The following is a 108046-nucleotide window of genomic DNA, read 5'->3' as shown; positions in this document are numbered from 1 at the left end:
CTCGGTGTGCCCTCACTCCGGCTTGAATCCGTGGGCCGCCGCGATGGGCCATCCTTGGCCCAGCGCGGCTAACCCGGCGTCCTGCCGGGTTACCCACGGATTCAAGCCTGCGTTCGGCCATCGTGGTCGACGGGGCGCCTCAGATCAAAAGCAAGATCAAAAGCAGAGCACGGCGGCCTGAAAGCCGACCTGAGTGGTTAGATCAAAAGCGAAAGCGGATCCGCATACACCGAAGATCTGCTTTTCTGTGGGAGCTGGCTTGCCTGCGATGCAGACACCTTGGTACATCAGGCACACCGAGTTGATGCTATCGCAGGCAAGCCAGCTCCCACAGTTGACCGAGTATGGCTCTGCTGTTGCTGTTGCTGTTGCTGTTGCTGTTGCTGTTGCTGTTGCTGTTGCTGTTGCTGTTGCTGTTGCTGTTGCTCCGGCCCTTACATCCTTTTCGATGACGAAGTCAGCGGTCTTTTGATCTGCGCTTTTGATCTTGATCTGAAATCGCCCCGTCAAACACGATGGCCGGAATCTGACAGTGATTTGGGGGGTAAACCGGCAGGGATGCCGGTTTAGCCGCGCTGGGCCAAGGATGGCCCATCGCGGCGGCCCCCCAAATCACTGGCGGATTGCGGGCATGCCGAGCCACAGCGAGGCACCGAGTGTTGGGGCGAAGACCTTTTGCTTACTTTTGGGTCTTTCCAAAAGTGAGCCGCCGTAAGGGCGGAACCCTAAGTGGCCGTTACCGCAGCAACGGATATGTACACAGCAGCGACGCCAGTCACCGAACCCGCCAACGGACCCACCGCAAGCTCAAGCATACACACTGGGATTAACCAGATTGTCCGGCCGCTCCCCAGCCAGCGCCGACAGCAAATTTTCCACCGCGCAAGCGGCCATAGCCTCCCGCGTCTCGTGGGTCGCCGAACCGATATGCGGTGTAGCCACTACATTGTTCAAACGCAACAACGGCGAGTCATGACTCAAGGGCTCGCGCTCAAACACATCCAACCCCGCCGCCCGAATCGTGCGTTGTTGCAGCGCCTCAACCAGCGCCGCCTCATCCACCACCTTGCCACGCGAGATATTGATAAAAATCGTCTCCGGCCCCATCAACGCAAACTCACGCGCGCCAATCAGCTTTTCGGTTTCAGCCGTGAGTGGCAAGGTCAGGCACACAAAGTCAGCCTGCTGCAACAACTCCGGCAAGCTACGAAACTGCGCCCCAAAGCGCTCCTCTACCCGCGGTTTTGGCGAATGACTGTGGTAAATCACCGGCATACCAAAACCGAAATGCCCACGCTGAGCCAGGGCTTCGCCGATGCGCCCCATGCCGATAATGCCCAGGGTCTTGCCATGCACATCGGTGCCAAAATGCGCCGGGCCGATGTTCTTGCTCCACTGCCCGGCACGCACCATATCGGCCAGCTCGACCACCCGGCGAGCGGTGGCCAGGATCAGCGCGAAGCCGGTATCCGCCGTGGTTTCGGTAAGCACATCCGGCGTATTGCTGAGCAGGATGCCGCGTTGGGTCAGGTAGTCGATGTCGTAGTTGTCGACGCCCACCGACACACTGGCCACCGCTTCGAGCTTGGGCGCCAGGTCGAGCAGCCTGGCATCCAGGCGCAGGCTGGCACCCAACAAACCATGGGCACCAGGCAAGGCGTCACGCAGCCTGGCGAGGCCGGGTTCGTCGAGGGCGTCAATCAGGGTCACGTCGACGTGTTCGTGCAGGCGGGCCATCAATGGCGCGGAGAGTTTTTTGTACAGGACCACAGACTTTTTCATGAGGTTTTTACCTTCAACTCCAGGGTTGGCACCGGCACGCGATCACTGGCGCCGGGCTTGAGGAAAATCGTCAGCACCACGGCAAACATCAGCGCGCCGCTCATCAGCAAGTACGAGGCGCCGGGTGAGCCGGTGCTGCTATTGAGGTAACCGACCAGGTACGAACCGCCGAACGAACCGAGCGCGCCCATGCTGTTGATCAGCGCCATGGCGCCGCCAGCGACGTTGGCCGGGAGGATTTCCGGGACGATGGCAAAGAACGGACCATAGGGCGCATACATGCAGGCCCCGGCGATGACCAGCAGGGTGTAGGACCACCAGAAGTGCTCAGCGCCCAGCGCGTAGGACGCGTAAAACGCAATAGACGCGATCAGCAGCGGCGGCCACACAAAACGTTTACGCTTTTGCAGCTTGTCCGAGCCCCACGACACCGCCAGCATGCCGATCACCGCTGCCAGGTACGGCAGCGCCGAGAGCCAACCGGCTTCGACCATGTCCATCTGCAAGCCGGCCTTGAGGATCGACGGCAGCCACAACACGAAGCCATACACACCGATGCTCCAGCAAAAAAACTGCAGCGCCAGGATGATCACCTTGGGCGAACGAAAGGCTTCGGCGTAGTTCTTCACCGCCTTGATCCCGACCTGTTCGGCGGCCAGGGCGCTTTGCAGGTCTTGTTTATGCTGCTCGCTCAGCCACTTGGCGTCGGCGGGTTTTTCATCCGCCAGCTTCCACCAGATAAACGCCCAGATCACCGCCGGCAGGCCTTCGATGATAAACATCCAGCGCCAGCTGAAGTGCTGCACCAGATAGCCCGAGACCACCGACATCCACATCATGGTGACCGGGTTGCCGAGGATCAGGAAGGTGTTGGCCCGTGAGCGTTCGGCTCGGGTAAACCAGTGGCACAGGTATACCAGCATCGCCGGCATCACCGCCGCTTCGACCACGCCGAGCATGAAGCGAATGGCGATCAGCATATAGGCGTTGGACACCACGCCGGTCAGTGTGGCCAGGCTGCCCCACAGAATCAGGCTGACGAAAATCAGCTTTTTAACGCTGCGTTTTTGCGCGTAGATCGCACCTGGCACCTGGAAGAAAAAGTAGCCAAGAAAAAACAGCGCGCCCAGCAACGACGACATGCCGGGGGTGATCATCAGGTCTTCGGCCATGCCGGAGGCCGCGGCGAAGCCGTAGTTGGCCCGATCCAGATACGCCAGGCTGTAGGTGATGAACACGATAGGCATGATGTACCACCAGCGACGGGTGGCGAGTTTCACAGTTTCCATGGGGTTGCTCCTGAGCTTGTTGTAGTTGTGGCAACAGGGAGTGGGTCATGCAACAGATCGGCTGGGTAATTCAGAGCGGGTGGGCAAACCTTCCATATCACCCCGGCTTTGCACGGCGCGGCTGCCGATCCAGTTGCCGCGCTGTACTGCCTCGGGGAAGCTCAGGTTTTCGAGCAGGGCGCTGATCATGCCGACGGCAAAACCATCACCGGCACCCACGGTATCCACGACGGTTTCCACCGGCACGGCGGCAATAAAGCCTTGGTCCATGTGGGTGCGGTAGTAGGCGCCGTCCGCGCCCAGCTTGATTGCCACGGCTTCGGCGCCCTGGTCGAGGTAGAACGCGGCGATGTCGGCCGGGTCGTCAAAGCCGGTGAGCAGGCGGCCTTCGCCCAGGCCCGGCAACACCCAATCGGCCAGGGCGGCGAGGGCGTTGATTTCGCCGACCATCTGCGCTTGGCTGGCCCATAACGATGGGCGCAGGTTCGGGTCGAACGACACGCTGCGCCCGGCCTTGCGCATCTGCGTCATCAGTTCCACGGACAGCTCGCGGGTGGCCGCGGACAAGGCGGGCGGGATGCCGGTGGCATGCAGGTGGCGCGCTTGCAGCAAGGCGGGGCTGATCGCGGCAATCGACAAGTGGCTGGCCGCCGAGCCTTTACGGAAGTACTCCACCTGCGGGTCGGCGCCGGCTTCTTCGCGGGACTTGAATTGAAAGCCGGTCGGGTGCAGCGGGTCGACCGCCACATGCCGACAATCCAGGCCTTCGTTCTTCAGCGTGTCGACCACAAAGCGCCCCAGGGAATCGTCGCCGACACGGCTTAGCCACGTCACATTGAAACCCAGGCGCGACAGGCCGATCGCGACGTTGCTGTCGGCCCCGGCAATGCGCTTGTGAAACTGCGCCACCTGGGCCAGGTCGCCGGTCTGTTCGGCGACAAACATCGCCATGGTTTCACCAAACGAAAGGATATCGATCTCAGACATGGGCATTCTCCGCGCGGGGCTGGCCAAGGAGGGCGAGGGCGGCGACCTGCTGTGCGGTGACTGCAACCAGGTCATCGCCTTGCAACGGGAATTCCACGGCCCGGGTAATACCTTGAGTCATATGTTTGAGCAGTTGTTCCCACAGATGCAGGTCGGTGGCGCCGGGCGGCAAGGCCACCAGCTTGCCGTCCTGGCGACGCGCCACGGCCTTGCAGTGCAGGTAATCCACATGGCGGCCCAACAGCCGCGCGGCAGTGAGCGCGGATTGGTCCTGCCACTGCCAGTTGCCGATGTCGAAGGTCATTTTCACCGGCAAGCCCAGGCGTTCCACCTCAGTGAAGAAGCGTTGCATTGGCTCGATGCGCCCACCGTGCAGGGTCTGGTCGTTCTCCACCAGGAGTTTGACCGGGTGGCGGTTGAGCAGGGCGTGCAGGCTTTGCAGGTCGTTGGTGTCGGTGAAATAACCGAGGGAAACCTTCAGCCAGCGCGAGCCAAACGCTTGGGCGCGGTCCAGGGTTGCACTGAGTTCAGCGTTGGGCTGGGCGCGCCCGGCGATCCAAAGTTCTAGGGGCGATGAGTACACCGATTCCAGGCCGTTTTCGGCAGCGGCCTGGGCGAGGTCGGTGGGTTGTTCGGTGGTCAGCAGTTCTTCGCGCCACTCGATGCGCTGGGCGCCGGCGGCACTGAGCAGTTCGACAAAACTCAATTGGCCAAGCGTGCGTACCAGGTCGGCACCGTAGCTGGATAGGCTGATGGAAACGGGGTATTTATGCATTGTTATGTACCTCTGAAACCGGTTTCATTTTTATACGAAAAACCAATGTGGGAGCTGGCTTGCCTGCGATGGCGGTGTGTCAGGCGACTACGGCTTCGCCTGACAGACCGCCATCGCAGGCAAGCCAGCTCCCACAAGGGATTGGGTGGAGCCACGGACGATCAGTTCGGGCAAAAAATCCAGGGTACGCGGTGGTGCGTCATCGCCGCGCAAGCGTTTAAGCAGGCAGTCAAAGGCGCTGGCGCCAATCGCGTCGGTGGGTTGGGCGAGGGCGGTGATGCCGTTGCCCACCAGCGGGTACCAGTCGAGGTCATCCAGGGCGATCAGGCCAACATCATCAAACAGCGTGCAGCCCAGCGTTTTGAGTGCGTGGGTGCAGGCCAGCGCAGCCACACCATTGGCGCAGAACAACGCCTTGGGACCTGGCTTGGCAAGAAAGCTGTGCAGGCGGTTTTCCAGCGTGCCATCAAGTTCCAGCACGGCGCCGGTCAACCCTGGGCGTGCCGCAATCTCGGCATTGAAACTCGCCTGACGCTCCAGACGTGAACTGGTGCCATCGGCCTTTTCGCTCACCAGCAACAGGTCGCGATAACCCTGCTGTGCCAGGTGCTGCACGGCAACACGCACCGCCGCAGGGTTATCCAGGCCGACCATATCGCTGTGCAACGGCTCGACCTTGCGGTCCACCAGCACCAGGGGCATTTCGCGCTGCAACTCCAGCAGTTGGTCAAGGTGGTGGCCAAGGGTGTTCACGATCAACCCTTCGATGTTGTACGAACGCAGCGCCGCCAGGTGCTGGCGCTCTTGCTCGTCATCGCGGTCGGTGTTGCACACCACCAGGCTGTAGCCATGCTGGCGGCAGGCGGTTTCGACGCCGTGCATCACGGCAATGGAATAGGGGTTGCGGATATCGGCCACCAGCATGCCGATCAGGCGTGTGCGGCCGCGTTTCAAACCGCGTGCCATCTGGTTGGGGCGGTAGCCGAGTTCGCTGATCGCTTGCTCGATACGCAAGGCAATGGCGTCGGAGAGCAGGGCGCGGTCCTCGCCGATAAAGCGCGACACGCTGGCTTTGGACACGCCGGCGCGTTCTGCGACGTCGAGCATGGTCACGCGGCTGCGCTGGGCGGCGGAAAAAGGAGTCACGGTGGCAGGCCTTTCTTATTGGAGGTGGTGACGTTCTGAAACCGGTTTCAGGAGACCTCATTCACGAAACAACGTCAAGTGTCATTCAGCGCGGGGCAAGCGCTCATTCGCGCGTGCAACCGACGAATGGCGGTAAGACCTGTTAGTTCTGACAGTATCGGGAAGTTACTAACGGGTATTCAATCAACGTCACAGCCTTCAATAAAAACCAGTGACCGGCGCAATGTTGCTGTTACGGAGAATGATATGAGCCCCCCCACAACTAATAGCAATGTTCAAACCAATAGCGCCACAGGTTTGCCCGACGGCACAGTTGTGACCGCCGTGCCTCAAGCCCCCTTGCCAATCGTTGAGGGACGATTGGCAAGTGGTGTGATTCCAAAACGCTTATTGGATGATGATCTTCTCGTATGGATACCCGGCCCATGGATTGAACTGACCAAGCCGGGGGCCGTTGATTATATTGTTCATGTTTTGCATCAGGAGGGATTAGCGCTGCCTGTTTACGTTGAACCGATACCGGTCGTGGGAGAGTTGTTTCCCGGCGACTTTCCACTGCCGACGTATATTCCTAGCAGTTTGCTGCTGAATGACGGTGTCTTCAATCTTTCTTATCGCATACACACTGACCAGCCCGACGCACCGGTGGCCAATTTCTCGCCCCCAGTCAGGATTATTATCGACCGCAGTGCGCCGGGTAAAGGCGAGGTGCTTAAGGCGCCGGTGTTTTCAAGTGCAGTTATTACTAATCCTGATCTGGATAATAATTTGACACTGGATGTCGTGGTGCCGGGCGATTATAAGGTTCGCGCCACGCTTGACGAAATATTTCTGTGGTTTATGAGCAGCAATTCAAATCCGACTGGCTTACCGATTCACGTTGAAAAAATAGTTGCTACTACAGGTGCAATTATTTTGAAGGTGCTGGTATCGGAATTTCGCAAGTTTTCAGGTGCGCAAGAATTGTTTGCGGTGTACCGGGTCAAGGATGAGGGGGGTAACATCAGTCAACTTTCCACGCCCGGAAGTGTCTTGCTGAGTCTAACGCCACTGCCCGGCAATTTGCCCGTGCCTACGGTGCCTGCGTTTGATTTTGATCAACTCATCAAACGTGACGATGCGCGTAATATCGTCTCGTTTGGCATCAGCAGCTACACCAATTTTATACCTGGGGATCTCTGTATCCCTGAATTGGCGGGTGTTAAACTTCCGCCGATACCTGTCACTTCATTTCCGTTTACCGGAACCTTGACCTGGCAGCAGCTGATTGCCAACGGCTCCGACCTGCAGCGAAAGGACAAGGTGCCGTTTCGCTATTACATTAGACGTGCTTCCGACACGGTGGGCCCTGGGACGCTGTCTCCGCTGAAATTGCTCAATATGGATTTCACGGTATTCGGCCGCGATCACAATCAGGCGCCAGCGTTACTTAACCCAATGTTGGACTTGGCCAATCTCTATGGCGCGGTGTCCAATACAGCCAATAAACTGGACAGTCGCGACAGTATCGACGCTGTCAGAGTGGAAGCGCGCCTGTCCGGTAACCCGCAAGTCGGTGACATGCTGTTGCTGTACTGGCCGGGGCAGGCAGCGCCGGTGGCAACCTATACCGTCAAGTTGGGTGACACCGCTGGCGCCCTTATCGTTTTTGATAATCGCATTAGCTGGTCGATCATACAGGGCGGTGGTAATACGACTGCCCCCGTGTATTACGTGAGCACTAACGGCGTTAACGAGCAACGATCGGGTAATCAAAGTGTTGTCGTAACCATCACGCCGCCTATAAGTTTTCCAAAGCCCACGTTCCCTCAAAATATAAATCATCCTAATAAAATTATTAGTTGCACACCTGGCTTTGGCCCCGACGGCAAACCAATCCCGCTTCCCTGGGAGGTATTTCAGATGCAGGTGACGCCCGGAGTCGGTATAGCCCCAGGGGATGTATGTACGCTGTCGTTCCAGGGGTACGCTAATTACCCGGATCGCAACCCGATAGCGTCGACAGCCCTTATCCTGAGTCATACGTGGGGCGTCAATCAAGTGTCCCATACTTTTGAAATTACAGATTATCAAAACATAATCAAACCGCTGAGGGACTATGCCGGCGCCTCTGCAAAATATAGTGTTTTTCGAAACCACGGATTAATAGGCGTATCGAAAGTCGGGTATGTACAAGTTGACCTTAAATATCCGACTGGGAAGTATTGTGGGCCGGCCTAGCGTTGGATAAATCCATTCATGAAGATCGAAGTGTAGGTGGCAGTGAGGTAAGTGGCGTGAGGGCTTCAGTATCCAGAGGTCCCTGGTCGTTTGGTTTTATTCGGTAAAAATATAATTGCGGATGGAGAATAGGACATGATCGGTAAAAAAATTACGGTAAAGGCAGATCCCAGCCCTGGAGCAGTTGCTCCCGAAATCCAAGGAGTAGACCCTGTAACAGGGTATATTTCAGCGGCTGACGGGAACAAGCCTGTGGTGTTGATCATCACTTCCGGCCCAGGTTCAGACGCGGGTGACTGGGCTCTAGTCTATCGAAGAGACGTCATTAATGACTTGCCTGACTCATGGACGTTAGTGGCTCAAGTGCAATTTGTAATCAACGCCCCAGGTGACAAATTTTCGGCGAGTATTCCTGTCGTTACGAGCTCGGGAGTGCAGCAGTCGGGTGATTTTCAAGTACGTTTTGACTTGCACCAGAATGAGGGGGCGGATCCAACTATTCCAGGCTCCGTAGACAGGCCTGGTTCTCTCGGCCAGTCCTCACCCATTTCGACGTATAAAATAGACTTGGATCCACCCTATTTAAGGGTTCAGCCACCTGCGCCGCAATACACGGGGGCCTTTCCGCCGGGCCAGGTTATTAGTCTGGCACAACTGACGCAGTTCAATTTGCCATTCTCTATTCCTGACAACGTAACGACGGGCCTCGGGGCTTGGAAGCCAGGAGATGAGCTGACCTTCTTCTATAACCACGGCACCCCCGTGACAGCCACAGAAGTAGCCCGGCAGACTCCACCCCGGCCCATGGCCCAAACCGGCAACATGCTGACAGTGCTCGCCAATGAGATTACGCAAGGGGGGCCGTGCTTCTTTACTTACCAAATCAGGGACTCGCAGGGCAATGCAAGTTTGGTCTCTGCGCCTTCGATTACCTTCACTATCGCGCTGGATCCGGCACCCGAAAATTTACAGCCGATTATCATTCACCAGGCGCCAGACCTCGTTGATGACTTGGTCACTATTGAAGACTTGAAATCAGGCCCAACGGGCGAAATACCGACCTATACGAACGTTGACACTACCAAGGACGAGTTTCGGGTTCGATACAACAATGGAGCTTGGAGCCCATGGTCTCGCGTTCTCTCGGTTCCAATCACGTTGGATCAGGCCTTTCTGAGCCCCCTGGCTGTAGCGGACTATGCCAATGCAAAAGGTCCGAAATCGGTCGGTATCGCCTATGAAATACGCAAAAATGGTGACACTGTCCCCGGCCCGACCACGCCGTTCAGAGTGGACTTTAGTGTGACGGGGCCGAGCAATCCGGGAATACCAGGCAGTATCAATACCCGACTGATTCCTGCATCGTTCCTTGGGACCGACGCGGCGGCACCGAACATAATGGAGTTTGCACAGGCTGGCAAGCCGGTCACCGTTACGGTCGAGTTATGGCGAACCTCTGACCCTGCTGAACTGCCGGCGCCAGGCATGTTTCTTATCCTTGTCAACCCTGACGGTACGTTCATCGCGCCCGCTAAGGAAATAAGCAATGAGATACCTGGAGACTTTGTCACCTGGGACATCGACTGGAGTGTCTTTCAAAAACTGGGCAATGGCAGACATAACATCAGCTATGTCGTATCACCAACGGCAACGCCAACGTCTGCCACTAACCTCAATCGCGCGTTACCTAGAGAGGTTGAAGTGCGGGATGCGGTAACTACACTCCTGCCGGCGGCTAAATATGTCAATGCGACGGGGGGGGCGTTTGGTCAATGGGCCTGCCAAGCGCTAGTAGCACCGGCGCCGACAAACTGGGAAGGCAGGGTAGCTGTGGATCCGGACCCGAGAATGGTGGTTGGTCAGCTACTGACCTTGGTACTGCAGGTGTTCAGACCTCGCACGGGCACACCTCGGCTTTTTGACCAAACGCAAAGTTTCAACGTACTCGTTACCCCTACCATTAGAGATAACGGCCATATCTTCCGGATTCCCTACGCGGGTTTCCTTGAACATGCCCAAGTAGGGCGTGCGGAGGCGACTTACACCGTGCCGCTGAACAACGGCACGCTGGGGCGTGGTACCGCGGGCGTTAACGTACGTACGACGTTGAGTTTCACACGGTGCGATAACGTGGGACCAATCATCGTCCCTTAGAGGCGTCATTGATACGCTGCAGGGTTCCCCTCTCACTCTGAGAGGGGGTTTCCCTGACAGTGCCCTACCGATTGGATGACCCAAAGTGCTGCCTACTTACCAATAGGTTGCAGATTAATCCTACATAAGAGTGAGTGTTTAATACTTACTCTACGTGCCGCACAGGTAAGGCGTCACTTTCAGGAAGTGAGCCGAACCGCTTTTGTAGGCCTTACCAAAAGAGTGATTGACCATGTCGGCACTGAACACGTTCGAACTCAAACCCTTGAGTGCAATGATGAAAGTCCCCACCATTACATTCTGTTTGTTTGCCGCGATGCAGGGGCAAGCTCAGGCGGTTGTGATAGGTAGCGGTGAGCAAAGAACCATTGACGCAACTGAGCAAACAACGGATTGGCAATTGTCGGGCCAATCAGCGTTGACGATGAACCGTGCAACAGCCACCACGATCAACCTTTCAAATTCCACGTTGAACATGAACAGCGGCAGTATGGCGAATAGTGTACATGCTGTGCAGGGCTCCACAGTAAACATGGACGCTGCACGTGTTACTTCGAGCGATTCCCTATACGGCGCCGTGCGGCTGGACAGCAGTAAGGCGGTTATTAATAACAGTACCCTCACCAATACCAGCGGCGTAGGGTTGCAGGCGTTTGGTTTTGTAGGCACTTCGAGCGGCTCGTCCGCTGAGGTCAGCAACTCTACGATCAGTGGCGCTATCGGCGGTGCGGAAGCATTCACTGGCAGTCAGTTACACTTTAAACAAAACTCGCTGGTGCAGGGCACGGGAGTAGGGGCCTTTGGGCTCTCCCTCGCAGGTGCCACAGCGACTGCCACGCAAAGTACTATCATCGGCAATGGCCATGGCGTGTCGTTCACCCGTAATCGGGGGGACCTGACGGATGGCAAACTGGTTTTGGACCAGTCCGTGGTTGAGGGTCGCAGCGGTTCGGCCATCTCGGTCAGGGGCACGCCAAATCGAGTGCCAGTGGTGTCTATCGATGTACTCAACGGTTCTACGTTGAAAGGCGGTAATGGCAATCTACTGTCGGTGTCTGGCGGTGCCACGGCAACGATGAATGTGGATAACAGCCGAAACCTGGCCGGTAATGTAATCGCCGATGCCACCAGCACCGTGCATTTGAACCTGCAAAACAACGCCGAGCTGACGGGCCAGTTGCAGAACGTCTCCACCCTGAGCGTAGGCAATGCTTCCAACTGGAACATGACCGGTGACAGCCAGGTGGGCGCACTGAACATGGCCGGTGGTACGGTGACCATGGGCGCGGCGAATGAGTTTTACCAACTGAACCTTCAGACGCTTTCGGGTAACGGCACCTTTGTCATGGGCACCGATTTCGACCAAGGCAAAACCGACTTTATCAATGTCACCGGCGAAGCCACGGGCAACCACAGCCTGGCACTCGCAGCCAGCGGCAGCGAACTGGTCAAAACCCAGGTTGTGCACACCGGCGGCGGTGACGCGGCGTTCTCCCTGGAGGGCGGCCCGGTCGACATGGGTGCCTATGCCTATAACCTGAAACAGGAAGGCAATGACTGGTTTCTGGACACGCAAACCCGTGTGATCAGCCGCAGTGCCCGCGTGGTGACGGCATTGTTCAACACCCCGGTGACCATCATGACCGCCGAAGAGGGCTCATTGCGCCAACGTATGGGTGAGTTGCGTTACTCGAAAAGCACCGGTCTTTGGGTCCGTGGTATCGGCAGTCAATATGATGTGTCCCAGAGTTCGGGCACCGGCTACTCGCAGAACCTGCGAGGTTTTTCCATCGGTGCTGATACGCCGCTGGGCGACAGCCAATGGAAGGTGGGTGTATTTGGCGGCCACAGTAACTCTGACGTAAACCCGGCTCGCGGCGCTGCCGGTACCGTCAAGAGCTACTTCCTGGGTACCTATGCCACCTGGATGGACGAAGAAAGCGGTTTCTATTTTGATGCCGTGGCCAAAGCCAACCGGTTCCAGAACCAGGCCAAGGCAACACTCAGTGACAACACGTCGACCAAGGGTGGCTACAACAACGTAGGCGGTGGTGTATCGGCTGAACTCGGCCGTCATATCAAGTTCGGTGAGAGTTCCTTTATTGAACCTTACGGCCGACTGTCGACCATTGTGGTCCAGGGTGGCACGTACAGCCTGAAAAACGGTTTGCAAGTGGACGGTGAGCGCACCCGCTCAAGGACCGCCGAGGCCGGTGCGACCGTTGGTCATGAGTTCCAACTCGATGATGGCACGCTGATCAAGCCTTACCTGCGTGCGGCAATGGTCCACGAGTTTGCCAACAACAATAAGGTCACGGTCAACAACCAGACCTTCAACAATGATTTGTCGGGCTCGCGCACCAAGTACGGTGCCGGTGTGGCGGTGTCGTTTACCCAGGACCTGCAGGCGCATGTCGACCTGGAGACCAGCACCAGTGACAAAATCAAGCAAAAAGCCGCTGTCAATGTTGGCCTGCGTTATGCGTTCTAAATAAACCGGCGCCCTATAAAGCCCTGATCGAAAGATCAGGGCTTTTTTTTGAACGCAAAAGCGCTTTTCAATAGCCTTTCCCGTTTAGATCAGGATTGCCGCCATACCATCAGGGTTCAACTGAACAGTCCGGCAGCAATATTGATCGAGAAGCCCAGAATCGCCGTATTGAACAGAAACCCAATCAACGACTGGCCCAAAACGACTTTGCGCATTGCGCGTGTAGCAACCCCCACATCCGCGGTTTGCACCGCCACGCCGATGGTGAACGAGAAGTACAGGAAGTCCCAGTAATTGGGGTTACGCAGCCCTTCGGCAAAGCGCAGCGCCGGCTCGTCGCCTTCCCAGGTGTAGAACAGGCGGGCGTAATGCACACTGAAAATCACCCCGGTTAGTAACCATGAACCAATCACCGTCATGCCGGTAAAACCGTAGTGCAGCAGGCGCGCCGTGCTGTCCAGGTCTTTGCTGCCTACCAGGTTGACTGTGATGGTAGCCAGGCTCGCAATCGCGGCAATGCACACCATGAACAGCACCAGCCCGGCGTTTTCATCCTCGATCTCGGCGATGCGCTTTACATCATCGGCACGTGAGCGGCTGGTAAGCCACAGCATCAGCGCCAGGTAGGTCCAGACCCCGGCGTTCCAGCCAATCAGGATTTTGCTGATCAGCGTATCGGCCGGCGCCAGAATGCCCACGGCAAGGCCAAGAACGGCGGCGGATGAGAGGCGAGGGTGGGTGCGGGCGAGGAAGGCCATAGGTGCTCACAACAGGGGAGGTTGTGAGCACCATAGCGCATTCAGTTGTTCTTGAGATAAGTGAACCCTGTGGGAGCTGGCTCCCACAGGGATCCGCGGTGCCGATCAGTCAGGCTTGCCGCGCCTGCGCACCAGTTTCATCACCACCACAAAGAACACCGGCACAAACACCACCGCCAGCGTCGCGGTGATCATCCCGCCGATCACGCCTGTACCAATCGCCTGCTGGCTGGCCGAGCTGGCGCCGGTGGCAATCGCCAAGGGCACCACGCCAAGGATAAACGCCAGCGAGGTCATGATGATCGGCCGTAACCTGAGCCGCGCGGCTTTCAGGGTGGCGTCGATCAGATCCTCACCTTGGTCAACCAGGTCCTTGGCAAACTCGATGATCAGAATCGCGTTCTTCGCCGACAAACCGATGATGGTGATCAAGCCGACCTTGAAGAACACGTCATTGGGCATGCCACGCAAGCTCACCGCCAATACGGCGCCAAGCACACCCAGCGGCACCACCAGCAACACCGAGGTGGGTATCGACCAGCTTTCATACAGCGCCGCCAGGCACAGGAACACGATCAGCAGCGACAGGCCCAACAGCAACGGCGCCTGGGAGCCGGACAAGCGTTCCTGCAACGACAGCCCGGTCCACTCCTGGCCCAGGCCGGCCGGCAGTTGGCTGACCAGGCGCTGGATTTCTTCCATGGCCTCACCGGTGCTGTGCCCCGGTGCCGCTTCGCCGCTGATGGAGATGGCCGGGTAGCCGTTGTAGCGCGTCAGCTGCGCCGGGCCCTGGGTCCAGCTGGCTTCAACAAAGGATGACAAGGGCACCATCTTGCCGGCGTTATTGCGCACGTTGATCTTCATCAAGTCCGCCACCTGGCTGCGTTGGTCGCCTTCGGCCTGCACCACCACCCGCTGCATGCGGCCCTGGTTGGGGAAGTCGTTGACATAGGCCGAGCCGATGGCCGAGGACAGCACATTGCCCACATCGGCAAACGACACGCCCAGGGCGTTGGCTTGCTTGCGATCCACTTGCAATTGCACTTGCGGTGCTTCAGCCAAGGCGCTTTCGCGCACGTTGGCCAGGATCGGGCTTTTTTCGGCGGCGGCCAGCAACTCGGTACGTGCTTGCATCAACGCGGCATGGCCGACGCCGCCACGGTCCTGCAAACGGAACTCGAAGCCGCTGGAAGTCCCCAGGCCGTCCACCGGCGGCGGCAGGATCGCGTAGGCAATCGCATCCTTGAGCTCGCTGAACGCTTCGTTGGCACGCTCGGCAATTGCCGAGGCCGAATCGTCGCTGCTGCGCTGCGACCAATCCTTGAGCGTGGTAAAGGCCAGCGCCGCGTTCTGCCCGGACCCGGAGAAACTGAAGCCCATGATCATGGTGGTATCGCCCACCCCAGGTTCGCCGGCGTTGTGCGCTTCGATCTGCTCGGCCACCTGCACCGTGCGGTTCTTGCTCGCGCCCGGTGGCAGCTGGATATCGGTGATGGTGTAACCCTGGTCTTCCACCGGCAGGAATGAGGAGGGCAGGCGACTGAACATCCACCCCAGGCCCACCAGCAGCACCAGATAGATCAACAGGTAGCGGCCGCTGCGCTTGAGGGCATAGGCCACCCAGCCTTCATAGCGGTCGGTGAGGCGCTCAAAACGCGTGTTGAACCAGCCGAAGAAACCGCCCTTGGCGTGGTGCTCGCCCTTGGCAATCGGTTTGAGCAAGGTGGCGCACAGCGCCGGCGTCAATGTCAGGGCCAGGAACGCCGAGAACAGGATCGAGGTGGCCATCGACAGTGAGAACTGTTGGTAGATCACACCCACCGAACCCGGCATGAACGCCATCGGCAAGAACACCGCCACCAGTACCAACGTGATACCGACGATGGCGCCAGTGATCTGGCCCATGGCTTTTTTCGTTGCGTCCTTGGGCGACAGGCCTTCGGTGGCCATGATGCGCTCGACGTTTTCGACCACCACAATCGCATCGTCCACCAGGATGCCGATCGCCAGCACCATACCGAACATGGTCAGCACGTTGATCGAGAAACCCAGCAACAACATGGTGGCGAAAGTGCCCATCAGTGCAATCGGCACCACCAGCGTGGGGATCAAGGTGTAGCGCACGTTCTGCAGGAACAGGAACATCACCGCAAACACCAGTGCCATCGCCTCCAGCAAGGTGTAGACCACTTTGGTGATCGAGACTTTGACGAACGGCGACGTGTCGTAAGGGATCTTGTACTCCACGTTGGCCGGGAAATAGCGCGACAGCTCGTCCATCTTTGCCCGCACCAGGGTTGCGGTGTTCAGCGCGTTGGCGCCGGGCGACAGTTGCACACTGACGGCGGTGGACGGTTTGCCGTTCAGGCGCGTGGAGAACTGGTATTCCTGGCTGCCGACTTCCACCCGCGCCACATCGCCGATGCGCACGGTGGAACCGTCGGGGTTAGCCTTGAGCACGATGTCGGCAAATTCCGCCGGGGTCGACAGTTGGCCCTTGACCAGGATTGCGGCGGTGATTTCCTGGGTCTTGGTGCCCGGCAAATCGCCAATGCTGCCCGCCGAGACCTGAGCGTTTTGCGCGCTGATCGCGGCGTTCACGTCGGCTGGCGTCAGGTTGAAACCGATCAGCTTCTGCGGGTCGATCCAGATGCGCATGGCGCGTTCGGCACCATACAGCTGGGCCTTGCCCACGCCGTCCAGGCGCTTGAGTTCGTTCATCACGTTGCGCGCCAGGTAATCGCTGAGCGCTACGTCGTCGAGCTTGCCGTCGTTGGAGGTCAGGGTCACCAGCAGCAGGAAGCCGGCGGAGACTTTCTCCACTTGCAAACCTTGCTGGGTCACGGCTTGCGGCAAGCGCGGTTCTACCGCTTTAAGACGGTTTTGCACGTCCACCTGGGCCATTTCCGGGTTGGTGCCCGGCTGGAAGGTCGCGGTGATAGTGGCCGAACCCAGGCTGCTCTGGGATTCGAAGTACAGCAAGTGATCGGCGCCGTTAAGCTCCTGCTCGATCAGGCTGACCACGCTTTCATCCAGGGTCTGGGCCGAGGCGCCGGGGTACACCGCGTAGATCTCCACCTTCGGCGGCGCAACGTTGGGGTACTGGGCCACCGGCAACTGCGGGATGGCGAGCGCGCCGGCCAGCAGGATAAACAGGGCCACCACCCAGGCGAAAATCGGGCGGTCAATAAAGAACTGCGGCATGGCGGGTTATTCCTTGACTGGCTGGCCGGAGGCGGGGCTGTCATCCACCTCGACTTTTTCACCGGGGCGCGCGTGTTGCAGGCCTTCGACGACGATGCGGTCACCGGGCTTGAGGCCGCTGCTGACGATCCAGCGGTCTTCAATCACCGCGCCCAGTTCTACCGGCTGCTGGCTGACGGTCTGTTCGGCATCCAACAGCAGCACCATCGGGATGCCGGCGCTGTCACGGGTGATGGCGCGTTGCGGCACGCTGATACCTTGCTTGTCCACGGCCTGTTCGAGGCGCACGCGCACAAAGCTGCCCGGCAACAGGTCGAGGTCCGGGTTGGGGAACTCGCTGCGCAGGATGATCTGCCCGGTGCCCGGGTCGACGCTGATTTCCGCAAACAGCAACTTGCCTGGCAACGGGTACAGGCTGCCGTCGTCCTGGATCAGCGTGGCCTTGGCCTGGTCCTGGCCGACCTGCTTCAAGCTGCCGGCGCGGAAGGCGCGGCGCAGGTCATTGAGTTCGCGGGTCGACTGGGTGAGGTCGGCGTGGATCGGGTCCAGTTGCTGGATAATTGCCAGCGGCGTGGCCTCGTTCTGGCCGACCAGCGCACCTTCGGTCACCAACGCACGGCCGATGCGCCCGGAAATCGGTGCGGTGACGGTGGCGTAGCCCAGGTTCAACCGCGCGCGTTCGACTGCGGCCTTGTTGGCGGCGACTTCGGCGTTGGTCTGGCGCACGGCGGCGCGGGCGTTGTCGTAGTCCTGGCCGCTGATGGCGTTGCCTTCGACCAACTGGCTGTAGCGCTGCTCCTGCAGGCGCGCCTGGAATGCGTTGGCTTCGGCCTTGCTCAGGTTGGCCTGGGCGCTGTCCAGGTCGGCCTTGAACGGCGCGGGGTCGATGCGAAACAGCACGTCACCCTGTTTTACGTCGTGGCCTTCCTTGAACACCCGCTGCATGACCACGCCGGCGACCCGTGCGCGCACTTCGGCAATGCGCGGCGCGGCGATACGCCCGCTCAATTCGCTGGTGATCGAGAGAGGCTTGGCCTGCAGGGTTTCGATGCGCACTTTGGCCAGTGGCGCCTCTGGCGCTTCATCGGCCGACTGGCCACAGCCACTCAGGGCCAGCGTCAGGGCCAGCAGGCAAAATGGCGCAAACAGATTCTTCGACATGCTCATATCCCAATATTGACTGGCGCATCCTAAAGACACCTGCGCCGTGGTGCTGTGAAGCTGTGTAGGCCGTGTGTGAAGAAGTGTAAGGTGCGGCCCATAGTCGCTTGAGGGCGTATATCCTTGCACAATCCTGCAAACAGCAAAGATCAAATGTGAAAACCGGGCCTGTGTGGGAGCCGGGCTTATGTGGGAGCCGGGCTTGCCCGCGATGCAGGCACCTCGGTCTTTCATAGAGAACGAGGCGATGCTATCGCAGGCAAGCCAGCTCCCACACAAGCCAGCTCCCACACAGGCCCGCTCCCACAAGGGTCTGCGTACCGCCGACAAACAGTATTATTTGGAAACACCATGCCCAACATCCTCCTGGTGGAAGACGACGCCGCACTCTCCGAGCTGATTGCCAGCTACCTGGAACGCAATGGCTACCACGTCAATGTGCTCAGCCGTGGCGACCATGTGCGTGAACGGGCGCGCCTTAACCCGCCGGACCTGGTGATCCTCGACCTGATGCTGCCCGGTCTCGACGGCTTGCAGGTGTGCCGCCTGCTGCGTGCCGACTCGGCGGGCCTGCCGATTCTGATGCTCACCGCCCGCGATGACAGCCACGATCAGGTGCTGGGCCTGGAGATGGGCGCCGACGATTATGTCACCAAGCCTTGCGAGCCACGTGTGCTGCTCGCCCGTGTGCGCACCTTGCTGCGCCGCAGCAGTTTGTCCGAGCCACAGGTGGCCAACGACCAGATCGTCATGGGCAACCTGTGCATCGACCTGTCGGAGCGCACCGTGACCTGGCGCGAGCAGGCGGTGGAGCTGTCCAGCGGTGAGTACAACCTGCTGGTGGTGCTGGCCCGGCACGCCGGTGAAGTGCTCAGCCGCGACCAGATCCTGCAACGTTTGCGCGGTATCGAGTTCAACGGCACCGACCGTTCGGTGGACGTGGCCATCTCCAAGCTGCGCCGCAAGTTCGACGACCACGCAGGCGAAGCGCGCAAGATCAAGACCGTATGGGGCAAGGGCTACCTGTTCAGCCGTTCCGAGTGGGAATGCTGATCCATGTTTCGTGTACTGCTGCGCCTCTACCTGGTCACCATCATTACCTTCAGTGCCGCGATATTCCTGATTCCCAAGTTGGTGATCCAGCTGTTTGAACACCGCTACATGGACTACAACATCGAGCAGACCCGTGGCCTGCAAAAGCTTATCGTCAAGCAGTATCTGCGTGCGCCGGTGGAGCATTGGTCGCACGTGACCGAGCAACTGAACCGGGATTTCGCACCGCTGCAAGTCAAGTTGCTGCTGCGCCAGGACGCCAGCTATACCCCCGAGGAGGAGCAACTGCTGGAGCACGGCAAGCCGGTGATCCGCCTGGGCGAGTGGGGCTGGATGGAAGACATCAGTTCGCCGATCAACCAGCAGTTTGCGGTGAAACTGAGCATCCCCCCGGACCCGCTGGACATGAACCTGCTGTACTGGTCGATGAACGTGCTGATTGGCGCGGCCTTGCTCGCCTGCCTGCTGTTCTGGCTGCGCCCGCACTGGCGTGACCTGGAGCGCCTGAAAAGCACCGCCGCGCAACTGGGTCGGGGCAACCTCAGCGAGCGAACGCAGATTCCCGCCAGCTCCAACATCGGCAGCCTGGCGTCGGTTTTCGACACCATGGCCGACGACATCGAAGGCCTGCTCAACCAGCAGCGCGACTTGCTCAACGCGGTGTCCCATGAACTGCGCACGCCGCTGACGCGCCTGGACTTCGGCCTGGCCCTGGCGCTGTCCGAAGACTTGCCCCAGGCCAGCCGCGAGCGCCTGCAAAGCCTGGTGGCGCATATACGCGAGCTGGACGAGCTGGTGCTGGAATTGCTTTCCTACAGCCGCCTGCAAAACCCGGCGCAGTTGCCGGAGCGGGTGGACGTGGTGCTCGACGAGTTTATCGACAGCGTGCTGGGCAGCGTCGATGACGAACTGGAAAACCCCGAGATCGTCATCGACGTGGCGCTTGACTGCGCGGTGGAGCGTTTCAGCCTCGACCCGCGCCTCACGGCCCGGGCATTGCAGAACCTGTTGCGCAATGCCACGCGCTATTGCGACAAGCGCATTCAGGTTGGGGTCAAGGTGTGTGCCGATGGCTGTGAAATATGGGTGGACGATGACGGCATCGGCATTCCCGTGGAACAGCGCGAGCGTATCTTCGAACCCTTCTATCGCCTGGACCGCAGCCGCGACCGCGCCACTGGCGGCTTTGGCCTTGGCCTGGCGATCAGCCGGCGCGCCATGGAAGCCCAGGGCGGCACATTGACGGCCCTGGCGTCGCCCCTGGGCGGGGCACGGTTCAGGGTGTGGTTGCCCAGCGCAGGTTGATCAGAGCACTTTGACCGCGCGGCCGATGGCCTGGATCGGCCCGGTCGGCTTGCCGGTCGGTGAACCGCGAGGGTCTTCCAGGGTCAGCTCGAACAGCTGGTTGGGCGTGAGCGGCGGCAGCTTGTCCAGCGGCACCGAGAGCGTTTGCCCAGGCTTGACCAGCCCCAATGACACCGGAGCCTGCCAGCCATCGCCCTTGGTCCAGAATTGCAGGGCTTTGTCGCTCGGAACCTCCATCATCCCCAACGGAATCAGTTGGATCTGCTGGTCATGGCTGGCCTGGATCACCCAGCCGGGTGCCTGGTTCTGTGGCGCAACCAACACCACCACAAACGTCGGGTCGGCTACGGGCGGGCGGGTCAACAGCAGGGCCGCCAACACCAGTGTGGTCACCAAGCCTGCGCCGGCCAACCCACGCCAGAACGCCAGCAGGTTCCACCACGGCACGCCGGCTGGCTGATTTGCCGTGCTGCGTTCGATGCGCCGCCACAGTTGCGCGGACGGCGGCACGGGTTCGGCCAAGGCGGTCAGCGGCAGCAGGCGCTGCTCCCAGGCATCCACCGCCGCACGCAGCTCGATGTCATGCTTCAGGCGTTGCTCGACCTCGGCGCGTTGCTCGGCGGGCAGGGTGCCCAGCACGTATTCGCTGGCGAGTTCATCCAGTGGGTTGCTCATGCCATGCACTCGCGCAGCGCGACGAGGCTCCGTTTGATCCAGGCTTTGACAGTGCCCAGGGGCGTGTCCAGTTTCCGGGCGATTTCGCTGTGGGAATAACCGTCGACATAGGCGTGAAGGATGCACGTGCGACGGGTCGGGTCGAGTTGTTCCAGGCAGCGGTACACCTGACCTTCTCGGGCGTTGAATTCGAAGCTGTCATTGGGGGCGGCGAGCTGCTCGTGTTCGTCGCCCAATGCCACCTCCCGGGAGTGATTGCGCACGGCATTGAGCGCCAGGTGCCGGGTGATGCTGAACACCCAGCCCCGCGCCGAACCACGGCTTGGGTCGAAACTGCCGGCGCCGCGCCAGACCTTGATAAACGCGTCATGCACGACATCTTCGGCCAGGGCTTTGTCACGCACAATGCGCAACGCCACGCCGAGCAAGCGGCTGCTGTCCTCGGCATAGAGTTGGCGCAAGGCGCGTTGGTCGCCACGGGCACACGCCGCCAGGCAGGTTTCGTAATCAAACAAACACGGCATCCTTAAAGGGCTGAGTCCTGTGGCGAGCGCACTCGCCACAGGCAGCGTAGCCGAGTTTACTCAGTTGGCTGCCCAGAAAATGTAGTCGGCCTGGTACTTCACCACGGCCTGCTGGCCTTTGTTCGCCGCCGTGCATTCGCTGCTCGGCGCCACGCCGCCTTTAAGGGCGACACGCTGGATGTAACTGACGCCACTCATGGCACCTTTACCTTCGGCCGGGTTGGCCTTGACCAGTTGATAGGGCAGGTTGCCTGCACTCGAAGGCGCTACCGCCAGTTGGGTGCCGGTGATTTTCGAGCCATCCTGGGCCTGCCAGGTGGCGGGCGGGCCGAAGTAGTTGCCCACCGGCTTGCCGCTGCGATCATTCAACACGGCTTTGGGGCCGACAAAGAACCATTCGGTCTGGCCGACGGCGTTGGCTTTGTCGCGGCATTCGTAGGTGATTTCGCCGACCCCGGTGGTTTCCATCGCAATCTTGTGCCCGTCCGGCACCTTGATGCTGTCCGGCAAGCCGGTCTGGGCGAAAGCCGCAGGCGCGACGGTGAGTGCAGCCGCGAGGCAGAACAGTGTTTTAGCGTTCATGGGTAGTGCTCCATTTGAGTAAAACAGCGGGGTGACTGCAAGGACTACACGCGAGGCGCACGATTGGATGCACGGGTTAGAAAATAAACCTCAGAGGGCGCACACTGTGCGCCCGCCCCCGAGGAGAAACTCGCAATGACTGGTGTTCACACGTCTGCTCAACAAGGTTTCTCGACCCAGGCCGCCACCTACGCCCAAGGTCGACCGGACTACCCACGCCAACTCACCGGCTGGCTGACCGATACACTGGGTATCAACGCACAGTCGACCGTGATCGACCTGGGGGCCGGCACCGGCAAGTTCACCCGTTTGCTCAGCACCCTGGCGCCCAGCCTGATTGCCGTCGAGCCGGTCGAGGCCATGGGCGCGCAACTGAGCAAACTGTTGCCGGATGTACGCCTGCTCAGCGGCACCGCTGACGCTATCCCTTTGCCGGAGGCCAGCGCCGATGCGCTGGTGTGCGCGCAAGCCTTCCACTGGTTCGCAACCGAGGCCGCACTGGCAGAGATCCACCGCGTGCTCAAGCCTGACGGGCGCCTTGGGCTGGTGTGGAATGTGCGCGATGAGTCGGTGGACTGGGTTGCGGCCATCACCGAAATCATTACGCCCTATGAAGGCGACACGCCGCGTTTTCATACAGGGCATTGGCGCGAAGCCTTCACCGGTGGGTATTTTTCCGCGCCGCAAATGAGCTGTTTTGCCTATCAGCATGTGGGCAGCCCCCAGGAAGTGATCATGGATCGCTTTCTGTCTGTGAGCTTTATCGCGGCGCTACCGGCCGCGCAAAAGGCCACGGTGACCGAGCAATTACGCGGGCTGATCAACACTCACCCGGCGCTGCGCGGGCGTGACACTGTGGCGTTTCCGTATCAGACCCAGGCCTATGTCTGCCATCGTCTGACAGAAAAAGCATAAAGTCAGATCATATTGATATAAGTCGTTATAAGAAAAATCGCTATCCTGCGGCCAGAATTTTATAAGGCCGCGGGTAGTTGTAATGGATGTGGGCAATTTTGGTTTTGTAGTCGCTGGCCTGATCGTTGGTTTTATCGTCGGCATGACCGGTGTTGGCGGCGGGTCCCTGATGACGCCGATCCTGTTGTGGTTCGGCATCAACCCGGCCACCGCCGTGGGCACTGACTTGTTATACGCCGCCATCACCAAGTCCGGTGGGGTGCTGGTACACAGCAAAAACCGCAATATCGACTGGACCATCACTGGCTGGCTGACCTTGGGCAGCGTGCCGGCGGTGCTTTTGACGCTGTGGTTCCTGGCCAGCCTGCACACTGATCCCAGCGCGATGAATGCGGTGATCAAGCAGGCGCTGGGCTTTGTGCTGCTGCTGACGGCGCTGGCAATCCTGTTCAAGAAAAGCCTGTTGGCGTTCGCCCAGCGGCATGCGGGCGATGATTACCACATGAGCCCGCGCAACCTCAACGCACTCACAGTCGTCACCGGCGCGATCCTGGGCACCATGGTTGCGTTGACCTCTATCGGCGCGGGTGCCCTCGGGACTGTGGCGTTGTTTATCTTGTATCCGTTCCTGGCCACGCGGCGTCTGGTCGGCACCGAGATCGCCCACGCCGTGCCGCTGACCCTGGTGGCGGGCCTGGGGCATGCCAGCATGGGCAATATGGACTGGCACTTGCTGGGCTTTTTGCTGATGGGGTCGTTGCCGGGGATTTACCTGGGCAGCCACATGACCGGCAAAGTCCCGGACGGCGTGTTGCGACCGTGTCTGGCGATTATGTTGATGACCATCGGGTATAAGCTCGCGTTCTGAGTGGTACACAGGATCGTTCCCACGCTCTGCGTGGGAATGCCACCCCGGACGCTCTGCGTCCCGCTCTTGAAGCCGTGACGCGGAGCGTCACAGGATGCATGCCCACGCAGAGCGTGGGAACGATCAATTACGCTTTGCCAGGCCCATTCCCGATCTGCCACACAAACGGCGGCTCGGTTCCATTGATCACCCAATCCCCCACGATCCGCGCCTTGTAGATCACCGGGTTATGCGACGACACGGTCCGCGCATTGCGCCAATGGCGATCCAGCGCTTTACCCTGGCGCACATCCGACGCCCCCAGTGCATTGAACAGCTCACTGGTAGCCCGCTGAATCAACTCCGACACCACCACCTGCGCTGTCGCCGATTCAATCTCGGCAGCCACGTTTGCCTCACGCTCAGCCACCTCATCCCCGGCAAATCTTGCCAAGTAAGCCCGTTGCGCCGGCACCGCAGCTTTCAACGCACTGGCCTCGGCGGCATACACCAGCGCGGCCACTTCGCCCACCACTTGCTGCACCTGCGGGTCCTGGCTGACATGTGCGGCATTGCCATGGCTGTAGATGCGTTTGCGGCTGCGCACCTGCTGCGCCACGTCGTTGAGCGCCGCACGGCCAATACCGGCCAGGCTTGCCAGCAGCACCAACTGGTAAAACGCGGTCTGGTATTTGAAGCGGGTGGCGAAGTCGATCACGTTGTCAGCCTCAACCACCGCATCGGTAAACCGTGTGGTGCCGCTGCCCGTGGTGCGTTGGCCGAACCCGTCCCAGTCATCACGTTGCACCACGCCGGGCTGGTGCGTACGGGTGGCGGCGATCACGTCGGCGCCGGTGTCGCTGCGCTGGGCGTACACGTCGATCCAGTCGGAGAAAATGCTCCCGGTGCTGTAGAACTTTTCGCCGTTGAGCTTCCAGTGATCGCCATCCGGGCTGACCTGAGTGACCACATCGCCGATGGCCACAGTGCCGATTTCGGTCCAGGCGCAACCGACGATATCGCCGTCGACAAACCGCTTGAACCACAGGTCGCGACCCGCGCTGGGTGGCGCGTTCAGGCGGTCTTCGGCAAAGGCGAAGTGCCCGCGCAGCGCCTGGGGCACATTGGAGTCGGCCGCCGCCAGTTCGATCAGCAGCTCAAACAATTGCGGCAGGGACGCGCCGCCACCGCCGTATTCCACCGGCACCCGCACCGCGCCGAACCCTGCGTGTTTGAGCCACTCAATCGGCTCATAGGGCAGGGCGCGCGCTTGTTCACGTGCCACGGCACCTTCGGCGATGCGCTGGAAGATCGGCCGAAAGCGCGCGGCAAGTGTGGGGTAATCGACGCCGATGGACAGCGGGTTGATGACATGTTGCTCGGTCATGGGATACGGCTCCTGGGCAGTGATCAATGGTGAGCTGATTGCACAGTCCGTGCCGGGCGGCGCAGCCCGTATTTACTGGGGATGGATCCAAACTGCTGTTGCCCCAGCAACAGTAAATCGACAAAACAAGGCCATCCGCGACATTCGCCGGCTTGGCAAAAACCACAGCGATATACGCCGCAACGCCCGTGGGGTGGCGCTTTGATGATGTCTGGCACGCTTGCTGCTCAAGCCTGGTTACATCCTTCTTTCGTGCGAGGTACTGCCAGATGAGTCAGCAAGCCGTGAAATTTGCCTATTGGGTGCCCAACGTCAGCGGTGGGCTGGTGGTCAGCAAGATCGAACAGCGCACGCACTGGGGCATCGACTACAACCGCAAGCTCGCGCAGTTGGCCGAGGCGGCCGGCTTCGAATATGGCCTGACGCAAATTCGCTTCACCGCCGGCTACGGTGCCGACAATCAGCATGAGTCTGTAGCGTTCAGCCATGCGTTGCTGGCGGCGACCACTAGGCTCAAGGTGATCGCCGCGATCCTGCCTGGCCCTTGGCAGCCGGCGCTGGCGGCCAAGCAGCTGGCGACCATCGACCAGCTCACCAATGGGCGCATCGCGGTGAATATCGTCAGCGGTTGGTTCAAGGGCGAATTCCAGGCCATTGGCGAACCCTGGCTGGAACATGACGAACGTTATCGCCGTTCCGAGGAGTTTATCCGTGCCCTCAAAGGCATCTGGAGCCAGGACGATTTCACTTTCAAGGGTGACTTCTACCGCTTCAACAATTACAGCCTCAAACCCAAGCCACTCGGCCAGCCGGAGGTGTTCCAGGGCGGCAGCTCACGGGCGGCGCGGGACATGGCGGCACGCGTGTCGGACTGGTACTTCACCAACGGCAACACGCCCGAAGGTATCAAGGCCCAGGTTGACGATCTCCGCATCAAGGCCGCGGCCAATCACCACTCGGTGAAAGTCGGTGTAAACGCGTTTGTGATCGCCCGCGACACCGAAGAAGAAGCCCGCGCCGTGCTCGCCGAAATCATCGACAAGGCCGACCCCGAAGCGGTGAATGCGTTTGGCGATGCGGCCAAACAGGCGGGCAAGGCCTCACCGGAAGGCGAGGGCAACTGGGCCAAGTCCAGCTTTGAGGACCTGGTGCAATACAACGACGGCTTCAAGACCAACCTGATTGGCACGCCGCAGCAGATCGCCGAGCGCATAGTCGCGCTCAAGGCTGTGGGCGTGGACCTGATACTGGCTGGCTTCCTGCATTTTCAGGAAGAGGTCGAATACTTCGGCCAGCGCGTCCTGCCGCTGGTGCGCGAGCTGGAAGCCAAGGCCGGCGTCAAGCAGGTGGCTTAAACAACACGACGGCCGCGCGCAATTTGTTATTGCCAAAACGGCACATGCGCTCGAACTCCCCATGGCTGACCGGCAGATGCTGGCAGTCCAGGGATTGGCGATGCTGGCTGTGGTCCACGTCGGGGTCGTGCAGGTAGACGAACTCTTCATCGCAGTCGGTGACCATCACCCAATGTGGCGACTTGGAACGGGTGAGGCGGTAGCTGCTGATCAGTACCAGCGGCTGCCCGCCGGCCTGCAATACCTGCGGTAAATCCAGGGCGCCGCCGAATACCTGTTCGACGTCGCTGCCGACCAATTCCTCTTCAAACGCCTCATGCACTAAGCGCATCACGTCCTTTTTGTGCTGGTCGCGCACGCCATCCAGAAACAACGGCCCGCGCACATTCACCTGCATACGCACCCGAAAACCCCGGCGCCAGGCCGCCAACGCCAAGCCTTGCGGGCTGCAGCCGCCATGGCCTGCGGTCATGAACACGGTGGTGGCTTCGCGCCAGATCTGCAGCTCTTCGCGCCGCCCGGCCACGCGACCTGGCAGCAACGCGCCCATGGCCATCAGCAGGCATGCGGCGCCACAGGTGAAGTCGGTGGTCTGTTGGTAATACGGCACGCTCTGGGGGCGTGCGACCTGGTGCTGGAGGATGCGTTTTTCCAGTCGAATAGCGGCGGTGTGATCTTCGTAATAGTCATTTATCAGCGCAAAGCGGCGATAGCCGTTGCGCTCGTACAGCGCCAGGGCGCCGGGGTTGTCGGTGCGTACTTCCAGGCGCAGATAGGCGCAATCATGTTCCAGGGCGCAGGCCTCGATGCGCGTCAGCAATTGCTTGCCCAAGCCCATGCCGCGCGCATGCTCGGCGATGGCGATGGAGTACAGGCGCGCCAATGAAGTGCCGCGATGGAACAGCACCAGTGCATAACCTTGCAACTGCGCATCATTTTCCGCCACCAGCAACTGGCCATGGGCACGGCTGATCATCCACTGGAAACTGCGCAACGAGAGCCGGTCGGTGGTGAAACAGTGCTGTTCCAGTGCGACCAGTTCAGGCACATCAGCAGGGGTTGCAACGCGAAAGGAAAGAGCCATATAACCGCCGTAAAAGTTGCGTAACGAAACGGGACTTCTCTAAAAGATCGTGCTTAATAGAAAAGGTCGAGTTCTCTAAAGCGGATCAAATATTATGTCAGCGGTACAAGGTCATTGGCGTGAAGTATCCGAGCAAAACGTCGCGGCGACAATAACTTCCAGCGGTTATTTATCGGTCGCGAGCAAAGGTTCCAGCCAAGTGGTGATCATTGTCGAACGCAAGGAAGATTGGGCCTCTTACTTCCCCAGCGAAGACATCGTGACCGCCCAGGAATACCTTGAACAAACCCGTGAAAGCGAGACGGGCAAGCGTGTGCAGGTGATCAATCTGTGCCGCAGTTACAAGTACCTGGGCCACGGCTACTACTGCTCGTTGTTGGCCGAAGCGCGCGGGCACAAGGTGATTCCGTCGGTACGCACCATCAGTGAACTGACTAAAAAGTCGCTGTATGGCTTGTCACTGGATGACCTGGATAAAACCCTCGATAAAGCCTTGAGTCATCACCTTTACAGCAATACCGAAGGCTTTACCCTGACACTTTATTTTGGTCGAACCAATATAGAGCCGCTGCAAGAATTGGCCCGCCAGTTATTTGAAACCTTCCCGTGCCCGATCTTGTTAATTGAGTTTCGCAAACACAATGGCTGGCACATCGACGGGGTCAAGTCCGGGGTCTTGCACAAGTTGCGCGATGACCAGGAAGACCAGTTCGCCCACGCCCTCGACAACTTCAGCCGCAAGATCTGGCGCCAGCCGCGCTCACGCCGCTTGGCGCGGTATGACCTGGCGATTCTTCATGACCCGCAGGAGCAACTGCCGCCGTCCAATGCTCGCGCCCTGGAAAACTTCGTGCGGGTCGGCAAAGGGCTGGGCATCGATGTGGAACTGATCGAGCGTAAGGATTACTCACGGCTGGCCGAGTACGACGCCTTGCTGATCCGCGAGACCACCAGTGTCGACAACCACACCTATCGCTTCGCCAAAAAAGCCGAAAGCGAAGGCCTGGTGGTCATGGACGACCCGGCATCGATCCTGCGCTGTACCAACAAGGTCTACCTCACTGACCTGCTCAACAGCCATCAACTGGGCATGCCCGCCACCGAGATTCTCTACAAGGAGCGACCGCAAGATTTCGAAAGGGTCGGCGAGCGCCTGGGTTTCCCGCTGGTGTTGAAGATCCCCGACGGCTGCTTCTCGCGCGGCGTAATCAAGGTGGAAAGCCAGGAAGCCCTGCTCAAGGCCACCGCCGAGTTGTTCGAACACTCTGTGCTGCTGCTGGCCCAGGAGTTTTTCTACACCGAGTACGACTGGCGCATCGGTGTGCTCAACCGCAAGCCGATCTTTGCCTGCCAATACTTCATGTCCAAGGGCCACTGGCAGATTTATAACCACAAGGCTATCGGCCAGGACATCAACGGCGAATGCCGCACCCTGGCGGTTCATGAAGCGCCCAAGGCAGTGGTGGAACTGGCGGTCAAAACCGCCAACCTGATCGGCGACGGCCTCTACGGTGTCGACCTCAAGCAGTCCGGCGACAAAGTGGTGGTGATCGAGGTCAACGACAACCCCAATATGGACGCCGGTATCGAAGATGCCTATTTGCAAGACGACCTGTATGCGCTGGTGCTCGAGGAGTTTGTACGGAGATTGGAGTTGAAACGCCAGGGCCAGGGCTGGTGACGCGCGATGATTCAGCGCTTTGAACTGACCGACGGAAAACTGTGCAAGGCGGACAAGGACGACGCTGCAATCATGCTGTTCAACAACCCGGACGCGGCCGAGCGCGAGTGGTTGCGCGACCATCACAAACTCGACGAGCACGCCCTGGCTTCGGCGCTTGACCCGGATGAAGTCTCACGCATCGAGTTTCACCCCGATAACCTGTTCCTGATCTGGAAACGCCCGGAGAACTACTCGGGCGGCGGCAGCCTGATGTTCGAAGTGGCCTCCTGCGGGCTATTGTTTTCGCCCGGCCGCCTGTTGGTGATCGCCACGGATGACACCCCACTCTCCGGGCTCGGCGCGCGCCGGCCGTTGCATACGCCGCTGGATGTGCTGCTCGACTTGCTGCTTAACAACATTCACCACTACCTGGGCCACCTCAAGGTGATCAAGCTGGTGGCGCGGGAGTTGCAGCAACAGTTCAATGCGTCGATGAGCAACCAGCACCTGATGCAGATGTTTAACCTCAGTGAAAGCCTGATCTATTACATCAACGCGCTGCACAGCAATGGCGCGGTGTTGTCGCGGTTGCGCAACCACGCGGAAAAGGAGCATTTCAGCGCCGAGGTGCTGGGGTTGATCGATGACCTGATCATTGAGAACCACCAGTGCTACAAGCAGGCCGAGATCTACTCCAACGTGTTTTCCGGGCTGATCGATGCACGCGGCAACCTGATGAACAACAGCATGAACAACCTGCTGCGCAAGCTGACGTTGATCAACGTGGTGTTTCTGCCGCTCAACCTGATCGCCAGCGTGGGCGGCATGTCGGAGTTCAGCATGATGACGGCGGGCACGCCGTGGTGGGTGTCGTACCCGCTGTTGATGGTGGCGATGGGCGTTGGGGCGGGGTTGATGGTGTTCGGGCTCAAGCGCATCGCAGGCGGCGCCAGCCGCGCGTGAACACATTGCAGTTTGTGGGAACTGACAGGTAAGGTGGCCAAACTCCTTCGTGGCGAGCGGGCTTGCCACAACAGCGCTCCTGTGCAAGCGGTGTGTCGGTGACACACAGTCGATGCTATCGCAGGCAAGCCAGCTCCCACAGGTTTACGGTTGCAGCGTCAGCACTTCAAAGCCGTCCGCCGTCACCGCCACGGTATGTTCCCACTGCGCCGACAGGCTGTTGTCCTTGGTCACCACCGTCCAGCCATCCTTGAGGTCGCGCACCTTGGCGCTGCCCTGGTTGAGCATCGGCTCGATGGTAAACACCATGCCTTCGCGCAGTTCCAGCCCGGTGCCGGGGCGGCCGAAGTGCAGCACTTGGGGTTCCTCGTGCATCTGCCGGCCGATGCCGTGGCCGCAATACTCACGCACCACGCTGTAGCCGTTGGCCTGCGCATGGCTCTGGATTGCATGGCCGATATCGCCCAGGCGTGCGCCGGGGCGGACCTGGCGAATGCCGGCCCACATGGCTTCAAAGGTCTGTTCCACCAGGCGCCGGGCCTTGGGCGCCACGCTGCCAATCATGTACATCTTGCTGGAGTCAGCGATAAAACCGCCTTTTTCCAGGGTGATGTCGATGTTGATGATGTCGCCGTCTTTCAACACATCCTTGGCACTGGGCATGCCATGACACACCACTTCGTTGATCGAGGTGTTGATGCAAAAGGGGTAGTCGTATTGCCCAAGACTCGCCGGCCGGGCTTTGAGCTCGTTGCGGATGAAGGCTTCGACGGCGCTGTCCAGCTCCAGGGTCGAGCGCCCGGCGGCGACAAAGCCGTCGAGCATGCTGAATACCTGGGCCAGCAGGCGCCCGGATTCGCGCATCACGGCCAGTTGTGCGGGTGTCTTGATCATCAGCCGCGCCCTCGGATCAGGTCGGGTTTGTCCAGTAACAGCTTGTTGATCAGCTCGTTGTAGGGCAGGTGCGGGTTGAGTTCGGCCAACAGGCCGATCTTGATCCAGAACTCGGCCTGGGCATTGATGGAGCGGTCCATGGCGGCGCTGGCCAGGCGAAGCTGTTCGTGCAGTTGGTCGGTAATCTTGACGATGCCCATGGGTTTCACTGTGTTAGATGGATATACAAAGCGTATACGTTTCGTATATCTCTCGTAAACCCCAACCCGCTAAATGGCCACAGGCCATTGACTTGCCCAGTCACCGCCGGTTAATTTCGGTGCATGACCTTTCCAGCCTTGCGCCGCCAGTCGAGCATTATTATTACCGCCATTCCTCATTTGGCGGGATAGCACACGGCTGCACCCAAACCCGCCCTAGAGGCGGGTTTTGTTTTTCCGACTCCTGGGCAGCACACCAACACCAGGAGACGCCCATGAGTACCCACCGCGCCGCGCAAACCGCCAATACCGGGCTGCTTGAGCACTACGTGAAAAAGATCCTCGCCGCCCCGGTTTACGACGTGGCAGTGCGCACGCCCTTGCAATCGGCGCCTGCGTTGTCGGCGCTATTGGGCAACCAAGTGCTGCTCAAGCGGGAAGATTTGCAGCCGACGTTTTCCTTCAAGATCCGTGGCGCCTACAACAAGCTGGTGCAACTCGGCGATGAGCAGAAAGCCCGTGGGGTGGTGACCGCCTCGGCGGGTAATCATGCGCAGGGCGTGGCATTGGCGGCGCGGGAACTGGGCATCAAGGCCCGCATCGTCATGCCGTGCAGCACGCCGGAATTGAAGGTGCTGGGCGTGCGCTCCCGTGGCGCCGAGGCGGTGTTGCATGGCGAAAGCTTTCCGTTTGCCCTGGCCCACGCATTGCAGTTGGCCGAGACGTCGGGTTGCACCTTTGTTTCGCCGTTCGATGACCCCGATGTGATCGCCGGCCAAGGCACAGTGGCCATGGAAATACTGCGCCAGCAGCAAGGCCCGCTGCACGCGATCTTCGTGCCGGTGGGCGGCGGCGGCCTGATCGCCGGGATTGCCGCCTATGTCAAATACCTGCGGCCCGAGGTGCGCATTGTCGGCGTCGAACCCGAGGGTTCCAGTTGCCTGCTGGCGGCCTTGCGCGCCGGTGAGCGGGTGGTGCTGCCCAGTGTCGACGGGTTTGCCGATGGCACCGCGGTGGCGCAGATCGGCGCCTATGGCTTTGAGATCTGCCGCGATTGGGTCGATGAAGTGATCACCGTCAGCAATGACGAACTGTGCAGCGCCATCAAGTTGATCTACGACGATACGCGCTCCATCACTGAGCCTTCAGGCGCACTGGCGGTGGCGGGCGTTCGCAAGTACGTCACCCAAAACGGCGTGCGCGGGCAGACCTTGGTGGCAGTTAACTCAGGGGCCAATATCAACTTTGATAGTTTGCGACATGTTGCAGAGAGAGTAGCGGCGCAAGGTGCAATTTAGTACATAAACGTTTAATCGGCGCGGTTCGACGATAATCCACGCGGGGTAAACAGATTTATATACGTCAGCGCGGCGCTTATGAGGAAAGGTTACAACGAGAATGGATTTTGCCGAGTAGGCTGATGAATGAAAGCGTCTGCCAGGGTCGGTAAGACGCCGCAGGCACGCGCCTGCACCGTACCTGAATATCTGTACCTAAAAATCTGTTGGCAGTCTCAAAAAAGGAGAGGTTGGCCATGCTTTCGGAACTAGAGCTACGCAGCATTATTGAAGGAAGTTTCCTGCCCAAGCGGTGTGAATGTACCAAAGCCGAAGACGCCTCGTTGACGATCAAGGTGTATGACGACCGCGACCGTGACCGGGTGGATTTGGAAGTCAAAGGTATAAACGCCGAAAAACTCGACAGCAGTCGAGCCATTTGCAACCTGATCAGCGGGTTGCGCGAAGACCTCAAGCACACTCAAGCGCCTGCTCAGCAAAGAGTGGCGGGGCGCGGCTACTAGTCAGCCAAGTGTTTGAGAGTGATTCACCGACGACCTGTGGGCCTGGTAAACACCAGGCCCAATGCGGTGTGTTTCAATTCTGAAAATCGCAGGCTTCGGACATTTTTCGGTAGCCCACATCTTCGATCTTCCCGGCTTTGTCCACGAACTTGATATCGGCGTTGATTACCTTGCACATGTCGGTGTCTTCCTCGTGCATGGCGATCACTTTGTCGACGTTCAAGGGCATGCCGTATTGATACTGCACAGGCTTGGCGGCGGTGTCGGCCTGGGCCATCCCCGACACCGCGGCAAGGGCCAAGGTGGCGGTGAATAACAAGGTACGCAGTTTCATGGTGGTGCTCCGCAAGTGAGTTCGAATTCACTCTCGGCTTGCGGGATTAACCATCGATTAATTTTGCCTTGGCTGACAAAACCTTCATGAAACCCAGGCTTCAGCCCAACTGCTGGCGATATGGCAGGTCCGGCCCGGTCTTGCTGCAGGTCAGCGCGGCGGCGCGGATCGCGAAGCCCAGCATGCTGTCGATTTGCGCGCGTGTCAGCTGTTGCAGGCCGTCAATGGAATCCAGCTGCTGCTCGGTCAACCAGGCAATCAACGCGGCCTGGAAGGTGTCGCCGGCGCCCACCGTATCGGCCATCACCACCTTGACCGCAGGTTGCGACCAACTGCCGTGCTGGCGGCTGAACACGCTGGCGCCATCGCCGCCACGGGTGAGGAACACCAATTGGCAACGGTGCTGCAACCAGCCTTGCAGCACGCTCTCGGGCGACTGGTCGGGGTAGAGCAGGTGCAGGTCTTCATCGCTGACTTTAATCAGGTCGGCATGCTTGACCAACTCGGCCACGCGCTCACGCCACAGCTGGATATCCGGTTGCGGGTTGAGCCGCACATTGGGGTCCAGGCTGATCAGGCGCTTGCCACTTTCGCGCTTGACCAGGCTCAGCAGGGTGTCGCCGATCGGCTGCACCACCAGCGAAAACGAGCCGATATGCACGCCACGAACCTCATCGCCCAAGGTCGGCAGATGCTCAAGCGTCAATTGCCGATCGGCGCAGCCTTCGCCGCGAAAGCTGTATTGCGGTGAGCCGTTGGCGCCCACGGCAACCATCGCCAGGGTGGTTGGCGCGGCAAACTCAAGCAGAAACCGCTGGCTGACGCCTTCGTCCTTGAGCACTTGCAGCAAGCGCTGGCCAAGGAAGTCGTTGGACACGCCACCCAACAGCGCGGACTCAATGCCCAGGCGGCGCAAACCGACGGCCACGTTGAACGGCGAACCACCGGCAATGGCCTTGTAATTGACCCTGGAAGCCTGCCCGCTGGCATCCTCCTCGCTGAAAAAATCGAACAGCGCTTCGCCACACACCAGATACATAGTCGTTCGCTCTTAAAGGGTTGCCACGAGCTGCTGATAGCGCTCGTAAGCCTGTTGATAGGCACTGACATTGGCCGCCACCGGCAGCGTGCGGCTGCTTGGGTCGACACTCACACATTTGTCGCACAGGCTGGCCAGGGTGTCGCCGGACTGGCTCCACGCCGCCTGGATCGCCGCGCCCAGGGCAGCGGCTTCGCTTTGTTCGGTACACACCACTTCGGTGTTCATGATATCGGCGACCATCTGCCGCCACACCGGGCTTTTCGAGCCGCCGCCGATCAGGTGGATGCTATGGCTTTGCAGGCCGGTCTGGCGCAGCAGGTCGAGGCCGTAGCGCAGGCCGAAGGTGGTGCCCTCGACCACCGCGCGACACAGGTTGGCGCGGGTCAGGTTGGTCATGGTCAGCCCGTGGAGGCTGCCGGTGGCGTGGGGCAGGGCGGGCACGCGTTCGCCATTGAGGAACGGCAGCATGCTCACGCCATCGGCGCCAATCGGCGCTTGCGCAACCAGGCTGTTGAAGGTCGCAAGGTCAAGCTCGAACAGCTCGCGAATCACCCCGGTGGCGTTGGTCAGGTTCATGGTGCAGATCAACGGCAGCCAGCCACCGCTGGACGAACAGAAGGTCGCGACCGAGGCTTGCGGGCTGACATTCGGCTGGTCGGCAAATGCGTAGACGGTGCCGGACGAACCCAGGCTCATGGTGATCACGCCGGGAGCGATATTGCCGGTGCCGATGGCGCCCATCATGTTGTCGCCGCCGCCGCTGGACACCTTGGCATTGGGGTTGATCCCCAGGCGTTCGGCGATGGCCGGCAGGATGCTGCCGACAGCTTGATCGGCCGCAATCAACGCGGGCAGGGCTTTTTCCAGGCGCCCGCTCGGGTCGATGTGTTTCAGTAGCTCTACGTCCCACTCGCGGCTGCGCACGTTGAAGTAGCCGGTGCCCGACGCATCGCCGTATTCCGCCACGGCGCGGCCGGTGAGCCAGTAGTTGAGGTAGTCGTGGGGCAGCAGGATATGCGCGATGCGTGCGAACACGTCCGGGTGTTGTTCGCGGGTCCACAGCAGTTTCGACACGGTATAGCCCGGCGCAATCGCCACGCCGAGGCGTTCCAGCGAGCCGCTTTCGCCGCCCAGGTACGCCAGCAGGCGGTCGTTCTCCGGGGCGGTTTCGGTGTCGCACCAGAGTTTGGCCGGGCGTAGCACCTCACCGTGCTCGTCCAGTAGCACCAGCCCGTGCTGCTGGCCGGAGACGCCGATGCCGAGAATGTCCTGGCCGTCCACGCCAGCCTGTTGCAGGGCGCGGTGAGTGGCTTCGGTAAAGGCATCCAGCCATTCCTGGGTGTGCTGTTCGCGACGGCCATTGGCACCGCTGATCAGCGTATGCGCGGCGGCGCCCAGGCCCAGGACCTTGCCGCTGGACGCGTCGAGGACGATGGCTTTGGTGCCCTGGGTGCCGCAATCGATGCCGAGGTACAGGTTTTGCTGGGTCATGAAGGAGTGCTCAGCAGTATTATTCTTGGATTGATAGCCCGATTAAATGTGGACGCTGGTCTGTGTGGGAGCTGGCTTGCCTGCGATGCCAGCACCTCGGTCTATCAGTCAAACCCAGGTGATGCTATCGCAGGCAAGCCAGCTCCCACACAAGCCAGCTCCCACATTTTTAATCGGGTGTTTTCAGCAGTTGCTGCAGTGTTGCGGTGACGCCGTTGTCGCGCAAGCTGACAAAGCACCGCTCAAACGCTGCCACAAACTCAGCCGAGTTGGGAATAGCCTTGCCAAAAATCTCTTCCACACCCAGCAGGCGTTGGCTGATCAGCGCATCGTCACTCACCAGCCCTTGGCAGAACTCGGCGCGTGGGTCGGGGATCTTGTAAGTCACGCCGTTTTCATCAACGCCTTTGAGGTACAACGCCCAGGCGGCGACAACCAACGCCGCGCGCTCAGTCTCACGCCCATCGGCAATCAAGCGATTGATGGTCGGTACGGTGAACTTGGGAAACTTCGACGAGCCATCGGAACATACACGCTCCAACTGGTCGGCAATCGCCTGGTTGGAAAAACGATCCACCAGCGTCTGCTTGTACTGGGTCAAATCGATGCCCGGCACCGGCGCCAGGTTTGGCGTGACGTCCAGGTCCATGTAGGCACGCATATAGGCCACAAACACCGGGTCATTCATGGTGTCGTGCACAAACCGATAACCCTTGAGAAAACCCAGGTAGGTAAGGGCCAGGTGGCTGCCATTGAGCAGGCCGATCTTCATCTCTTCGTAAGGCGTGACGTCATCGGTGAACTGCACACCGACGGTTTCCCACGCCGGGCGGCCGTTAACGAATTTGTCTTCCAGCACCCATTGCACGAACGGCTCGCACACCACTGGCCAGGCGTCGTCGATGCCGTGCTCATCGTGCAGTTGCAGGCGGTGGGCGGTGCTGGTCATCGGCGTGATGCGGTCGACCATGGCATTCGGGAAGCTCACGTTGGCCTTGATCCAGTCATGCAGCTCGGCGTTGTGCAGGGCGGCAAATGCCAGCAGGGCCTTGCGTGTGACGGCGCCGTTGTGCGGCAGGTTATCGCAGGACATCACGGTAAACGCCGGGGTCCCGGCGGTGCGGCGTTGGGTCAGTGCGGCGCAGATAAACCCGAACACGGTTTTCGGTGCATTAGGGTGCGCCAGGTCGTGCTGGATCTGCGGCAGGTGCGCCATGAACTCGCCGTTACTGTCATCGATGCAGTAGCCGCCTTCGGTGATGGTCAGCGAGACAATCCGAATCTCAGGGCTGGCCAGCTTGTCGATCAGCGCCTGGGCGCCGTCTTCGGCCAGCAGCATGTCGCTGATGGCGCCGATCACGCGCACTTCGGTGTCGTCGGTGTCGCCCAGTTCATACAGGGTGAACAGGTAATCCTGGCCGGCCAGGTCGTCGCGGGCCTTGCGGTCCTCGCTGCGCAGGCCGACGCCGCAGATGCTCCAGTCCAGGCCAACGCCGGTATTCATCAGCGCATCGGTGTAATACGCCTGATGCGCACGGTGGAAACCGCCGACGCCGATATGCGCGATGCCCTGGGAGGTGCTCGCAATGGCGTAGGCCGGAATTTTTACTTGCGGCGCCAATTGGGTGAGGTTCTGTTTATTCAGTTTCATCACAAGTCTCGCGAAATCAGGCGGCAGCGCGCAGTGGACGAGCCACGGCCACGCCATCGGTGTCGAACAGATGGCAGTGCGCCGGGTCCAGGTGCAGGTGCAGGGTTTCGCCGTATTGGCTGGCCATGTCGCCACGAATCCGCATGGTCAGCGGCTCGCCGTTGGCGGTGATGACGTGGCAGAAGGTGTCGCTGCCCAGGCGCTCGCCGACGTCGGCGGTGACGGTCAGGGTGGTTTGCCCAGGCGCGGCAATTTCCAGGTGCTCCGGGCGAATCCCCAGGGTCACCGCGCTGCCCACGCTCAAGCTGGCACCGCTCAATGGCAGGCTGATCAGGGGGCCGGCGTCCAACTGCACGTCGCAGCCCTGGCTTTCAATACGGGTGACTTTGCCCTTGAGGAAGCCCATTTTCGGCGTGCCCAGAAAGCCCGCCACAAACAGGTTGGCCGGCTGGTGGTACAGCTCCAGCGGCGAGCCGACCTGCTCGATACGGCCGCTGTTGAGTACCACCACCTTGTCGGCCAGGGTCATGGCCTCGACCTGGTCGTGGGTCACGTAAATCATGGTGGCTTGCAGCTCTTTATGCAGGCGCGCCAGTTCCAGGCGCATCTGCACGCGCAGGGCGGCGTCGAGGTTGGACAGCGGTTCGTCGAACAGGAAAATCTTTGGGTTACGCACGATCGCACGGCCGATTGCCACGCGCTGACGCTGGCCGCCGGAAAGCTGCTTGGGCTTGCGCTCCAGCAACGGGCCGAGTTCGAGGATGCGCGCCGCTTCGCTGACTTTGCTCTCCACCAGCTTCTTGTCGACGCCGGCCAGGTCCAGGGCAAACGACATGTTCTTGCGCACGCTCATGTGCGGGTACAGCGCGTAGGTCTGGAACACCATGGCCAAGTCACGCTTGGCGGGGGTGACTTCGGTGATATCGCGGCCATCGAGTTCGATGGTGCCTTCGGTGACTTCCTCAAGGCCCGCGATCAAACGCAGCAGGGTGGATTTACCGCAGCCCGACGGGCCGACGAACACCACAAATTCCTTGTCGTTCACTTCCAGGTCAATGCCCTTGATGATCGAGAAACCTTCGAAGCCTTTTTGCAAATTCTTGATTTTCAGGTTGGCCATGATGGGCCTCCGCTTGGAATTATTATTTAACTGCGCCGAAGGACAAGCCACGCACCAGCTGTTTTTGGCTGATCCAGCCAAAGATCAGGATCGGCGCACAGGCGAGGGTCGAAACGGCGGACAATTTGGCCCAGAACAAACCTTCGGGGCTGGAGTAAGAGGCGATCAGCGCTGTCAACGGCGCGGCATTCGAGGAGGTCAGGTTCAGCGACCAGAACGCCTCGTTCCAGCACAGGATCAGCGACAGCAGCACGGTAGAGGCCAGGCCGCCCTTGGCGATCGGCAGCAGCACGCGGACCATTTCCTGCCACAGGGTGGCGCCGTCCAGGCGCGCGGCTTCGAGGATGTCCTTGGGGATGTCCTTGAAGTAGGTGTACACCATCCACACCACAATCGGCAGGTTGATCAGGGTGTAGATGATGATCAGCGCAATGCGCGTATCCAGCAGGCCAAGGCTCTTGGCCAGCAGGTAGATCGGCATCAAAACGCCCACTGGCGGCAGCATTTTGGTGGACAGCATCCACAGCAAGGTGCCCTTGGTGCGTTTGGTTTCATAGAACGCCATGGAGTAGGCGGCCGGCACCGAGATCAGCAGGCACAGGGCGGTGGCGCTGAACGAGATCACCACCGAGTTCCAGGCGTAGGCGAAGTAGTTGCTGCGCTCGTTGATGTGCAGGTAGTTCTCCAGCGTCGGCGTGAAGATGAACTGCGGCGGCGTGGCGAACGCGTCGATTTCGGTCTTGAAGCTGGTCAGCACCATCCAGAAGATCGGGAAGAAAATCAGGATTGCGATGGCCCAGGCCAACGTGCCGAGCAGCAGGCTTTGCAGGCGGCGGGATTGTTGAAGCGTCATGGCGCGGCCCTCAAGGCTTGTCAGTCAGGTTTTTGCCGATCATCCGCACCAGGATGATCGCCGCGATATTGGCGATGACCACGGCAATCAAGCCGCCGGCCGAGGCCATGCCCACGTCGAACTGCACCAGCGCCTGGTTGTAGATCAGGTAGGCGAGGTTGGTCGAGGCGTAGCCGGGGCCACCGTTGGTGGTGGTGAAGATTTCGGCGAAGACCGAGAGCAAAAAGATCGTTTCGATCATCACCACCACGGCAATCGGGCGGGCCAGGTGGGGCAGGGTCAGGTGCCAGAAGATCGCGATGGCGCCGGCACCGTCCAGGCGCGCGGCTTCCTTTTGTTCCTGGTCGAGGGACTGCATGGCGGTCATCAGCAGCAGGATGGCGAAGGGCAGCCACTGCCACGACACAATGATGATGATCGACAGCAATGGGTAGTGCGCCAGCCAGTCCACGGGTTCGGCGCCGAACAGCTTCCACACGGCGGCGAGAATCCCCGACACCGGGTGGAAAATCAGGTTCTTCCAGATCAGCGCACCGACGGTGGGCATGATGAAGAACGGCGAAATCAGCATCACCCGCACGATGCCGCGGCCCAGGAACTCACTGGCCTCCAGCAACGCGCTGATCAACACGCCGAACACCACGCTGATCAGCAACACGCTGCCCACCAGTAACAGGGTGTTGGTGGCGCCAGGCAGGAAGCCCGAGTCGGTGATGAAGTAGGTGAAGTTTTCCAACCCCACGAATTGGTTTTCGCCAGGGTAGAGCAGGTTGTAGCGGATCAGCGAAAAGTACAGGGTCATGCCCAGTGGCACGATCATCCACAGCAGCAGCATGGCCACCGAGGGGCTGACAAGGAACCAGCCGGGGTTGGCCAGGCGGTTTTTGGGTGTTGTATTCATTAGGATCAAGACCAGTCGGGGGCATGCAAAACTAGAATCGGAGCGCGCTCAATGTGGGAGCTGGCTTGCCTGCGATGGCATCACATCGGTCTGGCTGACAGACCGAGTCGCCCGCATCGCAGGCAAGCCAGCTCCCACACAAAGCATTTATCGCGGTGATGCTGAGTTATTTGGGATAACCCGCCCGCTTCATCTCACGCTCGGTGGTGGTCTGCGCGGCGGTCAAGGCTTGGTCCACCGTTTGCTGACCGGTCAGCGCGCCCGAGAAGAACTTGCCGACCTGGGTACCAATCGCCTGGAATTCAGGAATGGTCACCAACTGGATACCGATATACGGCACCGGCTTGAGCGTCGGTTTAGTCGGGTCAGCGACTTTCAGCGATTCGAGGGTCACCTTGGCAAACGGTGCGGCTTTGAGGTATTCGTCGCTGTAGGTCGATTTGCGCGTGCCAGGCGGTACGTTGGCGATGCCGTCGGTCTTGGCTACCAGTTCGCCGTATTCCTTGGACGTTGCCCAGGTGGTGAACACCTTGGCGGCATCCTTGGCTTTGGAACTGGTCGGGATGGCCAGGCTCCAGGAGTACAGCCACGAGGTGCCCTTGTCGGTCTTCTCGTGCGGCGCGAAGGTGAAGCCGACACTGTCAGCGACTTTGCTCTGAGACTTGTCGGTGACGAACGAACCGGCCACGCTGGCGTCCACCCAGATCGCACACTTGCCACTGTTGAACAGCGCGAGGTTTTCGTTGAAACCGTTGCTGGAAGCACCCGGCGGGCCGGATTTCTTCATGTTGTCGACGTAGAAGTTCAACGCGTCCTTCCATTCCGGACCGTTGAATTCCGGTTGCCATTTTTCATCGAACCAGCGCGCGCCGTAGCCGTTGGCCAGGGTGGTGATCAGCGCCATGTTCTCACCCCAACCGGCTTTGCCACGCAGGCACAGGCCGTATTGCTCTTTGCTCTTGTCGGTGAGTTTGGCGGCGAATTCACCGATCTGAGTCCAGGTCGGGTGCTCGGGCATGCTCAGCCCGGCGCCCTTGAACAGGTCGGTGCGATAGTAGGTGATCGAGCTTTCGGCGTAGAACGGCAGGGCATACAACGAGCCTTTGACCGACAAGCCGTCACGCACCGAAGGGAACACGTCGTCGAGGTCGTAGGACGCCGGCAGGTCTTTCATCGGCTCCAGCCAACCCTTGGCGCCCCACAGTGCAGCTTCGTACATGCCGATAGTCAACACGTCAAACTGGCCGCCCTGGGTGGCGATGTCGGTGGTCAGGCGTTGGCGCAGTACGTTTTCTTCAAGCACCACCCAGTTCAGCTTGATGTCCGGGTGCTCGGTCTCGAAGGTTTTCGAGAGCTTCTGCATGCGGATCATGTCGCTGTTGTTGACGGTGGCAATGGTCAGGGTTTGCGCGCCAAAGCTGACGGCGCTGAGGGTCATGCAGGTGGTCATGCAGGTGGAGACAAGCAGTGCTTTTGCTGTGAACTTCATCGCGCACTCCATTTCCGTGCCCAGAGGGCTACAGAATGACAGTTATTGTTGTTGTGTCTTCCCACAAGGTGTCAGGAAGAGTGTGCGTTGATTACAGCCTTGAAATGGGCGTGTGACAAATCCTTGGGCACACTTGAGCTGATACTTTTTTGCACTCGGCAATCGATTGCATGAAACCTTTCAGCAACGCCCGGCCTGGTCAGCCGCTGAACCACCAGGGGCTTGAACCGGGTGATTCAACGGCTTGGCATAAGTGGGGACTGGCGCGTTGAGGTCTACTAGGCCGGTGTGGCAGGTGTAAATGTCTTCCACTCATGATCGTGCGGGCGACGTGGGTTCGGGAATTTCTCCAGAATCCAGTACCTGTCTTTCATGACTTCAAATTGAGTGACGGTGCCCACTGGCGCTTTGACGGGCACGTTCAAGCGTTTTGAGAGTTCTTCCGAAAAGCCGGTGCTGCCTGATTTGCAACTGATCATCCTGATATGGGTAGCCCCGGTCTTTTTCAGCATGGGGGCAATCAATTTTGCAAATGCTTCAGGCGAGTGGGACGCTGCGCCTTTCAGATCGCTTTTGAATGTAGCGCCGCCTTTATCACCATGCCCGATGATGTTTAGTCTGATTTCCGTGCTGCCCACTGTCCGGTCCAGAAAGTACTCATACTGACCGTCTTCCGAGGTCGTAAAAGCAATGCTGTTTTTCAGTTTGTCAGCCTCGGGCAACGCCTTGAAGGCTTTATATTCACCCATGTTATGCAGTTCTTTTGAGGTGTCTTGAACCTCTGCAGTGCCCGCAATTGTTCGGGTCTTTGACGGTCCGAAGCGCTTGGGACGGTAGTCGACTGACACCTCTTCATAGATTGGATTTTGAATCGTTCCCCAGTTTACTTTTACTTTTTTACCACTCTTCTTTTCCACATGGTTAAAAATATCAATGTCTCTTAATTGGTTGTTCAGCGCTATCTCTGCCAGTTCTTTCCTGGCGGCTTCAGAAAATTCTGGACGCTGGGTTCTGAGTTTTTCAAGGGCTGTTTTGTATATATCTTCCGGGTCCACGCCTACACCAGATATATACCCTACGTCGACTGTGCCTTCATATCCCTTTACCGGGACGCCAGTGAGCGAGTGCAGTTGTGCCGCCAGAGAGTTGTCACCCCCTTTGGCGGAGTAGCACACCAGCAAGCGAACTTCCGGGTAATCTCGAATATTAATGCCCCGCCCAAAGAGTTCATTATCGAGTTTTTCAGCCGTATAGACTTGTTCACCTTCAGCGACAATCACCGCTGATTGCTCTCCCTCAGGCTTAGCGGCATGACCAATGATATTCAGCCGCTTCACTTCCTGGCCTTTACGATTGTAAGTGTCTACGTTGGTCTGGATTTCCCCGTCCACAGGTATGATCCTTTCCAGCGGCCCCCCCATCCGAAAGCGCTGTAGGGGCGGGGTGAGCGGTACTGCTTCATCTACCATCACGCTGGCGCCGGTTGCCGGGCTTGTCGACGTAACGGAAGAGGGCTCCGACAATGAGCGTGCCTTGAAGTGGATAAACAACGTTGCCAGGTTGACCAGCAGATCGGTCAGGGCTGCTTGTTTCTTTTGTGCGTCATCGTCGAGCAGGATGCCCAAGTCGCTGATAATGCCTTGAGCCTGCATCATCAAGCCGAGTATGGCGCCGGGGCCGCGCAGCACAGGCAGCACTGAATTGAGCAGCAGGAAACCACCCTCCTTGAGGGATGCCCACCGGCTTTGAGCGTCTGTTGTTGATTGGTGCTCAGCCAGGGTGATCAAGTTCCGGGCATTGGCCTCGTACAGATGCTCCAGCAATTTTCCCTCCTGTAACGTTTGCTGCAGTCGGGTATCGATGGCCAGAGGGTGGGCCTTGTTAAGGGGAACGGACCCCAGGTTCAAACCGAATATCACCAGGTTGGGATGCTTGAAACCGTCGCCGCTGTAGAGTTTTCGAGTGTTTTCATCCGGGAGCCAGGCGAGGATGTCATTTTGCAGCTTACCTTTGTTCTGTATGGCTTCCAGCAGTGCCTGGCGGGTTGGAAATTGCAGCAGCGGAGCATCGCTGATCAGCGGCCTATACAGAATATGCGGGCCGGTCGTAGTGTCTTTGGGTTCGATCAGATAGGCACCTTCCACCCCATCGGGCTTTCCATTGGCTTGATTATCAAACGCCAGCGGTCGGATGACGATTTCCTTGCCATCAACGACCCTGGGGCCAAGGCCAGGCTTGAACACTTCCTGGATGTACCTGAAACCTGTTGCGTTGAAACCGGACGCTCCCTTGATGCTCAGTTCCAGGGCTTTGAACTGTAGTTCGAGCGGCACTTGCTGAGCGAAAAGTGACTGGCGCTGCGCTTTTTCGCTGGGGTCGTCGAGCAATTGTTTTTTGAGCAAATCCGTATAGGTTTTGCCAATATCGAGCTCGTCAACGAGCTGCTTGAGCACACCTTCTTTTTCCAGTGTGGGCACTCTGACTTTTATTTCTGCACCGTTCTCATCTTTGAGCCCTGTCTTGAAAAAGACTTCTATCCGGCCATTAGGCAGCCCCGATAAGTTATTGAGGAGCATGTCCGTCAGGCTCATGGTTTGCCGGTCAATGAAGCCGGAGTTCAGCGTTCCATAAGGCACTTTGAAGACCACCTCAAGGTTGGCGGCCGCGTGCGCCGTCAGCTTTTGGTTTTCGGGCAGGCTGTCAAATCGATGCTGCGCAAAACTGCGAATGTCCTCAATGCCGCTGTTGTAGCTGCGGCCTTGGTTAGTTTGGTGAGTGCTTGCCAATCCCAGGCTGAGTTCATGCATGACAAAACGTTCGGCTTCGCCGGCTTTGCTCATCCAGTCGGGCAGAGGGATGGTCTCCTTCGTCGAGTCGTCTGTGCCTGAGGGCGTTGAAGGCGCAGACAAACTGTCGCCCAGGTGCTGATCGATGATGATGTCGGCCTGGGCGCTGAACATATTGCCGGTCAGCCTGTCATTCAGAGCACCCAAGCCGTTGAGTTCATCCCAGCTCTTAAACGGGGTGATTTTCCCGCTGGGCTCCACTAATAGAAGAATGTCGCGATTTATGTTCGCCAAGTAGCGATGAATCACCATCTTTGGCGCTGTACCGACCAGGCTATAGACGGTGGCCCCTGATGAGTTGGGGTCAGTTGGGGCGGGGCGTGTGGCTTCTTCGGGATGTCTTGCGACCATGTCTATGGTCTTGCGCTGCTCATCATCCAGGCCGGGTTGTTTCAGACTGGCCAGTTGCAAGTTGCTTCGCAGAATTCGACTAACCAATGCCCTGTGGCTGCCGGTAAAGGCAGCACCCGCATCAGTGCCTCCAGCGAAGGCCGGCTTATCCCAATATTCACCCATGGCCGTTTCGTAGTAGTGGTTCAGTCGAGCCGGCAATGCATTTATGATACTGCTCAACGCTGACAAATCCAGATCGAGCGGGGTGTCGGCAGAGTTGCCCGTCCGTGCCAGCAGATCAGGACGTGTGTCAAAAGCTCTATCGGTGCCTGTGAAGCGCGGGGCCTCCCCACCCGTCAAGTAGTCGAAGACACGTGCCATTAATTGTGTTCGCTTGAATGCACCAGGGGTGTCCGGATCGGGCGTTTCAATAGAGATCTGGTTGACGTCGACGTCCAGTGCGGGGGCCACCTCCTTTATCCTATCGCTTAGCGCGCGCGCGACCACCGAGTAAACATTGGGCTCACCGGCAAACTGTCGGCGCGCAATGGCGGCCACCGGGTCAGTGGTGGCGGTTGGCGTTTGCGCCGGCGTTGTGGCCGGTTGCGCAGGGTTTGGCGGCGCGAGCTGAGGAATGCCAGCTTGACCCTGCTGGGGAGGAAATTTCCCCGGCTCCCGAACCATCTGAAGTGCGAGGTCCTGCTCTGCTTCGTCCTGCATTTGCCTGGCGTGCCGGTATTCGTGTCGACGGGGGCGTGGTGCGTTGGCGTCAGGAGAAAACACGGAGGGGAACCTCATGTTCTCCTGCAATTGACGGATATCCGCGAGCGTCGCGGCTTTTGTATTGGGAACCTGTACGCCGTAAAAATTACCGACAGCACGCGTAGTGGAGCTGTGTTCGTCTACGTATACAAACGACTTGTTGTCAGGGCTCAGTTTGCGGGCAGCGATCAAAACGTCGACAGTGGCTTGCTCAAAGCCTGTTTCGTAATTGGAAAAGGTCCTGCGCTTGCCGTTAACGGTGCAATCCAGCCAGCCGCTGGGCGTCACTTTCAGGTTTGAAAGATCAATGTGGTTATTTTTTGCAAACGTGGCAAACGGCTCGCTCTTGAGTGTGTGAGTAAGCTGTGCCCAGAGTTGTCCGAACGTGGAGTTGGCGGGAATAGCAGAGACTACCCCGGAGGCGATGGGCTGCTGGCGGCCTGTGCTATTTGAATTGACCTGTTCCATCAAGGCGGTGGCGAATTTTCCGGCCAGGTCGGCGTCCGCCTGGCGTACCAAGGTCTGGGCGGCTTTTTGTACTTCCAGGGAGATTACGTCAGCCGATGTGCTGCGCCGTGTCCGCGCGTTATTCGGTTGCCCCTCAACGGGCGCAGGGGATGGGCTTGGGGGGTGGGCAGCAAAGGTCAGGGGTGAGTGCGTCAGGTAACTTCTCATGGGGCATTCCGATTTGGCGACGTTGGGTGAGCAAGCAGTCAGGCTGCGGGCTGGTAGCTTGTTGGTCGCGAGAAGGAATGTGTTCCGCCCCTTGTATTGCGGGATTTAAACGAGACGGGCGGGAGGCGTATCTCAGCAAATGGCCCATTAAGGCCTGCTGCCCTCGAATTGAAGTGCTAAGCGCCTATCGGCGTCAGGTTCTGATCCGTGAGCCGTTGCACCGCCAGACGTCGGTAATGGGACGGCGTCATGCCCTTGAGCTGCTGAAAACGCCGGTTGAAGTTGGAAATATTGTTAAAACCCGATTCAAAGCACACATCCGTCACGGCTTTGTCGCCATCGGCCAGCAGCTCGCAAGATTTGCTGATGCGTAGCCGGTTAACAAACTCTATAAACGTGCGCCCAGTGGCTTGTTTAAACACCCGTGAGAAATACGTCGGCTTCATCCCCAGGTACTGCGCCACTTCCTCCAGCGACAATTCGCGGGCGTAGTGGGCAAAGATATAGTCCACCGCGCGGTTGGTGCGATCAATGCTGTGCTCGTCGGCCACTTGCGGTGTCGTCCCGCCGGACAGCAGCTGGTAATCCTCACAGGCGCTCAACACCTCCAGCAGAATAAAGAAGTGCCCCAGGCGCGCTATACCTTGGGCGTCTTCGATGCGCTGCATCAAGGTCATGGCTTGGGCGATGGTTTTTTTGCAACGGAACTCGATGCCGTACTGCGCCCGTTCCAGCATCGGCGCCAGCGTCTTGAGTTCGGCAAACACGGGGCTGCCCTGTTCAAACAGTTCGTCGGTGAAATTCACCAGCATGTCGCGCTTGGGCACCACCTCGTCTTCCTCCACCTGGCTGATCCAGTTGTGGGGCAGGTTGGGGCCGGTAAGGAATAGGCTTTCGGGGTAGAAGTTACCGATGTAGTCGCCGATAAACACTTTGCCCGAGCTGGCGACGATCAGGTGCAGCTCGTATTCCTTGTGGAAGTGCCAGCGCACCAACGGGCAGGGGAAACCATGCTGGCGATAGATGATGGACAGACCGTTGTGATCGTCCATCAACTCGTAGGAAGGGTCGGTAATGCGCATTGCTCGGGTCATGCTGCCGTCGCTTTATTGTGGTTGCTGCACAGGATAATGCCCCCTTGCGCGCAACCTCGCTAGCGTCATCCTTTATACGCTGCGGTTTTTTGCCTCGATCCACTGCGACATGTACTGGGTACTTTTATGCGCATGGTGACGCAGCATGCTGCCGGTGAAGTTGTCCCGGCGATGGGCGGCGAGGCGGCTGCGGCAGTGTTCCAGGCAAGCCACCAGGGCGGGGCCATGCAGGCTCTGGTCGTAGCGCCGAGCCAGCAATCGGCGGCCGTCTTCCTGGGCCTGGGTCCAACGCTCGCGGTCTTGATACAGCGCCACGGCGGCAGCGGCCAGGGCCTCGGCACTTTGCTCGATGGTACCGGGCCATGGCTGATCGTCGCCCATGGCCTCGGCGCCAATCGGCGTGGTGATGTTTGGCGTGCCGCAGAGCATGGCATCCATCAGTTTGCCCTTGATGCCGGCGCCGAAACGCAGTGGCGCCAGGCAGATACGGGCCGCGGCCATGACCTGCAGCGCATCTTCAGCCCAATTCATCACGTGAAAACCCTGCGCCGGGTTGTGCAGGGCGGTGGCCTTGGGGGGCGTGTAGGCACCGTAGATATGCAGCTGTGCGCCCGGCAGTTGCTGGCGGATCAACGGCCACAAACTGCTCTTCATCCACAGCACCGCATCCCAATTGGGCGCGTGGCGGAAATTGCCGATGCTCAGGAAGTGCGCGCGGTCTTCAAACGGCGCAAAGGCTTCAACCGGTGGTTCCAGCATCAATGGGCACCAGTGGAGCAGGGCGGCCGGCACCTTGAATTGTTCGGTGAGCAGGCGGATTTCCACATCGGAAATCATCAGGCTGATATCACAGCGGTAAATGGCGGCGATCTCGCGCTTGGCGAGGTCGGTGTCGGCCATCCACTGGAACGCTTCCTGCAGGGCCGGCTTGAACAGTGCGCTGAAGTCGTCACTGTCGGGGTGAGCCTTGAGGTGGGCCTTGAAACGCTGATGGCGCGCATCGCGCAGGCTTTGCAAATCGGAGGTTTCAAGCACGCGCAGGGCATCGGGGCAGCATTGCTCCACACGCCAGCCGAACTGCTCTTCCATCATAAAACGGTCGAACAACACGATATCCGGGGCTAACGCGCGGATAAAATCGTCGAAGCTGCTGTTGTTGAGCTCGATGGCGCACTCGGCGATGCCCAGGGCAGGCAAGTCGGCCTTGTGTTCACCAATAGTCGCCGGGCTGCTGAAGGTAATGTCCCAACCCTGGTCCAGGAAGCTCTGCAGAATCTGCATCATATGCCCGCCGGCGGCTGAGGAGCGGGGCTCCGGCCAGACATAACCTATGACCAGGACTTTGGTGGCGGGCTGATTCATCTAAAGCAGATCCTTGAAGGGCGGGCAAAAAACGCGCAATTAAACCACACCTGCGGGGCATGACAATTTGTGTCCGGTGGTAGGTAGTCACTGCACTTTGTGGTTAACTTCGGCCTCTCGAATTCGTTTAACCAAAACCCAGCATAAGGATTCCGTTCATGGCTCAAGTCACCCTTCGTGGTAACCCTGTCCAGGTTGAAGGCGAATTGCCGAAAACCGGTTCCACCGCTCCAGAATTCAATCTTGTCGCCGTCGACCTGTCAGAGGCGACCCTGGAAACGTTCGCCGGCAAGCGCAAAGTGCTGAACATCTTCCCAAGCGTCGACACCCCGACCTGTGCCACTTCGGTACGCAAATTCAACGCCCAGGCCAACGACGTGAGCAACACCGTTGTACTGTGCATCTCCTCTGACCTGCCGTTTGCCCAGAAGCGCTTCTGCGGCACCGAAGGCCTGGACAACGTGCTGAGCCTGTCGGACTTTCGCAACGCCGACTTCGCCGTAGACTACGGCGTATCCCTGGCCGATGGCCCGCTGCAAGGCCTGACCGCCCGTGCCGTGGTGGTACTGGACGAAAACAACAACGTGCTGCACAGCGAACTGGTGCCTGAAATCGGCCAAGAGCCAAACTACGAAGCAGCCCTGGCTGTTTTGAAGTAACTGTTTCGGCGCATTACTGTCATTTTGCAGTAGCACGCTTGATGCAAGATTGCGGCCTGGCCTAGTCCAGGCCGTTTTTATTTGCGGCTCAAACGCTTAGCGAAATAGCCAACGGACTAAGCTCAGAAGTTAAAAGTTGTAATCCAAGGTAAATAGCCGGTAAAGGCGCTTTTCTTAATGCGCCCCAGTGCTTATCTTTCAGCCTCCCAAAGAAGAAGCTCTCGCGCCCAATGGTTGATCACTCCATGCAATCCTCCCCCCGCAATTCCCGCCGCTGGCTGTTCGGCCTGCTCGTGCTGTTGGTTATCGCCGGCCTGTGCTGGAAATTCTGGCCCGCAGGCCATACAGATGCCAGCGCGCAGAAACCGGCCGGGCATACCGGCAAGACGGGGATGGCGCGCCCAGGTTTCGGGGGTTCCACCGGCCCGATCCCGGTGCGCGTGGCGCCAGCGGTACTGGGCGAGTTCCCGGTGTACTACAAGGCCTTGGGCACGGTGACCGCGCTCAACACCATTAATGTACGCAGCCGGGTGGGCGGTGAGCTGGTCAAGATCGCGTTTGAAGAGGGTCAGATGGTCAAGGCAGGCGACCTGCTCGCGGAGATCGACCCGCGTAGCTACCAGAACGCCTTGCTCCAGGCCCAAGGCACGCTCTTGCAGAACCAGGCCCAACTGAAAAACGCCCAGGTTGACGTGCAACGTTACCGTGACCTGTATGCCCAGGACAGTATCGCCAAACAGACCCTGGACACCGCCGAAGCCCTGGTCATGCAGTACCAAGGCACGGTCAAGACCAACCAGGGCGCGGTAGACGACGCCAAGCTTAACCTCGAATTCACCAGGATCCGCGCGCCGATCAGCGGCCGCGTCGGCCTGCGTCAGGTTGACGTCGGCAACCTGGTGGCGGCCAATGACACCACCTTTCTGGCGGTGATCACCCAGACCCAGCCGATCAGCGTGGTCTTCACCCTGCCGGAAAACACCCTCGACACTGTGCTCACCCGTTACCACGCCGGCAACAAGCTGCCCGTGGAAGCCTGGGACCGTGGAGATGTGAAGCAGCAGGCGCTCGGCGTGCTGCAGAGCCTGGACAACCAGATCGACGTGACCACCGGCACGCTCAAATTCAAGGGCCGTTTCGATAACAAGGACCAGGCGCTGTTCCCCAACCAGTTCGTCAATGTGCACCTGCTGGCCGACACCTTGCACAACGTGGTGCTGGCACCGTCCGCCGCGATCCAGTTCGGCAACAGCGGCACCTTCGTCTACAAGCTCGATGGCGACAAGAAGGTCAAGATGCAACCCTTGGTGGTCGGCGATACCGACGGCGACAACACCGTCATCAAGGAAGGCCTGGTGGCCGGTGATCGCGTGGTGCTGGAAGGCACCGACCGCCTCAAGGACGGCAGCGACATTGAAGTGGTCAACGCCAGCAGCGAAGTGCCGACCACGCCGACCGAACACCTGCAAGGCAAGCCTGCGGCAAAAGGGGAGACCGGCGCTAACGCCGGCAAGGCGCAAAAGGTCGGTTCATGAACCTGTCGCGACTGTTTATCCTTCGCCCGGTTGCCACCACGCTGAGCATGCTGGCCATTGTCCTGGCCGGCATCATTTCTTACCGTTTGTTGCCAGTCTCGGCCTTGCCCCAGGTGGATTACCCGACGATCCGGGTGATGACCCTGTACCCCGGCGCCAGCCCGGACGTGATGACCAGCGCGGTCACTGCGCCGCTGGAGCGTCAGTTCGGGCAAATGCCCGGCCTCACCCAGATGGCGTCCACCAGTTCGGGCGGCGCCTCGGTGCTGACCCTGCGCTTTAACCTCGACATCAATATGGATGTCGCCGAGCAACAGGTGCAGGCCGCGATCAACGCCGCGACCAACCTGTTGCCCAAGGATTTGCCGGCGCCGCCGGTGTACAACAAGGTCAACCCGGCAGACACCCCGGTGCTGACCCTGGCAATTACCTCCAAGACCATGCTGCTGCCCAAGCTCAACGACTTGGTTGACACGCGCATGGCGCAAAAAATTGCACAGATCAGCGGCGTCGGCATGGTCAGCATCGCCGGTGGCCAGCGCCAGGCCGTGCGCATCAAGGTCAACCCCGAGGCCCTGGCGGCCAACGGCTTGAACCTGTCGGACGTGCGCACCCTGATCGCCGCCTCCAACGTCAACCAGCCCAAGGGTAACTTTGACGGCCCCACACGGGTATCGATGCTCGATGCCAACGACCAGTTGGTCTCGCCCGAGCAATACGCCGAACTCATATTGGCCTACAACAATGGCGCGCCGCTGCGCCTCAAAGACGTGGCACAGATCGTCGACGGCGCCGAAAACGAGCGCCTCGCTGCCTGGGCCAATGAAAACCAGGCCGTGCTGCTCAACATCCAGCGCCAGCCCGGCGCCAACGTGATCGAGGTAGTGGACCGTATCAAGGCGCTGCTGCCGAGCATCACCGATAACCTGCCGGCGGGCCTGGATGTGACGGTGCTTACCGACCGTACCCAGACCATTCGGGCCTCGGTGAAAGACGTACAGCACGAATTGCTGATCGCCATTGCCCTGGTGGTGATGGTGACGTTCCTGTTCCTGCGCCGGGTCAGTGCCACGATCATTCCGTCGATCGCCGTGCCGCTGTCGCTGGTGGGCACCTTTGGCGTGATGTACCTGGCAGGCTTCTCCATCAACAACCTGACGCTGATGGCCCTGACCATCGCCACCGGGTTTGTGGTGGACGATGCCATCGTGATGCTGGAGAACATCTCGCGCTACATCGAGGAAGGCGAGACGCCCATGGCGGCGGCGCTCAAGGGCGCCAAGCAAATCGGGTTCACCCTGATTTCCCTGACCCTGTCGCTGATCGCGGTACTCATTCCGCTGCTGTTCATGGCCGATGTGGTCGGGCGGCTGTTCCGCGAATTTGCCATCACCCTGGCGGTGGCGATCCTGATTTCCCTGGTGGTGTCCCTGACCCTGACGCCGATGATGTGCGCGCGCTTGCTCAAGCGCGAACCCAAGGAAGAAGAACAAGGTCGTTTCTACAAGGCCAGCGGCGCCTGGATCGATTGGTTGATCGAAGCCTACGGGCGCAAATTGCAGTGGGTGCTCAAGCACCAGCCGCTGACCCTGCTGGTGGCCATCGCCACCTTGGGCCTAACCGTGGTGCTGTACCTGGTGGTGCCCAAGGGCTTTTTCCCGGTACAGGATACCGGGGTGATCCAGGGCATATCGGAAGCACCGCAGTCGATTTCGTTTGCCGCCATGAGCCAGCGCCAGCAGGAATTGGCCAAGGTGATCCTGGCCGACCCATCGGTTGAAAGCCTGTCGTCCTATATCGGTGTGGATGGTGATAACGCCACTCTCAATAGCGGCCGTTTGCTGATCAACCTCAAGGCCCACGGCCTGCGCGACGTGAGCGCGGCCCAGGTCATCACGCGCCTGCAACCGCAGATCGACAAGCTGGTGGGCATTCGCCTGTTCATGCAGCCGGTGCAGGACCTGACCATTGAAGACCGCGTGAGCCGCACCCAGTACCAGTTCAGCATGTCCTCGCCGGACGCCGACCTGCTGGCGCTGTGGAGCGACAAGCTGGTGCACGCCTTGCGCCAGTTGCCGGAACTCACCGATGTGGCCAGCGACCTGCAGGACAAGGGCCTGCAAGTGTTCCTGGTGATCGACCGTGACGCCGCCTCGCGGCTGGGCGTGAGTGTGTCAACCATCACCGACGCACTCTATGACGCCTTCGGCCAGCGGCAGATTTCCACCATCTACACCCAGGCCAGCCAGTACCGTGTGGTATTGCAGGCCCAGTCCGGTGAAACCCTGGGGCCGGCGGCACTCAACCAGATCCATGTGAAAACCACCGACGGCGGCCAGGTGCGGTTGTCGAGCCTGGCGCATGTGGAGCAGCGTCAGGCGCAACTGGCAATCGCGCATATCGGCCAATTCCCGGCGGTGATGATGTCGTTCAACCTGGCCCCTGGCGTCGCGCTGGGCAAAGGCGTGGAGCTGATCAACCAGACCCAGAAGGACATCGGCATGCCGGTGGGCGTGCAGACCCAGTTCCAGGGCGCGGCCCAGGCGTTCGAAGCCTCGCTGTCGAGCACTTTGCTGCTGATCCTGGCGGCGGTGGTGACCATGTACATCGTGCTCGGCGTGTTGTATGAGAGTTACATTCACCCGATCACGATTCTCTCCACGTTGCCATCCGCCGCAGTCGGCGCCTTGCTCGCGTTGCTGCTCAGTGGCAATGACCTGGGCATGATCGCGATCATCGGCATTATCCTGCTGATCGGTATCGTCAAAAAGAACGCGATAATGATGATCGACTTTGCCCTCGACGCCGAACGCAACCAGGGTCTGGACCCGCAAACGGCAATTTATCAGGCGGCGTTGCTGCGTTTTCGGCCGATTTTGATGACCACCCTGGCCGCCTTGTTTGGTGCGGTGCCATTGATGCTGGCCACGGGTTCCGGCGCGGAGTTGCGCCAACCGCTGGGCCTGGTGATGGTCGGCGGCCTGCTGGTGAGCCAGGTGCTGACGCTGTTCACTACGCCGGTGATCTACCTGTATTTCGACCGCCTGGGCCGTCGCTGGCGCAAAGAGCCACAAAGCCTGGAGCCGGCTGAGTCATGAACCTGTCCGGACCTTTCATTCGCCGGCCAGTAGCCACCATGCTGCTGAGCCTGGCGATTATGTTGCTCGGTGGCGTGAGCTTCAACTTGCTGCCGGTGTCGCCGTTGCCGCAGATCGACTTCCCGGTGATCGTGGTGTCGGCCAGTTTGCCCGGCGCCAGCCCCGAGGTCATGGCGTCTACCGTGGCGACGCCGCTGGAACGCTCATTCGGCGCGATTGCCGGCATCACCACCATGAGCAGTTCGTCGAGCCAGGGCTCTACGCGGGTGATTCTGGCATTCGACTCCGACCGTGATATCAACGGTGCGGCGCGGGAAGTGCAGGCGGCCATCAATGCATCGCGCAACCTGCTGCCCAGTGGCATGCGCAGCATGCCGACCTACAAGAAGATCAACCCGTCCCAGGCACCGATCATGGTGTTGTCACTGACCTCCGACGTGTTGCAAAAGGGCGAACTGTACGACCTGGCCTCCACCATTCTTTCGCAAAGCCTGTCCCAGGTGCCGGGGGTAGGCGAAGTGCAGATCGGTGGCAGCTCCTTGCCGGCAGTGCGCATCGAGTTGGAACCCAAGGCCCTGGACCAATATGGCGTGGCCCTGGACGATGTGCGCAATACCATCGCCAATGCCAACCAGCGGCGGCCCAAGGGCTCCCTGGAAGACAGCGAGCGTAACTGGCAGATCCAGGCCAATGACCAGCTGGAAAAGGCCAAGGACTACGAGCCGCTGCTGATCCGCTACCAGAACGGCGCGGCCTTGCGCCTGGGGGATGTCGCCAAGATCAGCGATGGCGTGGAAGACCGCTACAACAGCGGCTTCTTCAACAATGATTCGGCGGTGCTGCTGGTCATCAACCGCCAGTCCGGCGCCAACATTATCGAGACCGTCCGGCAGATCAAGGCCCAGTTGCCGGCGTTGCAGGCGGTGCTGCCGTCCAGCGTCAAGCTCAACCTGGCCATGGACCGTTCGCCGGTGATCACCGCGACCCTGCATGAAGCCGAGATGACCCTGCTGATTGCCGTGGCCCTGGTGGTGCTGGTGGTGTACCTGTTCCTGGGTAACTTCCGCGCTTCGTTGATCCCGACCCTGGCGGTGCCGGTGTCGCTGGTCGGCACCTTTGCGGTGATGTACCTGTTTGGTTTTTCGTTGAACAATTTTTCGCTGATGGCGTTGATCCTGGCCACCGGCCTGGTGGTGGACGACGCCATCGTGGTGCTGGAAAACATTTCCCGGCATATCGACGACGGCGTGCCGCCGATGAAGGCGGCGTACCTGGGCGCCCAGGAAGTGGGCTTTACCTTGCTGTCGATGAACGTGTCGTTGGTGGCGGTGTTCCTGTCCATCCTGTTTATGGGCGGCATCGTCACCAACCTGTTCCGTGAGTTTTCCATCACCTTGTCGGCGGCGATCATAGTGTCGCTGATCGTCTCGCTGACCTTGACCCCGATGCTCTGCGCGCGCTGGCTCAAACCGCACGTCAAAGGGCACATGACCGGTTTGCAGCGCTGGAGCCAGAAGGTCAACGACCGCATGGTTGCAGCCTACGCCACCAGCCTGGACTGGGTGCTGCGCCATCGCCGCCTGACCCTGCTGAGCCTGTTGATCACCGTGGGCGTGAACATCGCGCTGTACGTGGTGGTGCCGAAAACCTTCATGCCGCAGCAGGACACCGGGCAGTTGATCGGTTTTGTGCGCGGCGATGATGGGCTGTCGTTCAATGTGATGCAGCCAAAAATGGAAACCTTCCGCAAGGCGGTCCTCAAAGACCCGGCGGTGCTCAGCGTGGCCGGCTTTATCGGTGGCAACAATGGCACTAACAATGCGGTGATGCTGGTGCGCCTCAAGCCGATTGCCGAACGCAAGCTCTCGGCCCAGGCAGTGATCGAGCGTCTGCGCAAGGAAGTGCCGCTGGTGCCGGGCGGACGGCTGTTCCTGATGGCCGACCAGGACCTGCAATTTGGTGGCAGCCGTGACCAGACCAGCGCCCAATACTCCTACATCCTGCAAAGCGGCGACCTGGCTGCGTTGCGCTTGTGGTACCCGAAAGTGGTCGCTGCCATGCGCGAGCTACCGGAGCTGACCGCCATCGACGCCCGCGAAGGTCGCGGTGCGGCGCAGGTGACGCTGGTGGTCGACCGCGACCAGGCCAAGCGCCTGGGCATCGACATGAGCATGGTCACCTCGGTGTTGAACAACGCCTACAGTCAGCGGCAGATTTCTACTATCTATGACAGCCTCAACCAGTATCAGGTGGTGATGGAGGTCAACCCGAAATACGCCCAGGACCCGATCACCTTGAACCAGATGCAGGTGATCACCTCCACGGGCGCGCGGGTGCCGTTGTCGACCATTGCCCATTACGAAAACAGCCTGGCCGACGACCGTGTCAGCCATGAAGGCCAGTTTGCCTCGGAAAATATTGCCTTCGACATGTCGCCCGGCGTAACGGTGGAGCAGGGCACGGCCGCTATCGAGCGGGCGATTGCCAAGGTCGGTTTGCCCGAAGACGTGATCGCCAAGATGGCCGGCACCGCCGATGCGTTTGCGGCGACCCAGAAGGGCCAGCCGTTCATGATTCTTGGCGCGCTGGTGGCGGTGTACCTGGTGTTGGGCATTCTGTATGAAAGCTATATTCACCCGCTGACCATCCTGTCGACCTTGCCGTCGGCCGGTGTCGGCGCGCTGCTGTCGATCTACCTGCTGGGCGGTGAATTCAGCCTGATATCCTTGCTCGGTCTGTTCCTGCTGATCGGCGTGGTGAAGAAGAATGCGATCCTGATGATTGACCTGGCGCTGCAGCTGGAGCGCCACGATGGCATGAGCCCGTTGGAGTCGATCCGCAGCGCCTGCCTGTTGCGCCTGCGGCCGATTTTGATGACCACGCTCGCCGCCATCCTCGGCGCCTTGCCGTTGCTGCTCGGTTCCGGCGATGGCGCCGAAATGCGCCAGCCGCTGGGCCTGACCATTATCGGTGGGCTGGTGTTCAGCCAGATCCTGACTCTTTACACCACTCCGGTGGTTTACCTTTATCTTGACCGCGCGCGCCATCGCTTCAACGCCTGGCGTGGCGTGCGTACCGATGCTGCCTTGGATACTGCGCTATGACCGATTCAACGAATGCCCAGACACTGTGGCGAGGGAGCTTGCTCCCGCTGGGCTGCGCAGCGGCCCCAGATAGTCGACCTCGCCACGCCACACGTATCGGCAAGGGTGTGAAGGGGGTAACGATGCTGTTGTGCGGCGCCTTGCTCAGTGCCTGCGCCATCGGCCCGGATTACAAGCGCCCGGAGGTGGTCGAACCCGCGCAGTTCAAGGAAGCCCAGGGCTGGCGCCAGGCCAACCCAAGCGATTCCCTGGCCCGTGGCGCCTGGTGGGAGTTGTACGGTGACCGTCAACTTAACGAGCTGGTCACGCGCCTTAACAATTCCAACCAAACCGTGGCCCAGGCCGAAGCGCGCTTTCGCCAGGCCCAGGCCCAGGTGCGCAGCGCACGCGGGGCGTTTTTCCCAACGGTGGACTTCAGTGCCGGTAAAACCCGTGCCAGTCAGGGCACCGGCAGCAGTAACGCCAGCCTCAGCAGTTCCAGCAGTGGTATTCGTGACACGCTCAATACCCAGTTGGGCGTGAGTTGGGAGGCCGATGTGTGGGGCAAGTTGCGCCGTGGTCTTGAAGCGAATGAGGCGACGGCTGAGGCCAGTTCCGCGGATCTGGCGGCGATGCGTTTGAGCCAGCAGTCGGAGTTGGTGCAGGACTATCTGCAACTGCGCGTGATGGACGAGCAGACACGTTTGCTGCAGGCCACGCTGGAGACTTATCAGCGCTCCCTGAAGATGACTGAAAACCAGTACCGGGCGGGGGTTTCCGACAAAGCCGCGATTGCTCAGGCACAGACCCAACTGAAGACGACCCAGGCCAGTTTGATCGACTTGATCTGGCAGCGTGCGCAGTTGGAAAACGCCATCGCAGTGTTGATCGGCGAAGCGCCGGCCAACTTCAATCTGGCGGTGAGCAAAGACATACCTGCCTTGCCGCAGATTCCGCTGAGTGTGCCATCGCAATTGCTTGAGCGGCGCCCGGACATTGCGTCGGCGGAGCGCTCAGTGATTGCGGCCAACGCGAATATCGGTGTGGCCAAGGCGGCTTATTACCCGGACCTGACCTTGAGCCTGGCGGGCGGGTATTCCAGCAGCACCTATGCTGATTGGATCAGTTTGCCGAACCGGTTCTGGTCGGTGGGGCCCAAGCTTGCGATGACCTTGTTTGACGGTGGGCAGCGTTCGGCTGAGGTTGATCGTAGTGTGGCGTCTTATGACGAGACGGTGGCCAAGTACCGCCAGACCGTACTGGATGGTTTCCGCGAAGTGGAAAACTATATGGTGCAGTTGAAGGTGCTGGAAGATGAGGCGGTGGTCAGCAATGAAGCCCTGGAGGCCGCGCGCGAGTCCCTGCGCTTGACGCAGAATCAGTACAAGGCCGGGTTGATCGCCTACCTGGATGTGGTGACGGTGCAGGCCACTGCGTTGAGCAATGAGCGCACGGTCTTGACCCTGTTGCAGACGCGGTTGGTGGCAAGTGTGCAGTTGATTGCGGCGTTGGGTGGCGGCTGGGACGGGCAGACGTCTTTGGCTGAGAAGCAGTGACTGAGTAGCTATTAAAAACAACTCAAGCACCTTCCCAATCAAGGCTGGGCACTGTCACTGTGGCGAGGGAGCTTGCTCCCGCTGGGCTGCGCAACAGCCCCATAACACTTGCGGGCGCTGCGTACCCGAGCGGGAGCAAGCACCCTCGCCACAACAGCCCGCACTTGTTACTCCTCGGCACATTGCTGATCAAAATCCGCCCGCGCCTGTTCAATCGCCCACGGCCTGATTTTCAAGCAGATGATCCTGCTCAGCGGGCTGAAGCAGGTGGCATTTCAAGGTCAGTAGATTGGCGTCAAAATGCCACTAATGGCCCCGTGATAATTAATCAAACCGACAATAATTATTCTCGCTACAATCGCCGGCTTTGCCACTTGGCACGGGCGTTTTCAGGCCCGTCAGTCTTGAGAAGTCCCATGCTGATCGGTAGTTATTCCCCCTCTCTGGTCGTCATCTCCCTGTGCGTCGCGATCCTGGCGTCCTATACCGCGCTGGACTTGGCCGGCCGTATTGCGACCGCCAGGGGCCGCGCAGCGTACATGTGGATGACCGGCGGGGCATTGGCCATGGGCGTGGGCGTTTGGTCCATGCACTTTATCGGCATGCTGGCGTTGCGCCTGCCCTTTGCCCTCGGGTTTGACCTGGGTATCACCGCGCTGTCGTTATTGATCGCCGTGTTATCCAGTGGCTTTGCACTGTGGCTGGTCAGCCAGCCACGTCTGCCGGCTTGGCAGTTGGCATTTGGCGCGTTGGTGATGGGGGCTGGTATTGCCTGCATGCACTACACCGGCATGGCCGCGATGCGCATGACCCCGGGCATCGATTACGACCCCGCCCTGTTTGGCGCCTCATTGTTGATCGCCGTGCTGGCGTCCGGCGCGGCCTTGTGGATCGCTTTCAACTTGCGGCGCAACACGCCTTACGTACGCCTGGCGCGGGGGGGCGCCGCGGTGGTGATGGGCATTGCGATCGTCGGTATGCACTACACCGGCATGGCTGCCGCGCGTTTTGATGACAACAGTTTCTGCGGCGCCGCGCTGACGGGCCTGAGTGGCAAGGGCCTGGATAACCTGGTGCTGGTCACTTCGCTGGCGGTCTTGATCATCGCGTTATTGACCTCATTGCTCGACGCCCGGCTTGAAGCCCGCACCGCCGTGCTCGCAGACTCACTGACCCTGGCCAACCAGGAACTCACCCATCTGGCCCTGCATGACATGCTCACCGGGCTGCCTAATCGCACCTTGCTCGCCGACCGCATTCAACAAGCCATACAGGCGGTCAGGGAGCAGGGTGGTTGTTTTGCGTTGATGTTTATCGACCTGGACGGTTTCAAGCCGGTCAATGATGCATTTGGCCACCACATGGGTGACCAATTACTGCGCGAGGTGGGTTTGCGTCTGCGTGAGGACCTGCGCAGCCAGGACACCCTGGCGCGCATCGGTGGCGATGAGTTTGTGCTGCTGGTGCAGTTGACCCAGCCGGACGACGCCATGGGCTTGGCCGAGCGCCAGGTTGGCTTGATCAACCGTACGTTCAAGGTAGCCGAGCATGAACTGAAGATCTCCGCGAGCATCGGCATTGCCATGTTCCCCGGTAACGGCGTTAACCCTCAGGAACTGCTGATGAACGCTGATGCCGCCATGTACCACGCCAAGGGCATGGGCAAGAACGGTTACAGCTTCTTTGATGTGTCGATGAACACCAATGCGCGCAAACAGCTGCAGTTGTTGCAGGACCTGCGCAACGCCGTTGAGCACCAACAGTTCCGCCTGTACTACCAGCCCAAGTTCGACGCGCTCAGCGGTATTGCGGTCGGCGCCGAAGCTTTGTTGCGTTGGGAGCACCCGCAACAGGGGCTGTTGTTGCCGGCGATGTTCATCGAGCTGGCGGAAAAAACCGGGTTGATTATTCCCATCGGCGAGTGGGTGCTCAACGAGGCTTGCCGCCAGATGGCTGTCTGGTACGCGCAGGGTTATGAAGACTGGCGCATTGCAGTCAACCTGTCGGCGTTGCAGTTCTGCCATGCAGGGTTGGTTAAAAGTGTCGCGCAGGCGCTGGAGCGTCACCGCTTGCCGGCCAACAGCCTGACCCTGGAAATCACCGAAACCACTGCCATGAGCGATGCCGATGCGAGCATGACGGTGCTGCAGCAACTGTCGGACATGGGCGTGGACCTGTCCATAGACGACTTCGGCACCGGTTATTCGAGCCTGATGTACCTCAAACGGTTGCCCGCCAACGAGCTGAAGATCGACCGCGGGTTTGTGCGCGACCTTGAACACGACAGCGACGACGCCGCCATCGTCTCGGCCATTGTCGCCCTCGGCCAGGCGCTAGGGCTGCGCATTGTCGCCGAAGGCGTGGAGACCGATGTGCAGCAAAGTTTCCTCACCCGGCTGGGGTGCAACGCGCTGCAAGGCTACTTGCTGGGCCACCCATTGCCGGCCGAGGGGTTCATGGCCGATATCCAGCGCGCCGAAGACGCCTTGGCGCCTGACAAAAGCCATGGATGACGGGTATTCTTGGATCCAACCTTAAACCGTTGGTTTATTCAGGAGACCGCACGCATGGACAAAGTCGTCATTATCACTGGAGGCAGCCGTGGTATCGGCGCTGAGACGGCCTTGCTGGCTGCACGCCAGGGCTACCGCATTTGCATCAACTACCAGTCTGATGAGGCAGCGGCCCAGCGTGTACTGGACCAGGTGCGCGCCTTGGGTGCACAGGCCATTGCGGTGCGGGCCGATGTCAGCATCGAGGATGAAGTGATCGCATTGTTCAATCGTGTTGATGCCGAGCTTGGGCGCGTGACGGCCCTGGTCAACAACGCCGGCACCGTGGGGCATAAGTCGCGGGTCGATGAAATGTCCGAGTTCCGCATCCTCAAAATCATGAAGACCAATGTGCTGGGGCCGATCCTGTGTGCCAAGCAAGCGGTGCTGCGCATGTCGCCCAGGCATGGCGGGCAGGGCGGCAGCATCGTCAACGTGTCGTCGGTAGCCGCGCGCCTGGGTTCGCCGGGCGAATATGTCGACTATGCCGCGTCCAAGGGCGCGCTGGACACCTTCACCATCGGCCTGTCCAAAGAGGTGGCGGGTGAAGGGATCCGTGTCAACGCGGTGCGCCCTGGCTACATCTTTACCGACTTCCATGCCCTGAGCGGCGACCCGGACCGAGTCAGCAAGCTGGAGTCCGGCATCCCCATGGCCCGTGGCGGGCGCCCGGATGAAGTGGCGGAGGCGATTATCTGGTTGTTGTCGGACAAGGCTTCGTATACCACTGGCACTTTTCTGGATTTGGGCGGTGGCCGTTGAGTCTTTAGCGCCAGTCAAGGCGCCATCGCGGGCAAGCCCGGCTCCCACAGTGGAACGCATTTCACTGTGGGAGCCGGGCTTGCCCGCGATGGCGTCAGATAAGGCAACAACCGAGCCTAGAAGGACCGCACAATGCGCCCGAGTGTTTCCATGGCCGTTTCCGATGCCTCGGTCCACGGGCTGCCGTAGTTCAAGCGAATGCAATTTCTGAAGCGCTGGGTCGCCGAAAAAATCGGCCCCGGCGCAATGCTGATGCCCTGGGCCAGGGCCATTTGGAACAGCTTCAACGAATCGGTTTGCTCCGGCAGTTCCAGCCACAGGAAATAGCCGCCAGCCGGCTGGCTGACCCGCGTCTGTGCCGGGAAATAGCGCGCGATGGCGGCCAGCATGGCGCTCTGCTGTTCTTCTAGGGCGTAGCGCAATTTACGCAGGTGCCGGTCATAGCCGCCGTGTTGCAGGTAGTCCGCAATCGCCGCCTGGGCCGGCATCGAGGGGCACAGCGAAGTCATCAGCTTCAGGCGTTCAACCTTCTGCGCATAGCGCCCGGCCGCTACCCAGCCGACGCGATAGCCAGGTGCCAGGCTCTTGGCGAAGGAACCACAGTGCATCACCAGCCCTTCAGTGTCGAAGGCCTTGGCCGGTTTTGGCGCGTGCTGCCCGTAATACAACTCGGCGTACACATCGTCCTCGATCATCGGCACTTGATGGCTGCGCAGCAGCTCCACCAGCGCCTGTTTTTTCGCCTCTGGCAGCGTGGCGCCCATGGGGTTCTGGAAGCTGGTCATGGTCCAGCAGGCTTTGATCGGGTAGCGCTCAAGGGTTTGCGCCAGGGCATTGAGGTCGATGCCATCGCGCGGGTGTACAGGGATTTCCACCGCCTTGAGCTTCAGGCGTTCGAGCACTTGCAGGCAGGCATAGAACGCCGGGGCTTCGATAGCGACCAGGTCGCCCGGCTCGGTCACCGCTTGCAGGCACAGGTTCAGCGCTTCCAGGGCGCCGTTGGTGATCAGCAGCTCTTCCATCGGCAGCATCAAGCCGCCCACCATGTAGCGCAGGGCGATCTGGCGGCGCAGTTGCGGGTTGCCCGGCGACATGTCGGTGACCACCAGGCGCGGGTCCATCTCACGGCCGGCACTGGCCAACGAGCGCGCCAGGCGTGGCAACGGGAACAACATGGGGCTGGGGAAGGCCGAGCCGAACGGTACGGTGTTGGGGTCTTTGATGGAGTCGAGCACTGAGAACACCAACTCACTCACATCGACTTCGGTGGACTCGTGCACCTGTTCACTCACCACCGGCTCGGAAAACGGGCTGGGCGCGTGAGTGTTGACGAAGTAGCCGGAGCGCGGCCGCGCACGAATCAGGCCACGGCGTTCGAGCAGGTAGTAAGCCTGGAACACCGTGGACGGGCTGACCCCATAGGTCTGGCTGGCATAGCGCACTGAGGGCACTCGCTGGCCAGGGCCGAGGACGCCGGAGCGAATCAGTTCTGCGATGTCGTCGGCAAATTTTTCGTAGCGTTTCATGGGGGCCTGATTAACGTTCCAATAGTGTTCGCAGGGCAAAATGTGGGAGCTGGCTTGCCTGCGATGACGGTGGCACATTCAACATCATCCGTGCCAGACCGGGCGCCATCGCAGGCAAGCCAGCTCCCACACTTGATCTTCTGTGTGTGTTGGATATCAACGATTCAACGGCGCCACAAAGCGACTGTCCGCTGCACTGTAAATCCACGGTTCATCCACATCCACAACCTTGAAGCGCAAGGTCTGCGAGCTGCTCGCCGGTTTATCGGCCAGCAACGCCACCGACACCGGCACATCGCTGATTTCCCCCGGCGCCAGGCTGAGCCGGGTCTTGCCTTGCAACTGGAAGCCCTCGGCGTCCACCAGTTCCAGGCGGTAATCCTGGCGCTGCTGGGTCTTGTTGATGACCTTCAAGCTGTAGATGTTTTCGATCAGCCCCTGGCTGTTTTCACGGAACATGCCACGGTCCTTGGTCACGTCCAGCGACACCATTGGTCGTTCAATCAAGGCCACCACCAAGGCGGCGATCATCACCAGCAGCACGGCACTGTAGCCGATCAGGCGTGGCCTGAGCAGGTGCGTTTTGCCACCTTGCAGTTGATGTTCGCTGGTATAGCTGACGAGACCACGGGCATAGCCCATCTTGTCCATGATCGAATCGCAGGCGTCGATGCATGCGGCGCAGCCAATGCATTCCATTTGCAGGCCATCGCGGATATCGATGCCGGTGGGGCACACTTGCACGCACAGTTGGCAGTCGATGCAATCCCCCAGGCCAACCTGCGCCGGTTTCACCTCGCGTTTGCGCGGGCCTCGGCTTTCGCCACGCGCCGCGTCGTAGGAAATGGTCAGGGTGTCTTTGTCGAACATCACGCTCTGAAAACGTGCATACGGGCACATGTGCATGCACACCGCTTCGCGCAGCCAGCCGGCGTTGATGTAGGTGGCTGCGGTAAAAAACAGCACCCAGAACAGGCTCACACCGCCCATCTGCCAGGTCAGCAACTCACTGGCCAGCGGGCGGATTGGCGTGAAGTAGCCGACAAACGTCAGCCCGGTCAGCACGCTGATACCCAGCCATAGCGTATGTTTTGCCGAACGCCGCGCCAGTTTGTTGAGACTCCAGGGTGCCGCTTGCAGTTTGATGCGTTGGTTGCGTTCACCTTCGGTGACCTTTTCACACCACATGAACAGCCAGGTGAACGAGCTTTGCGGGCAGGTGTAGCCGCACCAAACGCGGCCGGCAAATACGGTAATGGCAAACAGGCCGAAAGCGCAGATGATCAACAGCGCCGACAGCAGGATGAAATCCTGGGGCCAGAAGGTGGCACCGAAGATGTGGAATTTGCTTTCGGCCAAGTCCCACAGCACGGCTTGGCGCCCGGACCAGTTCAGCCACACGGTGCCAAAAAACGCCAGGAACAGCACAGCGGCACCGCCCACACGCAAAGTGCGGAACACGCCGGTGAAGCTGCGGGTATGGATCAGGTTGTCACTGGATTTGGCCTTCACCTTCTTTGGGTGTATGGGCTCAAAGGTGTCCACGGTTGGGATTCTTTCGCTCATGGTCGTTCGCTCATCAGCCTCCATCAGGCCAATGAACTATGAACTTCACGCTGTTTGCATAACAGACTCAGGTAGGTCGATAAAAAGCGGATCAGATGGGCTTTCTATACGTCACTGTGACAATGTGCTGCACCCCGTAGCGCCTGGGGTGCAGCTGGCTTGTGCGCGGGTTGATACAGATCAATCAAATCACCGAATCACTGTCGGTCGCCTTCAAGTGTTTGCGACCGTCCCTTGCACCGGCGACGGTCAGTGCGTCCGCTTCGGCTTCAGTGATGTAGACCCGATCGCCTTTTAACTCTACAAAAGACATGGATTTGGCGCTGTCGGTACTCACCGTCACACCCGTGGCGGGCAGGGCGTATTCCTGGCCGTCGTCAGCGACCTTGAAAAAGCACGTTTGATTGTCGATACGTACAGGCATGGTGCTCTCCTTTTTATGGGCAGTCATGGGTTAGGGCGTCGCGCAGTGCCAGGTGTTCCAGGCAACTGACTGGCGGTCGGCGCTGTCCATCGTCTAACCACACTAAAACGGATAACGACCATGGACGCCTGGTGGCAAGAAGTGCTTCAAACCCTGCATGCAGAATTTGCTGACATCGCTGATGCAAAGCAGCTCACTCAGATAACCGTTCGCCTGCTTATCGCCGCGATCCTGGGCGGTATCCTGGGGTTTGAGCGTGAGCAAAAGGGCAAGGCGGCGGGGGTGCGCACCCACATGCTCGTGGCCTTGGGCGCTGCACTGTTTGTGCTGGTGCCGCAGATGTCAGGCAGCCAGTCGGACGCCATGAGCAGGGTCTTGCAGGGGGTTATCGCCGGGATCGGCTTCCTGGGTGCCGGCACTATCCTCAAGGGCAAGGAGGATGAAGAGGGCCAGCACGTCAAAGGCCTGACCACCGCTGCCGGGTTGTGGATGACCGCCGCCATTGGCGTGGCGGCAGGGGTTGGGCGTGAATCAACGGCGGTATTGAGTACACTGCTGGCGCTCGTTGTACTTGGCTTAATGCCCAAAGTCGTCAGGCTCTTCGAGAAGGAACGTTGAGTCCATGATCAGTGAGCCTTCATCCTTGATTTAATGTGTGTTGGGTTGAGCGCCTCGGTGATGGTGTTCATATCCATCACCGTTTGGGTTGTGTCCTTCACGCACCCATTCAGGTGCTCGAATGCTCCGGCCGTGCCTTTGAAAAACTCATAGACATGGCGAAAGCCATAATCGTCCTTACCCGATATCAACTTTAACAGTAAGGCGATTTTCTGTTTGTCATAGGCTGCCTGATAGTCGCTGAAATAAAGTTGGGTGGATAATTTTACGCAGGCCTCGTCACTATTTTTTTGCAGGAACTTGCCGATGTCCGTCAGGAGGTGAGCAACTTCCTCGGCGTCTGGTTCTTTCAACATGGAGTCGACACTTTCCTGGCTGAAATGCATGCGCATTTCATTGAGGACTTTACGCGACTTCAGGTCGTTGGGCGCACGCAAAACCTGGGCGATGTCCTCCTCTGTGAGGCTTGCTTTAAGCTCGGTGAGATAACGCCGGCTGACGGAAACGTCTGAATGTACGTGTTGGTGGCGGCTTTGCTTCACGTGAATGTCCGACATGGTATTAACCTGCTCGCGTTTAAGAGGGGGGTAAATGAAATGTGCTCAAGTAAGCGCGTGTGGGACTGTAGCAATAGGCGCACAGGCGAGATGTAGGCTATTTCACCTGTGCGCGCAGGTTAATGCGTTTTTAAGGCAGGCATCCTGACGCGAGTACGCGTGTGAGTGATGGCGTTGATCAACAAGGTTGAACAATCACCGGCGGCATGGTTGTGGGCGGTTCCTCCACGGGGGGCGGCAGGTTTTCCGGTGGTTCCTTCTCCGGGATCGGTTCCGGTTCACTCGGCGGCAGCGTTGGATTGTCGATATTCGGGTCCGGGGTTTCAGCCGGGATCGGGATATTCATCGGTGTGGCCTCCTTTGTGCTTTGCTCTATCGGTGGACAACCGCCGGGCAGGTTTGATTCCCGCCCAATGGCGGCACATCCACCTGAACTTTTCAGCGCAGCCCAGGCTCGGACCTATTACGGCCCTGCTCAGGGAGAGCGTCGCCGTCTCAGAATTCGGATCAAGCAAAGAGCGTCCACAGGGCGTAAGGGGAAGATGCTCGATGACTGCTGAAACACTGACTCCAGAAGACTCCATATTGCCGCTGTCCCAGGCCTTGTTGTTGCCAAGGATCGCGATTGAAAGCACTACGCCCGTCATTGATGGCGGCGAATTTGCTGTGAAGGCCGTGGTGGGCCAGCGCGTCACCGTCACCAGCAAGGTGTTTGCCGACGGCCATGACAAGCTCGCCGTGCTGATCCGCTGGCGCCCGCTGCAGGACGAAAGCTGGCACAGCGTAGTGATGACGGATGTGGGCAACAATGGCTGGGAGGGCGCGTTTACCGTGGCCCAGCAAGGCCCGCACGAATACTGCATCGAAGCCTGGATTGATACCTTTGCGAGCTTCTGCTACGAACTGCGCAAAAAACATGAGGCCGGTGTGCCGGTCAGCCTTGAGCTGCAGGAAGGCCGCAGCCTGGTGTTGCAGGCCGCCGAGCGTAGCGACAATGAGTTACGCGACCGCTTGATGCTGCTGCACCACGAGCTGTCGGGCTTGCTGGAAACCGAGCAGGTCGCGCAGTTCTTGCACGAAGACAGTGCACATTTGATGACCCAGGCCGACCACCGCGCTTACTTGAGCATCAGCACCGTATACCCGCTCGACGTGGAGCGTGAGGCCGCACAATTTGCCAGTTGGTACGAGCTGTTTCCGCGCTCGGTCACCGACGATCCGGCGCGCCACGGCACCTTTAATGACGTGCATGCGCGGCTGTCGATGATCCATGACATGGGCTTTGACGTGCTGTATTTTCCGCCGATCCACCCGATCGGCCGCAGCCATCGCAAGGGCAAGAATAACTCGCTGACCGCAGGCGCCGATGACCCCGGCAGCCCTTATGCGATCGGTAGCGAGGAGGGCGGCCATGAAGCCATCCACCCGCAGTTGGGCAGCCGCGAGGACTTCCGCCGGCTGGTCAAGGCCGCCGCCGAGCATGGCCTGGAAATCGCCCTCGACTTTGCCATTCAGTGCTCCCAGGACCACCCGTGGCTCAAGCAGCATCCAGGCTGGTTCAACTGGCGCCCGGACGGCACGATCAAATACGCCGAAAACCCGCCGAAGAAATACCAGGATATCGTTAACGTCGATTTCTATGCCGCCGACTCTATTCCGAGCCTGTGGACCGAGTTGCGCGACATTGTTATAGGTTGGGTGCAAGAGGGCGTGAAAACCTTTCGCGTGGATAACCCGCACACCAAGCCGCTACCGTTTTGGCAATGGCTGATCAGTGACGTGCGCTCCAGGCACCCGGAGGTGATCTTCCTGGCTGAAGCCTTCACCACGCCAGCGATGATGGCGCGCTTGGGCAAGGTCGGTTATTCCCAGAGCTACACCTACTTCACCTGGCGTAACACCAAGGCCGAGTTGAGCGAGTACTTCACACAGTTGAACGAATCGCCGTGGCGCGAGTGCTTCAGGCCGAATTTCTTTGTCAATACCCCGGACATCAACCCCGGCTTCCTGCACGAATCCGGGCGCCCGGGCTTTCTCATCCGCGCCGCCCTGGCCACCATGGGCTCAGGCTTGTGGGGCATGTATTCGGGGTTTGAACTGTGCGAAGCGGCGCCGGTACCGGGTAAGGAGGAATACCTGGACTCGGAAAAATACGAAATCCGCCCCAGGGACTTCACCGCGCCCGGCAACATCATTGCCGAGGTCGCCCAGCTCAATCGTATTCGTCGGCAGAACCCGGCACTGCACACCCATCTGGGCTTGAAGCTCTATAACGCCTGGAACGACAACATCCTGTACTTCGGCAAGCGCAGCGATGACGGCAGCAATTTTATCCTGGTGGCGGTCAACCTTGACCCGTTTAACGCCCAAGAGGCCCATTTCGAATTGCCCCTGTGGGAGCTGGGCCTGCCGGACGATGCCCAGACCCAAGGCGAAGACCTGATGAATGGCCATCGCTGGACCTGGTATGGCAAGAACCAGTGGATGCGCATCGAGCCGCAGATGCCATTCGGGATCTGGCGTATCACCGTCTCCTGAGCCTGACAGGGATTAACTGTCAGGGATCAACGGTGGGAGCTGGCTTGCCTGCGATAGCGGTATGTCAGCACCGAAAAGGCTAGCTGGCCCACCGCTATCGCAGGCAAGCCAGCTCCCACCTTGATTGCATGTCTTCTGCACAATTTTCAGTGTTCCAGGAGTTTCCAATGGCGAAGAAACCCACCCCAGCCACTTTTATCAAAGACCCGCTCTGGTACAAGGACGCGGTGATCTACCAAGTTCACGTCAAATCCTATTTCGACTCCAATAATGACGGTATCGGCGACTTTCCCGGCCTGATCGCCAAGCTCGACTACATCGCCGATCTGGGCGTCAACACCATCTGGCTGCTGCCGTTCTACCCGTCGCCGCGCCGCGACGACGGCTATGACATCGCCGAGTACCGTGGCGTGCACAGCGACTACGGGACGATGGCCGACGCCAAGCGCTTTATCAGTGAGGCGCACAAACGGGGCCTGCGGGTCATCACTGAACTGGTGATCAACCACACCTCCGACCAGCATCCGTGGTTCCAGCGGGCGCGCAAGGCCAAGCCGGGCTCGGCGGCACGGGACTTCTACGTGTGGTCCGATGACGACCAGAAGTACGACGGCACCCGCATCATTTTCCTCGACACCGAAAAGTCCAACTGGACCTGGGACCCGGTCGCCGGCCAGTACTTCTGGCACCGGTTCTATTCGCACCAGCCGGACCTGAACTTCGATAACCCGCAAGTCATGAAAGCCGTGCTCTCGGTGATGCGCTACTGGTTGGACATGGGCATCGACGGCCTGCGTCTGGACGCCATTCCCTACCTGATCGAACGCGACGGCACCAACAACGAGAACCTGCCGGAAACCCACGGCGTGCTCAAGCAGATCCGCGCCGAGATCGACGCGCATTACCCCGACCGCATGCTGTTGGCCGAAGCCAACCAGTGGCCGGAAGATACTCAGCTGTACTTTGGTGACAAAAAAGGCGACGACGGCGATGAATGCCACATGGCCTTCCACTTCCCGCTGATGCCGCGCATGTACATGGCGCTGGCCCAGGAAGATCGTTTCCCGATTACCGATATTCTGCGCCAGACCCCGGAGATCCCCGCCAACTGCCAGTGGGCGATCTTCCTGCGCAACCACGATGAACTGACCCTTGAAATGGTCACCGACAAAGAGCGCGACTACCTGTGGAACTACTACGCCGCCGACCGCCGTGCGCGCATTAACCTGGGCATTCGTCGGCGCCTGGCGCCGCTGATGGAGCGTGACCGTCGCCGCGTTGAACTGCTCAACAGCTTGTTGCTGTCGATGCCCGGCACGCCGACGTTGTACTACGGCGATGAAATCGGCATGGGCGACAACATCTACCTGGGCGACCGCGACGGCGTGCGTACGCCGATGCAATGGTCCATCGACCGTAACGGCGGCTTCTCGCGCGCCGACCCGGCCAGCCTGGTGTTGCCGCCGATCATGGACCCGCAATATGGCTACCTGTCGGTCAACGTCGAAACCCAGGCCCAGGACCCGCATTCGCTGCTGAACTGGACCCGGCGCATGTTGGCGGTGCGTAAGCAGTCCAAGGCCTTCGGGCGTGGAAGCCTGAAAATGCTCTCGCCGAGCAACCGCCGCATCCTGGCGTATACCCGTGAGTTCACCGGCGACGATGGCCGCACGGAAACCATCCTGTGCGTGGCCAACGTGTCGCGCAGCGCCCAGGCGGCCGAGCTGGACTTATCCGCCTTCGCCGGCATGGTGCCGGTGGAGATGCTCGGCGGTAACGCGTTCCCGCCCATCGGCCAGCTGAATTTCCTGCTGACTTTGGCGCCGTATGGTTTCTATTGGTTTGTGCTGGCGGCCGAAAACCAGATGCCCAGCTGGCATGTGGAGCCGGCGCAGAGCATGCCGGATTTCACCACGCTGGTGCTCAAACAACGCATGGAAGAGTTACTCGACGAGCCGTGCCGCACCACCCTGGAGCACACCTCGCTGCCGGCATGGTTGCCCAAGCGGCGCTGGTATGCCGGTAAAGACACGGCCATCGACCAGGTGCAAATTGCCTACGGCGTGCGGTTTGGCGACCCGCAGCATCCGGTGCTGCTCAGTGAGGTCGAGGTGACCAGCGGCGGCCAGGTCAGTCGTTATCAATTGCCGTTCGGCTTTTTAGCCGAAGACCAGTTCACCAGTGCCTTGCCCCAGCAACTGGCGCTAGCCCGCGTACGCCGGGGGCGTCAGGTTGGGCTCGTTACCGATGCCTTTAGCCTGGAACACTTTATCCGGGCGGTGATCCAGGGTTTGCAGGCGGGCACCGTGTTGACTACTCACGAAGGTGATTTGCGTTTTGAAGCCACGCCGCACTTGGCCGCGCTGCAACTGACCGATGAGGCGCAGGTGCGCTACCTGTCGGCCGAGCAGTCCAACAGTTCGGTGGTGGTGGGCGAGAGCCTGGTGCTCAAGCTGATCCGCAAAGTCAGCGCCGGGGTGCACCCGGAGCTGGAAATGAGCGCTTACCTGACGGCCGCCGATTACCCGAATATTTCGCCGTTGCTGGGCTCGATGATTCGTCGCGATGGCCAGGGGCAGGACAACCTGCTGATGATTGCCCAAGGCTACCTGAGCAACCAGGGCGACGCCTGGAGCTGGACCCAGAACAACCTGGAGCGCGCGATTCGCGACGAGCTGGCCCAAGCGATTTCCGAGCAGGAGCAGCATTACAACGCCTTGGGTGAACTGCAGGATTTTGCCGGTTTACTCGGCCAGCGCCTGGGCGAAATGCACGGGGTGCTGGCAGCACAAACCACCAACCAAGACTTCAAGCCCGAGACCACCACGGCCAAGGACACCCAGGCCTGGGCCAAGGACGTCGGCGCGCAGATCGACCGCGCGCTGCAGTTGTTAAAACTTCATCAAAGCCAGTTGAACCCCGCCGATCAGGCGCTGGTCAGTGAAATGCTGGGGCAGAAAAAAGCGCTGGCCAGCAGTGTCCAGGCTCTGGCGAAAGCCACGGCCGGCGGTTTGCGCATTCGGGTCCACGGTGACTTGCACCTGGGGCAGGTCCTGGTGGTCAAGGGCGATGCGTATTTGATCGACTTTGAAGGCGAGCCGGCGCGCCCGCTGCATGAACGGCGCGGCAAGCACAGCCCGTATAAAGATGTAAGTGGCGTGCTGCGCTCGTTTGATTACGCCGCCGCCATGGCCCTGAATGTGCAAGGTGTGGATCACTCGCCGCAAGCGGATACCGCCCGCCAGCGTGTGACTGATCGTTACCTGAGTGAAGCGCGCAAGGCATTTATCCAGGCTTATCATCAGGCTACGTCTACACTGGCGCATGACTGGCAGGATGCCAATGGGCAGGACGCAGCGCTGACGTTGTTCAGCCTGGAGAAGGCCGCGTACGAAGTGGCTTACGAAGCAGAAAATCGCCCGACCTGGTTGCCGGTGCCCCTGCAAGGGCTGCACGGTTTACTTAGCGGGCTGCTATCTCAAGCGAATAATGCACGCGGTGGGGAGACGTCATGAGTTTTACACAGAGAGAACCGCTGCAAGCGAAGTTGACCGCCATGCCGGCGCCCAAAGATGTAGAAGCGCTGGTGCGCGCGGAACACCCGGACCCTTTTTCCATCCTGGGGCCGCACGATGACGAGCAGGGCGGGCAATTTATCCGCGCGTTCCTGCCCGAAGCCTTGAGCGTCCAGGTGTTGGCCCGCGAAAGCGGTGAAGCCATCGGCAGCCTGGACGCGACCCAGGTGCCGGGTTTGTTTGTCGGGCATTTTTCCACGCGCCAGGGCTACCTGCTGAAGATCCAGTGGGCCGGCGGCGAGCAGATCACCGAAGACCCTTACAGCTTCAGCCAGTTACTGCTGGGTGAGATGGATTTGTACCTGTTCGCCGAAGGCAATCACCGTGACCTCAGCAGTTGCCTGGGTGCGCAGGTCACCAGCGTCGACGGCGTGCAAGGCGTGCGTTTTGCGGTGTGGGCGCCGAATGCGCGGCGCGTATCGGTGGTGGGTGACTTCAATATCTGGGATGGCCGCCGCCATCCGATGCGACTGCGGCATCCGTCGGGCGTGTGGGAGATCTTTATCCCACGTCTGCAAACGGGCGCGGCCTACAAGTACGAGATTCTCGGCGCCCATGGGATTCTGCCGCTCAAGGCCGACCCCATGGCGCTTGCTACTCAACTGCCGCCCGACACTGCCTCAAAAGTCGCCGCGCCGTTACAGGTGGACTGGCAAGACCATGAGTGGATGCAGGCGCGTGCCGACAAGCAAAAGGCCTCGGCGCCATTATCCATCTATGAGCTGCATGTCGGTTCCTGGCAGTGTGAACTCGACGAGGCCGGTGAAGTGTCGCGCCAATATGGCTGGCGCGAACTGGGCGAGCGCTTGATTCCTTATGTGCAGCAATTGGGCTTTACCCATATCGAGCTGATGCCGATCATGGAGCACCCGTTCGGTGGCTCCTGGGGTTACCAGGCGCTGTCGCAGTTTGCGCCGAGCGCACGCTTTGGCTCGCCGGAGGACTTCGGGTTTTTCGTCAACGCCCTGCACCAGGCCGACATCGGTGTGATTCTGGACTGGGTGCCGGCGCATTTCCCCACCGATACCCACGGCCTGGCCCAGTTCGACGGCACGGCCTTGTACGAATACGCCAACCCGCTGGAAGGCTTCCACCAGGACTGGGACACGCTGATCTACAACCTGGGCCGTACTGAAGTGCACGGCTTTATGCTCGCTTCGGCGTTGCATTGGCTCAAGCACTTCCACATCGACGGTTTGCGCGTAGATGCCGTGGCCTCAATGCTGTATCGCGATTATTCGCGCAAAGCCGGTGAGTGGGTGCCTAACCGCCATGGCGGCCGCGAAAACCTGGAGGCCATCGACTTCCTGCGCCATCTCAATGATGTGGTCGCGCTGGAAGCGCCGGGCGCGCTGGTGATTGCCGAAGAGTCCACAGCCTGGCCGGGCGTCAGCCAGAGCACGCAGCAGGGCGGCCTGGGTTTTAACTACAAATGGAACATGGGCTGGATGCACGATTCGCTGCACTACATCCAGCAAGACCCGGTGTACCGCGCCCATCATCACAATGAGCTGAGTTTCGGCCTGGTGTATGCGTGGTCCGAACGCTTTATCCTGCCGATCTCCCACGATGAAGTGGTGCACGGCAAGCACTCACTGATCGACAAGATGCCCGGCGATCGCTGGCAGAAATTCGCCAACCTGCGCGCCTACCTGAGCTTTATGTGGATGCACCCCGGCAAGAAGCTGCTGTTTATGGGCTGCGAATTCGGCCAGTGGCGCGAGTGGAACCACGATCAGCAGTTGGATTGGTACTTGCTGCAATACCCCGAACACCGAGGCGTGCAGAAACTGGTCGGTGACCTTAACCGCCTGTACCGCGAGGAACCGGCGCTGCATGAGCAGGACGATGCGCCCCAAGGGTTCCAGTGGTTGATTGGCGACGATGCGATCAACAGTGTCTATGCCTGGCTACGCTGGAGCAAGGACGGCAAACCGGTGCTGGTGGTGGCCAACTTCACCCCGGTGCCGCGTGAGGGCTACGCGGTCGGCGTACCGTTTGCCGGGCGCTGGAGCGAGGTGATCAACAGTGATGCCGACACTTATGCCGGCTCCAATTATGGCAACGGCGGCGAAGTGCTCACCCAAGAGGAGCCGCGCCATGGGCAGCCGGTGTCGCTGTCGCTGAATCTGCCGCCTTTGGGCGTGTTGATTCTTCGCCCGCAAGCGCTGTAACGGCTCTAGTGTGGTGGATTCTGTTGTCCGCACTACTGGCAGGGTGCCACAATGGCGCCTTTGTCGTGGCAGTCGAAGCAGGCGCATTTCATGAACGGCCTTGGGCGTGGGCAAGACCCGGATGAACTCATCGAACAGCAGGTGCGAACCGACCGTTTGCACCAGCTGTTTCGCCAATCGTTCTCGGCTATTTTCGGCAGCTACCTGGGCGCTGTCATGCTCTGCTGGCTGTGCTGGGGCCGGTTTGACCACAAGGTCATGCTGGTCTGGCTGGGGTTGCTGGCGGTGACATCGCTGGTGCGCGTCAAACTGTTCACCGACTGGTTTCGCTGCCCCTACAGCGAGCGCACGCCCCGGCGCTGGGAACGCCGCTATTGGGTCACGCTGATGCTGTCAGCCGGCACCTGGGGCCTCGGCGCCCTGGCCGTGATGCCGACGGATGATCGTGTTTCCCAGGTGCTGGTCATGCTGTTTACCGTGGGCATGTCAGTGAGCGCGGTTTCCTGTTATTCGGCCTATCGCTATATGACCCTGGGCTCCATGGCGCTGGTGCTGTTGCCGTGCACCCTGTGGTTGCTGTTCCAGCCGGCGCCGATGCAAGTAGGTGTGGCGATTGCGGTGCTGGTGTTCTCGACCTTTGTGGTCAGTGCCACGCGCAAGCTCTCGGATGCGCTGGAAAAAGCCTTCCGACTGACCCGACAGATGGAACGTGCTCACCATATCTCCACGCGTGCCGCCCAGACCGACGAGCTCACCGGGCTGATGAACCGTCGCGCGTTTTTCGAACAGGCCCACCTGCTGTACGCGCATTGCCACCACCACCAGCAGCCGCTGAGCGCGTTGATGATGGACATGGACCATTTTAAGGACATCAACGACACCTACGGCCATCAGGCCGGCGACCAGGTGTTGCGCCAGATTGGCGGGGTGATCAGCACGTCGTTTCGCCAGGCCGATGTTTATGGTCGGCTCGGTGGTGAAGAATTCGCGGTGTTGCTGCCCAACACCTCACTGGAAACCGCGCGAGGCATCGCCGAGCAACTGGTCCAGGCGATTTCGGGCCTGACCTGTGAACCGGTGAAGGGCTTGACCGCCAGCCTCGGTGTGGCCACTACCCGCAGCCTTGATCAGGACTTGCACAGCCTGATGAACAACGCCGACAAAGCGCTGTACCGCGCCAAGGCTATGGGGCGTAATCAGGTGGCCGTCGCGCAGTAGCGCCTCACTCCTTGAGCATCGACCTGGCCAATGCCCGCGCCACTTGGTCGGCGGAGTAGGGCTTGGGGAGGAATTCGAAGCCTTCATAACCGCTGTCGGCCAGTTCTTCGCTGTAGCCTGACGTGAGCACCACCGGCAAGTCGGGGCGGCGCTGGCGCAGCAGTTTGCTCATGGCCACGCCGGTCATGCCTGGCATCACCACATCCGAGAAAATCGCGTCAAACGCCATGCCGTCCGGGCCGGCCAGTGCCAGTGCCTGCTCGGCATGGGTGGCCCAGGTGGTGCGGTAACCCAGGTCCTGCAGGATCTGGTTGGCAAAGCGGCCGACCTCGAGGTTGTCTTCGACTATCAGGATGTGGCGCGCCGCAGTGGCGGGCAGCGGGCTCTGATCTTCCTGGACCGGGCAGGCCTGCACCGCCACAGGCTCGGCCTCGGGTAGATACAGGGTAAACACGCTGCCCTGGCCGAGGTTGCTGGTGACGTCGACGTTGCCACCGGACTGTTTGGCAAACCCGAACACCTGGGACAAGCCAAGCCCGGTACCTTTGCCCACCGCCTTTGTGGTAAAGAAGGGTTCGAAAATGCGCTCGACGGTGTCAACGGCAATGCCGCTGCCGGTATCGGCCAAGGCAATGCTCACAAAGGGCTGGTTTGATTCGGCATCGCCACGGATACGCGGCAGTCTGGCAATGTGGGCGACGCGCAGGGTCAGGGTGCCTTGACCTTCCATGGCATCGCGGGCATTGAGCGCGATATTGATCAGGGCGGTTTCAAATTGGCTGGAGTCGACGCGCACATGGCACGGTCGCTGCGGCAACTCCAACTGCACGCGGATACGCGCACCGGTGAGGCTTTCGAGCATCTCGCCGATGTTCTTGACCCGCAGGCTCACATCGAAAACTTCCGGGTTCAGCGGTTGGCGGCGGGCAAAGGCGAGCAGTTGGCTGGTGAGTTTGCTGGCCCGCTCGACAGTGTCGGACACCGCGCTCATGTAGCGTTGGCGGCGCTCTTCGGACAACCCCGGCTGGCGTAGAAAATCCACCGAGGAGCGGATGATGGTCAGCAGGTTGTTGAAGTCATGGGCCACGCCACCCGTCAACTGGCCGATGGCTTCGAGTTTCTGCGACTGGCGCAGAGCGGCTTCGGCCTGGGCCAGCGCCAGGGTGCGTTCTTCGACACGCTGCTCCAGGGTGGTGTTGAGTTCGGCAAAGGCTGCCAGCCCTTCACGCACATGGGCATCGGCGCGCACGCGCTCGATATGCGCCCAGGAGCGCTCGGTGACTTCGCGCAGCAAAGCCAGGTCGTAGCTCGACCACAGCCGTGGGACTTTATCGTGTACCGCCATCAAGGCCGTCAGCCGACCATTTTTGATGAGTGGCATGCAGATCGTGGCGCTGACGCCCAATGCCTGAAAGGACGCTGACTCTTCTGGTGGCAGCTCGCGCAGGTTGTCATGGATCACCAGTGGCTCACCGGCCCGCAGGCAGTTGACGGCCGTTTCACCGAAAGCCGCCAGGCTGTAGCAGCCGATAATGCTGGGCGAACCGGGGGCTGTCCAATTGTCACGGATGGTGAAGCCGTCTTCATCGGCGTCCATATCGGCGTAGGCGCAGTTACTCACCTGCAGATGTTCGGCGACCAATTGAGTGGTGCTGCTCAGAATGGTTTCGGCATCTGCCGCATTGGCCACCGTGTGGCTGATGGCTTCCAATACCGCCAGGCGACGGGCGAGGAATACTGTGGTGGTGGTTTCCGACACGGTGTCGAGAATGCCGACCACCTTGCCCTCGGGGTCGCGAATCGGGCTATAACAAAAGGTGAAGTACGCCTGTTCCCGCGTCGGGCCGCGTTCAATCACCAGGGGGAAATTTTCGATGTAGGTGGCATGGCCTTGGAAGGCGGCATCGGCGATGGGGCTGATATCCGCCCACACCTCATGCCACACCTCGTTGAACGGGCGCCCCAACGGGTCGGGCTTGGTGCCCAGGATCGGAATGAATGCATCGTTGTAGAGTGTGATCAACTGCGGCCCCCAGACAATCGCCTGGGGAAAGCTCGATGCGAAGCACAGCGCTACGGTGGTCTTGAGCACGTCGGGCCACTGCTCCAGCGGGCCTAGTGGCGTGTTCGCCCAGTCATGCTGGCGAACCCGCTCAGCCATTTCGCTGCTGCTTTGCAGCCAATTCATCATTGCGAGAACACCTTGTTTACCACGGTCTGTCGAGGGCCTGAAGCGGTCAGGCTAACAAGCAACAGACCGGAATGAATGCTGCCAGTTCAGCACGATTATTCAGGTGATAGCAATTTGATGTTCTATACAAATGAATAGGCCTGCAGTCGGGCCTAAGACGCCTATTGCGCGCCGAGAACCCCCGTCCAATAAATGCCGGCATCACTCTTGGGGTCCATGGCGTAGGCCGCACCCAATTCACGAAATTGCGGGTTCATCAGGTTGGCGCAATGCCCGGGGCTGGCGAGCCAGCCGTCCACCACCTTGCGCGGGTTGTCGAGGCCGGCGGCGATGTTTTCGCCGATGTTTTTTGCGATGTACCCGGCCAGTTCCGCACGATCGCCAGGCGTGCGGCCGTCATGATCCAGGTGGTCGAAGAAATTGCCATTAGCCATGTTGCGCGAATGGCTGTTGGCGGCGCTGGCCAAGTCGTCATTCCACGACAGCGGCGTGGTCGCGCTAAACGCCTGGGTGCCGCATTGGCGTGGTTGTTGACGGGCGGTGTTGACCAGATCGAGAAGTTTTTTGCCCTCGGTCTGCCAGTCGCCAAGGCCGCTGGTGAGCAGCGGGCGTGCCAGCACGATGCGCCAGTCCTGGCCGCTGTTGCTCACGCCAATATCGACAAATTGCGGGTCCAGCACCACGCGGCAGAAGCTTTCGCGCACGGCCTTCATCGCCGCCTCGGCGTCTTTGGGGCCGGAGAGGCTGATGGCCTGCACATTCACCATCGGGTACGCGGCCCGCGCGAGCGCCTGCTGCAAGTCGCCGACATTGGTGGCCGGCAGCACCAGTCGGGTGTCGCTGGCCAGCGGTGGCAGTTCCTGGGAACCCTGGTTGCCGCAGCGTTGTACGTGGCTGCGGTATTCGTTGATCTGTTGCACTAACTGACTTTCTTCATTCGCCATCGCGCTGGCGCAGAACACCACATTGGCGGCCAGCGTCGTCAGACCCATCATCAATGACAGCACGCGCATGGACGTTACCCTTGAGCTTGAAAGTGCCCATGATGCGCGAAGTAACCCGGTTTGGGGCAACGCCTTTTTTGTTTTTTTGCCTCAACGGGTGTTCTGTGGGCAGATCGTGGCGCGGTTACGGCCCCAGGCAAACGTGCTGGCGGTGACGATCAGGGCCAACGCCATGGCGAAGGTCATGTGCAAGCCATTGGCAACACTGGGCGGCGCTGCGTGGGCCACATCGGGGCTGGCCCAGGCAAATACCGCGCCCAGGGCCCAGGCACCGAAAATCAGTCCCAGGTTGCGCGACAGGTTCAGCAGGCCAGAGACGGTTCCTCGGCGTGTCGGCGCGACATCGCTCATCACCGCGGTGTTATTGGCGGCTTGAAACAGGCTGTAGCCTGTTGTGAGCAGGATCAGGGCGCCGAGGTAAGCGAGCAGTCCCGCCGTCAGCGAAAGCGACAGGGCACCCAGGGCCATCACCCCCAAGCCCGCGAGGCTCATGCGATGGCTGCCCAGGCGATCGGTGAGGCGGCCCGCCGGCACACCGGTCAGCGCCGCAACACAGGGGCCGACGGCCATGGCCAGGCCCATCCAGGCGGGGTCGAGCCCCAGGCCACGGGAGAGGTAAAACGGCCCGACCACGAACGTGGCCATGATCACCGCTGCCACCAGTGCGCTCATCGCCAACCCGGCACGCAGCGTCGGGTCTTGCAAAGGCTGCCAGAAAGCACCTGCCGATTCGCGGGCGCTGGCCTGGCGGTCTGCCGGTAAGTAATAAAAGGCGAGGGCGGCGGCCAACAGGCCCAACGGTACGCCGACCGCGAACAACGCGCGCCAGCCCCACAGGCTCAGCAACACGCCGCCGACACTGGGGCCCATGGCGGTGCCGACTGCTGACATCGTTCCGAGCAAACCCATCACCTGCCCGGTACGCGCCTTGGTGACCGTGTCGCCCACCATCCCGAGGGTCATCGCCATCATGCTCGCCGCCCCCAGGCCTTGCAGGGCGCGCGCGGCAATCAGCCATTTAAGCGATGGTGCTGCGGCGCACAGTGCACACGCCACGGCGAACAGCAGCAAGCCGGCGAGCAATACGCGTCGGCGCCCCCAACGATCGCCCAGGCGGCCGGCACCGACAATCACCGCCGTGATCGCCAGCAGGTAGGCGAGCACCACCCACTGCACGGCATGAAAGGATGCATCAAATGCCTGGGCCAGGCTGGGCAGGCCGACATTGGCGATGCTGGTGCCCAAAGCGGCCAACAACATGGATAGCGACAGACTGACGAGCGCGGCGCGTGAAGAGTTGTGCATGGACGATTCCTTGAGTGAAGGCAACTGACACAACTCTACGGCGTGGCCTAATATGGCGGAAGACGCATGGGTTGCAGCTAATACCTGCATCAAACGCCTGATAAGGAACACGTATGCCCGACCTGAATTTGCTCATTACCCTGGATACGTTGCTTAGCGAGGGCAGTGTCGCCGCTGCCGCCAGGCGCCTGCGCCTGAGCCCTTCGGCCATGAGCCGCGCGCTGGCACGCCTGCGTGAAACCACCGGTGACCCCTTGCTGGTGCGCGCCGGGCGCGGGCTGGTGCCGACCCCGCGGGCGGTCGAACTGCGTGAACAGGTCAGCCGTTTGGTGCAGGAGGCCCAGGCGGTGCTGCGCCCTGCGCAAACCTTGGACATGGGCCAGGTGGTACGCACGTTCACGCTGCGCTCGAGCGAGGAGTTTGTCGAAAACCTCGGCCCGGCGTTGCTCGCGCGTATCGCCCAGGAAGCGCCGGGCGTGCGCCTGCGTTTCGTCGACAAGAGCGACAAGGACTCGGCGCTGCTGCGCGAGGGCAGTATTGACCTGTCGATTGGCGTGGTCGACGCCAGCGCCAGTCCCGAACTGCTGACCCAGGCGCTGTTCCGTGACCGACTGATCGGTGTGGTCCGCAGCGGCCATGCGCTGAGCCAGGGTGAAGTCAGCGCCGAGCGCTTTGCCCAGGGCCAGCATGTCTACGTGTCACGCCGTGGGCTGGACCGTGGCCAGGTCGACGACGCCCTGCAAGCGCTGGGCCTGACGCGGGAGATCAGCACCATCGTCGCCGGCTTTGCCACCGCCATCGCCCTGGCCCGCGACACCGACCTGATCGCCAGCGTGCCCGAACGCTACACCGCCCATCAGCGCGACGGGCTGTACAGCTTCGCGCTGCCGATAGTCGTGCCGCCGTTCACCGTGGCCATGCTCTGGCACCCACGCCTGGATGCCGATGTGGCCCACCGCTGGTTGCGCGGCTGTTTGCGCCAGGTGTGCGGGCAGCAGGTACAATCACCGCTGCCTTGACGCTAAACCCAGGAATTTGCATGTTCAGCCTTACCCGCTACACCACCGCGTGCCCCGAGCCGATCAACAGCCAGATCCTGCAGATGGTGGTGGACAACCTCACCGACATCAGCAGTGTGGCGTTGCCGCCGAGCAACCTGCTCTACAACATCTATCAATATGCCGTCGGCTTTGAGGTGCACCTGTACCTTGAAGCGCTGAATGGCGCCAAGGGCATCGCGGTTGAACTGGTGGTGGCGATGCGGGACGAACAGGTGATCGGCTTTTGCCTGTACCTGCCCGTCAAGGACGATCCGCACGCCTGTGGCATCGCCTTCATGGCGGTGCAAGCCGGGCACCGGCGCCAGGGCGTGGCCCGCGCGATGCTTGGCGAGGTGCTGGCGCATTACCCCCACGCAGAGCTGGCCTGCTCAGTGGAAAAAGTGCCGGCGTTCCAAGCGCTCGGCTTTCAGGTGCGTGGCGCACGCGGCACCCAAGTGTTGATGAACACCCGCGATTACGGCACCGATGGCTTGATGGGCGTGCTGGACGTGGCTGCGATCTATAGCTCGCTGGAGGTGCGACAGATTCATACCTACTTGCTGCAAAAACACGGCAAGCGCGCGATGGTTGATGCCGAGAAGCAGCGGGATCGGCATTTGGATCAATTGGGGCGTAAGGTACAGCTGTTTGTAAGTGAGTATCGGGACTGAATTCAAAAAAACTCTCTTGGGAGGTTTTTTATTGGGTGCAGCAAATCGGAATGATCGTACTAATTAACCGGGGTATGTGCTTGTTTTCTGCACACATATAAATAGACGGCAATTGACACTGAAGCAGTTAAAAATGCTATGCCGGCTGACACAATAAAGGGGGCTGGGCGACCACCTGCGATTATTATTAGTGTTCCTAAAGAAGGTCCGATTATAACGCATAAAATTTGGACGCTTCTGAAAGACATGGATACCCTTCCGATAGTGTCAGGAGGGCATAATTGTTGAAGGATTATATTTGAGGATATTATTAGTGTTTCATAGCCGAAGCCATTAAGAAACCAAGCCAGTGGATAGATATAGGCTCTTCCAGGTACTTGGAAAAATACTAAGGTCGCGGTCAGGATTAATGCGGCGGAGAAAACAACCAGTGCATGTGTCCGGAGTAGCAGTTCATCGATATGGCTGAACTTGAATTTTACCAGCAGTGCGGCGCCTATCGCGCCAGCCGCTGTTGCGGAGACGATGACTGAGAAATTAACTGAAGGTAAACCTTCGTAGGCTAAGAAGGATGCCAAATGCGGGTCGTAGATTCCTAAAGCAAGTGAAGTGAGTAGGGAGTACAAAAAGCCGATGCGTAGCTGAAAGGGTAAGGTATTGAATATTGCAATTCCTCTTGCTATGTCACGATAGAGTGGAAGGGGGTTCGTGGAGGCGTCGATGATTTTCGGTTGGAAGACCCTGCAGATAGACCTCAGGAGTGGAAAGGTCAAAAGAACGGCAGCGGCTGATAAAAAGAATAAGTCCTTTGGTGATAATATTATCGTCAATATACCTGCTAGTAACGGCGCAAGTATTTTTGTGGATTGGTCAAATACACTGATGTAGCTAAAAAAAGATTTGCGCTCATCAGCAACTATCAGTTGCCGAACCATAATGGTTATTGAGGGGAAGTAGAATAAGTTTGATACGCCTTTCAAGATAACGAAAAGCAAAAAAATCTTAAGATCTGGAGAGACTGCGAGGGCTAAAGTAGACAGTGTGCGGACTAAAGCCCCAAATGCCAGTGTTTTCCTTGCGTCATGTCGATCTATCAGCGTTCCGACAATAGGGCCTAGAAACAACATGGGGGCACCTAGGCAAAAAGCCAGGAGCGCTATCGACGAAGGCGAGGCATGCCACAAATAGACGGGGATCGTGAAAATCAAAAAAATATCAAGCCATAGTGAGAGGCTGGAAAGCGCTTGCACACAAATAAGCTTACTTGACGTTTTCATGATGTCTATCTGAGTTCAGAAAAGTTTGTTTTCAATTACGAAGCTATCGAGGTCGTGCTCGCTCGCGAAGCGATACAGGTTGCTTAATCTATTTATGAGGCTGCGTCCATTAAGGTTTAGGGGGGTTATGTTATGCCGACTCTTGACGCATTAAGATAGTGTCGGCTCTGTAATTGTATATATCATCTCAGGGTTGTTGTCTCCAAAGGTTTGTGACGCGTTTAAATCGTATGTGTGCCTACTGGTGATTGTCAATTCTGTTTTTTGAATAATAGTGTTTTTCATAGGTTTTTGGTGTGTTTTTACAGAGGTGTATCAGATAGTTCTGATCGGCATTTCCTACGTTGCGCTTCGCCGTTGATTTCTAAAGATACTTATTTATACATAGGGCTGTAATGTTTGGTTGCATTACATCAGGCCGCTACCCATGGCGGCCATGATTTTATTTCTAAACTAGTTCCGTGTGTGAAAAGCCTGGAACTCAATAAGGAATTGTCGCCACAGAAGGCTCGCTGATCAACGCAGTTGCAGCAGTCTTTCTACCTGAATTGGAGTTCTATCTATGCACATTGGCGGCTTCAACGCTAAATCTGTACACGGCAATTTTGAGATGTCTCAGATGATGGGCAGGCCGAAGAGCCTGGAAATGAGCGATGCAAAACAATTCGATCCGGCGCAAAAGCCTGAGGTCAATGAGCAGTCTGCCAAGGACCTCAGCGCGCACAGCCAAATGTTGACGGCGCGTAGGGGCGGCAGTGATCTGCTGCCTGGCGTCGGCAGCAAGAAGATCTCGTTCTGATTGCACAGAGGCCCGTATCGTCAGATACAGGTTAATGAGATGGTCACCCCCAACACCCTGTGAGGGCTACGCTTTCACGGGGTGTCGCGGCGCTTGATTCCTTGTGCGCGAAGAATTAGTTAAACGCAGCCGCGATTGACCATTGCCAGAATCGTCGCCACCAGCTCCTGCTGCGCCTCCTCACGGCTGATCTCACCACTGGCGGCCGCCTGGGACAAGGCCTCGGCGGCACCCAGCATGGCGCGTAAGCCTGCCTGGGAAACAGTGCCGTTGGGCGCGAACGGCGCCAGTGCGTCGCGGCACTTTTGCAGGAAGATCGCCTCGTATTTGCGCTTCAGCGTTTCCAGTTCCGGCGAGCTGCTCAAGGCGGCAATCACCCCCGGAATTTCCCGGCCTTGCAACAACACGCAATCGACGTAGCACGACGCGATGACCCAGGCTTGCTCCTGCAGGGTCGCGGCGCTGGAGTCCAGCGCATCGGCAAACACCTGGTTCTGGCGGCTATCGAAGTCCTCATACAGTGCGGCCAGCAGGCCGGCGCGGGTGACGAAATGGTCGTAGACCACCGGCTTGGTAACGCCCGCCAGCTCGGCCAGGCGGCCCAGGGTCAGGGCTTCGGTGCCTTCTTCGCGTACCAGTTGCCAGGCCATATCGAGCAATTGGCGCAGGCGATCCTCGCGGGACAGGCGGCGGCGTGGGGCAGGGGATTCAGCGCTTGACATGCTTATATACCAAAAGTAACTTAAGGTGCGTAACCTACTAAAAGTAGCTAGCGCCCAGCCTAGCTCGAAATGGAGTCAATGTCATGCACGCACTGATCGTTGTAGCCCATCACGACCCGCAATCCCTCACCCATAGCCTCGCCGCGCAAGTGGCGGCCGGGCTCACGGCGGGCGGCCACACTTATGAGGTTGCCGACCTCGCCGCCGAAGGCTTCGATCCGCGCTATACCGGCGCTGACCACCTCGTACACCGCACTCGCGCTGAGCCGCCCGCCGATGTGCTCGCCGAGCAGGCGCGCATCGACCGCGCCGATGCATTGGTGCTGGCGTTTCCGATTTATTGGTGGTCCCTGCCGGGGCTGCTCAAAGGTTGGGTTGACCGCGTGTTCGTCAACGGTTGGGCGATTGATTACGGCCCCGATACGCCGGTGGTGAAAAAACTGCGGCACTTGCAGGTGCACCTGCTGGCGTTGGGTGCGGCAGATGAAAGCGCGTTTGATCGGCACGGTTATGCCAAGGCCATGCGCACGCAAATCGACTACGGGATTTTTGATTACTGTGGGGCGCAGGTGGTGACGTCAAAGCTGCTGCTGGATTCGGAAAGCGGCGCTGCGCAGGCGCACTTGCACACCGCGAAAGCCATAGGGCAGGGCTTGTTTGCACACGAAACGGTGGCTGGTTAGTCAGCCTTCGCGAAACAGATCGTGAGCATCCAACAGGCGGTAGGCGATTTCCGGGCGCTTCTCCATGCCACGGCGAATCGCTGCCGGAATCGCCTGGCGGGTTTTGCGGCACAGGCCGGGCTGCTCATCGATGTTGATCTGAATGCCGCGCATGCTCTTGACCTCGGTGTGCCCCGGCGCTACCTGCACGCGGATGCCCAATAGTTCGAACATCTTCTGTTGCATGTATTCCAGGTCTTGCAGGCTCTGGAGGTTTTCCAGGCGCTCGACCAGCTTTTTTTCTTCCTGACGCGTCAGGCTGAGAATGCGCAGGTCGGCGCCGGGCGCTTGTAACAGCTGTTCGCGGTCGCAAGCGCAGACGCCGGGTGGGCAGGGTTGGCGAATTGACATGTGCATTCCCTCCCTACGCCGACGTGCTGGCTCAGTAGCTGAGCGTTACCCCAAGGCTGCCCAAGGCCTTCCAGTATTCAGGGTAGGTCTTGGCCACGCAGTCCGGGTCTTGAATGCGGATTCCCGCCACCTTCAGCCCGGCCAGGGCAAAACACATCGCGATGCGATGGTCGGCGTGGGTGTCGATCAGCGCATTGCAAGAGGTGCCGGCCAGCGCCGGGTCGCTGGCCACCAGCAGGTCGTCGCCCTCGATGGTCGCCAAGCCTGGACGAATCTCGTTGAGGCCGTCGTGCAGCGCCTGTACACGGTCACATTCCTTGACGCGCAGGTTGGCCAGTTCAGTGAAGCGCACCGGGGTGTTGTTGAACGCAGCCAGCACGGCCAGGGTCGGGATTGCGTCCTGCATCTGCGAGCCGACTACCGTGGCTTGCATGTTCGGGAACTGCGCGATCACGGCCTGGGCCTTGGCGTCCGGCTGGGTGAAGTGCTGCGCGGCCACGCCGATGTCGATGCGCCCGCCGGTCAACACTTCGGCAGCCCACAGGTAAGTGGCGGCGGAGGCGTCGGGTTCGATCAGGTAGTCATGGGCGCTGTAGCCGGTGGGGGCTACGCGCCAGGTGGTGTCGTCGACCACCTCGACCTGCGCACCGAACGCACGCATGCAGTCCAGGGTCAGGTCGACGTAGCCACGGGCGCCGATGTCCTTGCCGGTCAACGCCACTTCAATCGGCGCCTGGCCGCAGGCGGCGAGCATCAACAGGGCTGACACGTACTGGCTGGACAAGCCGCCATCAATCTCAAAACGCTTGGCCTGCACCTTGCCCACGCCGTGTACGGTCACCGGCGGGCAGCCGGTCGGGCTGTCGACGCGGATGCCGTTCTGGCCGAGGGTGGCCAGCAGCGGGCCGATCGGACGTTTTTGCATGTAGTCGTCGCCGTCGAGCACCACGGTGCCCTCGACGGTCGCCACGGCGGCAGTCAGAAAACGCATCGCGGTGCCGGCATTGCCGAGGAACAGCGGCTGCGACGGCAATTGCAACTTGCCGGAGCCGGTCACAACGAAGGTGGTGTCGTCCGGTTCATCGATGCTCACGCCCATTTGGCGCAAGGCCACCGACATGTGGCGGGTGTCATCGCTTTTCAGTGCGCCGCTCAAGCGGCTGGTGCCCTTGGCCAGGGCGGCCAGCAGCAGGGCGCGGTTGGTAATGGATTTGGAGCCGGGGGGCGCGACCTTGCCGTTCAGGGCGAAATTGGGCGGTGTAACGGTCACGGTTTTCTGCGAACTCAAGGTACAAGGCTCCTGATCAAGGCAAGGCGGTAGGGAGTGGCCGACGGGCGGACCCGAATAATCAGCTAAACACGCCACCCTTGTCGAGCAGGGATCGTGGTAGGGCGCGTATTTCGAGGCGGTCGCCGACTTGTCCGGGGAATGGACTGCTCCTGTAGTCGAACTACTCCTGCGGGCGTAGGACAAGCAGCAAATCTGATGCAGGACAACGGCGCTCACTTAGCGAAACGAGGGCGACGTGAGATCTTTCCGAGAGAAGTGGCGACTGGACAATAAAGCCCGCCAAGGTAAGTTCAAGGCGTGCCCCATGACGGGGCACATTCAATCAAGGAGTGAATGAAATGAACAAACCCCAGACCCAACTTCGTCACGGTCGCGTGGTGACCCCGGCCAGCCGTGGTTCAGTGGCGGTGGAGCGTGGGCTGCTCGGCAACTGGCAAGTCAACGAGATGGAAGGCGGTAAAAACTTCCCATCGCTCGCCGCCGGGCCATTCCCGGCACCTTATGAAACCGATGATCAAAGCGTCACACCGCCTGGCGACGGGCATATCTTGAGCGGCGGCAAAACCGACGACCGCGATTGCATCAACTTCACCGACGAGGAGATGAGCAAAAAGCTCAATAGCCCCTTCACTTGGCCGTTGCTGAATGTCGAGGCTGGCCAGGTGTTCAAGGTGCAGTGGGAGTACACCGCCGCCCACGTCACCCGTGGTTATCGCTGGCTGATCACCAAGGATGGCTGGGACCCCAAGCAACGCATCAGCCGTGCGCAACTTGAGGCCAAGCCGTTTTTCGAAGACTTCTACACCCAGGTGCCGTACTACCAGCACGCCGATGAAATGAAGGCCAAGGTCGAACACCAGGTCACGCTGCCCAAGGGCAAGAAAGGCCGGCATGTGGTGGTGTTGATGTGGATCGTGGCCAACACCGGCAACGCGTTCTACCAGGCGTTTGACCTGGACTTCAAATAAGCGCTGTTACCGCTGGGCCAACCAGTAGTCATGCAGCGCCCGCGCGGCGGGTTCGATGGCTCGAACCCGCTGCTGGTGGGCGTTTACATCCAGGTCGGCCGGTAGTTCGAAGTTGTCCTGCTCGGCGCACCAGGAAATCTTCTCCAGCAGCGCCGCCTGTTCGGCCGGCAGTTCTGGCCAGTTGCCAATCGCGGCGCCACGGATATAACCAAAGCACCATTCCTCGGCAAGCGTGACGGTTTGACCTTGGTGCTCGGTGTCATCGAAGCGCGCCTTGAAGCCTTGCGCATTGGTGGCCAATTGCGCCGCCAGCATATTCATATGGTGCACGCACAGCTCGAGGAAGCGCTGGGCTTCTTCGACGTTTTCCCACTCCGGGTTCTGCCCACCCCAGATCGCCGGGAACCACTCACCCACGTCCACCTGTGCCGGGCTGGAGACCAGCGCGGTGAAGTAGCCGTCGAGTTCAGCCAGGTTCAGCACCGAATGATCGTCGCCGTATTTCAACAGCGTTTCGTCGATGAAGTCGAAATCGGCAGGGGTGAGGGGTTGGGCGAGCATGGGCATATCCTTTAAACGTCGAGCGCCGCGAAGTGGGCGGCTTAAAGCGCAGAGGATGGCGCTTGGGCGGGCTTTTTTCCACTTATTTCCCAGCGCTGACACAGCTTGCTCACGCACATCGAACCCACCACCGCCAGAATGATCGGCACCAGAAAGTCATGCTCGATGCGCGTAAATTCGGCCACCAGCACAATCGCGGTCAGCGGCATGCTCATGCTGGAGGCCAAAAACGCCGCCGCGCCGATAATCGCAAACGCGCCGAGCGGCACCCCGGGCCACACCAGGCTCCAGGCACCGCCGAGCAGAATCGCCAGCAGCGCGCCATTGGCCAGGCCCGGCGTCAGCAGGCCACCCTCGGCGCCCGCGCGCAGGCTGCTCGCAGTGATCAGCACCTTGACCAGCAGCAGGATGGCGGCCAGGCCTATCGTCAGCTCATTGTCGAAGCCCAGTTGCGCCGGGCCTTTGCCATTGCCCAGTATCTGCGGCAGCAGCATCGCCAGCCCGCCGATAATGGTGAAGTTGATCAGCGACATGACTGGCAGGCGCCAGCCGCGCGCGGCGTTGGCCCTGGCGGCGCCGGTAAAACGGCTGAACCCATAAGCGGCCACGCCAAACACCGGCCCGCACACTACCGCCCAGGCGATCAGCGCCGGGCTGAGCACAAAGTGCGGCACTGCATATTGCGATTCCGCACCCAGCCCGATCCACGCCACCGAAGCGCCAATCGCCGAGGTCGCCAGCGCAATCACCGCCGCCGGCCAGCTGAAGGCGCCCACCAGCACTTCCAGCACAAAGACAGCGCCGCCCAAGGGCACGTTATACACCGCCGCCAACCCGGCACCGGCACCGCAGGCCACGATCAAACGGTGCATGTGCGGTTCCAGGCGCGCGCGTTGTGACAGCCAGGTCGCGGCCAGCGCGCCGACTTCACGCGGCGCCACTTCACGGCCCAATGGCGAGCCAAGCGCCACGGTGATGATCTGCAGCACGGCGTGGGCGAGGGTGGTCTTGGGCGGCATGATCGGCATCTTTTCAGACACGGCCTGTTTGATGCTCACCAGCGGGCGACCATAGCGATAAATCGTCCACCAGCCCAGCCCGGCGACCAGGCCGCACACCACCAGCACCAGCAGGCGCCGCTCCGGCGCGGCAGCGGTGACGCCCCACAAAAAGGTTTCGTGGCTGACCAGGCTGTCGAGGCTGTAACCGTAGGCCAGGTGCTGGATGCCGTGCAGCAGCAACGCCAGCAACATCCCGCCCAGCCCGGCGCCAATGCCGGTCAGCACGACCACCAGGGCCAGAATCAATGATGAACGAAAGGTGGACGGCATAGCGGGCTCCAGGCAATGGCCCTGAGTGTATAGCCGATAAAGTGCGGTGCCTGGGTGAAATGTATCGGCAGGTCATAAACCCCGCGCCCACAACATTTCATTACTTTTGCCAGTCCCGTTTTTGGCCGATGCGCCGTCATGCTCCCTTGTTATAGTTCGAGCCTTATTACTCGCCAGTCAGGGATCACTGCCATGTCCGAATACCAAGCTTTCATCGTCGAACTCACCGGCAACGTTGCCCATGTGCAGATCAACCGCCCGGAAAAAATCAACGCGATGAACGCGGCGTTCTGGACCGAAATCATCGACATCTTCCAATGGGTCGAAGACACCGACGCCGTGCGCGCCGTGGTGCTCAGCGGCGCCGGCAAGCATTTCTCCTCCGGTATCGACTTGATGATGATGGCCTCGGTGGCCAATAGCTTCGGCAAGGACGTGGGCCGCAATGCACGCTTGCTGCGGCGCAAGATCCTCGAGCTGCAAGCCTCGTTCAATGCCGTCGACACCTGCCGCAAGCCGGTGCTGGCGGCGATCCAGGGTTACTGCATTGGTGGCGCCATTGACCTGATCAGCGCCTGTGACATGCGCTACGCCGCCGAAGGCGCGCAGTTCTCGATCAAGGAAATCGACATCGGCATGGCCGCCGACGTCGGCACCCTGCAACGGCTGCCACGCATCATTGGCGACGGCATGTTGCGTGAACTGGCCTACACCGGTCGCCCGTTCGGCGCAGAAGAAGCGCGCAGCATTGGCCTGGTCAATCGTGTGTATCCCGATCAGGACAGCCTGTTGGCCGGTGTAATGGAAATCGCCCATGAAATCGCGAGCAAATCACCGATTGCCGTGGCCGGCACCAAAGCCATGATCAGTTATATGCGTGACCATACGGTCAATGATGGTCTGGAATACGTTGCCACCTGGAACTCGGCTATGTTGCAATCCAACGACCTGCGCGTGGCCATCGCGGCCCATATGAGTAAGCAGAAACCCGAATTCGTGGATTGACTGACATGACCCCAGGCTGGATTACCACAACGCTGCTGGACAACGACGCCCCTGGCGGCTGGGCCGTCGCCCGCAGCCGCGAGGGCTTTTTGCATGACACCAACGGGCCGCTGTTCCCGCGTGAATGGCTCAAGCGCCAGGACCTGTCGGTGTTCGCCGAACACGGCATCGGCCATCTTGACGGTGAGCCTGTTTACTTGCTGGAGCTGAACGCGGCGGCCGAGGTGCCAGGTTGCAGTTGGCAGGGTTTGCGCGGCTTTATGTTGCAGGGCGACCACACCCTGTACAAAGTGCTGGGCTACGCCGCGCAGATCGGCACCTGGGCGCGGGAGCATCGGTTCTGTGGCAGTTGCGGCCAGGCCATGGTGCAGGTGCCGCGCGAACGTGCGATGTATTGCCAGGCCTGCGACCTGCGCAGCTACCCACGCATTTCGCCGAGCATGATTGTGCTGGTGACCCGTGGCGACGAGATTCTGCTGGCGCGGTCGCCGCGTTTTGTCACGGGTGTGTACAGCACGCTGGCGGGGTTCGCCGAGCCGGGGGAGTCGGCCGAAGACTGCCTGATCCGTGAAGTGCGCGAAGAAGTGCAGGTGGAGGTCAAGAACATCCAGTACATGGGCAGCCAGTGCTGGCCGTTCCCGCACTCGATGATGCTGGGCTTCCATGCCGAGTACGCCGGGGGTGACATCGTGCCCCAGGCTGATGAGATCGAAGACGCGCAGTGGTTCAACATTCACGACTTGCCGCCGTTGCCGGCGTCACGTTCGATCGCGCGTTACCTGATCGACCTCTACCTGGCGCGCCGTTTAGGCCACGCTGAACCAGTGTTGCCAGGCTAGGCGCACCGTCAGGCCGAGGACCACGGTGATAAACACCGGGCGAATGAATTTGGCGCCGCCGCTGATTGCGCTGCGTGCGCCAAAGAACGCGCCACACATTACCGAGAAGCCCATCGCCAGGCCGACGATCCAGTCCACCGAGCCATTGAAGATAAACACCGACAGCGCCGCTGCGTTGCTGACGAAGTTCATGCTGCGCGCCACGCCGCTGGCTTTGACCAGGTCGATAGGGTGCAGCAGCATCGTGCTCACCGTCCAGAACGCGCCGGTGCCGGGGCCGGCCACGCCGTCGTAGAAGCCCAGGCCGAAGCCTTGGGTCGATTGCCATTTCTTCTTGATCGGTGCATCGGCGTCCAGCGGCGCCTTGGGCGTGCCGCCAAACAGCAAATACACACCACAGGCGAACACGATCACCGGGAGCATTTTGTTCAGGGTTTCGGCGGGCAGGTAGTGGGCGACCACGGCACCCGCCAATGCGCCGACCAGCGTGCCGACAATGGCGTGTACCCATTGGCGCGGGTGGAACAGCTTGCGCCGGTAGAAGGTGAAGCTGGCGGTGGCGGAGCCGAAGGTCGAGCTGAGCTTGTTGGTGCCCAGCACCAGGTGCGGTGGCATGCCGGCGGTAAGCAGGGCCGGCGTGGTGAGCAGCCCGCCGCCGCCGGCGATGGCGTCGATAAAGCCGGCAATAAAGGCCACGCAGGCAAGAATGGCGAGGGTGGTCAGGTCAACGCTGAGTTCGAAGGGCATGGGCAGGGCTTATTATTGGCAGGGCGCAGAAAAGGGCTGCGCCAAAGACCGGTATCTTACTTGGATCTTGTTGTTCTACGCGATCCAAATGTGGGAGCTGGCTTGCCTGCGATAGCGGCAGGGCAGGCCCAACTGCTGTAACTGACCCGACGCCATCGCAGGCAAGCCAGCTCCCACCTTTAAATCGTGCCCGCCTGACTGTGATCGTTCCCACGCTCTGCGTGGGAATGCCGCCTCTGACGCTCTGCGTCTGCTCTGGATCTTCAGCTGTGACGTTTGTCCAGCCACTCCAACGCCGTGCGCCACACACAAATCCCCAGAAAATACGCCGACATCACCGACCACAACCCGAACGTCCATGGGTTGGTATTGGGGTAATCCACCACCATCAAAAAGCTGCACAGCAACCAGATGGTGGTCACGGCGATGTTGATCGGCATAAAGCGCTTGACCCGGAAGGGGTGCAGAAACTTCATCGGTGTCACGGTCAGCAGCGCCAGGCCGATCACTGTGGCCAGGGTCACCCAGGCGTCCGGCTGGATGATGTAAACGCACAAGGCCACCACATTCCAGGCCGCGGGAAAGCCGACAAAATAGTTGTCCTTGCTCTTCATGTTCACATTGCAGAAGCAGAACAGCGACGACACCAGGATCACCGACACGGTAAACAGGTGGGTAAAGTCCGGCAGGTCGATATAGCGGTAGATAAACAACGCCGGAATAAACACATAGGTCAGGTAGTCAATCACCAGGTCCAGCACCGAGCCATCAAAGCTGGGCAGTACCGTGCTGACATTCACCCGTCGCGCCAGCGAGCCATCGACGCCATCGACCACCAGCGCCAGGCCCAGCCACAGCAGGCAGGCCTTGGGTGAGTTTTCCAGCAATGCCAGGGTGGCCAGGAACGCCAGCACCACGCCGGTGGCGGTAAAGCCGTGGGCGCCCCAGGCTTTGAGTCTGGCTACATGCAGGGTCGATATCACGGGCGGCTCTCCAAAAGATGAAACAGGGCAGCCGACGACGTAACGCCGTCGAGTCTGACCAGGGAATGCAGGTATCGACCGGGAAGGAGGGAATAAGGTTCACCGCCCCGGTGTATCACTTAGCGTAGCAAGGGTCAGACGTTTCGGCATCAACCCTGACGGAACACCAATGCCTTCAAACCGCTTTGCGGGTCGACATCGGGAAATTCCGGCGGGTTTTCCAATCGCTGCACAAAGCGCAGGCCCGGTGCTTCGCGGGTTACGCCGTCAATCAGGAAGTCTTCACCGAAGGCCGGGTCGTTCATGCAGGCCAACACCGTGCCGTGGGCTGTGAGCAAATCCGGCAGGCGGCGCAGCACGCGTTGGTAGTCTTTGGTCAGCAGAAAGCTGCCTTTCTGGAACGACGGCGGGTCGATGATCACCAGATCGTAAGGGCCGCTGTTCGTCACCTTGGCCCACGATTTGAACAGGTCGTGGCCCAGGAAGCTGACGTTACTCAGGTCATGACCATTGAGGCGATGGTTGTCGCGCCCGCGACTCAAGGCGCCACGGGCCATGTCCAGGTTTACGACATGGTCGGCGCCGCCTTCGATGGCGGCCACCGAGAAACCACAGGTGTAGGCGAACAGGTTGAGCACGCGCTGGCCCTTGGCCTGTTCGCGCACCCAGTTGCGGCCGTAGCGCATGTCGAGGAACAGGCCGCTGTTCTGTTTTTTACCCAGGTCGATCAGGTAACGCAGGCCGCCTTCGGTAATGGTCAGCTCGTCAACGGCCTCGCCCGAGAGCCATTCGGTGGTGCTTTGCGGCAGGTAGCGGTGTTGCAGGGCAACGGTGTAAGCGCTGAACTGCGTTTGCAGCAGTTGTTTAAGGGCTTCGAGCTGCGCAGGCTCGGGTTCCTTGAACAACGAGACCAGCAGCACGCCCTGCAACCAGTCCACCGTCAGTTGCTCCAGGCCCGGCCAGCAGCGGCCACGGCCGTGGAACAGGCGCCGGGTTTCACTCGGCGGGTTAGCCAGGGCGGTGAGCAAATGGGCGTGCAGGGTAGCGAGTGCGTCTGGGTTCATCGTTGAGCGTCAGTCGTTGAGCGGGCGGCATTTTAAACACAGTTGCGGTGCTTCGTCGTGTTTGAGCACAACGTGCTGCAAAAAAGATGATTGGCAGTGATTCATGCTCAAAATGCTTGAGCCTGCGCTTGATAACAGGCAAAAAATCCTCAGGCACCGACATAAACTGGAAAAAAAGCCCGGAGGTGCCCATGAACGGTTTCGCGAGTGCAGTCAATCACACAGCCCAAGACCCGCAAGAACTGGATGAGTGGCGCGACGCCCTGGCCTCGCTGGTGGCCAATGCCGGGCCAGAACGGGCGCGCCAGATCCTCGACCTGCTGGCCCGCGAAGGCAGCGCTGCGCCCATCGACTGGAAACCGCGCCACGGCACGCCCTATATCAACAGCATCAGTGTTGAGCAGCAACCGGCGTTTCCCGGTGACCTGGCCACCGAAGAACGCATCGCCTCGCTGGTGCGCTGGAACGCCTTGGCCATGGTGGTGCGCGCCAACCAGGCGTATGGCGAACTCGGTGGCCATATCGCCAGTTATGCCAGTGCGGCGGACTTGTTCGAAGTCGGCTTCAATCACTTCTTCCGGGCGCGCAGCGACACCTTCGGTGGCGATCTGGTGTTCTACCAGCCGCATTCGGCACCGGGTATATATGCCCGTGCTTATCTGGAAGGGCGCCTGACGGAAAACGACCTGGCGCACTACCGCCAGGAAATCGGCGGGCCAAAAGCCGGCGCACGCGGCCTTTCCAGCTACCCGCACCCGTGGCTGATGCCGGACTTCTGGCAGTTTCCCACCGGCTCCATGGGCATCGGCCCGATCAGCTCGATTTTCCAGGCGCGCTTCATGCGCTATCTGCAACATCGCGGCTTGCTGGACACCACCGACCGGCACGTCTGGGGTGTGTTCGGCGATGGCGAAATGGACGAGCCGGAAAGCATGTCGGCCCTGACCCTGGCTGCCCGCGAAGGCCTGGACAACCTGACCTGGGTGGTTAACTGCAACCTGCAGCGCCTCGACGGGCCGGTGCGCGGCAACGGGCGCATCATCGACGAACTCGAAGCCTTGTTTGCCGGTGCCGGCTGGAACGTGATCAAGCTGGTGTGGGGCTCGGACTGGGACGCCTTGCTGGCCAAGGACACTGACGGTTCACTGGTGGAAACCTTGTCGAACACCGTCGACGGGCAATTCCAGACCTTTGCCGCCAAAGACGGCGCCTATAACCGCGAGCACTTCTTCGGCCAAAGCGCGTCGCTGGCGGCCCTGGTGGCGGGCATGAGCGACGAGCAAATCGACCGCCTCAAGCGCGGTGGCCACGATATGGTCAAGATCCACGCTGCCTACCATGCCGCGCGCCGGGTAAAAGGCCAGCCCACGGTGATCCTGGCCCAGACCAAAAAGGGCTTCGGCATGGGCGAAGCCGGGCAGGGCAAGATGACCACGCACCAGCAGAAGAAGCTCGATCGCGACGCGCTGCTCGCTTTTCGCAATCGCTTCCAGTTGCCGCTCACGGATGCGCAGACCGAATCCTTAAGTTTTTTCAAACCCGCCGAGGACAGCGTTGAACTGCGTTACCTGCATCAACGTCGGCACAAACTCGGCGGTTATGTGCCAAGCCGCAGCCCGCTGGCCGCACCCGTCAGCGTGCCGCCGGTGGCGGGTTACGCCGGTTTCGCTACGGCAGCCGAGGGTAAGGAGATGTCCACCACCATGGCGTTTGTGCGCATGCTCACCAACCTGCTCAAGGACAAGGCTCTCGGCCCGCGCATCGTGCCAATCGTTGCGGATGAAGCACGCACCTTCGGCATGGCCAACCTGTTCAAGCAGATCGGCATCTATTCCAGTGTTGGGCAACGTTACGAACCGGAAGACATTGGCTCGATCCTCAGCTACCGCGAGGCCACCGACGGGCAAATTCTCGAAGAAGGCATCAGTGAGGCCAGCGCCATCAGCTCCTGGGTGGCGGCCGCCACCAGTTATTCGGTGCATGGGCTGCGCATGTTGCCGTTCTATATCTATTACTCGATGTTCGGCTTCCAGCGCGTCGGCGACCTGATCTGGGCTGCCGCCGACCAGCGCGCCCGTGGTTTCCTGCTCGGCGCCACCGCCGGGCGCACCACCCTGGGCGGCGAAGGCCTGCAGCATCAGGACGGCAGCAGCCATTTGGCAGCCGCGACGGTGCCCAACTGCCGCGCCTACGACCCGGCGTTTGCCGGCGAGTTCGCGGTGATCCTCGACCACGGTATGCGTCAGATGCTGGAGCACGATGTGGACGAGTTCTACTACGTGACCCTGATGAACGAAAACTACCCGCAACCGACGCTGCCAGCGGGCGTGGAGGCGGCGATTATCAAGGGCATGTATCGGTTGCAAGGTGCTGCGGATGCCAAGGTGCGCCTGCTCGGCTCGGGCACGCTGGTACGTGAGGCCCAGGCGGCCGCGCAGTTACTGGAGGAGGATTGGCAGGTGGCGAGCGAGGTGTTCAGCGTGACCAGTTTCAGCGAGCTGGCACGGGATGCGCGACAGGTGGAGCGCTGGAATCGGTTGCATCCTCAGGATATGAAGCGCTCCAGTCATGTGAATGCATGTTTGCCTAAAGGTGTACCGGTGATTGCGGTGTCCGACTATGTACGGGCGGTGCCGCAGATGATCGCTTCGTATCTGGACAGCAGCTACACGGTGTTGGGCACCGACGGCTTTGGGCGTAGCGATACTCGGGCAGCGTTGCGTGATTTCTTTGAGGTGGATCGCTATCACATTGTGCTGGCGGCGCTGACGGCGTTGGTGGAGCAGGGCCGTCTGGAACCCGAGGTTTGTCAGCAGGCGATCGAGCGGTATGGCGTACAGGCGGAGCGCGAGCCTTCCTGGACCTCTTGAACCCCTGTTAAGCCTGCTGCCTCAGTGAGCTGATGATGAATGCATGCAGGCTATCAACCGCTTCAGACCCGCGCGAGGCCCGGCTTCGCAGGATTGAAACCTCCATGGGTTCAATCCTGCCCAAGCCGTGCTCGCTGCCCAGAACCTGAAGCGATGCCTGCACGGTACATTGGGTGATTGCGGCAATCGCCAGCCCACCTTCAACGGCGGCTAGTTGGCCGGCAAGGCTGGAGCTGTTGTAAACCACCTTGAATTCACGTCCCTTTTGGCTCAGTGAGTTCACCGCATAACGTCTGGCCAGGCTTGCACTTTCGTAGACGGCGATAGGTAGCGGATCGCGCCTCCACAGTTCGAACTGGGGCGAACCGACCCATACCATGGGTTCCTTGAACAGAAAAGTGCCGCTTTGAGGGGCGTCACGCGACACGAGTGCAAGATCAAGGTCGCCGCTGCGCACACGCGGGATGAGTGCGGCCGACTGTTCGCAAGTCAGTTCTATTTCCACACCCGAATAGCGCGGCAAAAAACGCTTGAGCACCGGCGTGAGATACATCGCCGCGTAGTCTTCCGCAACGCCAAGGCGGATGCGTCCGGTCAATTCTTCACCGTGAAAGGCCGCTTGGGTCTCGGCGTGCAGTGCGAGCAGGCGCCGGGCGTAGCCCAGCAGTAACTGACCGTCCGCCGTCAGTTGAAGGTGACGCGGGCCACGGCTCAACAACTGCCGCCCCAGCGCTGTCTCCAGTTTTTTCATTTGCATGCTGACGGCGGACTGCGAGCGGTTGACCTCATGGGCCGCACCAGAGAGCGAGCCGGCATCCACCACGGCGACAAAGCATTTGAGCCAATCGATCTGCAAATTGCTGGCAGGCATCCAGGTGACCCCTATTCGTTAATCGAATGGCTGTGACGTAAATTATGCGCTTTTCAAGAGGTTTGTTCACTCGCAAAATCCTCGCCTCAACCCCTGCCTGCTGGATTTGACCATGCCATTCGACACCTGGTTGCTCTACCTGGTTACCTGCTGCGGCATCGCTATAGTGCCAGGGCCCAATGCGTTATTAGTGCTGACCCATGGCGCCATTCACGGGCGTCGCAAAACACTCTTCACGATTTCGGGCGGCGTGCTCGGTTTTGCCGTGGTGTTGTCGTTTTGCGCTTTAGGCTTGGGGGCACTGATCCAGGCGTCTGCCACCTGGTTCACGGCACTGAAGGTGGTTGGCGGGCTGTACCTGATCTGGCTGGGGTTTGGGTTGTGGCGCTCGGCGCCTGTGAGTCTTGAGGCAGCCGTTACGACCAGCCTGCGAAGCTGGTCGCTGTTTCGCCAAGGGCTGGTATCGGCGATTTCAAACCCCAAGGCGCTGCTGCTGTTCACCGCCTTCATTCCACCTTTTCTGGACCCACACCGAAGCCTCATCGCGCAGACGGCCGCTATTGCGCTGACTTACGCCGTGGTGGAGTTTGTTGTTGAATATCTGGTGGCCAGCGCAGCACATCGGGTCAGGCCCTGGTTAGCCCGAACCGGACGCCGATTCAATAAAGTCTGCGGTGGTTTTTTTGTGCTGTTCGGGTTAGCGCTGCCTGTCCATAGCTGACGGCAAGTCTAGAAGGTGGCGATCAGTGCTGGCCCAAAGGCTTCTTTCAAAAAGCCCGGCGCGATATAGCGTTCGTAATGCGCCTCGGACAGCAGGAAAAACTCGCGGTCAATCGCATCACGCAAATCCGCCAGGTGACGCTCGCGAAACTCCGGCAGCAACGCCAGCCCATACGCGTCCAGCTTGGAAATCACCCGCGCGCCCCGGGCAATCAACTGGTACGCCCAGCAGTACGGCGACTGGTGTGGCATAAAGCGAATTTTGCGGGTTTCAAGTTGCTGGCGCAAAAGCTTGGGGTCAAACACTTCCAACTTGCTGGCCATCACCTGCACCAGCAACTGCTCCAGGCGCAGCCACACCGCCTGCTTTTCGTCGGCGTTGTAGCCATTCCACTGGATGACTTCATGGTGATAACGCTTGCAGCCCCGGCAGACCAGGTCGCCGTAAACGGTGGAGCACAGGCCGACGCAGGGCGTTTTGATGGTTTGGTTGGGCATAAAGTTTGTACGCAAGTCTAAAAAATACCGCTAACCCATGTGGGAGCGGGCTTGCCCGCGATAGCTGAGTGTCAGCCAATATATGCTTAACTGACCCGCCGCCATCGCGGGCAAGCCCGCTCCTACATTTTTAATCCCAGCTCAGCGCGCCGCCAGTCTGGTACTCGATCACGCGGGTTTCGAAGAAGTTTTTCTCTTTCTTCAAGTCCATGATCTCGCTCATCCACGGGAACGGGTTAGTCGTCCCTGGGTACTCTTCTTTCAGGCCGATCTGCGACAGGCGACGGTTAGCGATGAACTTAAGGTAATCCTCCATCATCGCCGCATTCATCCCCAACACCCCACGCGGCATGGTATCGCGCGCGTACTCAATCTCCAGCTGCGTCCCCTGCAGAATCATCTGGGTCGCTTCTTCCTTCATTTCAGCATCCCACAAGTGCGGGTTTTCGATTTTGATCTGGTTGATCACATCGATACCGAAGTTCAGGTGCATCGACTCGTCGCGCAGGATGTACTGGAACTGTTCTGCCACGCCGGTCATTTTGTTGCGACGGCCCATGGACAGGATCTGGGTGAAGCCGCAGTAGAAGAAGATGCCTTCCAGGACGCAGTAGTAGGCGACCAGGTTGCGCAGCAGCTCTTTGTCGGTTTCGACGGTGCCGGTTTCGAACTTCGGATCGGAGATCGAGCGGGTGTATTTGAGGCCCCAGGCTGCCTTTTTGGCGACCGATGGAATCTCGTGGTACATGTTGAAGATCTCGCCTTCATCCATGGCCAGGGATTCGATGCAGTACTGGTAGGCGTGGGTGTGGATCGCTTCTTCGAAGGCCTGGCGCAGGATGTACTGGCGGCACTCCGGGTTGGTGATCAGGCGGTACACGGCCAGGACCAGGTTGTTGGCAACCAGGGAGTCGGCGGTGGAGAAGAAGCCGAGGTTGCGCATGACGATGCGGCGTTCGTCGTCGGTGAGGCCTTCGGGGTTTTTCCACAGGGCGATGTCGGCGGTCATGTTGACCTCTTGCGGCATCCAGTGGTTGGCGCAGCCGTCGAGGTACTTCTGCCAGGCCCAGTCGTACTTGAAGGGCACGAGTTGGTTGAGGTCGGCGCGGCAGTTGATCATGCGCTTTTCGTCAACGGCGACGCGGGCGGCGGAGCCTTCCAGCTCGGCGAGGCCTTCGGCGACGTCGAGTTTGTCCAGGGCGGCCTTGGCGCGGATGATCGCGGCCGAGTCGTTGGCGGTCACGTTGCGCGCTTCCAGAGCAGCAGCGGCGCCGGCACCGTCAAGGCGGTCCATGTTGGCTTCGCTGGCGTGGCCGGCGTTGGCGCCTTTGATCACCGCTGCACCGGTGTCTTCGTTGTCGACTTCATCCCAACTCAACATTGAAATTCTCCTTCCTGGTACTCGAAAAATAGGTTTTTGCAGGCTTCAAGGCATTGAAATACTGCGCAGAGTGTGGTCGGTAAATACCGATACTGCACACTATGTAGTGGTGATTTGTGTTTGTGGGCACACTATATGGTGTGTAACAAAACAGGTCAACGCACAAGATGTGCGGTCTTGGGTCGCGGCACATCGCCGGTTGAGCTATAAAACCTGGGTTCATTGGCTGCCGGTGGAATTTCAAGGGAATGAAAAACGTACTGATCCGATCCGCCCTGCTGGACGACGCGCAAAGCATCTTCGAGGTGCATAAGCATTCCGTCGAAAACCTCTGCACGGGCGACTACGGCCCCGAGCAGATCGCCATGTGGCTCAACGGCCGCTCACCCGCCACCTACCGCGAGGCCATTGCTGCCGGCAACCTGTGGCTGGCACACACCGACAGGCTGCAGGGTTTTATCGAAATCGACGGCCATGAAATCAGCAAACTGTTTGTGCGCGGCGATGCCGCCGGGCAGGGCATTGGTGCGCGCCTGCTCAATGAGGCCTTGCAGCGCATCAAGAACGCCGGCCATGCCAAGGCCTGTCTGGAAGCGACCCTCAACGCCGAAAACTTCTATGCCGCCTTCGGGTTTCGCAAGGTCGGCGAGGGCACCTTCAGTCGGGGCAACAGCCCGGTGTCCATCGAGATTATCAAGATGGAGCTCGCGCTGTAGCGGGGAGCTACCAACCACGCAGCCGCTCCCAGACCTGCACTTCACCGTTGTGCAACACGGCGTTATAGTTGCCGAACTGCGCCCCCGTGGCGCACGCATGATTGGGCAGAATACGCAGGCGCGTACCGAGCGGAAATTGCGTCACCACATCCACGCCGCCCGCTTCGAACCGCGCCACGCCATGTTCCTGGTTGGCGCTGCTCAACAACAAGCCGTCGATCAACTCCCCGTGCTCATTGCACACCTGGCCATAACCAAAGTCGCGTTTTTGCGCTTGCGTGCCGCGATCCCGGCTCATGGCCATCCAGCCGGCATCGGTGATGATCCAGCCTTTTTCCGCTTGATGGCCGATCACTGTGGTCAGCACGCTCAAGGCCAGTTCCTCGGTGCGGCATACGCCGATGTTGTGCATCACCAGGTCAAAAAACGCATACACACCCGCGCGCAGTTCGGTCACGCCTTCAAGGCTCACGGCTGACAATGCGGTAGGCGTGGAGCCGACACTGACCTGATCGCAGGCCATCCCGGCGGCACGGATACGTTGCGCCGCTTCAACGCAGCGTGCGCGTTCCTGTTCGGCGATGGCCTGTAACGCTTCAGGCGTATCCAGGCCGTAGCTTTCCCCTGCGTGGGTCAATACGCCGACGAGGCTGTCACCGAGCAGTTGGGCGATGTCGAGCAATAACGCGTCCTGCGGCTTGACCCCGGAACGGTGGCCGTCGCAATCAATCTCGATCATCACGGCAAAGGTTTCACCCTGCGCGGCGCCGAAATCGACGATGGCCCGGGCGCCGGCGAGGCTGTCGGTGATCAGCGTCAGCGCGCAACCCCGGCGGCGCAGCGCCAGGGCCTGGGGCAGTTTGTGCGGGGCCATGGCGACGGCGTAGAGGATGTCCTGGATGCCCAGCTCAAAGAAATATTCGGCTTCCTTGAGCGTCGATACGGTGATGCCACGGGCACCGGCCGCTATCTGCGCGGCCACCACTTCGGCGCACTTGTGGGTTTTGACATGGGGGCGCAAATGCACACCCAGGCTGTCGGCACGCTGTTGCATGCGCTGGATGTTGCGCTGCATTTTCACGCTGTCTAGCAATGCTGCCGGGGTGTCCATGGTTAACGCTCCACAAGGGCGGACAGCGGCCAAATTGACGGCCTGTCCAGGACTGGATATGTTGTCTTGCATGAAAAAGACCTCTCCCGAAGAAACCACCCTGATCAGCCAGCTCGAACAGATTGCCGAAGGCTTGAGCAAAACCTTCAGCCCGTTCTGTGAGGTCGTGCTGCACGATTTGCGCGATCCGCAGCAGGCGATCCTGGCGATCCATAACAACCTCTCCGGGCGCTCGCCGGGCGACCCGACCACCGAGTTGGGCCTGGCGCGGATTGCCGACCCCGACTACCCGCAGATCATTGCCAACTACCGCAACCAATTCAGCGATGGGCGCCAGGTCAAAAGCACCTCGATCGGCATCAAGGACACCAGTGGCAAGTACGTCGCGGCCTTGTGCATGAACGTCGATCTCTCATTGTTTCGTGGCCTGCAGGGCATGCTTGAGCAATTTGGCTCGGTCACTGGCGACACCCTTATCGAATCCCTGGAGCCGTCCGGCGCCGATGTGATTCGCACCCGCATCGACCAGTTCGCCGCACGCCTGGCCACCACCCCGCGCGCGCTCAAGGCGGCGGATCGACGGCTGTTGCTGCAAGAGCTCAAGGACTCGGGCTGCATGGACATTCGCCGGGCCATGGAGACCGTGGCCGCGCACCTGGGCGTTTCACGGGCGGCGGTCTACACCTACGCCAAGTAGCGCGCCACAGCTTCAATCTCCACCAGATAACCGTGGTGCAACTCGGGCACCGGCACCACCGCACGGGCAGGGCGGTGCTCGCCCAGCGCGGCGGCGTAAATGCGGTCGAATTGCGGCCAATGCTGAACCCCGGCCACATACACCGTGACCTTCACCAGATCCTGGGGCGAGCCGCCGGCGGCTTTCAAGATGGCCAGCAGGTTAGCCAGCGCCAACTGGGCCTGTTCGGCAAACGATGCTTCAAGGTTGTGGCGCCCCTGCGGGCTCACCGGTAATTGCCCGGAGATATACAGCGTGTCGCCGTGGCTGACGGCCTGGGAGTAATGCCCGGCGGGCGCCGAGGCGGCCTCGGTGTGGATGATGTTCATGACGCCTCGCTGAGCAACGCGGCGTAGCGCGCGATGTCGACATTGCCACCAGTGACGATAATGCCCACGCGCTGGCCCTTGAACCGCTCGCCCAGCTGGCGCAACGCCGCCAGGCCCAGGCAGCCGGTGGGTTCGACCACCATTTTCATGCGTTGCATAAAGAACTTCATCGAGGCCACCAATTGCGCGTCGGAGACGGTGAGGATGTCGGTCACCTTGTCGCGGATGATCGGGAAGGTGTAGTTGCCCAGGTGTTGGGTTTGCGCACCGTCGGCGATGGTCGCCGGGGTGTCGATGTGCACGATGCTGCCGGTCTGGAATGAACGCTGGCCGTCATTGCCTGCTTCGGGCTCAACGCCAAACAGTTGGCAATCGGGTGCCAGCGCACGGGTCGACAACGCGGTGCCCGAGAGCATGCCGCCACCGCCCAGGCCGACGAACAGGGCGTCCAGAGGACCGGTGAATTCCAGCAGTTCCTTGGCGGCCGTGCCTTGGCCGGCAAGGATGTGTGGATGGTCATACGGTGGGATCAATGTCATGCCGTGTTCAACTGCCAGGGTGCGGCCTATCTGCTCACGGTCTTCGGTGAAGCGGTCATACAGCACCACGCTGGCGCCATATTCTCGGGTCGCGGCCACTTTGGCGGCCGGCGCGTCGGTGGGCATCACGATGGTCGCCGGCATGCCGAGCAATTGGGCGGCCAGCGCAATACCCTGAGCATGGTTGCCGGAAGAGAACGCCACCACCCCGGCCTTGCGCTGGTGTGCGTCAAACTGCGACAGGGCATTAAACGCACCGCGAAACTTGAACGAGCCAGCGCGTTGCAGGTTTTCACACTTGATGAATACCTGGGCACCGGTTTCAGCGTCGAGGGTGCGTGAGGTAAACACCGGCGTTTGATGGGCAAAGCCTTGCAGGCGTTGGGCGGCGGCGACGACATCTGAATAGTCAGGCAATTGCATGGGCGGACCTCGTGGGCGGATATGGATAAAATATCCATATCAAGACAAATAGTAAAGGATGGCTTGGCACCCAGTGCATAAACGCAATGTTGAAAAGAGCGTGGTGATCAGCAGCGATATTAAATAGAATGAATCTCATTTGAGACTCACTCGCGCTGCGCAGGTTGCTTTTCATGACTGATGCTGTTGCCCCGACCCATACTGGCGAAATGACCCTGTCGCGCTTGTACCGCGACCATCGCAGCTGGCTCGAAAGCTGGTTGCGGCGGCGCCTGGGCAATGCCTGGGATGCGGCGGACCTGAGCCAGGACACCTTTGTGCGGGTGCTGGCCAGTGCCCAGCCGATTGCGCAGATGCAGGAGCCACGGGCGTATCTGGTGACGGTCGGCAAGCGTTTGCTGGCCAACTTTCATCAGCGCCGCAGCCTTGAGCAAGCCTATCTGAAGGCGCTGGCGAATTTGCCCGAAACCTGCGTGCCGTCGCCCGAGCAACGCTGGCTGGTGCTGGAGACCTTGCACGCTCTGGATGAGTTGCTCGACGGTTTGCCGCGGGGGGTGCGGCGCGCGTTTCTGTGGAGCCAGTTGGAAGGCCTGGGTTATCGCGAAATTGCCGAGCGGCTCGACGTCTCTGAGCGCACGGTCAAGCGCTACATGGCCCAGGCCTATGAACATTGCCTGTTGGTGGCCCTATGAGTCACGAGGTTGCGCGTGCTGCGGCGCAGTGGTTGGCGTTGTTGGAGTCCGGAGCGGCCACCGAGCGTGACCACGCCAATTTGCAGGCTTGGCGCGACAGCCACCCTCAGCACGAACAGACCTGGCAGAAAGCCCAGTCGCTGCGCCAGCGCTTGCGTGACTTGCCCCAGGCCGTGGCGATGGCCAGCCTCGACCGCCCGCAACCGGGGCGACGTGCGTTGCTCAAGCGGGCCTTGGGCGTAGCGGCGCTGGTGCCGACCGCCTGGCTGATCAGCCGTCAGTTGCCCATCGAGGCATGGCGGGCTGATTTGCACACCGCCACCGGCGAGCGCAAACGCCTGCCGTTGGCCGATGGCAGCAGCTTGCAACTCAACACGGCGACGGCGGTGGATGTTGACCTGGCACAGCGGCGCATCACGCTGGTGGACGGCGAGTTGGCGCTGACGGTGCCGGGCGCGGCAGCGATCAGTGTGCACACGCGCTACGGCCAGGTAGAGGTGAGCCAGGCTGAAGTGTGCGTACGGCAATTGGCGTCCGGCTGCCGCGTGTCGGTGTTCAAGGGCGCGGTGCAGGTGCGTGATCTGGCCGGGCAATTGACGACGTTGAACAGCGGTCAGCAAGCCTCGTTAAAGCCTCACGGGCTGAGTGCCAGGGCGGCGTTTGATGTGCAGCAACTGGGCTGGCGTGACGGTGTATTGACCGCACAGAACCAACCCTTTGGGGATTTCCTGCGTGAGCTGGAGCGTTACCGCCCTGGCGTGTTGCGCTGGGACCCTAGCCTGGAAACGCTGCGGGTCACCGGCAGCTTTCGCCTGGATGACACCGACCGCATCCTCACACTGCTGGCCCAGACCCTGGGGTTTGAGGTGCGAGCGCGCACGCGGTATTGGGTGACACTCAGCCGAACCCTGGCTTGACGCTGGCCACCAGGTTCGTAGCGGTGAGCAGGCTTATTGTGGCGAGCAGGCTTGCCCTGCGTTGGGCTGCGAAGCAGCCCCAAAACAGTCACCGCAATTTTCCAGATGTTCTGCTTTGCGAACCCAAGGGGCCGCTGCGCGACCCAACGCAGGGCAAGCCTGCTCGCCACAACAGGCGGGCCTGGCATAACAGTCCCACTGGCCTCAGGAAGGCAACTCAATGCTCAGTGCCTAAATCACATGCGCGCGCTGCAACTCGGTCAATGACTGTGCCTTGAGCTGAGCCAGCGCCGGGTCACGCCGGTCCCTTGGGTGTGGCAGGTCGACTGCCAGTTCCCGGCGAATACTGCTCGGCCGGTTGTCCATCACCAGCACCCGGTCACTCAAGTACAGCGCCTCGTCGACATCGTGGGTCACCAGCAGCAAGGCAATCCCATGGTGCTCGGCCAGTTGCAGCAGCAAGTCCTGCAGTTTCATGCGGGTAAAGGCATCCACTGCGCTGAACGGCTCATCGAGCAATAACACCTGCGGGCGTGAATACAGCCCGCGTGCAATGGCCACGCGTTGCGCCATTCCGCCGGACAAGGCTTTGGGCAGCGCCTGGGCGAAGCCGGTGAGGCCGACTTCTGCGATCAACTGGGTAACCCAGGCCTTGTCATAGTGGTTGTCATCGCGCAAACCGATGTTCTGTTCCACCGTCAGCCAGGGCATCAGCCGTGGTTCCTGGAACACAAAGGCAACTTCGCCTTCGGGGCTGCGCAGT

The 108046-nt window shown here is 60.1% G+C and carries 88 protein-coding genes (1 of these 88 only partly in view); 37 read left to right on the top strand and 51 right to left on the bottom strand.

Features of this window, described 5'->3' with window-relative positions:
* Nucleotides 1-156 precede the first annotated feature (156 nt).
* From HBO23_RS13600 to HBO23_RS13575, 6 genes are all read right to left on the bottom strand, one after another.
* Nucleotides 157-510, bottom strand: coding sequence for a hypothetical protein (locus HBO23_RS13600; protein ID WP_170038459.1), 354 nt, complete (start codon nt 508-510; stop codon nt 157-159).
* A 297-nt stretch (nt 511-807) separates the two neighbouring features.
* On the bottom strand, nt 808-1782 hold the full coding sequence (locus HBO23_RS13595) for an NAD(P)-dependent oxidoreductase (protein ID WP_138454030.1): 975 nt from the start codon (nt 1780-1782) through the stop codon (nt 808-810).
* The gene (locus tag HBO23_RS13590) at nt 1779-3071 is read right to left on the bottom strand and encodes an MFS transporter (RefSeq protein WP_056859255.1); all 1293 of its coding nucleotides are present in this window, start codon (nt 3069-3071) and stop codon (nt 1779-1781) included. The genes HBO23_RS13595 and HBO23_RS13590 overlap by 4 nt, the downstream gene beginning before the upstream one ends.
* A 45-nt stretch (nt 3072-3116) precedes the next feature.
* Nucleotides 3117-4058: a sugar kinase gene (locus tag HBO23_RS13585; protein ID WP_170038457.1), complete on the bottom strand. Its 942-nt coding sequence runs from the start codon at nt 4056-4058 to the stop codon at nt 3117-3119.
* Nucleotides 4051-4833, bottom strand: a complete 783-nt coding sequence (locus HBO23_RS13580) for a TIM barrel protein (RefSeq protein ID WP_017137535.1) — start codon at nt 4831-4833, stop codon at nt 4051-4053. Before HBO23_RS13580 ends, HBO23_RS13585 begins: the two co-directional genes overlap by 8 nt.
* A gap of 87 nt (nt 4834-4920) precedes the next feature.
* Nucleotides 4921-5979, bottom strand: coding sequence for a LacI family DNA-binding transcriptional regulator (locus tag HBO23_RS13575; protein WP_170038455.1), 1059 nt, complete (start codon nt 5977-5979; stop codon nt 4921-4923).
* Between the two features lie 246 nt (nt 5980-6225).
* On the opposite strand from HBO23_RS13575, the gene HBO23_RS13570 reads away from it, so the two are divergent.
* The 3 genes from HBO23_RS13570 (at nt 6226) to HBO23_RS13560 (ending at nt 12844) form a co-directional block, all read left to right on the top strand.
* Nucleotides 6226-8199: a hypothetical protein gene (locus tag HBO23_RS13570; protein WP_170038453.1), complete on the top strand. Its 1974-nt coding sequence runs from the start codon at nt 6226-6228 to the stop codon at nt 8197-8199.
* Nucleotides 8200-8334: 135 nt separating this feature from the next.
* On the top strand, nt 8335-10353 hold the full coding sequence (locus HBO23_RS13565) for a hypothetical protein (protein ID WP_170038451.1): 2019 nt from the start codon (nt 8335-8337) through the stop codon (nt 10351-10353).
* A gap of 532 nt (nt 10354-10885) precedes the next feature.
* The gene (locus tag HBO23_RS13560; RefSeq protein WP_017135029.1) at nt 10886-12844 is read left to right on the top strand and encodes an autotransporter outer membrane beta-barrel domain-containing protein; all 1959 of its coding nucleotides are present in this window, start codon (nt 10886-10888) and stop codon (nt 12842-12844) included.
* Nucleotides 12845-12960: 116 nt separating this feature from the next.
* Here the strand turns inward: HBO23_RS13560 and HBO23_RS13555 are convergent, their stop codons facing one another.
* From HBO23_RS13555 to HBO23_RS13545, 3 genes are all read right to left on the bottom strand, one after another.
* A complete protein-coding gene (locus tag HBO23_RS13555; RefSeq protein WP_017135030.1) occupies nt 12961-13602 on the bottom strand; it encodes a DUF1345 domain-containing protein in 642 nt (213 codons plus the stop codon).
* A 105-nt stretch (nt 13603-13707) separates the two neighbouring features.
* Complete coding sequence (locus HBO23_RS13550) at nt 13708-16806, bottom strand: efflux RND transporter permease subunit (protein ID WP_170038449.1); 3099 nt, start codon at nt 16804-16806, stop codon at nt 13708-13710.
* A gap of 6 nt (nt 16807-16812) precedes the next feature.
* Complete coding sequence (locus tag HBO23_RS13545; protein WP_026013522.1) at nt 16813-17967, bottom strand: efflux RND transporter periplasmic adaptor subunit; 1155 nt, start codon at nt 17965-17967, stop codon at nt 16813-16815.
* Between the two features lie 351 nt (nt 17968-18318).
* On the opposite strand from HBO23_RS13545, the gene HBO23_RS13540 reads away from it, so the two are divergent.
* Nucleotides 18319-19020: a response regulator transcription factor gene (locus HBO23_RS13540; protein ID WP_017135033.1), complete on the top strand. Its 702-nt coding sequence runs from the start codon at nt 18319-18321 to the stop codon at nt 19018-19020.
* A gap of 3 nt (nt 19021-19023) precedes the next feature.
* Nucleotides 19024-20325, top strand: a complete 1302-nt coding sequence (locus HBO23_RS13535) for an ATP-binding protein (RefSeq protein WP_099548239.1) — start codon at nt 19024-19026, stop codon at nt 20323-20325.
* Here the strand turns inward: HBO23_RS13535 and HBO23_RS13530 are convergent, their stop codons facing one another.
* From HBO23_RS13530 to HBO23_RS13520, 3 genes are read right to left on the bottom strand one after another with little or no spacing between them, the layout of a single operon-like run.
* Nucleotides 20326-21000, bottom strand: a complete 675-nt coding sequence (locus HBO23_RS13530; RefSeq protein WP_170038447.1) for an anti-sigma factor — start codon at nt 20998-21000, stop codon at nt 20326-20328.
* Complete coding sequence (locus tag HBO23_RS13525; RefSeq protein WP_170038445.1) at nt 20997-21524, bottom strand: sigma-70 family RNA polymerase sigma factor; 528 nt, start codon at nt 21522-21524, stop codon at nt 20997-20999. The genes HBO23_RS13530 and HBO23_RS13525 overlap by 4 nt, the downstream gene beginning before the upstream one ends.
* A gap of 60 nt (nt 21525-21584) precedes the next feature.
* Nucleotides 21585-22106 (bottom strand): DUF3455 domain-containing protein, encoded by a 522-nt coding sequence (locus tag HBO23_RS13520; RefSeq protein WP_017135037.1) that lies wholly within the window; start codon nt 22104-22106, stop codon nt 21585-21587.
* A gap of 135 nt (nt 22107-22241) precedes the next feature.
* Between HBO23_RS13520 and HBO23_RS13515 the strand changes: the two genes are divergently transcribed.
* Nucleotides 22242-23021, top strand: coding sequence for a class I SAM-dependent methyltransferase (locus tag HBO23_RS13515; protein ID WP_017135038.1), 780 nt, complete (start codon nt 22242-22244; stop codon nt 23019-23021).
* 82 nt (nt 23022-23103) lie between these two features.
* The gene (locus HBO23_RS13510; RefSeq protein ID WP_017135039.1) at nt 23104-23889 is read left to right on the top strand and encodes a sulfite exporter TauE/SafE family protein; all 786 of its coding nucleotides are present in this window, start codon (nt 23104-23106) and stop codon (nt 23887-23889) included.
* A 127-nt stretch (nt 23890-24016) separates the two neighbouring features.
* On the opposite strand, the gene HBO23_RS13505 is transcribed toward HBO23_RS13510, so the two are convergent.
* Entirely contained in the window at nt 24017-25255 is a 1239-nt protein-coding gene (locus HBO23_RS13505) for an acyl-CoA dehydrogenase family protein (RefSeq protein ID WP_138453614.1), read from the bottom strand.
* Between the two features lie 269 nt (nt 25256-25524).
* Here HBO23_RS13505 and sfnG point away from each other — a divergent pair, with 269 nt between their 5' ends.
* Nucleotides 25525-26610, top strand: coding sequence for a dimethylsulfone monooxygenase SfnG (sfnG, locus tag HBO23_RS13500; RefSeq protein ID WP_099548248.1), 1086 nt, complete (start codon nt 25525-25527; stop codon nt 26608-26610).
* Here sfnG and HBO23_RS13495 read toward each other — a convergent pair.
* Nucleotides 26594-27694: a GNAT family N-acetyltransferase/peptidase C39 family protein gene (locus HBO23_RS13495; RefSeq protein WP_099548250.1), complete on the bottom strand. Its 1101-nt coding sequence runs from the start codon at nt 27692-27694 to the stop codon at nt 26594-26596. The genes sfnG and HBO23_RS13495 overlap by 17 nt on opposite strands.
* A 94-nt stretch (nt 27695-27788) precedes the next feature.
* Between HBO23_RS13495 and HBO23_RS13490 the strand changes: the two genes are divergently transcribed.
* Nucleotides 27789-29375 (top strand): RimK family protein, encoded by a 1587-nt coding sequence (locus HBO23_RS13490; protein WP_186354699.1) that lies wholly within the window; start codon nt 27789-27791, stop codon nt 29373-29375.
* 6 nt (nt 29376-29381) lie between these two features.
* Entirely contained in the window at nt 29382-30320 is a 939-nt protein-coding gene (locus tag HBO23_RS13485) for a magnesium transporter CorA family protein (RefSeq protein WP_170038443.1), read from the top strand.
* A 144-nt stretch (nt 30321-30464) separates the two neighbouring features.
* On the opposite strand, the gene map is transcribed toward HBO23_RS13485, so the two are convergent.
* Nucleotides 30465-31214, bottom strand: coding sequence for a type I methionyl aminopeptidase (gene map / locus HBO23_RS13480; protein WP_017135044.1), 750 nt, complete (start codon nt 31212-31214; stop codon nt 30465-30467).
* A complete protein-coding gene (locus HBO23_RS13475; protein ID WP_017135045.1) occupies nt 31214-31414 on the bottom strand; it encodes a ParD-like family protein in 201 nt (66 codons plus the stop codon). The genes map and HBO23_RS13475 overlap by 1 nt, the downstream gene beginning before the upstream one ends.
* 275 nt (nt 31415-31689) lie before the next feature.
* Here HBO23_RS13475 and ilvA point away from each other — a divergent pair, with 275 nt between their 5' ends.
* Both ilvA and HBO23_RS13465 read left to right on the top strand, forming a co-directional pair.
* On the top strand, nt 31690-32712 hold the full coding sequence (gene ilvA, locus HBO23_RS13470) for a threonine ammonia-lyase, biosynthetic (protein WP_170038441.1): 1023 nt from the start codon (nt 31690-31692) through the stop codon (nt 32710-32712).
* A gap of 236 nt (nt 32713-32948) precedes the next feature.
* Entirely contained in the window at nt 32949-33215 is a 267-nt protein-coding gene (locus tag HBO23_RS13465; RefSeq protein WP_017135047.1) for a DUF1652 domain-containing protein, read from the top strand.
* Nucleotides 33216-33288: 73 nt separating this feature from the next.
* Here the strand turns inward: HBO23_RS13465 and HBO23_RS13460 are convergent, their stop codons facing one another.
* From HBO23_RS13460 to HBO23_RS13410, 11 genes are all read right to left on the bottom strand, one after another.
* Nucleotides 33289-33549, bottom strand: a complete 261-nt coding sequence (locus HBO23_RS13460) for a DUF2790 domain-containing protein (protein WP_017135048.1) — start codon at nt 33547-33549, stop codon at nt 33289-33291.
* Between the two features lie 100 nt (nt 33550-33649).
* Nucleotides 33650-34588: a carbohydrate kinase gene (locus HBO23_RS13455; RefSeq protein ID WP_170038439.1), complete on the bottom strand. Its 939-nt coding sequence runs from the start codon at nt 34586-34588 to the stop codon at nt 33650-33652.
* Between the two features lie 12 nt (nt 34589-34600).
* Nucleotides 34601-36082, bottom strand: a complete 1482-nt coding sequence (gene xylB / locus HBO23_RS13450; RefSeq protein ID WP_170038437.1) for a xylulokinase — start codon at nt 36080-36082, stop codon at nt 34601-34603.
* A 169-nt stretch (nt 36083-36251) separates the two neighbouring features.
* A complete protein-coding gene (locus HBO23_RS13445; protein ID WP_026013524.1) occupies nt 36252-37733 on the bottom strand; it encodes a mannitol dehydrogenase family protein in 1482 nt (493 codons plus the stop codon).
* Nucleotides 37734-37749: 16 nt separating this feature from the next.
* On the bottom strand, nt 37750-38853 hold the full coding sequence (gene ugpC, locus HBO23_RS13440; protein WP_170038435.1) for a sn-glycerol-3-phosphate ABC transporter ATP-binding protein UgpC: 1104 nt from the start codon (nt 38851-38853) through the stop codon (nt 37750-37752).
* 22 nt (nt 38854-38875) lie between these two features.
* On the bottom strand, nt 38876-39706 hold the full coding sequence (locus tag HBO23_RS13435; protein WP_056859282.1) for a carbohydrate ABC transporter permease: 831 nt from the start codon (nt 39704-39706) through the stop codon (nt 38876-38878).
* A gap of 10 nt (nt 39707-39716) precedes the next feature.
* Nucleotides 39717-40607 (bottom strand): sugar ABC transporter permease, encoded by an 891-nt coding sequence (locus tag HBO23_RS13430; protein WP_017135054.1) that lies wholly within the window; start codon nt 40605-40607, stop codon nt 39717-39719.
* A gap of 166 nt (nt 40608-40773) precedes the next feature.
* The gene (locus HBO23_RS13425; protein ID WP_065931666.1) at nt 40774-42096 is read right to left on the bottom strand and encodes a sugar ABC transporter substrate-binding protein; all 1323 of its coding nucleotides are present in this window, start codon (nt 42094-42096) and stop codon (nt 40774-40776) included.
* 278 nt (nt 42097-42374) lie between these two features.
* Nucleotides 42375-46712, bottom strand: a complete 4338-nt coding sequence (locus tag HBO23_RS13420) for a DUF6543 domain-containing protein (RefSeq protein ID WP_170038433.1) — start codon at nt 46710-46712, stop codon at nt 42375-42377.
* Between the two features lie 176 nt (nt 46713-46888).
* On the bottom strand, nt 46889-47806 hold the full coding sequence (locus HBO23_RS13415) for an AraC family transcriptional regulator (protein ID WP_099548264.1): 918 nt from the start codon (nt 47804-47806) through the stop codon (nt 46889-46891).
* 72 nt (nt 47807-47878) lie between these two features.
* Nucleotides 47879-49168: a glycosyltransferase gene (locus tag HBO23_RS13410; protein ID WP_170038431.1), complete on the bottom strand. Its 1290-nt coding sequence runs from the start codon at nt 49166-49168 to the stop codon at nt 47879-47881.
* Between the two features lie 158 nt (nt 49169-49326).
* Here HBO23_RS13410 and tpx point away from each other — a divergent pair, with 158 nt between their 5' ends.
* From tpx to HBO23_RS13375, 7 genes are all read left to right on the top strand, one after another.
* Nucleotides 49327-49827: a thiol peroxidase gene (gene tpx / locus HBO23_RS13405; protein WP_017135058.1), complete on the top strand. Its 501-nt coding sequence runs from the start codon at nt 49327-49329 to the stop codon at nt 49825-49827.
* A 230-nt stretch (nt 49828-50057) separates the two neighbouring features.
* The gene (locus tag HBO23_RS13400) at nt 50058-51362 is read left to right on the top strand and encodes an MdtA/MuxA family multidrug efflux RND transporter periplasmic adaptor subunit (RefSeq protein WP_170038429.1); all 1305 of its coding nucleotides are present in this window, start codon (nt 50058-50060) and stop codon (nt 51360-51362) included.
* On the top strand, nt 51359-54460 hold the full coding sequence (locus HBO23_RS13395; RefSeq protein WP_017135060.1) for an MdtB/MuxB family multidrug efflux RND transporter permease subunit: 3102 nt from the start codon (nt 51359-51361) through the stop codon (nt 54458-54460). The genes HBO23_RS13400 and HBO23_RS13395 overlap by 4 nt, the downstream gene beginning before the upstream one ends.
* Nucleotides 54457-57564, top strand: a complete 3108-nt coding sequence (locus tag HBO23_RS13390) for an efflux RND transporter permease subunit (RefSeq protein ID WP_099548270.1) — start codon at nt 54457-54459, stop codon at nt 57562-57564. Before HBO23_RS13395 ends, HBO23_RS13390 begins: the two co-directional genes overlap by 4 nt.
* Before the next feature lie 122 nt (nt 57565-57686).
* Nucleotides 57687-59099 carry an efflux transporter outer membrane subunit gene (locus HBO23_RS13385; RefSeq protein ID WP_050547726.1) on the top strand — a complete coding sequence of 471 codons (1413 nt, stop codon included), beginning with the start codon at nt 57687-57689 and terminating at the stop codon, nt 59097-59099.
* A 416-nt stretch (nt 59100-59515) separates the two neighbouring features.
* Nucleotides 59516-61612, top strand: coding sequence for an EAL domain-containing protein (locus HBO23_RS13380; RefSeq protein ID WP_170038427.1), 2097 nt, complete (start codon nt 59516-59518; stop codon nt 61610-61612).
* A 54-nt stretch (nt 61613-61666) separates the two neighbouring features.
* The gene (locus tag HBO23_RS13375) at nt 61667-62413 is read left to right on the top strand and encodes an SDR family oxidoreductase (RefSeq protein WP_017135063.1); all 747 of its coding nucleotides are present in this window, start codon (nt 61667-61669) and stop codon (nt 62411-62413) included.
* Between the two features lie 116 nt (nt 62414-62529).
* On the opposite strand, the gene mapR is transcribed toward HBO23_RS13375, so the two are convergent.
* From mapR to HBO23_RS13360, 3 genes are all read right to left on the bottom strand, one after another.
* Nucleotides 62530-63939 (bottom strand): GntR family transcriptional regulator MpaR, encoded by a 1410-nt coding sequence (mapR, locus tag HBO23_RS13370; protein ID WP_170038425.1) that lies wholly within the window; start codon nt 63937-63939, stop codon nt 62530-62532.
* 156 nt (nt 63940-64095) lie between these two features.
* Complete coding sequence (gene ccoG, locus HBO23_RS13365) at nt 64096-65505, bottom strand: cytochrome c oxidase accessory protein CcoG (RefSeq protein WP_099548274.1); 1410 nt, start codon at nt 65503-65505, stop codon at nt 64096-64098.
* 184 nt (nt 65506-65689) lie between these two features.
* On the bottom strand, nt 65690-65929 hold the full coding sequence (locus tag HBO23_RS13360) for a DUF3203 family protein (protein ID WP_017139130.1): 240 nt from the start codon (nt 65927-65929) through the stop codon (nt 65690-65692).
* Nucleotides 65930-66049: 120 nt separating this feature from the next.
* On the opposite strand from HBO23_RS13360, the gene HBO23_RS13355 reads away from it, so the two are divergent.
* A complete protein-coding gene (locus HBO23_RS13355; RefSeq protein WP_017139129.1) occupies nt 66050-66547 on the top strand; it encodes an MgtC/SapB family protein in 498 nt (165 codons plus the stop codon).
* An 8-nt stretch (nt 66548-66555) separates the two neighbouring features.
* On the opposite strand, the gene HBO23_RS13350 is transcribed toward HBO23_RS13355, so the two are convergent.
* Complete coding sequence (locus tag HBO23_RS13350) at nt 66556-67104, bottom strand: hypothetical protein (RefSeq protein ID WP_170038423.1); 549 nt, start codon at nt 67102-67104, stop codon at nt 66556-66558.
* Nucleotides 67105-67282: 178 nt separating this feature from the next.
* Complete coding sequence (locus tag HBO23_RS13345; protein ID WP_017139127.1) at nt 67283-67450, bottom strand: hypothetical protein; 168 nt, start codon at nt 67448-67450, stop codon at nt 67283-67285.
* A 203-nt stretch (nt 67451-67653) separates the two neighbouring features.
* Here HBO23_RS13345 and HBO23_RS13340 point away from each other — a divergent pair, with 203 nt between their 5' ends.
* The 4 genes from HBO23_RS13340 (at nt 67654) to HBO23_RS13325 (ending at nt 76609) form a co-directional block, all read left to right on the top strand.
* Complete coding sequence (locus HBO23_RS13340; RefSeq protein ID WP_170038421.1) at nt 67654-69642, top strand: alpha-1,4-glucan--maltose-1-phosphate maltosyltransferase; 1989 nt, start codon at nt 67654-67656, stop codon at nt 69640-69642.
* A gap of 167 nt (nt 69643-69809) precedes the next feature.
* The gene (treS, locus tag HBO23_RS13335; RefSeq protein WP_170038419.1) at nt 69810-73157 is read left to right on the top strand and encodes a maltose alpha-D-glucosyltransferase; all 3348 of its coding nucleotides are present in this window, start codon (nt 69810-69812) and stop codon (nt 73155-73157) included.
* Nucleotides 73154-75391, top strand: a complete 2238-nt coding sequence (gene glgB / locus HBO23_RS13330; protein WP_170038417.1) for a 1,4-alpha-glucan branching protein GlgB — start codon at nt 73154-73156, stop codon at nt 75389-75391. The genes treS and glgB overlap by 4 nt, the downstream gene beginning before the upstream one ends.
* A 51-nt stretch (nt 75392-75442) precedes the next feature.
* A complete protein-coding gene (locus HBO23_RS13325; protein ID WP_170038415.1) occupies nt 75443-76609 on the top strand; it encodes a diguanylate cyclase in 1167 nt (388 codons plus the stop codon).
* 4 nt (nt 76610-76613) lie between these two features.
* On the opposite strand, the gene HBO23_RS13320 is transcribed toward HBO23_RS13325, so the two are convergent.
* From HBO23_RS13320 to HBO23_RS13310, 3 genes are all read right to left on the bottom strand, one after another.
* Nucleotides 76614-78800 carry a GAF domain-containing protein gene (locus HBO23_RS13320; RefSeq protein ID WP_138450224.1) on the bottom strand — a complete coding sequence of 729 codons (2187 nt, stop codon included), beginning with the start codon at nt 78798-78800 and terminating at the stop codon, nt 76614-76616.
* 161 nt (nt 78801-78961) lie between these two features.
* Nucleotides 78962-79813, bottom strand: a complete 852-nt coding sequence (locus HBO23_RS13315) for a CAP domain-containing protein (RefSeq protein WP_017139121.1) — start codon at nt 79811-79813, stop codon at nt 78962-78964.
* 81 nt (nt 79814-79894) lie between these two features.
* Nucleotides 79895-81109, bottom strand: coding sequence for an MFS transporter (locus tag HBO23_RS13310; RefSeq protein ID WP_170038402.1), 1215 nt, complete (start codon nt 81107-81109; stop codon nt 79895-79897).
* A 113-nt stretch (nt 81110-81222) separates the two neighbouring features.
* Between HBO23_RS13310 and HBO23_RS13305 the strand changes: the two genes are divergently transcribed.
* A complete protein-coding gene (locus HBO23_RS13305) occupies nt 81223-82128 on the top strand; it encodes a LysR family transcriptional regulator (RefSeq protein ID WP_017139119.1) in 906 nt (301 codons plus the stop codon).
* A gap of 20 nt (nt 82129-82148) precedes the next feature.
* Entirely contained in the window at nt 82149-82820 is a 672-nt protein-coding gene (locus tag HBO23_RS13300; RefSeq protein WP_170038400.1) for a GNAT family N-acetyltransferase, read from the top strand.
* Between the two features lie 59 nt (nt 82821-82879).
* On the opposite strand, the gene HBO23_RS13295 is transcribed toward HBO23_RS13300, so the two are convergent.
* Nucleotides 82880-84097 carry an MFS transporter gene (locus HBO23_RS13295; RefSeq protein ID WP_186354698.1) on the bottom strand — a complete coding sequence of 406 codons (1218 nt, stop codon included), beginning with the start codon at nt 84095-84097 and terminating at the stop codon, nt 82880-82882.
* 562 nt (nt 84098-84659) lie between these two features.
* On the opposite strand from HBO23_RS13295, the gene HBO23_RS13290 reads away from it, so the two are divergent.
* On the top strand, nt 84660-84896 hold the full coding sequence (locus tag HBO23_RS13290; protein ID WP_017139116.1) for a hypothetical protein: 237 nt from the start codon (nt 84660-84662) through the stop codon (nt 84894-84896).
* Between the two features lie 119 nt (nt 84897-85015).
* Here HBO23_RS13290 and HBO23_RS13285 read toward each other — a convergent pair whose 3' ends face one another.
* On the bottom strand, nt 85016-85618 hold the full coding sequence (locus HBO23_RS13285) for a TetR/AcrR family transcriptional regulator (RefSeq protein WP_170038398.1): 603 nt from the start codon (nt 85616-85618) through the stop codon (nt 85016-85018).
* An 83-nt stretch (nt 85619-85701) separates the two neighbouring features.
* Here HBO23_RS13285 and HBO23_RS13280 point away from each other — a divergent pair, with 83 nt between their 5' ends.
* Nucleotides 85702-86301 (top strand): NAD(P)H-dependent oxidoreductase, encoded by a 600-nt coding sequence (locus HBO23_RS13280; RefSeq protein ID WP_170038396.1) that lies wholly within the window; start codon nt 85702-85704, stop codon nt 86299-86301.
* On the opposite strand, the gene HBO23_RS13275 is transcribed toward HBO23_RS13280, so the two are convergent.
* On the bottom strand, nt 86302-86691 hold the full coding sequence (locus tag HBO23_RS13275; protein ID WP_017139114.1) for a hypothetical protein: 390 nt from the start codon (nt 86689-86691) through the stop codon (nt 86302-86304). It lies immediately after the preceding gene.
* A 31-nt stretch (nt 86692-86722) separates the two neighbouring features.
* A complete protein-coding gene (locus HBO23_RS13270; protein ID WP_017139113.1) occupies nt 86723-87979 on the bottom strand; it encodes a 3-phosphoshikimate 1-carboxyvinyltransferase in 1257 nt (418 codons plus the stop codon).
* 341 nt (nt 87980-88320) lie between these two features.
* Here HBO23_RS13270 and HBO23_RS13265 point away from each other — a divergent pair, with 341 nt between their 5' ends.
* Nucleotides 88321-88950, top strand: a complete 630-nt coding sequence (locus HBO23_RS13265) for a lytic polysaccharide monooxygenase auxiliary activity family 9 protein (RefSeq protein ID WP_138450233.1) — start codon at nt 88321-88323, stop codon at nt 88948-88950.
* Nucleotides 88951-88956: 6 nt separating this feature from the next.
* Here the strand turns inward: HBO23_RS13265 and HBO23_RS13260 are convergent, their stop codons facing one another.
* Together HBO23_RS13260 and HBO23_RS13255 are read right to left on the bottom strand one after the other, a co-directional pair.
* Entirely contained in the window at nt 88957-89511 is a 555-nt protein-coding gene (locus tag HBO23_RS13260) for a UPF0149 family protein (protein ID WP_170038394.1), read from the bottom strand.
* Nucleotides 89512-89552: 41 nt separating this feature from the next.
* On the bottom strand, nt 89553-90842 hold the full coding sequence (locus HBO23_RS13255) for a chloride channel protein (protein ID WP_138453595.1): 1290 nt from the start codon (nt 90840-90842) through the stop codon (nt 89553-89555).
* A gap of 192 nt (nt 90843-91034) precedes the next feature.
* Between HBO23_RS13255 and HBO23_RS13250 the strand changes: the two genes are divergently transcribed.
* A complete protein-coding gene (locus HBO23_RS13250) occupies nt 91035-91847 on the top strand; it encodes a crotonase/enoyl-CoA hydratase family protein (RefSeq protein WP_017139109.1) in 813 nt (270 codons plus the stop codon).
* 5 nt (nt 91848-91852) lie between these two features.
* Nucleotides 91853-92686 (top strand): NAD(+) diphosphatase, encoded by an 834-nt coding sequence (nudC, locus tag HBO23_RS13245; RefSeq protein ID WP_017139108.1) that lies wholly within the window; start codon nt 91853-91855, stop codon nt 92684-92686.
* Here the strand turns inward: nudC and HBO23_RS13240 are convergent.
* The 3 genes from HBO23_RS13240 to HBO23_RS13230 all read right to left on the bottom strand — a co-directional run bounded on the left by HBO23_RS13240 (nt 92654) and on the right by HBO23_RS13230 (nt 95480).
* A complete protein-coding gene (locus HBO23_RS13240; RefSeq protein WP_017139107.1) occupies nt 92654-93433 on the bottom strand; it encodes a TSUP family transporter in 780 nt (259 codons plus the stop codon). The two genes, nudC and HBO23_RS13240, sit on opposite strands and share 33 nt — an antisense overlap.
* A 263-nt stretch (nt 93434-93696) precedes the next feature.
* Nucleotides 93697-94416 carry a phosphatidylcholine synthase gene (gene pcsA, locus HBO23_RS13235; protein WP_017134682.1) on the bottom strand — a complete coding sequence of 240 codons (720 nt, stop codon included), beginning with the start codon at nt 94414-94416 and terminating at the stop codon, nt 93697-93699.
* Nucleotides 94417-94565: 149 nt separating this feature from the next.
* The gene (locus HBO23_RS13230) at nt 94566-95480 is read right to left on the bottom strand and encodes a class I SAM-dependent methyltransferase (protein WP_017134683.1); all 915 of its coding nucleotides are present in this window, start codon (nt 95478-95480) and stop codon (nt 94566-94568) included.
* A gap of 191 nt (nt 95481-95671) precedes the next feature.
* Here HBO23_RS13230 and mdeB point away from each other — a divergent pair, with 191 nt between their 5' ends.
* On the top strand, nt 95672-98350 hold the full coding sequence (mdeB, locus tag HBO23_RS13225) for an alpha-ketoglutarate dehydrogenase (protein WP_169988494.1): 2679 nt from the start codon (nt 95672-95674) through the stop codon (nt 98348-98350).
* 7 nt (nt 98351-98357) lie between these two features.
* Here mdeB and HBO23_RS13220 read toward each other — a convergent pair whose 3' ends face one another.
* Complete coding sequence (locus tag HBO23_RS13220) at nt 98358-99221, bottom strand: LysR family transcriptional regulator (protein WP_169988493.1); 864 nt, start codon at nt 99219-99221, stop codon at nt 98358-98360.
* A gap of 112 nt (nt 99222-99333) precedes the next feature.
* Between HBO23_RS13220 and HBO23_RS13215 the strand changes: the two genes are divergently transcribed.
* Nucleotides 99334-99942 (top strand): LysE family translocator, encoded by a 609-nt coding sequence (locus HBO23_RS13215; RefSeq protein WP_099548301.1) that lies wholly within the window; start codon nt 99334-99336, stop codon nt 99940-99942.
* An 8-nt stretch (nt 99943-99950) separates the two neighbouring features.
* Here HBO23_RS13215 and HBO23_RS13210 read toward each other — a convergent pair whose 3' ends face one another.
* Complete coding sequence (locus HBO23_RS13210) at nt 99951-100439, bottom strand: DUF1289 domain-containing protein (RefSeq protein WP_170038392.1); 489 nt, start codon at nt 100437-100439, stop codon at nt 99951-99953.
* Between the two features lie 130 nt (nt 100440-100569).
* Nucleotides 100570-101820 (bottom strand): ribonucleotide-diphosphate reductase subunit beta, encoded by a 1251-nt coding sequence (locus HBO23_RS13205; RefSeq protein WP_005788524.1) that lies wholly within the window; start codon nt 101818-101820, stop codon nt 100570-100572.
* A gap of 248 nt (nt 101821-102068) precedes the next feature.
* Here HBO23_RS13205 and HBO23_RS13200 point away from each other — a divergent pair, with 248 nt between their 5' ends.
* Nucleotides 102069-102536, top strand: coding sequence for a GNAT family N-acetyltransferase (locus HBO23_RS13200; RefSeq protein WP_017138438.1), 468 nt, complete (start codon nt 102069-102071; stop codon nt 102534-102536).
* A gap of 7 nt (nt 102537-102543) precedes the next feature.
* On the opposite strand, the gene HBO23_RS13195 is transcribed toward HBO23_RS13200, so the two are convergent.
* Complete coding sequence (locus tag HBO23_RS13195; RefSeq protein ID WP_170038390.1) at nt 102544-103647, bottom strand: DSD1 family PLP-dependent enzyme; 1104 nt, start codon at nt 103645-103647, stop codon at nt 102544-102546.
* Nucleotides 103648-103717: 70 nt separating this feature from the next.
* Between HBO23_RS13195 and HBO23_RS13190 the strand changes: the two genes are divergently transcribed.
* On the top strand, nt 103718-104344 hold the full coding sequence (locus HBO23_RS13190) for a PAS domain-containing protein (protein WP_017135455.1): 627 nt from the start codon (nt 103718-103720) through the stop codon (nt 104342-104344).
* Here HBO23_RS13190 and HBO23_RS13185 read toward each other — a convergent pair.
* Nucleotides 104332-104712, bottom strand: a complete 381-nt coding sequence (locus tag HBO23_RS13185; RefSeq protein ID WP_017135456.1) for a RidA family protein — start codon at nt 104710-104712, stop codon at nt 104332-104334. The genes HBO23_RS13190 and HBO23_RS13185 overlap by 13 nt on opposite strands.
* Nucleotides 104709-105674 carry a threo-3-hydroxy-L-aspartate ammonia-lyase gene (locus tag HBO23_RS13180; protein ID WP_017135457.1) on the bottom strand — a complete coding sequence of 322 codons (966 nt, stop codon included), beginning with the start codon at nt 105672-105674 and terminating at the stop codon, nt 104709-104711. The genes HBO23_RS13185 and HBO23_RS13180 overlap by 4 nt, the downstream gene beginning before the upstream one ends.
* 173 nt (nt 105675-105847) lie before the next feature.
* Here HBO23_RS13180 and HBO23_RS13175 point away from each other — a divergent pair, with 173 nt between their 5' ends.
* Both HBO23_RS13175 and HBO23_RS13170 read left to right on the top strand, forming a co-directional pair.
* Nucleotides 105848-106366 (top strand): sigma-70 family RNA polymerase sigma factor, encoded by a 519-nt coding sequence (locus tag HBO23_RS13175; protein ID WP_017135458.1) that lies wholly within the window; start codon nt 105848-105850, stop codon nt 106364-106366.
* Nucleotides 106363-107283, top strand: a complete 921-nt coding sequence (locus tag HBO23_RS13170) for a FecR domain-containing protein (protein ID WP_017135459.1) — start codon at nt 106363-106365, stop codon at nt 107281-107283. Before HBO23_RS13175 ends, HBO23_RS13170 begins: the two co-directional genes overlap by 4 nt.
* 231 nt (nt 107284-107514) lie before the next feature.
* Here HBO23_RS13170 and HBO23_RS13165 read toward each other — a convergent pair whose 3' ends face one another.
* A protein-coding gene (locus tag HBO23_RS13165) for an ABC transporter ATP-binding protein (RefSeq protein ID WP_169985873.1) crosses the window boundary here: on the bottom strand, nt 107515-108046 show its 3' portion. The gene runs 185 nt beyond the window's last position; the window shows 532 of its 717 coding nt (coding positions 186-717); its start codon lies beyond the right edge, outside the window — the gene reads right to left on this strand; the stop codon is at nt 107515-107517.

The organism is Pseudomonas sp. WS 5532 (assembly GCF_012985445.1).
Classification (GTDB): Bacteria; Pseudomonadota; Gammaproteobacteria; order Pseudomonadales; family Pseudomonadaceae; genus Aquipseudomonas; species Aquipseudomonas edaphica.
Note: the sequence above shows the minus strand (reverse complement) of the source record. Positions and strands in the feature narration are given on the sequence as shown.

What these genes read in the sequence shown, in the direction of transcription:
- HBO23_RS13415 (WP_099548264.1), bottom strand. Translation starts at nt 47,806, where the DNA reads ATGACCCGAGCAATGCGCATTACCGACCCTTCCTACGAGTTGATGGAC.
- HBO23_RS13390 (WP_099548270.1), top strand. Translation starts at nt 54,457, where the DNA reads ATGAACCTGTCCGGACCTTTCATTCGCCGGCCAGTAGCCACCATGCTG.
- HBO23_RS13310 (WP_170038402.1), bottom strand. Translation starts at nt 81,109, where the DNA reads ATGCACAACTCTTCACGCGCCGCGCTCGTCAGTCTGTCGCTATCCATG.
- HBO23_RS13465 (WP_017135047.1), top strand. Translation starts at nt 32,949, where the DNA reads ATGCTTTCGGAACTAGAGCTACGCAGCATTATTGAAGGAAGTTTCCTG.
- mdeB (WP_169988494.1), top strand. Translation starts at nt 95,672, where the DNA reads ATGAACGGTTTCGCGAGTGCAGTCAATCACACAGCCCAAGACCCGCAA.
- HBO23_RS13445 (WP_026013524.1), bottom strand. Translation starts at nt 37,733, where the DNA reads ATGAAACTGAATAAACAGAACCTCACCCAATTGGCGCCGCAAGTAAAA.
- HBO23_RS13430 (WP_017135054.1), bottom strand. Translation starts at nt 40,607, where the DNA reads ATGAATACAACACCCAAAAACCGCCTGGCCAACCCCGGCTGGTTCCTT.
- HBO23_RS13320 (WP_138450224.1), bottom strand. Translation starts at nt 78,800, where the DNA reads ATGATGAATTGGCTGCAAAGCAGCAGCGAAATGGCTGAGCGGGTTCGC.
- glgB (WP_170038417.1), top strand. Translation starts at nt 73,154, where the DNA reads ATGAGTTTTACACAGAGAGAACCGCTGCAAGCGAAGTTGACCGCCATG.
- HBO23_RS13280 (WP_170038396.1), top strand. Translation starts at nt 85,702, where the DNA reads ATGCACGCACTGATCGTTGTAGCCCATCACGACCCGCAATCCCTCACC.
- HBO23_RS13495 (WP_099548250.1), bottom strand. Translation starts at nt 27,694, where the DNA reads ATGGCTCTTTCCTTTCGCGTTGCAACCCCTGCTGATGTGCCTGAACTG.
- HBO23_RS13195 (WP_170038390.1), bottom strand. Translation starts at nt 103,647, where the DNA reads ATGGACACCCCGGCAGCATTGCTAGACAGCGTGAAAATGCAGCGCAAC.
- tpx (WP_017135058.1), top strand. Translation starts at nt 49,327, where the DNA reads ATGGCTCAAGTCACCCTTCGTGGTAACCCTGTCCAGGTTGAAGGCGAA.
- treS (WP_170038419.1), top strand. Translation starts at nt 69,810, where the DNA reads ATGGCGAAGAAACCCACCCCAGCCACTTTTATCAAAGACCCGCTCTGG.
- HBO23_RS13300 (WP_170038400.1), top strand. Translation starts at nt 82,149, where the DNA reads ATGTTCAGCCTTACCCGCTACACCACCGCGTGCCCCGAGCCGATCAAC.
- xylB (WP_170038437.1), bottom strand. Translation starts at nt 36,082, where the DNA reads ATGACCCAGCAAAACCTGTACCTCGGCATCGATTGCGGCACCCAGGGC.
- HBO23_RS13260 (WP_170038394.1), bottom strand. Translation starts at nt 89,511, where the DNA reads ATGCTCGCCCAACCCCTCACCCCTGCCGATTTCGACTTCATCGACGAA.
- HBO23_RS13585 (WP_170038457.1), bottom strand. Translation starts at nt 4,058, where the DNA reads ATGTCTGAGATCGATATCCTTTCGTTTGGTGAAACCATGGCGATGTTT.
- HBO23_RS13550 (WP_170038449.1), bottom strand. Translation starts at nt 16,806, where the DNA reads ATGCCGCAGTTCTTTATTGACCGCCCGATTTTCGCCTGGGTGGTGGCC.
- HBO23_RS13230 (WP_017134683.1), bottom strand. Translation starts at nt 95,480, where the DNA reads ATGAACCCAGACGCACTCGCTACCCTGCACGCCCATTTGCTCACCGCC.
- HBO23_RS13380 (WP_170038427.1), top strand. Translation starts at nt 59,516, where the DNA reads ATGCTGATCGGTAGTTATTCCCCCTCTCTGGTCGTCATCTCCCTGTGC.
- HBO23_RS13395 (WP_017135060.1), top strand. Translation starts at nt 51,359, where the DNA reads ATGAACCTGTCGCGACTGTTTATCCTTCGCCCGGTTGCCACCACGCTG.
- HBO23_RS13525 (WP_170038445.1), bottom strand. Translation starts at nt 21,524, where the DNA reads ATGCCGTGTTTGTTTGATTACGAAACCTGCCTGGCGGCGTGTGCCCGT.
- HBO23_RS13220 (WP_169988493.1), bottom strand. Translation starts at nt 99,221, where the DNA reads ATGCCTGCCAGCAATTTGCAGATCGATTGGCTCAAATGCTTTGTCGCC.
- HBO23_RS13460 (WP_017135048.1), bottom strand. Translation starts at nt 33,549, where the DNA reads ATGAAACTGCGTACCTTGTTATTCACCGCCACCTTGGCCCTTGCCGCG.
- HBO23_RS13565 (WP_170038451.1), top strand. Translation starts at nt 8,335, where the DNA reads ATGATCGGTAAAAAAATTACGGTAAAGGCAGATCCCAGCCCTGGAGCA.
- HBO23_RS13510 (WP_017135039.1), top strand. Translation starts at nt 23,104, where the DNA reads ATGGATGTGGGCAATTTTGGTTTTGTAGTCGCTGGCCTGATCGTTGGT.
- HBO23_RS13200 (WP_017138438.1), top strand. Translation starts at nt 102,069, where the DNA reads ATGAAAAACGTACTGATCCGATCCGCCCTGCTGGACGACGCGCAAAGC.
- HBO23_RS13265 (WP_138450233.1), top strand. Translation starts at nt 88,321, where the DNA reads ATGAACAAACCCCAGACCCAACTTCGTCACGGTCGCGTGGTGACCCCG.
- HBO23_RS13425 (WP_065931666.1), bottom strand. Translation starts at nt 42,096, where the DNA reads ATGAAGTTCACAGCAAAAGCACTGCTTGTCTCCACCTGCATGACCACC.
- HBO23_RS13315 (WP_017139121.1), bottom strand. Translation starts at nt 79,813, where the DNA reads ATGCGCGTGCTGTCATTGATGATGGGTCTGACGACGCTGGCCGCCAAT.
- HBO23_RS13540 (WP_017135033.1), top strand. Translation starts at nt 18,319, where the DNA reads ATGCCCAACATCCTCCTGGTGGAAGACGACGCCGCACTCTCCGAGCTG.
- HBO23_RS13485 (WP_170038443.1), top strand. Translation starts at nt 29,382, where the DNA reads ATGATTCAGCGCTTTGAACTGACCGACGGAAAACTGTGCAAGGCGGAC.
- HBO23_RS13340 (WP_170038421.1), top strand. Translation starts at nt 67,654, where the DNA reads ATGACTGCTGAAACACTGACTCCAGAAGACTCCATATTGCCGCTGTCC.
- nudC (WP_017139108.1), top strand. Translation starts at nt 91,853, where the DNA reads ATGACCCCAGGCTGGATTACCACAACGCTGCTGGACAACGACGCCCCT.
- HBO23_RS13285 (WP_170038398.1), bottom strand. Translation starts at nt 85,618, where the DNA reads ATGTCAAGCGCTGAATCCCCTGCCCCACGCCGCCGCCTGTCCCGCGAG.
- map (WP_017135044.1), bottom strand. Translation starts at nt 31,214, where the DNA reads ATGATCAAGACACCCGCACAACTGGCCGTGATGCGCGAATCCGGGCGC.
- HBO23_RS13295 (WP_186354698.1), bottom strand. Translation starts at nt 84,097, where the DNA reads ATGAAAACGTCAAGTAAGCTTATTTGTGTGCAAGCGCTTTCCAGCCTC.
- HBO23_RS13360 (WP_017139130.1), bottom strand. Translation starts at nt 65,929, where the DNA reads ATGCCTGTACGTATCGACAATCAAACGTGCTTTTTCAAGGTCGCTGAC.
- HBO23_RS13420 (WP_170038433.1), bottom strand. Translation starts at nt 46,712, where the DNA reads ATGAGAAGTTACCTGACGCACTCACCCCTGACCTTTGCTGCCCACCCC.
- HBO23_RS13400 (WP_170038429.1), top strand. Translation starts at nt 50,058, where the DNA reads ATGGTTGATCACTCCATGCAATCCTCCCCCCGCAATTCCCGCCGCTGG.
- HBO23_RS13305 (WP_017139119.1), top strand. Translation starts at nt 81,223, where the DNA reads ATGCCCGACCTGAATTTGCTCATTACCCTGGATACGTTGCTTAGCGAG.
- HBO23_RS13475 (WP_017135045.1), bottom strand. Translation starts at nt 31,414, where the DNA reads ATGGGCATCGTCAAGATTACCGACCAACTGCACGAACAGCTTCGCCTG.
- HBO23_RS13175 (WP_017135458.1), top strand. Translation starts at nt 105,848, where the DNA reads ATGACTGATGCTGTTGCCCCGACCCATACTGGCGAAATGACCCTGTCG.
- HBO23_RS13555 (WP_017135030.1), bottom strand. Translation starts at nt 13,602, where the DNA reads ATGGCCTTCCTCGCCCGCACCCACCCTCGCCTCTCATCCGCCGCCGTT.
- HBO23_RS13170 (WP_017135459.1), top strand. Translation starts at nt 106,363, where the DNA reads ATGAGTCACGAGGTTGCGCGTGCTGCGGCGCAGTGGTTGGCGTTGTTG.
- HBO23_RS13345 (WP_017139127.1), bottom strand. Translation starts at nt 67,450, where the DNA reads ATGAATATCCCGATCCCGGCTGAAACCCCGGACCCGAATATCGACAAT.
- sfnG (WP_099548248.1), top strand. Translation starts at nt 25,525, where the DNA reads ATGAGTCAGCAAGCCGTGAAATTTGCCTATTGGGTGCCCAACGTCAGC.
- HBO23_RS13530 (WP_170038447.1), bottom strand. Translation starts at nt 21,000, where the DNA reads ATGAGCAACCCACTGGATGAACTCGCCAGCGAATACGTGCTGGGCACC.
- HBO23_RS13505 (WP_138453614.1), bottom strand. Translation starts at nt 25,255, where the DNA reads ATGACCGAGCAACATGTCATCAACCCGCTGTCCATCGGCGTCGATTAC.
- HBO23_RS13190 (WP_017135455.1), top strand. Translation starts at nt 103,718, where the DNA reads ATGAAAAAGACCTCTCCCGAAGAAACCACCCTGATCAGCCAGCTCGAA.
- HBO23_RS13545 (WP_026013522.1), bottom strand. Translation starts at nt 17,967, where the DNA reads ATGTCGAAGAATCTGTTTGCGCCATTTTGCCTGCTGGCCCTGACGCTG.
- HBO23_RS13355 (WP_017139129.1), top strand. Translation starts at nt 66,050, where the DNA reads ATGGACGCCTGGTGGCAAGAAGTGCTTCAAACCCTGCATGCAGAATTT.
- HBO23_RS13580 (WP_017137535.1), bottom strand. Translation starts at nt 4,833, where the DNA reads ATGCATAAATACCCCGTTTCCATCAGCCTATCCAGCTACGGTGCCGAC.
- HBO23_RS13290 (WP_017139116.1), top strand. Translation starts at nt 84,660, where the DNA reads ATGCACATTGGCGGCTTCAACGCTAAATCTGTACACGGCAATTTTGAG.
- HBO23_RS13560 (WP_017135029.1), top strand. Translation starts at nt 10,886, where the DNA reads ATGGACGCTGCACGTGTTACTTCGAGCGATTCCCTATACGGCGCCGTG.
- HBO23_RS13180 (WP_017135457.1), bottom strand. Translation starts at nt 105,674, where the DNA reads ATGCAATTGCCTGACTATTCAGATGTCGTCGCCGCCGCCCAACGCCTG.
- HBO23_RS13325 (WP_170038415.1), top strand. Translation starts at nt 75,443, where the DNA reads ATGGCGCCTTTGTCGTGGCAGTCGAAGCAGGCGCATTTCATGAACGGC.
- HBO23_RS13410 (WP_170038431.1), bottom strand. Translation starts at nt 49,168, where the DNA reads ATGAATCAGCCCGCCACCAAAGTCCTGGTCATAGGTTATGTCTGGCCG.
- mapR (WP_170038425.1), bottom strand. Translation starts at nt 63,939, where the DNA reads ATGAAACGCTACGAAAAATTTGCCGACGACATCGCAGAACTGATTCGC.
- HBO23_RS13590 (WP_056859255.1), bottom strand. Translation starts at nt 3,071, where the DNA reads ATGGAAACTGTGAAACTCGCCACCCGTCGCTGGTGGTACATCATGCCT.
- HBO23_RS13250 (WP_017139109.1), top strand. Translation starts at nt 91,035, where the DNA reads ATGTCCGAATACCAAGCTTTCATCGTCGAACTCACCGGCAACGTTGCC.
- HBO23_RS13385 (WP_050547726.1), top strand. Translation starts at nt 57,687, where the DNA reads ATGCTGTTGTGCGGCGCCTTGCTCAGTGCCTGCGCCATCGGCCCGGAT.
- HBO23_RS13535 (WP_099548239.1), top strand. Translation starts at nt 19,024, where the DNA reads ATGTTTCGTGTACTGCTGCGCCTCTACCTGGTCACCATCATTACCTTC.
- HBO23_RS13375 (WP_017135063.1), top strand. Translation starts at nt 61,667, where the DNA reads ATGGACAAAGTCGTCATTATCACTGGAGGCAGCCGTGGTATCGGCGCT.
- HBO23_RS13205 (WP_005788524.1), bottom strand. Translation starts at nt 101,820, where the DNA reads ATGTTGAGTTGGGATGAAGTCGACAACGAAGACACCGGTGCAGCGGTG.
- HBO23_RS13515 (WP_017135038.1), top strand. Translation starts at nt 22,242, where the DNA reads ATGACTGGTGTTCACACGTCTGCTCAACAAGGTTTCTCGACCCAGGCC.
- HBO23_RS13520 (WP_017135037.1), bottom strand. Translation starts at nt 22,106, where the DNA reads ATGAACGCTAAAACACTGTTCTGCCTCGCGGCTGCACTCACCGTCGCG.
- ccoG (WP_099548274.1), bottom strand. Translation starts at nt 65,505, where the DNA reads ATGAGCGAAAGAATCCCAACCGTGGACACCTTTGAGCCCATACACCCA.
- HBO23_RS13570 (WP_170038453.1), top strand. Translation starts at nt 6,226, where the DNA reads ATGAGCCCCCCCACAACTAATAGCAATGTTCAAACCAATAGCGCCACA.
- HBO23_RS13240 (WP_017139107.1), bottom strand. Translation starts at nt 93,433, where the DNA reads ATGCCCTTCGAACTCAGCGTTGACCTGACCACCCTCGCCATTCTTGCC.
- HBO23_RS13490 (WP_186354699.1), top strand. Translation starts at nt 27,789, where the DNA reads ATGTCAGCGGTACAAGGTCATTGGCGTGAAGTATCCGAGCAAAACGTC.
- HBO23_RS13350 (WP_170038423.1), bottom strand. Translation starts at nt 67,104, where the DNA reads ATGTCGGACATTCACGTGAAGCAAAGCCGCCACCAACACGTACATTCA.
- HBO23_RS13275 (WP_017139114.1), bottom strand. Translation starts at nt 86,691, where the DNA reads ATGTCAATTCGCCAACCCTGCCCACCCGGCGTCTGCGCTTGCGACCGC.
- HBO23_RS13210 (WP_170038392.1), bottom strand. Translation starts at nt 100,439, where the DNA reads ATGCCCAACCAAACCATCAAAACGCCCTGCGTCGGCCTGTGCTCCACC.
- HBO23_RS13455 (WP_170038439.1), bottom strand. Translation starts at nt 34,588, where the DNA reads ATGTATCTGGTGTGTGGCGAAGCGCTGTTCGATTTTTTCAGCGAGGAG.
- ugpC (WP_170038435.1), bottom strand. Translation starts at nt 38,853, where the DNA reads ATGGCCAACCTGAAAATCAAGAATTTGCAAAAAGGCTTCGAAGGTTTC.
- HBO23_RS13255 (WP_138453595.1), bottom strand. Translation starts at nt 90,842, where the DNA reads ATGCCGTCCACCTTTCGTTCATCATTGATTCTGGCCCTGGTGGTCGTG.
- ilvA (WP_170038441.1), top strand. Translation starts at nt 31,690, where the DNA reads ATGAGTACCCACCGCGCCGCGCAAACCGCCAATACCGGGCTGCTTGAG.
- HBO23_RS13435 (WP_056859282.1), bottom strand. Translation starts at nt 39,706, where the DNA reads ATGACGCTTCAACAATCCCGCCGCCTGCAAAGCCTGCTGCTCGGCACG.
- HBO23_RS13595 (WP_138454030.1), bottom strand. Translation starts at nt 1,782, where the DNA reads ATGAAAAAGTCTGTGGTCCTGTACAAAAAACTCTCCGCGCCATTGATG.
- HBO23_RS13215 (WP_099548301.1), top strand. Translation starts at nt 99,334, where the DNA reads ATGCCATTCGACACCTGGTTGCTCTACCTGGTTACCTGCTGCGGCATC.
- HBO23_RS13185 (WP_017135456.1), bottom strand. Translation starts at nt 104,712, where the DNA reads ATGAACATCATCCACACCGAGGCCGCCTCGGCGCCCGCCGGGCATTAC.